Source organism: Micromonospora sp. C97 (assembly GCF_018070385.1).
In the GTDB taxonomy this organism is placed as follows: domain Bacteria; phylum Actinomycetota; class Actinomycetes; order Mycobacteriales; family Micromonosporaceae; genus Micromonospora; species Micromonospora parva.
Window position 1 is genome coordinate 57,672 of record NZ_JAGPXU010000007.1, and the last position, 115,343, is coordinate 173,014.

Sequence of the window (115,343 nt, forward strand, 5' to 3'; positions counted from 1 at the left end):
CGTAGAGCCGGCGCACGTTGCGCATGCGGTACTCGTGCCAGTAGAGGCAGACCGTCACCGGGCCGGGTTCGGTGTCCCGGATCAGGGCGATCAGTTTGCGGTGGTCGCCCTTGACGTGCTGCCCCTCCCAGCCGTGGAACGGGTACCAGATGGTGCCTTCGCGCTCTTCGGCCGGTGGGTCCTCGGGTCGCAGGGCCAGCAGGTAGACGAACGGCGCGCCGATGACGACCACGTTGCGTCGCCCCACCGACCAGGCGCGGCGACGGGTCTGCTCCGACCAGAGCAGGCTGGGGGTGCGCTCGGCGTACGGGTGCCCGGGGGCCAGACCGTCACCGATGTTCCAGCCGTGCTGCACGTACCCGTTGATCCGGGGTGGGTGCCGGTCGCCGAGGCCGGCGTAGCGGGCCAGCACGTGCGCGTGGCCGTAGAAGTGGTTGGCGTGGTGCATCAGGTTCCCATCAGGCGGCGGTACGCACCGAGCCGACCCGCACCGCGGCGGTCAGCGCGTCGATGACGCGGTCCTGGTCGGCGTCGCTGAGCCCCGGGTAGAGCGGCAGCGACAGCTGTTGGGAGTAGAACGACTCGGCCACCGGGCAGGAGCCACGTCGGTAACCCAGGTCGGCGAAGGCCGGGTGCCAGTGCACCGGGATGTAGTTGACCTGGACCCCGATGCCGGCGGCCCGCATCCGGTCGTACACCTCGCGGCGGCGACCGTCGAGCACCCGGATCGGGTAGAGGTGCCAGGCCGGGTCGGCCCACGGTTTGCGGGTGGGCAGCAGGACGCCGTCCAGGTCGGCCAGTGCCTCGTCGTAGCGGGCGACCAGAGCGCTGCGCCGGGCGGTGAACTCGCCGAGGCGACGCAGTTGACTGCGTCCCAGGGCGCAGAGCACGTCGGGCAGCCGGTAGTTCAGCCCGAACTCGTGGACCTCCTGGTGCCAGCCGCCCTCATCCGGGAACCGCAGGTCGTCGCGTTCGCGGACCACGCCGACGCCACGGAACCGGCGGGCCCGCTTCAGGACCTGCGGGTCCAGTGCGGCGACGGCACCACCCTCGGCGGTGGTCAGGTTCTTGGTGGGGAAGAACGAGAACGTGGTCAGGTCGGCGAGCGAACCCACCGGCCGGCCGCGGTACGTGCCGCCGATCGAGTGCGCCGCGTCGGCGAGGAGCAGCGCGTCACTGCCCTTGACCGACGTGCGCAACGCGTCGTAGTCGGCGGGGTGGCCGGCGTAGTCGACCGCCGCGACGACAGTGGTGCGGGAGGTGACAGCGGCGGCGGCCGCCGCCGGGTCGAGGCAGAACGTCTCGTCCTCGACGTCCGCGAAGACGATCTTCGCGCCGAGGGCGGCGGCGCTGCTGGCCGTCGCCACGAACGTCATCGGCGGGACGACCACCTCGTCGCCCGGTCCCACCCCGGCTGCCGCGTACGCCACGTGCAATGCCGCGGTGCCGTTGGAGACGGCGGCGACGCCGACCCCGCCGGTCCACCGGGCCAGGTCGGCCTCGAAGGCGTCGACCTGCGGGCCGGTGGTGAGCCAGTCGCCGCGCAGCACGTCGGCGACCGCCGCGATGTCGTCCTCGTTGATCGACTGCCGGCCGTACGGGAGCATCCCCGTCATCAGTTGATGCCGAGCATGTCGCGCAACTGCTCGACGGTGAGCCACTCGTCGTTGGTGTCCGACTGGTAGGCGAAGCCGTCCGGCACCGGGTCGCAGTCGACCGGTGCCTGGTAACCCCAGGTGGCGATGGTCGGCTGGACGATGAACCGCCCCTCGGCGCGCAGCGTCCGCCGGCTGTCGTCGGGCGCGATCATCTCCTCGTGCAGCTTCTCGCCCGGCCGGATTCCGATCTCGTGCGTGGTGGCGTCCGGGGCCACGGCCTCGACCAGGTCGAGGATGCGCATGCTCGGGATCCGGGGCACGAACAGCTCGCCACCCTGCATCTGGTCGAACGAGTCCATGACGAACTGCACGGCCTGGTCGAGGGTGATCCAGAAGCGGGTCATCCGCTTGTCGGTGATCGGCAGGCTCTTGCCCTCGGCGGCCAGCCGACGGAACAGCGGGACGACCGAGCCGCGGCTGCCCACCACGTTGCCGTAGCGCACCACCGCGAACCGGGTGGGGTGCTGGGCGGCGTAGTGGTTGGCCGAGACGAAGAGCTTGTCGCCGACCAGCTTCGTCGCGCCGTACAGGTTGATCGGGCTGGACGCCTTGTCGGTGGAGAGCGCGATGACCTTCTTGACACCGGCCTCGATCGCCGCGTCGACGACGTGCTGCGAGCCGGTGATGTTGGTCGCGATGTACTCCGAGGGGTTGTACTCGGCGGTGTCCACCTGCTTGAGCGCGGCGGCGTGCACCACGTGGTCCACACCGTGCATGGCCCGGGTGAGGCGGTGCCGGTCCCGGATGTCGCCGATGAACCAGCGCAGCCGCGGGTCGTCGCCGAGTTGCTGGCGCAGCTCGTACTGCTTGAGCTCGTCGCGGGAGAACACCACCACGCGGGCGGGGTCGGCCTCGTTGAGGATGTGCCGGAGGAACGTCCTGCCGAAGGAACCAGTTCCCCCGGTGATCAGAATGGACGATCCATTCAACTCACTCAATGTGGTGCTCCCGTGTTCGTGGATGAACGAGCGGCCCTGGGCCAGCCGACCGGGGTGACACGCTAGCCATGGCGGGTTAACTCCCCGGCGCTCGCGGGTGAACCGCAACCTCTGCTCCTGTGAATGCCGGACACCGCGCAGGCGAACACTTCCGGCCGCCCCGGATGTGGGCTGACCTGGCCGGATCCGACCGCTACAGTGGCCGCGCGAACGACCGGCGGCAGTGCGCGCGACCCGGTCCCGCGTTCACCCGACATCCACACCAGCTCGGTGCGAGCGGGCCAGCCAGTGCGGCACCGACGCCAGCCGACGAGCCTGACGGGCCGGCGCGGGGCCTGGTCCGGCCGGCAATTCTGGAGGCGTTGATGGCACCCGGTAGTGACGTGATCGACCGGCCGGTGGTGGTGGCCGAGACGCCCAGCGGTTCGCCCGCCCGGCGGTGGCTGGTGCCGCTGGTGCTGCTGGCCGGGTGGGTGCTCAGCGTGGCCTGGCGGATGTGGTTGTCCCGGCACATCGTGCTGCCGATCGCCCACACCGACGAGGACAGCTACCTGAACACCGCCCGCGCGCTGGCCGGCGGACCGGGCGGCTTCAGCAGCGAGAACGATCTGCTGCGTCGGGTCGGCTACCCGATGCTGATCTCGCCGGCGTTCCTGGGGGACCGGGATTTCACCGACAGCTACCGGATCGTCCAGCTGATCAACGCGATGGTGAACTCGACGCTGCTGCCGTTGGCGTACCTGTTCGGTCGCCGACTGTTCCAGCTGCGCCGGTCGTACGCGCTGCTCGGCGCGGTCGCGGCGGCGACCCTGCCGGCGACCGCCTTCTACGCGGGCGTCGCCATGATCGACGCGGTGCTGGCACCGCTCGTGGTGGCCTGGCTGCTCGCCGTGCACCGCTGGATCGCACGACCCGGCCCGGTCGCCGCCGCCACCGTCGGCCTGCTGGTCGGTGGGTTCCATCTGCTGCACTCCCGTGGCCTGGTGATCGTGGCCGTGCACGCCGGACTGGTGCTGCTGCTGTTCGTCCGCCGCCGGATCAGCCCACCCGTGGTGCTCGCGGCGCTGCTGCCGGTCCTCGCCATGGCGCTCGTCAACGAGGCCGCCATCCGCCACCTCGGCGGCAGGGTCTACCTGCTCGGCAGCACCCCCGACGGCAGCACCTTCGAGGCGCTCGCCTCCGCCCAGGGGCTGGTCCGCACGAGCGCGGCGGTCACCACCCAGCTCTGGTACCTCGTGGTGATCACGTTCGGGATGGCCGGGGTGGCCTGGGCCGGTGCCGTGCGCGAGCTGTGGCGCCCCCGGCACGGCGACGCGGGCCGTTGGACGATGGGGGTGGCGCTGGTGGTGACCATCGGGGTGGCCGGTGGCGCGTCGGTCATCCTGTCCGGAGTCACCGGCAAGCCGTTGGACGCCATCTACGGCCGCTACGTGCAGATGCTGGCGCCGTTCTGGCTGCTGGTCGGCCTCGGGGTGCTGTTCACCGCCGGGTGGCGGGTGGTGCAGCGCCGGGCGGCCGTCGCGGTGGCGCTGCTGGTCGGTGGCGGTGCGCTGGTCGCCGCTCGACTCGCCTATGTGGCCAGCCAGGGCCACCGGTTGCGGTACGGCGGTTTCAGCGCGCCGGACCTGATGGCGTTGACCGGGGGCTGGCGGGAGCTGCGACCGGTGGTCGGTTCGCTGGTCGGCATCGCCGGCTGTGTGCTGCTGGTCGCCACGGTCCGGGTGCCCCGCCTGCGGCTGCCGATCCTCGGCGTCCTCGTGGCGGCCAACCTCGTCACGATGCAGGTGATCGACCAGCGGATCGTGCGGCCGACCGCCGAACGCACCCAGCCGACGCCCCGGGTGGCCGACGTCGGCGTACGCCCCGGTGAGCGGGTGTGGGCCTCGACCGGTGTGCAGTACATCCTCCGGTTCAACCTCAGCCACCAGGTGACCTGGACCGACGTGCGGTGGTTCGACGACGGGCGACCGCCGGCCGTGGCGCAGGTGGTCTTCGCCCGCTGGGCGCCCGGGCAGGCCGACGACTGGGACGGCACGGCGTACGGCTTCGTCCGGCTCGGCGGCAACCCGCAGCAGCACTGGGCGGCGTGGCGGCGGGTCTGATCCGCCAGGCCCCGGTGGACACCGCTGTCCGTGAACGGCGGATGTCCACCGGAAGCACTGTCGGTTAATGATTCCGGTCCATTGCGCGAAAGTGTCCGACAATCAGCGCTGGCGGCGATCCTCCCGAGCCAGGGAAATCGGGATGACGGTGATTTCCCGGCCGTCGGTCAGCTCCTGTTTCGGGGTGCCCTCGACGAATCGGAAACGCCGGTTCATCTGTCGTACGACGGTATTGTGGCCGAGCACCTCGCCGTCGAGCCGGTCCAGGTGCAGGCCGTCGAAGGCGTACTCGACGGCCTCCCGCATGACCCCCAGCCATGCGGGCAGCGTCTCATCCCGCCCGGCCAGCCCCTCGGCGTCGAGATAGAACCCCCACGCCCCGGTACGCGGGCCGTCCAGCCGCAGGTCGAAGAAGGTGACCACGCCGCAGGGGCGGTCGTCGCGCACGTACACCAGCACCCGTCGGGACGGGTCTTCGCGGACCGCCGACCACCACCGGGCGTGCTCCTCGGCGGTGATCTCGTGACTGGTCTTGCTGACCTGTCGATTGGTTTCCTGATTACGCCAGGACAACATCAGATGAACGTCGTCCGTCGTCGCTTCGCGCAGCACGTGCGTCTCGCTTTCCTAGCCGTTCACGTCGGGTGCCGGCACCTTACCCGGGCCTACCGGGAAATGGGATACGCATTCATTGGGTTGTAGACTGCGGCGCATGAACGAATTGAGTCGCGCGCAGATCCGCGACCTCATGGCTCAGGTGCTGAAAAACCAGGACAAGGAGCTGCCGGGCGACGACGCCGCCCAGTTGCGGGAGATCGGCTTCCGGTCGCTCGACTTCTCCGAGCTGGCGCTGCGGGTGGAGGACGAGACGGGGGAGGAGCTCAACTTCGACGCCCCCGGGCTGCGTCGCATCGCCACCGTCGGGGACGTCCTCGACTTCCTCGTCGAGTTGCAACACCAGTGACCGTCGCGACGTCGCGCCACAGCGCCCCCGCGCCCGCGGAGCCGGCCGGTGTGGACAACCGGCTCGTCGTCGGTGGCGCCGCGCTGACCTGGCGGTCGCTGCCGACCCCCACACTGCCCGACCCGGCGGCGGTGCTCGCCCACTCGGCGGTGCACGCGCTCACCGCGGCGCGGCAGCACGCCGTGCACGGCACCGAGCTTCTGCTCAGCACCGCGAGCCGGGTCGACGCGGCGCTGCGTACGGAGCTGCTGGAAGCCGGGTTCACCGTCGGCGTCCTCGACGACGACGGCGTGCACCCGGGCGCACCGGCCCGGCCGCGAGCCGCCGAGCCGGGCCGGCTCTGGCTGCTGACCTCGGGCTCCACCGGGCGTCCGAAGCGGGTCGGGCACACGCTCGACACGCTGACCACCGTGCGGGTCGACCAGCCCGGCCGGACCTGGCTGTGCCCGTACGCCCCCGGCACGTACGCCTGGTGGCAGGTGGTCACCCTGTCGTTGACCCAGCCGGGCCAGCACCTCGTGGTGGTCGAGCCCGACGAGTTGGACGACTGGCCCGGTGTCGCCGCCGCGCACGGGGTCGACGCGGCCTCGGGCACCCCGACCTTCTGGCGGCGCACCCTCTACCGCGACGCCGAGGCGCTGGCCCGGGTGCCGCTGCGCCAGATCACCCTCGGCGGTGAGCCGGTGGACCAGGCGATCCTGGACCAGCTGCGGGAGGTCTTCCCGGCGGCCCGGGTGTCCTGGATCTACGCGTCCTCGGAGGTGGGGGCGTCCATTGTGGTGCACGACGGGCGGGCCGGGTTCCCGGTCGACTGGCTGGACCGGGACACCCCGGGCCGACCGACGCTCTCCGTCGTCGACGACGAGCTGGTGGTCACCTCCCCGTACCACGGTGCCGGTCTCGCCGGCCCGGTCCGCACCGGCGACCGTGTGCAGGTGCTCGACGGCCGGGTGCTGATCACCGGCCGACTGGACTCCGACGAGATCAACGTCGGTGGCAGCAAGGTCTCCGCCGGCATGGTCCGCGGCGTGCTCGCCGGTCATCCGGCGGTGGCCTGGGCCCGGGTGACCGGCCGCCGGGCCCCGGTGCTCGGGCGGATGGTGGTCGCCGAGGTGGTCCTCGCCCCCGCCGCCAGCGGTGTGCCGGACGAGGCCGCGCTGGTCCGCTGGTGCGCCGACCGGCTTCCCGAGCACGCGGTGCCGCGCCGCATCCGCGTCCTGACCGACATTCCCGTCAAGGAGACCCTGAAGAGCGATGTCTGAGCCCGCCGACACCCAGCTCGTCCCACCCAGCTCCGTGGTTCTCGTCTCCGGCGGGTCCCGTGGCCTGGGCCTGGCCATCGTCACCGACCTGCTCGACGCGGGCGTACGGGTGGCCGCGTTCGCCCGCACCCTCACCCCGGAGCTGGAGAAGCTCGCCGCCGAGCACCCCGACCGGGTGCACGTCGGCGCGGTGGACGTCACCGACCTGCGGGCCGCGCAGAGCTTCATCCGCGAGGTGGAGCAGCACCTCGGCCCGATCGACGGCATCGTCAACAACGCCGCGATGGGGCAGGACTCCCTGCACGCGCACACCGCCACCGACGACATCGCCCGGATCATCGAGACCAACCTGACGGCCCCGCTGCAGCTGACCCGGCTGGTGATCCGCCGGATGCTCGCCAAGGGGCTGCGCGGGCGGATCGTCAACATCACCTCGATCTGCGGGCAGCGCGGTTTCCCCGGCCTCGTCGCCTACTCGGCCACCAAGGGCGGCATGGACGCGGCCACCCGCTCGCTGGCCCGGGAACTGGGCGGCCGGATGCTGGTCAACTCCGTCGCGCCCGGCTTCTTCGCCTCGGAGATGTCCGCGGTGCTCGGTCCGACCCAACTCGACCAGATCGTGCGCCGTACCCCGACCGGTCACCTGACCGAACCGGCGGAGGTCACCCCGGTGGTGCGGATGCTGCTGCGGGAACACACGAACATCAACGGCCAGGTCATCGTGGTGGACGGTGCCGCCTCCGTCTGACCTGCGACCGGTTCTGGGGCCGGCGCGGCACGGCGACGTCGCCGTGCCGCGTCCGGTGCCGGGGCTGCTCGCCGCCGCCGAGCAGCATCTGCGGATCGGGTCACCGGCCACGATGGCCGACGCGGTGACCCGTAGTCACGTCGACGATGGACGGTGCGTCGGCTGGTACGGCCCACCGGTGCCCGGCTGGCGGGTGGCCATCGACGCGGAGCGGGCGGACGCCCCGGTGCCCCCGGCGCTGGCCCGCCGCTTCGGCACCGGTGACTTCTGGGCCCGCTGGACCCGGGCCGAGTGCTGCTGCAAGCTGGCCGACGTGCCGATAACGCTCTGGTGGCGCCGACACGGCCTGACCATCCCGTCCGACGGCGCCGCCCTCTGGCGAACCCTCCGCCCGCAGAACCTGGTCATCACCGTCGGCTTCGCCCCCACCCTCCCGCCCTCGCGATCTTGCACTTTCTGACGCCGAATGGCGGCTGATGCGCCTTTCGTCGGGACAGTAACTGCAAGATCGCGGGGGTGGGGGCGGGGTTAGATGAGGTTCCAGGTGAGGGGGGTCCCTCGGGGGACGTCGGTGGTGAAGGTGCGGCCGAGGACCCGGTCGATCTCCACCGGGGGCAGGCCGCCGGCTGGGCGGATCGAGCGGACGTTGTGCGCGGTCACCGGGTCACCGGCCCGGACGTCCTCGACCACGAAGAGCGACCGGCGGAACCGCAGCCCCTCCCGCTCGGCGGGGGTCGGGCCGATCGCGGTGCCGCCCAGGGCCGCGTACGCGCGGCCGGACTCGGCGACCAGGGCCGAAAGCTCCGCCGGGTTCAGGGAGAAGTCCGAGTCCACGCCACCGTCGGCCCGGTCCAGCGTCACGTGCTTCTCGATGAAGCAGGCGCCGAGCGCCACCGAGGCGACCGCGACCCCGATGCCGGGCGTGTGGTCGGAGAGCCCCACCGGCACGTCGAACGCACCGGCCAGCACCGGCAGCCGGCGCAGGTTGCTGTCGGCCGCCGGCGCCGGATAGGACGCGGTGCAGGCCAGCAGGATGATGCCCGCCGCGCCACCGGCGCGGGCGGCGCGCACGGCGGCGTCGATCTCGGCGACCGTCGCCATTCCTGTCGAGATCACCATGGGCTTGCCGGTGCTGGCCACCAGTCGGATCAGCGGCAGGTCGACCAGCTCCGACGAGGCGATCTTGTACGCGGGCGCGTCCAGCGACTCCAGCAACTGCACAGCGGTCGCGTCGAACGGTGACGAGAAGACGGTCAGGCCACGCTCGCGGGCCCGTTCGAAGATCGGGGCGTGCCACTCGTACGGGGTGTGCGCGCGCTCGTAGAGGCGGTACAGGTTCTCCCCGCCCCACAGCTCGTGCCCACTGGAGATCCGGAACGCCGGCGTGTCGACGTCGATGGTGATGGTGTCCGGCCGGTACGTCTGGAGCTTCAGTGCGTGCGCCCCGCTGTCGGCCACCGCGTCGACGATGGCCAGCGCCCGATTCAGATCGCCGTTGTGGTTGCCGGACATCTCGGCGACCACGAACGGTCGCTCACCGGCACCGACCGCGTGCGGTCCGATCTTGATTGTCGCCGTCATTCCGACCTCTGCTCAGGTACGCCCGCACCGGAGTGCGGTGGTGCTGTCGTCGTCCACCCGGCGGGCGGACGACCTGGAAAACCACGGTGCCGGGTGCCGCCTCGGGGTGCGGTGGGGTCGATCACGTCAGCCGGCCGCCGGCCAGCGCGTCACGGCGCTCCGGGGTGGGCGCACCACTGCGTGTCGGCGCGTTGTCCGCCCGTCGGCCCGGTTCCTCGTCGACGGCTGGCGAACCGCCGTCGGCAGCCGCCGGGCCCGGCCGACGCAGCCGACCGGCGACCCGGTGGGCCTGGCGCAGCGCCGAGTACGCCAACCAGTCACCCCGCCCGACGAGGCGGTGCTTGAGTCCCGTCGCGCCGGGGGGCAGCGGGTAGCCGCCGGTGGGCAGGTACCGGCGGTAGTGCGCGGCGGCCCGGTGGAAGAAGTCGCGCCGCAGGTGCGGGTGCAGCCGGCCGTCGTTGCCCACCACCACCAGGTAGTGGCTGATCATCAGCTCGAAGAGTTCGGCCTGCAACCGCTCGTCCGGGTGTTTCCGGGCCACCCAGTCCATCAGCCGCTCGTACTGGTCGAAGGCGTCGAAGTGCCGGCCGCTGCGGGTGGAGGTGATCGCGCCCTGGCGGCCCTGCCGGTAGAGGTAGCAGACCCGGTCCAGCACGGAGATCTTCTCGGCCCCGATCAGCAGCGGGTGGCTGAACGGGATGTCCTCGTACCAGCCGGGGAAGAAGCGCAGCTCCAACTCGTCCATGAAGCCCCGCCGGACCACCTTGTTCCAGGCGGTGTGCTGCACCCGCAGCAGGCGCGGCTGGTCGGCCAGCCGGGTGACGCCGGTGATCCCGCGCAGCAGCGGGCTGCTCGCGTCGACCTCCCGCCGGCCGTCCTCGTGCACCCGCAGGTGGTCGAGCATCAGCACGTCGGGCTGGTGCTGGCGCAGCCGGTCCAGCACCGCCGCGATGGTGCCCGGCGGCAACCAGTCGTCGCTGTCGACGAACCAGACGTACCGGCCGCTGGCCACGTCGAGCCCCGCGTTGCGGGCCAGCCCCAGGCCCACGTTGCTGCTCAGATGCACGACGCGGACGCCGTCGCGACCGGCCGCGTACGCGCGGAGCATGTCGCCGCAGCCGTCCGGGGAGGCGTCGTCGACGGCGATCAGCTCGACCGCGTCCGACTCGCCCGCCGGGATGTCGGCCCGGATCGACTCAAGGCACTGGTACAGGTACGCCTCGACGCCGTACACGGGCACGACGATGCTCAGCAGCGGTGCGTGCGTCGGCTCATTGACCACGCCCGCCACCTTCGACGACCCGGGTGGCCGGCCCCGGAACCTGACGTTGCCGCCGATGGTGGAGTCTCTGAACTCCCGGGCAGCGGAAGGTTAACGCCGACTGGCGGGCGGTGCCGTGGCGCGGAAAACGGCGGGTGGGACGCGTCCGGTTCACCCAGGAGTGACCCGGTAGGGTGCCTCGGTGCGGCCCTGCCGGGCCGTCGCGGGCGTCGCCGTCGCGCCGTCCGACGCCGCGCCGAGGAGGCTACGACAGTGCTGGTGACCCCGCCGAGCGCCGGGATCCCGGCATGACGAGCGTCGCCGCGACGTCGGCCGCCCCACCCGCACCCGCCCTGCCCCGGCTGCCGTCGCTGACCGGGCTGCGCTGGATCGCCGCCCTGCTGGTCTTCGGCTTCCACGCGGGCACCATGCGGATCATCGCCGAGCCGGACTACAAGGCCGTGGTCGATGCCCTGTTCACCCTGGGCCTCTCCGGGGTGCAGTTCTTCTTCATCCTCAGTGGTTTCGTGCTGGTCTGGTCGGCCCGGCCGGGTGACTCCCGGCGGACCTTCTGGCGGCGGCGGGTCGCCAAGATCTACCCGAACCACCTGGTGCTGTGGGCGGCGACGCTGGTGGTCGCCTGGTGGTTCGCCGACCCGGTCCTGCCGGCGGCCGCGCTGGAGAACCTGCTCCTGCTGCAGGCCTGGGACCCCCGACCCGGCTGGTTCTACAGCATCAACACGGTCAGCTGGTCGCTCTCCTGCGAGTTCTTCTTCTACCTCTGCCTGCCGCTCGCCCTGCCGTTGCTGCGCCGGGCCCGGCCGAAGCTGCTCTGGGCGCTGATCGTCGCGCTGCCGCTGCTGATCCTCGCGCTGTGGCCGGCGCAGGAGTTGGTGCCGGAGGTGAGTCGGTGGTGGTTCACCCAGATCTTCCCGCCGGTCCGGTCGCTGGAGTTCTGGTTGGGCGCGGTGGCCGCCGAGCTGATGCGCCGAGGGCTCTGGCGCGGGCCGGGTCTGGCCGCGGCCAGCGCGATCTTCGTGGTCACCTGGGTGGCGGCCGCGCAGTGGATCCGCGCCGAGTTGTGGACCACGTTGCTCGCCGTCGCGTACCTGTTGGTGATCACCGCTGCCGCTGACGCGGACGTGCGGGGTCGGCGCTCGCCGTGGCGTTCCCGGCCGTTGATCTGGCTCGGTGAGGTCTCGTTCGCCTTCTATCTGGTGCACGTGCTGGTGATGACGAGCGTGCTGCGCTGGAGCGGGGACTGGGGGACCGGCTTCGCGGGCTGGCGTGGGCCCGCCGTGGTGCTCGGCTTCCTGGTGGCGAACCTGATCCTCGCCGGGCTGCTGCACCGCTTCGTCGAGACCCCGATGATGCGCCGGCTCGCACCGCGCCGTCCGGCCCGGCCGGCGCCCGTCCCCCGGCAACGCGCGGCCGGTGCCCCGACCGCCGGTGACGGCGACGCCGAGGGCGGGGCCGCGGGGGCCGCCGACGAGGTCGGTTTGGCCAACGGCCGATCACCGTACGCCGACCGGCGCTGACAGCGTCCACCCTGGTCAAACGGGTCGGCGCGGCGCGATCCGACACGCCCGTGGTCGGTGCGCCCGCCTCGGCGTGACGGTAGCGTGGGGATGTGCTTCCGGTCGCGTTCACCTGTCCGCTGTGGTGGGTGGCGCGCTGGGCGACGCGGGTGCTGACCAGCCTCGCCGTCGTCGCGGCCCTGGCGCTCGGCGCAGGCCCGGCCACGGCCGCCGCGTCGACGCCCAGCCCGGTGCCACCGTCGAGCGTGGTGTCGGCCTCCGTCGCCGCCGGGCCGCTGGCGGCCTCCGGTCGGCACGTCGGGGCGCACGCTGCGGCGCGCCCGGCAGCGGCGATCCCACCGGACGCCGTCGAGGAGGGCGTTCCCGCCTGGGCCGTCGACTCGCCCGGGGCGCTCCCCGAGGAGCACTGCGTCACCGCGACCGGCGTGCTTCCGGTCCGCGCGGCGGAGTCCGACCGGCTGCCCCTCGTCGACAGTGCGAGCGGTCGGGCCTGCCGGGCCCCACCCCGGCGCTGAGCCACCGGGACGATCGTCCCGCCGCCGCGCCTGTCGCCCCACCCGCTTCCCACCCGCCGACCGGTGGCCCGCCGTGGCCCGCCGGCCGGTGTGGCCCCATCGCACTGCTCTCTCCCCGAGGTGCCGACCATGGAGACCGCCGTCTTCTACCAGTTCGTGACCGAGGTGCCGCGAGCCGCCGCCATCTGGTCGACCCTGGTCCTGCTGACCCTGGGCCTGCTCACCGTGCTGGCCGCCCGCCCCGAACGGGACCGGCCCGCCGACGACCCGCTCCCGGCAGCGCCCACCGCCCGGGAGGTGGCCGCCGCCGAGGCTGCCGACCTGCGCCGCTACGCCGAGGAGGTGGCCGTCGCCGCGGCCGGCGCGGCGACGACAGCCAGGCGGAGACGTGCCGCCTGGCTGAGCGCCCAGGAGCAGATGGAGCGGGCCTGGACCGGGTACGACGCGGCGGACACCGCCGCGCGTCGCTTCGCGGGCGCCGGGGCGCTGCCCACCCCACGGACCCCGCACACCCCCGCCGAGTACGCGGCCCGGGAGCGCTATCTGCACCGGGCGGCGATGGCGGCGTACTGGCGGGGTGACCTGAGCATGGTGCAGCTCGGTGACGTGTTCGGGCACCGGCACGGCTGGGATCCCCGACGCCACCCGGTCGAGCAGGAGGTGTTGATCAGCCGGGTGGTCCGGGATGCGCGGCTGGCCGACTACCAGGCGGCCGCCGTCCGTGAGCGGGCCGCCTGGCGTGACGCGGAGCTGGCCGCCGAGTCGGCTCGTACCCTCGCCGAGGAGGCGTACGCGGCGGCGGCCCGGCTGCGCCCGCACCCGGTGGCCGCCCGCCGGACGGTGGCGGGGGCGTTGCGCCCGGCCGTCGTGGCACGGTGGCGACCGGCCCGGGCGGGTTGAGCCCGATCTGTGATGTGAGGCCGGTCACGCAATTGTGAAATCGGACGTCCGGCACGAGCCGCGCCATTGTTCCCGCGATTATGGTCGCGTTCTTCGTCGCCTGTCCGGTTGTCGCCCGCAGGCGCGCCCGTAACCGGTTGTCCCATCGAGTCACATCATCGGCAATACGCGCAGAAATTGCCTCGCCGATTGAGGTTTACGCAGGTGAACCCGGCTTGGCAGGGCGCGGAGCCGCCAGTACTGTCGTCCTGTCCGATGCGGTAACCGATCGCAAGACGCGACGCCGCATCGACCCGCTTAATCGTGATCAACGAACCGGGGACCCATCAGTAAGTCCGGGGTGAATCCGCGAGCCACGGCCCGCGGTAGGGCGATCTTCCCGCCCGAATCCGTCAGCTAACCCGGTAGGCGGTGTCGGAAGGAGTCCCATCCTCGTGCAGCACCTTTCCACCCCTCGGTTGTTCCCTCGCCTCCACGGCGCGGCGGTGCACCCGCTCATTCGTCCAGTGACGGTGAGCTGACCCCCCGGGTCATCGCCTTCCCCGCCCGGCCACGCCGGGCGTTCCCCTGAGCGGTTCACCATCCGCGGACCACGGTCCGCGCGCTGGCGCCTGCCCGGATACCGGTCCGGCCCGGTGTGCCGCTCTCCCCCCGATCCGTGGAGGACCCCGTGAAGCACACCCTGCAGCGTCAGCTCCGCCGCCTCGCCACCGAGCGCCCGTACCAGATCGTTGTCGCCTCCGCCGCGGCTCTCGCCATCGCCACCACCGGCGGTGCCCTCCTCACCACCGCCGACGACGCCCCGGCCGACCAGCGCACCGCGACCACCGTCGCCGAGATGCGCAGCGACGTCGCCGCCTCCCGTGGCGACGTTCGGGACGCGTCCCCCTCGGCCAGCGCCGCGCCGACCACCGCCGCGCCGGCCACCAGCGCCGCGTCCCCCGCCGCGAAGGCCAAGAGCAACCCCGACCTCACCCGTAAGCCGACGCCCCCGAAGCCGCCCGCGACCAAGGTGCTCGACTACGACTACGAGGCGCAGAACACCTACTACAACTGCGGCCCGGCGGCCACCCGCAACGCGCTCAGCGCCGCCGGCATCGACCGCACCCAGGAGGAGCTCGGCGCCGAGCTGGGCACCACCGAGATGGGCACCAACTCGGCCGAGGACACCACCCGGGTGCTCAACGCCGAGGTGAAGGGCTCCCCGTACCGGACTCGGATGTTCCCCAGCGCGCCCAGCCCGGCGCAGATGGACCGCCTCCAGGCCGACGTGGTGAAGGCCATCACCGACGGCCGGGGCGTGGTGGCCAACGTCGTCGGGGACGCCACCGACACCGACGGCGGCTGGCACTCCTACGGCGGCGGGCACTACATCGCCGTCGTGGGCTACAAGGACAACGGTCGCACCGTGCGGATCGCCGACTCGGCCAACGCGGCCGACCCGTCGTACTGGATCACCACCATCGACCTGGCCAACTGGATCACCAGCCGGGGCTACTCCGCCTGACCCGGGCACGCCGAGGACCGCGGGCGTCGTCCCCCACAAGGGGCCGGCGCCCGCGGCGTCTTCGGCGGTGCGGTCAGTAGGTGATGAAGCCGTACAACGCCTTGTGGTTCGACTTCGTCCCGACCACGGTGTGGTCGACGGCGGACGACTGCACACTGCCCCTGACGAACAAGTAGTCGATCTTGCTGGAACCGTTGGTGGCCGCCGACCCGTACCCGGTCATGCCGTAGCCGCTGAGCGTGCCGGGGGCGATGCCGGTGCGGTTCGCGTCGATGCCCACCACGCGGATCGTCGACGCGTTCAGCAGCGTGGTCGCGTCCGCACCGAGGTGGATGCCGCTGTTGGCGATGCCCCGGTCGCCGTCACCGGCGCAGGCGTTCTGCCGGTTCTCCTGCGGCAGGTGCATCGTCGCGGCGAACACGCTGGTGCCGGTCGCCTTGATGGTGAAGCGCGCCGCGATCGCGCTGGTCCGCTTCCACTTGTAGTAGTCGGTGCTGTCCGGGTCACTGTTCGGCGGCTTGTACAGCGTGCACCCGGCGCCGTTCGCGTACGCCGTGCCCGGCTTGAGCCAACCCGCGCTCCAGTACTTCGAGATGTCGCCACTGGCGAGGTTGAGCGTGCGCTTGTTCCAGAGGATGGCGTTGGTCTGCTTCTTCTTCAGGTCGCCGAGCGACTGCGAGCTGCACTTGTGCGTGCTGCCCCACGGCTCCGGGTCGTCCCACGCCACGATCGCCCCGTAGCTGCCCGCCGGGTAGCCGAACTTCGCCGACAGCTGGTCGGCGTACGCCTCGGCCTGGCCGGTGCCGCGCACCTGCTGCACGATCAGGATGTCGGGCGCCACCACGCCGCTGGTGCCCGTGCGACCGGCGTCGTCGACCAGGATCGAGGTCAGGTGGTCCGGTCCGGAGATCCGGGTGCAGCTCCCGTCGGAGTTGTTCACCACCAGGTTCTCGATGTTGTTGTTGTAGACCCGCAGCACCCGGTCGGCCGCCGTGACCGCTGCGCCGTTCGGTGCGGCCACGTCCGATGGCGTCGCGGACGCCCGGTGCGGTACGCCGAGCGTGACGGCTGCCAGTGCCGCGACCAGCGCCGACCCGTACATCCTGTACACAGTGGCTCCCCTCGGGACGGAATCGACAGGTGGCTCTGTCCGTCCGGCCCGGAACTCTACAGTGGATCATTCTTTGGTGGGGGCGGCGTGGATGACGGCTCTCGTACCAGGCCGTGAACCGTGGGAGACTGCGGCCGTGGTGGATGAATCGGGTGGTCAAGCCGGTCGCGGGCGGGTCCTGCTGCTCCTGCACGGGATGGGCACGACCGGGGACGTCTGGTTGCCGTGGGCGCCTCTGCTGGAGCAGCGCTGGGCGGGGCGGTGGCTGGCACCGGACCTCGCCGGCCACGGCTGGGCGGCACCGCTTCAGTCGTACACGTTCGCGGGGTTCGCCGACCGGATAGCGCGCGGCCTGGCGCCCGGCGACCGGCTCGTCGTGCTCGGACATTCGCTGGGCGGGGTGGTCGGCCTCGCGCTGGCCGCCCGCGCCGCCGGTACGCCGGTGGACGCCGTGGTCGGGTTGGGCATCAAGGCCGTCTGGTCACCCGACGAGCTGACCCGCGCCGCCGACCTCGCCGCCCGCCCGATCAGTTGGTTCGCGACCCGCGCCGAGGCGGCGCGCCGCTACCTGCGGGTCTCCGGGCTGGCCGGCCTGGTGCCGCCGGACGACCCGGTGGTGGACGCCGGGCTGCGCCAGGTCGACGGCCGGTGGCGCCTCGCCATGGACCCGACCGCGTTCGCCGTCGGCGAGCCCGACCTGGCCGCGCTGCTGGCGGCGACCGACGCGCCGGTCGTGCTGGCGCGCGGGGAGCACGATCCGATGGTCACCGACGAACAGCTCAAGGAGTACGGCGTGCCGGTGGCCACCCTGCCCGGCCTCGGCCACAACGCGCACGTGGAGGACCCGGCGGCCGTGCTGGCGCTGCTCGACCCGTACCGCTGAGCGGCTATGCCGGGGTGGACGCGGTGAGCGTCTCGGCCGGTGCCAGCTCGCGCCGGGCGGCTGCCAGGAACGCCTCGGCGTACGACTCGGCGGGGAAGTCACCCAGGTAGCGGCGGCGGGTGGCCCAGCGGGCCTCGGCCAACGGGTCGGTGTCCAGCAGTGCGGTGAGCACGTCGTCCACGTTGGACATGTCCCGGCGCAGCACGTAACCGGACCCGGCCAACGGGAAGCGCTCCACGAACCGCTCGCCCTCGCCACCCATGTCGGTGACCGCGTACGGCTTCCCGGAGTAGAGGAAGTCGGAGATCACGCCGGACACGTCGGAGACCAGCGCGTCGGAGGAGTTGACGCACTCGGTGAGGCTCAGCTCCCGAGCCGCCGCGCCGACCACGTGCTGGCGGCCGGTGCGCGCCCGGTCGACGACGAGCAGTTCGGTGAGGCGGCCCAGCTGACGGGCCGACGCCGGGTTCTGCGCGGTGTACGGGTGGGCCCGCAGGATCACCGTCGCGCCGCGCTCCAGCAGCCGCTGCAGCAGCCTCTCCGCCACCGGCAGCGAGCAGTAGTCGGCGTCGGCGTGGTGCCCGGTCCAGGTCGGGGTGTACAGCACCGTGGGGTGTGCCAACCCGCGCGCCGGCTCCGCGCGTACCTCGATCGACTCGACCTGTGGGCGACCCACCACCACGAACTTGTCCGCCGGGATCTGCACCCCGGCGCGGGCGTACCTGTCGATCGCCGCCTGCCCGGCCACGAAGATCCGGTCGAAGATCCCCGACACCGGGTTGGCGCTCGGCGCCTTGTCGCTGTCGCCGTGGTGCAGCTGGACGTGGGTGAGCTGGGTGAAGCGGACACAGTGGCTGTTCTTCGCCCCGTGGTTGACGTAGAACGCCACCCGCAGGCTCGGCACCAACGCCTCGTCCATCGCCCCCAGGGTGGGGCAGTAGACGACCGGCGCGTCGGTTGCCGCCGCGATCGGGGCCAGGAACTCTGGTTCGCGCACCACGACCAGGAACGGTCGGCCGATCCGTTCCAGGTACGGCAGCCACATGGTGACCTGGTATTCCGACCCGGGAGGTGCGGAGAAGTAGAGCAGGAACTCCGGGCGGTGCCGGCGCAGCGCGGCGGCCACCGGCCCACCGCCGGCCCGCGGCCGGAACCGTCGCCGGGCCAGGTCCAGTGCGACAGCACCGGCGCCCGCCCCGACCAGCAGGCTGGCGGCCAGCGCCACCCCGGCCGGCAGGGCGAGCGCGGCGGCGAGCGCCAGGGCGGCGAGCAGCCCGAGCAGCGCCGTGCCGAGCTGGTTGGCGACCAGCGGCGTCCAGGCGCGGACCGGCAGGTTGGCCGCCCGGATCTCCAGACTGCCGGCGGTGCGCAGCGGACCCACCAGCAGCACCAGCCCCAGCAGGACCAGCCCGGTGACGACCAGTGCGACGTTGAGCCCGTCGTCCAGCCGCCGGGCGTAGCCGACCAGGATCGCCGCGGCGATCAACGTGGTCTCCGCCACCAGGTCGGCGCCGGGCCGGATCCGCTGCTCGGCGGCCGTGGCGGCCAGCGCGGCGACGGCCAGTGCCAGCCCCCAGCCGGTGGCACCCGTGAGTGCCAGCACGACAAAGGCCAGCACGGCCAACCCGATGGTCAGGCACCGGGCGGCCAGCTTTCGGACCAGGTCGCCGCGCATGTCGCTCCGTTCGTGGTTCCGCCGCCGCCAGCGTCAGTTCGCCGACGTCGCGCCGGCCGGTGCCTCGAGAGGACCCGACCCGGCCTGGGCCGGCACGGTCGGCGTGGGCCCGTCACCGGGCGCCCGGCGTACGTCGATGACCTGACCGGTCAGGTCGGAGATCAGCACGTCCAGCGACGACTGGGCGACGGCCTCGGCGGCGAGCAGGGTGTGCTCCGGCTCCTCGCCGAAGGCCCGGGTCCGCATCGGGGTGGCGGTGCGCTCCGGGTTGATGCAGTTGACCCGGACGCCCACGTCGGCCCACTCGTCGGCGAGCGCCTGGGTGAGGTTGACCAGGGCGGCCTTGGTGGCCGAGTAGAGCGCGTAGCGGGCCCGGCCCCGGGTGTAGGAGCTGGAGGTGTAGAGCAGCAGCTGACCCTTGGTCTGCTGGAGGTACGGCAGGGACTGCCGGGCGATGGTCACCGGGCCGACGAAGTTGACCTGGAGCACCCGGTCCATCGTCTCCTCGTCCATCTCGGCGAGGGCGCCCCGCTCCAGGATCCCGGCGGTGACCACCACGTGGTCGATCCGGCCGGTGGCCTCGAAGGCGGTCGTCAGCGCGGCCTCGACGTCCTCGGCGCGCTCGACGTGGGTGCCGGTGGTGGAGCGGCTGAACGGGAAGACCTGCGCGCCGTAGCGGCGGGCCAGCTCGGCCAGCTCGTGACCGATGCCGTAGCTGCCGCCGAACACCACGATGGTGCGGCCGGTCAGCTCCTCGGCGTAGCTGCGGTGGTCGGTGAGCCGTGGGGCCTGCGCGGCGGCGAGCTGGAAGAGCTTGTCCGCCAGGTGCACGTCGACCGGGTGGGTGACCTTGATGTTCTCGTCGGAACCGTCGATCACCTTGATCGGAGTGCCGGGCAGGTAGCGCAGCACCACGCCACAGTCGTCGGTGGCGGCGAAGGCCGGGTCACCCTCGGCGATCCGGTACGCCTCGCGGATGGTGGGGGAACGGAACGCCTGCGGGGTCTGGCCACGGCGCAGGCGGGAACGCGTCGGGATGTCGGTGATGCAGTCGTTGTCGTCGACCTGGATGATCGTGTCCGCGGAGGGGATGGCCACGTCCACGGCGGCGTAGCTCCAGAGCGCGTTGACGCACTCGCGCACGATCCGGCCGCTGAGCAGCGGACGTACCGCGTCGTGGAAGAGGATGTTGCAGTCCGCCGGGCCGACCGCGTCCAGCGCGATCCGGGTGGTGGCGTTGCGGGTGTCGCCACCCTCGATCACCTTGGTGACCTTGCGCAGGCCGGCCTTCTCGACGATCTGCCGGGCGTCCTCGACGTGGCCGCTGGCCATCAGCACGATGATCTCGTCGATCTCCGGTGCCGCCTCGAAGACCGCAAGGGTGTGCTCGATGATCGGCTTACCGGCGATCTTCAGCAGCTGCTTCGGGATGCCGAGGCCCAGCCGGGTCCCGGTGCCTCCGGCGAGAACCACCGCCACTGTCCGTGAGGGGCGCCACGGCGTCGGGTTCTCCGCTTCGGCGTCCGGGCCAGTGGTCTGGTCCTGCGTCATTGCCGGATCCTCACTCTCAGGGATGCGTTAACGGAAGGTTCCGCCCGAGCGGCGACGGAATGAACCTTAACGCGCGGACCGCGCCGCCCCAACGCGGGCGACGCGGTCCTCGGGGGTGCCATGTCGATGCCGGACGTTCGCGGAACTCTACTTGCTGTTCGCGTACGCCTCGTATGCCCGGATGACCTCGTCGGTGGGGCCGTCCATCCGGATGACGCCCGATTCCAGCCAGATCGTCCGTTCGCAGGTGTCCCGTACGGAGGAGAGCTGGTGGCTGACCAGGAACACCGTTCCCGCGCCCTCGCGCAGCTCCCGCACCCGCTGCTCGCTGCGCTTGCGGAAGCCCTTGTCGCCGGTGGCGAGCGCCTCGTCGATGAGCAGCACGTCGTGCTTCTTGGCGGCGGCGATGGAGAACCGCAGCCGGGCCGCCATGCCGGACGAGTACGTCCGCATCGGCAGGCTGGCGAAGTCACCCCGCTCGTTGATCCCGGAGAAGTCGATGATCCCCGCGGCCTGCTTGGCCACGTCATCGGGATGCATGCCCATGGCCAGGCACCCGAGAACGACGTTGCGCTCCCCGGAGAGGTCGTTGAGCAGGGCGGCGTTGACGCCCAGCAGCGACGGCTGCCCCTGGGTGTGGATGGCGCCCCGGTTGACCGGCAGCAGGCCGGCGATGGCCCGCAGGATGGTGGACTTGCCGGAGCCGTTGCTGCCGATCAGCCCGATCGCCTCGCCCCGGTACGCGGTGAAGGAGATGCCCTTGACCGCGTGCACCTCCCGGACGTTCGGCGCGTGGGTGCGCTTGACCAGCCGGCGCAGCGCGGCCACCGGCGTGGTGCCACCGGCGGCGCCCTGGTGCACCCGGTAGATGATGTGCGCGTCGTCCACGACCACTGTCGGGATGCGTTCCTGCGTCCGGGTCATCGTCGCGTTCGCCTCGGTGTGGGCGTTGAAGTGCTCAACCACGGCCGTACTCCTGTTCGCCGCGCCAGAAGTAGAAGAAACCGCCGATGCCGGCCACCAGCGCCCAACCGGCGCCGACCAGCCAGAGCTGGGTCAGCGACTCGTTGAGCAGCGGTGCCTCCTCAAGCAGCGCGTACCGTGCCAGCTCGATGTAGACCAGGAGCGGGTTGAACTGCACGAGGGTCGTCGCCCAGCCGGGCAGCCGTTCGAAGAGGCTGACGCTGTAGAGCACACCGGAGCCGTACATCCAGGTCCGCATGATGAACGGCATGACCTGCTTCAGGTCGCTCGACTTGGAGCCCAGCCGGGCCACCAGCAGCACCACGCCGGCGTTGAACACCGCCTGCAGCAGCAGGGCCGGCACCAGCAGCAGCCACTCCCAGGTGAGCGGTTCGCCGGTGACCAGCACGATGCCGACGAGCACCACCATCGAGGCCAGCAGTTGCTGGAACTGCGTGATCGTGGTGGACAGCGGCAGGCTGGCGCGGGGGAAGTGCAGCGCTCGAATCAGCCCCAGGTTGCTGCTGATCGACTGCGTGCCGGCCAGGACCGCGCTCTGGGTGAAGTTGAAGATGAACAGCCCGGTGGTCAGGTAGGCGATGAAGTTCGGGATCTCGTTCTGCGCCAGCACCACCCCGAAGATCAGGTAGTAGACCGCCGCGTTGGTCAGCGGGGTGAGCACCTGCCAGAGCTGACCCAGCTTGGCGTTGCTGTACGAGGCGACGAGCTTGGCGTTGGCGTACGCGGCGATGAAGTGCCGGTAGGCCCATAGTCGGCGGCTGTACTCGACGAGGCTGGGGCGCTCACCGGCGACCCGGAGCCCGTGCCGAGCGGCCAGCTGCGCCTGGGTCAGGCCCGTGTCGGGGTCGACCAGCGCGGTGGTGGCCATGGAAATGGCGCTCCGATCTTTCGTGCAGACGGGGGTTGCTCGCGACGATCGCATCCTAGTGGGAAATTTGCGCGGGGCGCCGCCTCGTCGCTGCCAGGACAGTAGTCCGAAACACGTCGGGACGCAACCGTACCGTCGTTGCGCTAGGCTGTGTGGCGTGACCTGCGATAAGAGCCCTCGATGACCACCGAGAAGAGGCGGGCACCGGCCGGCGCGGCGGTGCTGCGCGACGAGATCACCACGGCGATCCGCCGCGCGCTGATGCAGGAGCTCGCCGCTGTCGGCTACGGCCGGCTCTCCATCGAGGCGGTGGCCCGCCGGGCCGGCGTCAGCAAGACGGCGATCTACCGACGGTGGAGCTCGAAGCTCGACCTGGTGCTGGAGATCGTCGCCGCCGCGGCCCACGGCAAGCTCCCCGCGCTGGACACCGGCACGCTGCGCGGTGACCTCGCGCTGCTGTTCCAGGTGGTGGCGCACGCGCTGCGGCACCCGCTGGCGTCGCAGATCATCCCGGACCTGCTGGCCGAGGCCGCCCGCAACCCCACCATCGACGCGACCCTGCGTCAGGTGCTGCACACCCGGCAGCAGGAGATCGGCGGTCGCCTGGTCACCCGGGCCGTACAGCGTGGTGAGCTGCCCGACGACACCGACCTGGACGCCGCCGTCGACCTCATCGTGGGGCCGCTCTACTGGCGGCTCGCCATCGCCCGGCTCCCGCTCACCGACGGCTACCTCGACAACCTGGTCGAGTCCGTGGCGGCCGGGCTCGGCGCCGACAACGTTCTGCCCCGCCCCCGGGCGGCCCCGAGATCGGACTGACCAGCACCCGACACTCGGTCGCCGGCAGCAGCGGTCGCTCTGCCCGATTCCGCTACGCTGCCCCCTTGACACCCGGCCATCACCGTGCCGAGGCCCCTCATCCGTCTGACGAGTAAGGACGCCCGTGGCCAACGTCGACAGCATCGCCGTAGCGCCCGCCGAACCGGATCCGACGCCCCGGAGCGGGCAGGCACCCCGACCGTCCCGCGCTCGGGGGCTGTCCCGGGTAGGCGCGCTGGTGGCCCACGCCCCGGCGGTGCTCACCGATGGCGCCGTGATCGCGTTCGCCCTCTTCACAGTGCTCTACCACCTGGCCTTCCTGGGGGACCTGCGTCCGTCGGTGACCTTCCGGATCTGGCTGGTGGCCTGTGTGGTGCTCGCGGTGGTGGCCGTGCTGCGCGCCCGCCGCCGCGCCGGCACCCGGACCGACAGCGCCCCGACCGACAGCGCCCCGGCGGCTCCGGAGGAGCCCGACGGTGCGCGGCCCGCCACCGACCGTCGCCTGCTGATCGGCGTTCTGGTCGCCGCCGTGGTGGCCGCCGTCTCCGCCGGTGCGGCCGGTACCAGCATCGACCTCACCTGGTGGATTCCGGCCGTCGCCGGCCTGCTCGCGGCCGTCTGCGGGCTCCTGCTGGTACGCCAGGCGTGGCTGCGCGGCCCGGTGCCCGCCCCGGCCGCCCCGGCGCCCACCGCGGCGCAGTCGGCGTACGCGTTGGTCGTCTCGGTACTGGTCGGCATCTCCTCGTTCTTCATGGCCCGCAACACCCCGGACGACGTCTACTACGTCGGCAAGTCGGTGTGGATCGCCGAGCGTGACCTGATCCCGCTCAACGATTTCCTCTTCTCCGAGAACGTGCTGCCGGCCATGGGCTCGCAGCCGCCCATCCCGTCGATCGAGGTCTTCGACGGCGCGTTCGCCAACGTCGTCGGCATCCACGCCAGTTCGGCCCTCTGGTACGTGCTGTTGCCGATCATGGCGATGCTCGCCGCGCTGGCGCTGTGGCGGTTGACGCACCGGTGGGCCCCGCGCCGTGTGTTGCTCGCCTTCACCGTGGCGATCGCGTACCTGTACCTCGTCGCCGGCGACGATGCCGCACTGGGCACGTTCCACCTGCTCCGGCTGCACGAGGGCAAGGGCATGTTCGTCTCGGCGGTCATCCCGCTGATGTGGCTCTACCTGACCGAGTGGTTCGACACCCGGTCGCGGCGCAGCCTGGTGCTCATCGTGGCGCTCTCGATCACCGCGATCGGGCTCACCAACACCGCGGCGATCATCCTGCCGATGCTCGTCGGCGCCGCCGGCTTCGCCATGCTGCTGGTCGGCCGGTGGAAGGCGGCCGTCGTGGCGGCGGTCGCCGCCCTCGCGTACCCGATCGGCTCGCTGGTGGTCTCCCGCCTGGTGCTCGGCGGGATGACCGCGACCGGCGCGGACGACGCCTTCTTCGACGCGGCGTACACCTATCGGCGGACCCTGCTGTTCGGCGTGGTCGGGGTCATCAGCGGTCTCGCGCTGTGGTGCGGCGCGTTGCTCGCCCGCCGACGCACGCCCGCGCTGCTCGCCGCCGGCGCCGCACTGGCGTTGAGCGTGTTGTTCGTGCCCGGCGTGCTGGAGGTACTCAGCGCGTTGAGTGGCATCTCGGTGGTGTTGTGGCGGGTGCCGTGGCTGCTCGCCCTGCCGACGCTGATCGGTCTGCTCTGCACCGTGCGTGTGCCGGCACCGAGCCGGGCGCTGCGCCGGGCCGCGTCCGGTGGGATCGCGGTGCTGCTGGTCGCGTCGTTCGCGGTGTTCGCCACCCCGATGTGGTCGTCGAAGAGCTGGGTCGAGGTGCACCCCCGCCCCACCTGGAAACTCCCGCAGCAGCGTCAGGCGATCGCCTTCTGGATCAAGGGTCTGGACCGCCCGGAGGGTCTGCTGCTCGCCCCGAAGACGATCATGCGTACGACGCCGATCGTCACCAGCGAAGTCCGGGTCGTCCTGCCCCGTGACTTCTACCTCGTCGAATACGACCTCAACTCCCAGTTCGCCAAGGACCGACTGTTGCTGTCCGAGTTCGCCGACGGCACCGCCAGCCCGACGCCGGCGGAGCTGACGCCGGCCCTGGACCGCCTGGACGTGGGCACCATCTGCGTCTACAACGGCAACCGGTACGCCCGCGACACCGCGCCGAAGCTGGGCTACCAGGAGTTCGCCAAGCGCCCGAGCCCCGGCGGGATGACCTGCTTCCGGCGGGCCGGCTGACCGCTGCGCCCACCCCACGCGCCCGACCCCGTGCGGGGGTCGGGCGCGTCCCGGGCCGGAATTTTGCCCGAAATGGTGCCGGATACCCGAGCGACACCGAGCTGTCCGCTCGCGTTAAGGTCGCAGTCACACGCAGCGGGCCGCGACTGAGCCACTGCGCGACGGGGGAGTGACGTCGGTCCATCACGGGCACCGCCCGCAACGAAATCTCGTAGGGAGCGAACTCGCTTGTTCGGCACGTTGACAGGACGCCTCGGAGTGGCCGCCCAGAGTGCGCTACTGGTACTGGCCTACCTGGTCATGCTCGTCGCTGGCGTATTCGGTTGGGTCGGCCTGTTCGCCGTCGCCGGGTTGGCCGCCATCATCGGCGAGTTCGCCGTCGCCCGCTGGTCACCGCCGTCGCAGCTGCTGTTGGAGAAGGTGGGCCTGCACTGGTCGTACCGGCAGTTGACGCGGGACCTCGCCGCCGTGCTGCTGGTCGCCGCCGAGGTGCGGCTCAGCGGCGGCGAACTGACCCTGCTGCTCGTACTGCCGGCCGCGGTGTGGGTCGTGTCGGTCTTCGCCGGCGCGTTCTCCACCATGATCGAGCGTCGTAACCCGATCTCCGCCATGGTGCGCAACATCGAGCTGGGTCCACTGTCCAGCGCGCCCACGCCGCCCGCCTGGGCGGCGGCGGTCGCCGGTGACCGGATGCCCCTGCTCAACCTGCTGCTGGTGCCGGCCGGTGTGGCCGCTGCGGTGCAACACGACCCGACGCCGTTCTTCGTGGCCGGTGCGGTGGCGGTCGTGGCGACCGGTCTGGTGGGCGCCATCATCGCGCTGACCTGGCTGCGGGGTCGGGGCGCGGGACAGGGTCCGCTGCTGCCGGCGGTCCAGCGGTGGCTGGACAACTACCGGCCGGAGGTGGCGCTCTACTTCGCCGGCCCGGCCAAGGACGTCTACCAGGCCAACATGTGGCTCGCCCCGACCGAGGCGCTCCAGCAGCGCGCGGTGGTGCTGATGCGCAGCCGGGAGGCGTTCCTGGAGCTGGCCGACACCCGGCTGCCGGTGATCTGCGTACCGGCCGGTGTCGACTTCATGAACCTCGACCTCGGCGGCGTCCGCGCGGCGCTCTACGCCGCCAACGTCGGCGCGAACATCCACATGCTCCGCGAGCCGGGTACGAAGCACGTCTTCGTCGGGCACGGCGACAGCGACAAGCAGGCCAGCGTCAACCCCTACAGCAAGGTGTACGACGAGGTCTGGGTCGCCGGCCTCGCCGGTCGGGAGCGTTACGCGCGAGCCGGTGTGGGGGTCCTCGACTCGGACATCGTCGAGATCGGCCGGCCGCAGCTCGCCGGTGTGCACACCTTCGGCGCCGAGTCGGTGGACCGGCCGTTCACGGTGCTCTACGCGCCCACCTGGGAGGGTTGGCTCGACGACGACCCGTACCACACCTCGCTGGTGTTGATGGGTGAGCGGATCGTCAAGGGGCTGCTGGCCACGAACCCACGGCTGCGCCTGATCTACAAGCCGCACCCGCTCACCGGGTCGCGGTCCAAGGCGGCGAGGGCGGTGCACGAGCGGATCGTCGCCGCGATCCGCGCTGCCGGCGGCGACGCCGACGCGTCCTCGTTGGACGGCACCGCGCACCTGGTGGTCACCGGCCGCACGCCGGCGCTGTTCGACTGCTTCAACCAGACCGACCTGCTGATCAGCGACGTGTCCAGTGTGGTGTCCGACTTCGTGCAGAGCCAGCGGCCGTACGTGGTGGCCAACCCGGCCGGCCTCTCGGAGGACGACTTCCGCCGCGAGTACCCGACGGCTCGGGCCGCGTACCTGCTCTCCAAGGACTGCGGTGAGCTGGAGAAGATCGTGACGGTCACCCGGGCCGGCGACGACCCGATGACCGAGGCCCGCCGGGAGCTGAAGACCTACCTGCTCGGCCCCGCCGAGGCGAACCCGATGGACCGTTTCCAGCAGGAGATCGACCGGCTCTGTCACTGAACTGTTGTCAGTACGGCAGTGCGCCCGGCCCGACACCGTCGGGCCGGGCGCGTTCGCGTCAGCGTGGGTTCGGGTCGGCGTGGGTGCGGGTCGGCGTGCGTGCGGGTTAGCCCACGTTCGGGTCAGCCCAGCAGGGCGGCCACCGCGTCGGGGACCGGAAGGTCCACCGGCAGCGCCCGCGCCGCCACCACCGCGGTGACCGGCAGCGAGCCGTACACGTGCGGGAAGAGCTGACCGCCGCGCGACGGCTCCCACCGCAGCGCGTCGCCCAGTCGCTCCTCCTCGACGCTGAGCAGGGTCAACCCGGTGGCACCGGCGAAGTGTCGCCGTGCCGTCTCCACCACCTGGTCGCCGGAGGAGAGGTGGATGAAACCGTCCTGCCGGTCCACGGCGGAGCCGGCGAAGGCGCCGACGGCGAGCGCGTCGTCCCACTCCGCGCTCGACAGCAGTTTGTAGATCACCACAGCAGCGTACGGGGCGACCGTCGGCGCGCTCGCCCGGTTTTCGCCGGTACCGCCGCGCCCGCCGCCTCCCGCCGGGCATGCTCAGGTCAGAGGCCGCGGAGGGATGGGCGATGCAGAGCTACGACGATGACTGGACCGACAGCCAGCGGGCACTGTACGACGAGTGCTACCGGGCCGGCGGCGAGTGGGCCGAGGACCCGGACACTCCGTCCGACGACGTACAGCACGTGATCAACCTGGCCGAGGCGGACGACGACGCCTTCGACGATGCCGAGATCGACTACCCGCCGCTGGTCGACGCTGTCACCCAGGCCAGCGGGGTCACCGTCACCAGCGTGCCGGCCAGCCACGAGGACCCCGGTTTCCGCGGGTTCACCGACGGCGTCCGGGACGCCACCGCCGAGGATGTCTTCGGCCTTTAGGGCGTGGGTCGCCGCCCGGCGCGGGCGGGCGGCCTCCCGGTCCGCGCGCGCTTCTGCCACCATTCGCAGAACAAGCGCTGCGACGGACGGGGGCACGGGTGCGAATCCTGCTGGTGGAGGACGACCGCCGGGTGGCCGCTGCGCTGTCCTCCGCCCTCACCCGCCGGGGGTACGAGGTCGAGCACGCGGCCACCGTCGCCGCCGCCCTCTCCGCCGCCCCGTGCGACCTGGTGCTGCTCGACCTGACCCTGCCCGACGGGGACGGCACCGACCTGTGCCGGGAGCTGCGTCGGCGCAGCAGTCAACTCGGCATCATCGCGGTGACCGCCCGGGGTGAGGAACGGGACCGGGTGCTGGGTCTGCGCCTCGGCGCGGACGACTACGTGGTCAAGCCGTTCTCGATGGTGGAGTTGCAGGCCCGGATCGAGGCGGTGCTGCGCCGCGCCGCGAACGCCGCCCCCGAGCGGCACCTCATCGAGGCCGGTCCGGTACGCATCGACGTGGCCGCGCGGACGGTCACCGTCGACGGGCGGGTCGTCACGTTGACCCGCAAGGAGTTCGACGTGCTGCTCTCGCTGGCCCGCCAACCCGGGGTGGCGGTGCCCCGCGACCGGATCCTGCTCGACGCCTGGGGCACCACCTGGGCCGACCGGCACACCGTCGAGGTGCACGTCGGGTCGCTGCGCGGCAAGCTCGGCGACGCCCGCCTGGTGGAGACCGTGCGCGGCGTCGGTTACCGGCTGCGCGACGCGTGAGGAGCTGACGTGCGTCGCCGCCTGGTGATCAGCTATCTGCTGCTGATGGTCCTCGTCCTCATCGCGTTGGAGACCCCGTTGGCCGCCACCATGGCCAGCCGGGAGACCGAACGGGTCCGTGCCGACCGGCTCGCCGACGCCACCCGGTTCGCCTCGCTGGCCGGGCCGGCGTTGCGCGACGGCGGGCCCGGCCCGATCGAGTCGGAGCTGACCAGCTACGACGACCTGTACTCGATCAGCGCGGCGATCGTCGACCGGGACCGGAACACCCCGGTCTCGTCGCCCCGGTGGCAGCCCACCCCGGGCACCGCCACGGTCCTGGACGTCGCGCTGTCCGGGCAGCAGACCAGCGCCCCCGAGTCGGTCTGGCCCTGGACGACCGACCCGGTGGTGGTGGCGGTACCGATCAACGACGGCGGTGAGGTGCTCGGCGCGGTGGTGATCGTGACCCCGGCCGACCCGATCCGCCGAGCTGTCGTCGCGTGGTGGCTGCTGCTCGCGCTGGCCGGTCTGCTCGCTGTGCTGGCCTGTGTGCTCACCGCGTTCGGGCTGGCCGGTTGGGTGCTGCGTCCGGTCACCGAACTGGACGCGGTCACGCACGAGATCGCCGAAGGCGACCGGGGCGCCCGGGTGCAGCACCGGCTGGGGCCGCCGGAGCTGCGCCGCCTCGCGGCCAGCTTCAACCACATGGCCGACGTGGTCTCCGACGTGATGGACCGGCAGCGCGCCTTCGTCGCGCACGCCAGCCACCAACTGCGCAACCCGCTCACCGCGCTGCGGCTACGGGTGGAGGAGCTGGGGCCCAGCCTCACCGACGAGGACGGTCGGTCCGAGCACCGGCTGGCCCTGGAGGAGACCGACCGGCTCGCGTTGGTGCTCGACGCGCTGCTCACCCTCGCCAGGGCCGAACGGGAGGAGAACGAGCGCGTCACCGTGGACGCCGCCGCGGTGGCCGCCTCCCGGGTGGCCGCGTGGGCGCCGCTGGCCCGGCACCGGTCGGTCGCGTTGCGGCTGGCCACCACCGACGCCCCGGCGTACGCCCAGACCGTGCCGACCGCCGTCGACCAGGCGTTGGACGCGCTCATCGACAACGCGGTGAAGTTCAGCGGGGCGGGTGGGGCGGTGACGGTGACGGTGGCCCGCCGCGACGGCGGGGTGGCGCTGGAGGTTCGCGACTCCGGCCCCGGCATGACCGAGAGTCAGCTCGGCCAGGCGACCGAGCGGTTCTGGCGGGCCCCGGACGCGCAGAACGTGGACGGCGCAGGGCTGGGCCTGACCATCGCGGCGGTGCTGGTCGACGCTTCCGACGGGCGGCTCACCATGCGCCCGGGGGAGTCGCGGGGGCTGGTCGCCGCCCTGTGGTTCCCGGCGCCGGTCCTCGGCGTGGAGCCGGCGGAGGAGGAGCCGGCGCAGGAGGAACCGGCCACCGACCTGCGGCCCAGCCCGGCGCGCTGAGCCCGGCCGTCACGGTTTGGTGGCGCGGTACCACGCGGCGGCGCCCGGGTGCAGCGGCAGCGGCGCGGTGACGATCGCCGAGCGGGGGCTCATCCGTCCCGCCGCCGGATGCGCGGCGGCCAGCTCGGCGCGGCGGTCCATCAGCAGCCGGGTCACCTCACGGACCAACGGTTCCGGCAGCCCGGCCCGGACGATCAGGTAGTTCGGGTTGGCGACAGTGGTCACCGCGTCCACCCCGTACACCGAGCGGGGGATGTCCCGGGAGACGTAGACCTGGCCGTAGCGCGAGCGCAGCGGCTCGGTCCACTCGCTGAGGTCCACGATCCGGATGGCGCTGGCGTCGGCCAACTCCTCAATGCCCCGCACCGGCAGGCCTCCGGAGAAGAAGAACGCGTCGATCCGCCCGGAACGCAGCGCCTTCACCGAGTCGTCCAGACCGAGCCGCTCGCGGCGCACCTCGCCGCCACCGAGGCGGGCCACCTCCAACAGCCGGGTCGCGGTGATCTCGGTGCCCGAGCCGGGCGCGCCGACGGAGACGCGCCGGCCGCGCAGGTCGGCGACAGTGCGGACCGGGCCACCGCTCGTGGTGACCACGTGCAGTTGGTCGTCGTACACCCGGGCGACGGCGGCGACCGCGGGGCTTCCCGTCGTGCTGGTGGGCAGCACGTCGGCCTGGGTGAAGCCCAGCTCGGCCCCGCCGGAGCCGACGAGCTGGACGTTCTCCGCCGAGGCGGCGGTGACCACCACGCTCGCCCGGACGTCGGGCAGTTCCCGGTTGAGGATGGCCGCCAGGGACTGCCCGAACGCGTAGTAGACAGCGGTGGGGCTGCCGGTGGCGATCCGGATCGACGTCGGCGGGGTCGGGGCGTCCCGGCAGCTGGCGACCGCGAGGTTCGCGATCAGCAGCACCGTCCACAGGGCGGCCAGGCCGGTGCGGCTGGACGAGGTACGACTCACGCGGTGCACTGTGCGCCGTCGTGCCGGTGCGCGCAAGCCCGGGTCGGGCGACGTCCGGACGCCGGCACCGATCAGCAGGCGGCGCGACCCGCCGGCGCACCGACAGCACGCGCCGGGTTCATCCCGCGTGCTGTCGCCGTCCCGGGTGCCGCCATCGGTGCGCGCGCCGGCTCCAACGCCGCGCTGCGCAGGATCCGCTGCCGGTCCGGGCCGTCGGCCACGCTGACCAGGAAGCAACCGGTGCCGGGGCGGAGCCGGGCCGGCACGTCGAGCACGGCCGCGCCCCGGATGAGCACCGCTGCCAACTCCCGGTCGGTGAGCCGGACACCGAGGATGTGCCGGCGGACGTGCCGCCCGGCGGCCAGCAGCGCCGAGCGCCAGGCCGCCTCCGCCAGCCGGGTCACCAACCGCCGCCGGGCCGGCGAGGCGCCGGGCAGCGGCCCGCCGAGCAGCTCGCGCCGCCCCTGCCACCAGCCCGCGTCCAACATCCGGGTGTACGCGCCCTGGTGCTCCCGGGGCACCCACAGCCGGTGCAACTCGTAGCGGCGCCGCAGGCCGCCGACGGCAACCTCGTGGGTGACCGGGATGTCCAGCCGGGCGAGCAGTTGCCGCATGCGCTGCGCGGCGTCCTCCCGATTGAACTCCACCCCGGGGGTGTGCTCGGCCCGTACCGCGCTCGGTCGGGCGGCGGTCGGCGGCGGTGTGCACCGTTGCAGGCAGGCGGCCTCGAACGCGTCGCCCAGTGTCAACCAACCCAGCGGGGCCGGGGACGTCGAGGGGTGGGGCCGGTCGAGCAGGGCGGGTTCGCGGGTCAACGGAGGCTCCCTTGTCGGAGTCTGGGTCGCCTTACCGTGGCCCCTGTCACGCCGTTACGGAACCGCTCCGGCCGAGCCTTGAGCAAATCTTGCGGCTGCCGTGCCCGCTACAGGTCGGTGACGACCACATCCACCTGCCGTACCCGGCCCGCGGCGGTGCCCTGCTCCAACACCGTGTGCTTCAACTCCCGCAGGGTGCCCACCAGCTCCGCCGCGGTACGCGGCCGGGCGCCGGCGACGAGGAGGTCGCGGACCAGCCGCCCCTTGGTGGCCTTGTTGAAGTGGCTGACCACCGAGCGGACCGGCACCCCGTCGACCTCCCGCTCGTGCAGAACCCGCACGGTGACGGTGCGCTCGGCCAGCTCCCCGCGCGGCGTCCAGGTGGCCGCGTACGCACCGGAGCGCAGGTCCAGCACCGGGCCCCGCCCGGCAGCCCCGTCCACCGCCGGCGTCAGCTCCCTGCGCCAGTACGCCGACAGCGCCCCGACCTCGGGCAGTCGGGCGCCGATCGGGCAGCGGTACGGCGGGATCCGGTCGGCCAGCCGTACCGCGCCCCACAGGCCGGAGCTGATCAGGATCGACCGGCGGGCCGCCCGTTGCGCCGCGGCCGGCAGGGAGGCCAGGTCCAGCGCCTCGTAGAGCACCCCGGTGTAGAGCCGCTCGGCCGGGGCGGTGGCCGCCTCCCGCAGTCGGGCGTTGCGCCGCAGTTCGCCGCGTTGACCCTCGCTGAGGCCGAGTGCCGACCGCGCCGCCTGCTCGTCCGGCCCGGCGCTCAGCGCCACCAGGGCGTCCAGCACCCGCTCGCGGGCCGGGTTCAGCTCGGGCAGCGACAGCCGGTCCGGGGCCCAGCGCCGTCCGGTGCCGGCGTCGGCCTTCCCCTCCGAGGGCGGCAGCAGGATGAGCATGGGTCTCCTCGACGGGCGAAACGCGGCGCCCCACGCGCCGGCCCGGCCAGCGTACGACCAGCCCCTACCGCCAGGGCCGCACCGGGGTGTCGGGGTGGTACACGCGATAGCCGCCGACATCCCGCACCGGCGTGGCGTCACCCCGGTCGGCGAGCAGCCTGCGCAACCGCCGGTCCATCGGCGAGCCGGCCTCCACCACGTAGCCCGGCCGCTCGGCCCGCCCCACCTGCCGCCAGTACGGCCGGTAGCGGTTCTGCCCGGGGGACAGGTCGGCGTCGAGCACCCCGCAGACCACCGACTCGTCCGTGTTGAAGATCAACCGGTTGCAGGTCCAGTAGTCCCCGTACACCTCGTGGGGCCCGTCGGCGCGCAGCGCGGCGGCCAACTCCCGGGCCTGGCGCTCCTCGGTCCGCGACGCCGCGGTGCCGGTGGCCGCGAAGAGCACGGTGATCACCAGCGTGGTCACTGTCAGCACGGCCAACACGGTGGCGGACAGCGCGCCGGCGATCCGGCCCAGCACGCTGCTGGTGCCCCGCCAGGCGGTCAGCGCCGCCACCCAGAGCGGCCAGAGTACCGCCGGCAGCGACAGTTGCAGCACCGACAGGTAGCGGGCGTTGTCCAGTGGGCTGGTCGCGGCGAGCGGGCTGCGCACGTACGACAGCAGTGTCAACGCCGCTCCGGCGATCAGCGCGAGCTGCACGACCGGCCCGACCCGCTCTGCACGCAACCCTCCGGGCCTTTGCTCTGCACCCGCGGACGCGACACCGGCGCGTTCGACCCGCTCCCTACCCGGAGTTGCGGCCGCGCGACGGTACGCGAGCACCGCGAGTGCCGTGCCGGCCACCAGCAGCACCGGGTACAGCACGCCGAACCACTGTTGCCAGCGTCCGCAGCCGTCCACCGGGCAGAGCCCGTGCGCCAGCGGCACCCCCTCCAGCAGGCCACCCCGGATCCGGTCGGACCACGGTGGCTGCGGCCCGGTCTTGGTGCTGACCTCCCGGAACACCGACAACGAGTCCTCACCGGGCCCGGCCCGCAGGTTGTCGACGATCATCGGGGCCACCCCGACGACCGCCCCCGCCACCAGCAGCAGACCGCACCAACCGAGCAGCTCCCGCCGTACCGCCCAGAGCAGGGCCAGCCCGGCCACCGCGAGGTACGGCAGGATCAGCCAGTCCGACCAGACCGACAGCCCGACGAGCAGCCCGAACAGCCCGATCGCGAGGCGTCGGCGGTGAACCGTGCCGACGGCCAGCCCCACGGTGATCAGCAGCATCAGCAGCACCGCCGGCTTCACCTCCGGCCGCCCACCGACGACGGTGAGCTGGTCGCGCACCACCCGTTCCGGCCCGAGCGCGAGCAGACCCACCACGAAGGCGGCGAACCACGGTGTGCAGAGCCGGCGGGTCAACCGGTGGATCAGATAGAGGAAGACCGCGTACAGCACGAGCATCGGCAGCCGCAGCACCGGCCAGCTCGGCCCGGCCACCGCCATCAGGGGAGCGGCCAGGTACGACTCCAACACCCCCATGTAGTGCTGGCCGTAGAGAAAGATCGGGCGTTCCCGGCCCTGGGCGATGTGCAGCGCGGCGAGACCGAAGGTCGCCTCGTCGCTGTTCGACACCGGCACGGTGAAGAGCGTCAGAATCAGCCGGTAGACGACACCGGCGACCCCGAACAGCAGCGCGACGAGCGCCGGCCGGTCGAGTCGCGGACGCCATCGCCCGCGGTGCTGCTCTGGATGCGACACGACCAACGCCCCCGTCGTCGTCCCGACCGGAGTGTTTCACGTCCGGCCGGGCCGCCGAGGTGGATCGGCGCAGCCAGGGTTGGCGGGGCCGGTACGGCCGGGGCTGGCTGGGCCGGTGCGGCCGGGGACGGCTCGCGTGGCCGTGGCTGCCGACGTGTGGCAGGGTTGGCGCGTGCCACCCACTCCCGCCGGCCAGCTGGCCGTACCGAACCTGCACCGGGCCGCGCGGATCGAGGACGCCGTGCACCAGCTCGTCGAGCGTCGGCTGCGGCGCACCGGCTGGCGGATCAACATCGTCGCGTACACCGGTTACGGCGCGCCGGGGTGGGTGCGGGTGATGTGTCGGGTCCTGCTGGGCCGTCCGGACACCCGCCAGCGGGGTCGGCTGGACAAGGTCCGCGGCTGGCGCAGCTTCACCACACTGCCCGCCAAGCACGTCACGGTGACCATCGAGGCCGGCGGGGTGTGCCACGAGACGCGGGCCGACCGCAGCGGCTTCGTCGACACGCTTGTCGAGGCCGACCTGCCGCCCGGTTGGGGCACGGTCCGGCTCAGCGTCCCGGACGCCGAACCGGTCGACGCGCCGGTGCGCATCCTCGACCCGGACGTCAAGTTCGGCATCCTCTCCGACATCGACGACACGGTGATGGTGACCGCGCTGCCCCGACCGCTGCTCGCCGCCTGGAACACGTTCGTGCTCGACGAGCACGCGCGCAACGCCGTGCCCGGCATGGCGGTGCTCTACGAACGGCTGGTCACCGCGCATCCCGGCGCCCCGGTCTTCTACCTCTCCACCGGCGCGTGGAACGTGGCGCCCACGTTGACCCGCTTCCTGTCCCGGCACCTCTACCCGGCCGGGCCGCTGCTGCTCACCGACTGGGGGCCGACCGCCGACCGCTGGTTCCGCAGCGGCATGGAACACAAGCGCAGCACCCTGGCCCGGCTGGCCAAGGAGTTCCCCGACGTGCGCTGGCTGCTCGTCGGCGACGACGGCCAGCACGATCAGGAGATCTACCGCGAGTTCGCCGCCGCCCACCCGGAGAACGTCGCCGGGGTGGCGATCCGCCGACTCTCCCCGACCCAGTCGGTGCTGGCTGGTAGCCTCCCCGCCCCGGCCGGCCGCCCCTCGTCGGGGCCGGTGGGGCAGAAGTGGCTCTCCGCCCCGGACGGCGCCGGCCTGTGGCAGCTGCTGCGCGACGCCGGCCTGGTCTGACCGGCGGGTCGCATCAGCTCTGGCGGAGCCAGATCGCACCCAACGGCGGCACCTGGAGGGCCGCTGACGCGACCATCCCGTGCCACGGCACGTCCTCGGCCCGCACCTCGCCCAGGTTGCCCACCCCGGACCCGCCGTAGTGGTGGGCGTCGGTGTTGAGCACCTCCTGCCACGTCCCGCCGGCCGGCAATCCGATCCGGTAGTCGTGCAGCGGCTGAGCGGAGAAGTTCGCCACGCAGACCAGCGTCGAGCCGTCCGGGGCGATCCGGATGAACGACACGGTGTTGTTGGCGACGTCGTCACCGGCGATCCAGCGGAAGCCAGCCGGCTCGGTGTCCTGGGCCCAGAGCGCCGGGGTGTCCCGGTAGACCCGGTTGAGGTCGCCGACGAGGCGTTGCACGCCGGCGCGGGCCGGGTCGTGCAGCAGGTACCAGTCGAGGCCGCGTTCCTCGCTCCACTCCCGGTCGTCTGCCAGCTCGGAGCCCATGAAGAGCAGTTGCTTGCCGGGGTGCGCCCACATGTACGCCAGCAGCGCCCGCACGTTCGCCAGCCGCTGCCAGGTGTCGCCGGGCATCTTGCCGGCCAGTGAGCCTTTGCCGTGCACGACCTCGTCGTGGCTGATCGGCAGCACGTAGTTCTCGCTCCAGGCGTACGCCAGGGAGAAGGTGAGCTGGTGGTGGTGGTGCTGGCGGTAGATCGGGTCCTTCGAGGTGTAGAGCAGGGTGTCGTGCATCCAGCCCATGTTCCACTTGAACCCGAAGCCGAGCCCGCCCTCGGCGGTGGGTCGGGTGACCCCCGGCCAGGCGGTGGACTCCTCGGCGATCATGACGACGCCGGCGTGGTGCTTGTAGACGGTGGCGTTGACCTCCTGGAGGAAGGCGATGGCCTCCAGGTTCTCCCGGCCGCCGTACTGGTTGGGGGCCCACTCGCCGTGGTTGCGGGAGTAGTCCAGGTAGAGCATCGAGGCGACCGCGTCGACCCGCAGCCCGTCGACGTGGAACTGATCGCACCAGTAGAGCGCGTTGGCGACCAGGAAGTTGCGGACCTCGTTGCGGCCGAAGTCGAAGACGTACGTGCCCCAGTCGGGGTGTTCGCCGCGCCGCGGGTCGGGGTGCTCGTAGAGCGGGGTGCCGTCGAACCGGGCGAGAGCCCACTCGTCCTTGGGGAAGTGCGCGGGCACCCAGTCCAGCAGGACGCCGATGCCGGCGGCGTGCAGTTGGTCCACCAGGTACCGGAAGTCGTCCGGGTCGCCGAACCGGGAGGTCGGCGCGTAGTAGCCGGTCACCTGGTAACCCCAGGAACCGCCGAACGGGTGCTCCATCACCGGCAGGAACTCCACGTGGGTGAAGCCCAGCTCGGTGACGTACGCGGTGAGCTGCTCGGCCAGCTCGCGGTAGCCCAGGCCGGGCCGCCACGAGCCGAGGTGCACCTCGTAGACGCTCATCGGCTCCTGGTGCGGCTGCCGTTCGGCCCGCCGGGCCAACCAGTCCGCGTCGTTCCACCGGTACGTCGAGTGGTGCACCACCGAGGCGGTGGCCGGCGGCACCTCGGCGTACGCGGCGAGGGGGTCGGCCTTGTCCCGCCACTGCCCGTCGGCGCCGAGCACCCGGTACTTGTAACGGGCCCCGACCCGCGCGTTGGGGACGAACAGCTCCCACACCCCGCTGGAGCCGAGCGAGCGCATCGGCCAGCCGTCGTCCGGCCCCCAGCCGGTGAAGTCGCCGACCACCCGCACGCCCTGGGCGTTGGGCGCCCAGACGCTGAACGCCACGCCCTCGTCGAACACCCGGGCGCCGAGCGCCTCCCACAGTCGCTCGTGCCGGCCCTCGCGGATCAGGTGCAGGTCCAGGTCGCCGAGGGTCGGCGGGTAGCGGTACGGGTCGTCGTGCGCGGTGCCGTCGACCTCCACCCGGTAGTCGAGCACGACGCCGTCGACCTGCGCCTCGAAGACGCCCACGTCGTGGACCCGCTTCATCGGGTGCCGCTCGTCGCCGACGAGCAGCATCACGTCCCCGGCGCCCCGGCGCATGGTGCGGATCGTCGTCGACGAGTCGGCGGGGTGCGCGCCGAGCAACGCGTGCGGGTCGTGCGTCGCGCCGGAGATCAGCTGGTCCATCGGTCGTCCTTCGGGGCGGGAGCGGTCGGCGCGGAACGGGACGGGCGGGTGGCGGCCGCACGGGCCGCCGCCCGGGACGCCAGGGTGGCCGGCGTCGCCGCCACGCTGGCCGGGGGCCCCGGAGCGGCGGTTGGGGCCGATGGCGCGGTGGCGGGGGGAGACGGTTCGGTGGCCGGGGCCACCGGGGCGGTGGCGGGGGCCGACGGCGCGGTGGCGGGGGGCGACGGCGCGGTGGCCGGGGCCACCGGGGCGGTGCCGCCGGACAGGTCGTCCGGCACGTCGGCGACGGTGAGGTCCGCCGGTTCGGCGCCCGCCAGCGGCGGCGCGACCGGCGGGGTCGGGCGACGCACCGTCAACACGTGCGCGGGTTGCAGGTACGGGTCGAGGCGTACCGCGTTGCGTTGACCCCAGTCGTAGCTGGTGCCGGTCAGCTCGTCGTACACCGTGAAGCGCTCGTGCCAGTCGAAGCCGAGCGCCGGCATGTCGAGGGTGGTGTTGCCCCACTGCACCTCGCGCGGGTCGAACGAGCAGATCACGATGACCGTGTTGCCGGTCTCCGGGTCGTGCTTCGACCAGCACAGCAGCGCCGGGTTGTCGATCTCGTGGAACCGCAGGTTGCGCAGCTGGTGCAGGGCGGGGTTGTCCCGGCGTACCCGGTTGAGGGTGGTCAGGAACGGCGCCAGCGAGCGGCCCTGCGCCTCGGCGGCGGCCCAGTCGCGGGGGCGCAGCTCGTACTTCTCGTTGTCCAGGTACTCCTCGGCGCCCGGCCGGGCCACGTGCTCGAACAGCTCGTAACCGGCGTAGAGGCCCCAGGAGGGGGAGAGCAGCGCGGCCAGCACCGCCCGGATCTTGAACATCGGCGGGCCGCCGTGCTGCAACGACTCGTGCAGGATGTCGGGGGTGTTCGGCCAGAAGTTCGGCCGCATGTAGTCGGCCGCCTCGATCAGCTCCTCGCAGTACTCCCGCATCTGCGCGGCCGTCGTGCGCCAGGTGAAATAGGTGTACGACTGGGTGAAGCCGATCTTGCCGAGGCCGTGCATGATCGCCGGCCGGGTGAACGCCTCGGCCAGGAACAGCACGTCCGGGTCGACAGTCTTCACCTCGGCGATCAGCCAGTGCCAGAAGTCGAACGGCTTGGTGTGCGGGTTGTCCACCCGGAAGATCCGGATGCCCTCACCGACCCAGTGCAGCACCACCCGCAGCACCTCGGCCCGGATGCCCTCGGGGTCGTTGTCGAAGTTGACCGGGTAGATGTCCTGGTACTTCTTCGGCGGGTTCTCCGCGTACGCGATGCTGCCGTCGGCCCGGGTGGTGAACCACTCCGGGTGCTCGGTGACCCACGGGTGGTCGGGCGCGCACTGCAACGCCAGGTCCATCGCGACCTCCAGGCCCTGTGCGGCAGCCGCCTGGATGAAGGCTCGGAAGTCCGCCGGCGTACCCAGGTCGGGGTGGATCGTGTCGTGGCCGCCCTCGGCGGCGCCGATCGCCCACGGCGAGCCCACGTCGGTCGGACCGGCGGTGAGCGCGTTGTTGCGGCCCTTGCGGTTGATGCGGCCGATCGGGTGGATCGGCGGCAGGTAGAGCACGTCGAAGCCCATCGCGGCGACACCCGGCAGCCGTTCGGTGGCGGTCGCGAAGGTGCCGGACCGGCCACCCACCGCCCCTTCGGAGCGGGGGAAGAACTCGTACCAGGCCGAGTAGAGCGCCCGCTTGCGGTCAACCCAGATCGAGTACGCGTCACCGGCGGTGACCAGCTCTCGCACCGGGTGCTCCCAGAGCAGGTCGGCCAGGGCCAGAGCCGGCCCGACCCGCTGCGCCAGCGGCAGGTCGGTGTCGACCAGCGCCGTGAGCGCGTCGGCGACCCGGGGCCGGTCGGCGGCCGGGACGAGGCTGCGGGCGGCGGCGAGTACCCGAGCGCCTTCGGCCAGGTCGTTGGCCAGGTCCTCCGGCCCCTGCCCGGCGGCGACCTTCTTGGTCACCGCGTTCTGCCAGGTCAGGTACGGGTCCTGGAACGCCTCGACGGAGAAGGTCCACGAGCCGACGGCGTCGGGGCAGATGGTGGCGTGCCAGCGGTCCTGACCCGGCTCGCCGGGGCGCATCCGGGTGAACGGCCGCGGCTCGCCGTCGGGGCCGGCCCACACCACGTTGCAGCCCAGCGCGTCGTGCCCCTCCCGGTAGGCGCGCGCCGACACCGGGACCGGTTCGTCGACCACCGCCTTTGCCGGGTACCGCCCGCAGGAGACGACGGGGGAGACGTCTTCGATCGGGAACCGTCCAGTCACCCCGCCAACCTACTGCGCGAGATCCGTTCGCGCGCGGCCAAGCGTGCCGCTCTGTCCCACACCCGGTGCACGGAAGGTGTCGCGACGATCCGAAGGACGCAAGATCGCGCAAAATCCTGGTTCTAGTGGTGTCGGAGCCTCGGCGATGCCACCAGATCGTGGTTCCAGCGTGATCTTGACGGCGGCGGAACGGGATCACCGAGCCGGAGGTGCCGTAGCCTCCGGTCATGATCAAACGGGTGAGGGTCGCGGTCGTCGGTGTCGGCAACAACACGTCAGCGCTGGTGCAGGGGATCGCGCTGCACCGCCACAACGGCAGCCTGGTGGGTGTCCGCCGGCCGGTCGTCGACGGGATCGCGGTGGGCGACATCGAGTTCGTCGCGGCCTTCGCCACCTCCAAGGAGAAGATCGGCAAGGATCTGACCGAGGCGATCTTCCTGCCGCCCAACAACGTCCCTCGGCTGAACTGCGACCTGCCCAGCTCGGGTGTGCCGGTCACGAAGGGGCTCGTCGACGCGACCGGGGTGGACCGGGTGGCGGCGGCACTGGCCGGGGCGGAGGTGCTGCTCTACTCGGCGCCGAGCGGCCGACCGGAGACCGCCCGGGCGTACGCCGAGGCGGCGCGCATCGCGGGCGTCGCCTTCATCAACACCACCGCCGACCCGATCTCCCGCGATCCGCAGGTGATGAGCCGGTTCGAGGCGGCCGGTCTGCCGCTGCTCGGAGACGACCTGGCCAGCCAGTTCGGCACCTCGGTGGTGCACAACGCGCTGTTGCGGCTGCTGCGCGAACGGGGCCTGACGCTGGTCAGTTCCTACCAGGTCAATCTGGGCGGTACCGAGGACTTCCGCAACCTGGTCGAGAACCCCAACACCAAGAAACAGTCCAAGCTCAACGCCCTGCCGGACGCCGACAAGGTCGAGGTGGCTCCGCTCGGCTACCTGCCGCACCTGCGATCACAGAAGGTGGCGCACCTCAACATCGAGGCGCAGGGCTGGGGTGAGACGACGCTGAGCCTCGACGTGAAACTGAAGGTTGACGACCCGAGTGGCGCGGCCGGGGTCAACATCGACCTGATCCGCATCGCGGCCGTCGCGCTCCGCAACGGGCACGGCGGTCACCCCGCACAGGCGACGTCGTTGTTCAAGTCCCCACCCGGAACGCCGATCTGACCGGGCGGACGTCGACCGTACGGGTGAGGGCCGCCCGGCCGGGGCGTCGGTGGCATACGACGGTGAGTCAATGGGCCAATGACAATCCTCGCGATCGTCGTCGGCGGTGGTATCGGCGCCACCCTGCGGTACCTGCTGGGGCTCGGCTTCGCGCCGTCCACGCCACCTGACTTCCCCTGGGTCACCTTCGTGATCAACATGGTGGGCGCGTTCGCGCTCGGCGCCGTGATGACGCTGCTCGCGGCACACCGGCTGCCGGGCCCGTGGGGCAAGCCGTTCCTGTCGACCGGGCTCATCGGCGGGTTCACCACCTGGTCGCACTTCATCGTCGAGAGCGACCAGCTGATCGGGGCGCGGCGCAGCGGAATCGGCATCGTCTACCTGGTCGTGTCCATCGTCCTCGGAGTGCTCGCGGCGGCGCTCGGCGCCCGCCTGGTGGAACTGCGCACCGGGCGTCCGACGGCAAGGAGTGCCTGATGTGGGTCGTCGGCATCGGGGTGTTCCTGGCCGGCGGACTCGGAGCGCTGAGCCGCGCCGGCGTCGACGCGTTGGTGAAGCCGTGGTGGAGCAGGCGGGCCACCGGGTCCAGCAAGGCGTTCCCGGCGAGCACCTTCCTGATCAACGTGTCGGGCGCGTTCGTGCTCGGCATCGTCACCGGCTACGCGGTGAAACACACCGCCGGAGGCGTGCAGGACTTCGCCACCGTCGTCGGCGTCGGCTTCCTCGGCGCGTACACCACCTTCTCCACCGAGGAGTGGCACACCCTGGGACTGCTGCGCAAGAACGCCGCCGTCGAGGCGTTCAACGTGCTCGGCAGCCTCTGCGCGAGCCTCGTGCTGGCCGCGCTCGGCCTGTGGCTCGGCAGCCTGATCTAGCGGGCCAGCACGGAGCGGTAGACCTCCAGGGTCTGCCCGGCGATGGCGTCCCAGGAGAAGTGCTCCACCGCGCGTCTCCGGCCGGCCAGGCCGAACCGTTCGGTGCGCGCCGGGTCCGCCAGCAGAGTGTTGATCGCCGCCGCCAGGTCGGCCACGAAACGGTCCGGGGCCAGGGGCGTGCCGGAGCCGTCGGTGGCCTGCTCGATCGGCACCAGCAGCCCGGTCTCACCGTCGGCCACGACCTCGGGGATACCGCCGGTGGCGGTCGCCACCACCGCCGTCTCGCAGGCCATCGCCTCCAGGTTGACGATGCCCATCGGCTCGTACACCGACGGGCAGGCGAAGACGGTGGCGTGGGTGAGCACCTGGATCACCTCGGGCTTGGGCAGCATCTCGGCCACCCAGACCACCCCGGAACGGTTGGCCCGCAGCTCGGCCACCAACTCCTCGACCTCGGCGGCGATCTCGGCGGTGTCCGGCGCGCCGGCCAGCAGCACCAGCTGGGTGTCCGCCGGCAACTCCCGGGCGGCGCGCAGCAGGTACGGCAGCCCTTTCTGCCGAGTGATCCTTCCCACGTAGACCACGCTCGGCCGGGACGGGTCGATGCCGAGCCGGTCGAGCACGTCGGTGCCGGCGTCCGGGGCGTACTGGATGGTGTCGATGCCGTTGTAGACCACCCGGACCCGGTCGGGGTCGATCTGCGGGTACGCGGTGAGCACGTCGGAGCGCATCCCGCCGCTGACCGCGATGATCGCGTCGGCCGACTCGTACGCCGTGCGCTCGATCCACGAGGAGAGCGCGTAACCACCGCCGAGCTGCTCGGCCTTCCACGGCCGCAGCGGCTCCAGGCTGTGCGCGGTCACCACGTGCGGCACCCCGTGCAGCAGCTTCGCGGTGTGACCGGCCAGGTTCGCGTACCAGGTGTGGCTGTGCACCACGTCGGTGCCGGCCGTGCCGGCGGCCATCTCCAGGTCCACGCCCATGGTGCGCAGCGCGGCGTTCGCGCCGGTCAGGCCGGGCGGTTCGGGGTACGCGGTGACGCCCGGCTCGGTGCGCGGCAGGCCGAAGCAGTGCACCCGCACGTCGGTGCGGCGGCGCAACTCCCGGGCCAGGTACTCGACGTGCACGCCCGCGCCGCCGTAGACCTCCGGTGGGTACTCGCGGGTGAGCAGATCGACGCGCGGCGGGGTGGGTTCCGTCATGACCCCGCACCCTAGTGCAGAAGACTCCCCGTACGAGTGGTGAAGTGAGGCGAGGGTGGATAGCGTCGGGGCATGGCTGCCAAGGTGCTCGCGATCGTCCTGGCGGGTGGGGAGGGCAAGCGCCTGATGCCACTCACCACGGACCGGGCCAAGCCGGCCGTCCCGTTCGGCGGGATGTACCGCATGGTCGACTTCGTCCTCTCCAACCTGGCCAACGCCGGCTATCTCAAGATCGTCGTGCTGACCCAGTACAAGTCCCACTCCCTCGACCGGCACATCACCAAGACCTGGCGGATGTCCACGCTGCTCGGCAACTACGTCACCCCGGTGCCCGCGCAGCAACGTCGCGGCCCGTGGTGGTTCGCCGGCTCGGCCGACGCCATCTACCAGAGCTTCAACCTCATCAACGACGAGCAGCCCGACTACGTGATCGTCTTCGGCGCCGACCACATCTACCGGATGGACCCGCGGCAGATGGTGGAAGACCACATCGCCTCCGGCGCGGCGGTGACCGTCGCCGGCATCCGCCAGCCGCTGTCGATGGCCGACCAGTTCGGCGTCATCGAGGTCGGCGAGGACGGCAAGCGGATCCGCGCGTTCCGCGAGAAGCCCACCGACGCGGTCGGCCTGCCCGACGCGCCGGACGAGATCTACGCCTCGATGGGCAACTACGTCTTCACCACCCGGGCCCTCTGCGAGGCGGTCGAGCGCGACGCCGAAGACAAGACCAGCAAGCACGACATGGGCGGCAGCATCATCCCGATGCTCGTCGAGCGCGGCGAGGCCAACGTCTACGACTTCCGCGACAACGAGGTGCCGGGCAGCACCGACCGCGACCGCGGCTACTGGCGGGACGTGGGAACGCTCGACTCGTTCTACGACGCGCACATGGATCTGATCAACGTGCACCCCGTCTTCAACATGTACAACTTCGACTGGCCGATCTACACCGAGCAGCCGCCGTGGCCGCCGGCGAAGTTCGTCCACCAGTGGGGTGAACGGGTCGGCCGGGCGGTCGGCTCGATGGTCTCCCCGGGTGTGGTGATCTCCGGCTCGCTGGTGGAGAACTCGATCGTCTCGCCGAAGGTGCGGGTGCACTCCTGGGCGCACGTCGAGGGCTCGGTGCTGATGGAGGGTGTGGAGATCGGCCGGCACGCGGTGATCCGACGGGCCATCCTGGACAAGAACGTGTTCGTCCCGGAGGGCGTCGAGATCGGCGTCGACCTGGAGAAGGACCGGCAGCGCTACACCGTCTCCGACAACGGCATCGTGGTGATCGGCAAGGGCCAGAAGGTCGTGCCGTGAGCGTCCCGCACTTCCCGAGGAGGATCCCGCAGTGACCCACCCCCGTGCCGGCCAGCCCGCCGAGCCCGCCGACCTGGTCGACGTGCCGCGCCTGGTGACCGCCTACTACGCCGAGCATCCGGACCCCGCGGACCCGGCCCAGCAGGTCTCCTTCGGCACCTCCGGGCACCGCGGCTCCAGCCTGCGCAACGCGTTCAACTCCGACCACATCCTCGCGGTCACCCAGGCGCTCTGCGACTACCGACGCGAGCAGGGGTTGGACGGGCCGCTCTTCCTCGCCCGGGACACCCACGCGCTCTCCGCGCCGGCCGCGGTGGACGCCCTGGAGGTGCTCGCCGCCAACGGGGTCACCGTGCTGGTGGACAGCCGCGACGGCTACACCCCGACCCCGGCGCTGTCGCACGCGATCCTCACCCACAACCGGGGGCGGACCAGCGGCCTCGCCGACGGCATCGTGATCACCCCGTCGCACAACCCGCCCGACGACGGCGGTTTCAAGTACAACCCCACCAACGGCGGGCCGGCCGACACCGACGTCACCCGGTGGATCCAGGACCGGGCCAACGCCATCCTCGCCGCCGGGCTCAAGGAGGTCCGCCGGATCACCTACGCGCGGGCGCGGGCCGCCGACACCACCGGGGAGTACGACTTCCTCGCCCACTACGTCGACGACCTGCCGGCGGCGATCGACATCGACGCCATCCGTGACGCGGGGATCCGCATCGGCGCGGACCCGCTGGGCGGGGCGAGCGTGGCGTACTGGGGTGAGATCGCCGAGCGGCACCGGCTGGACCTGACGGTGGTCAACCCGACCGTCGACCCGACCTGGCGGTTCATGACCCTGGACGGCGACGGCAAGATCCGGATGGACTGCTCCTCGCCGAACGCGATGGCGTCGTTGATCGCCGCGCGGGCCGATTACCAGATCTCCACCGGCAACGACGCGGACGCCGACCGGCACGGCATCGTCACCCCGGACGCCGGGCTGATGAACCCCAACCACTTCCTGGCGGTGGCGATCGGACACCTGTTCCGCACCCGCACCGAGTGGGGGCCGGCGGCCGCCGTGGGCAAGACCCTGGTCTCCTCGTCGATGATCGACCGGGTTGCCGCCGACCTGGGCCGGCCGCTGCTGGAGGTGCCGGTCGGCTTCAAGTGGTTCGTACCCGGCCTGCTCGACGGCGCTGTCGGCTTCGGCGGTGAGGAGAGCGCCGGGGCGTCGTTCCTGCGCCGCGACGGCTCGACCTGGACCACCGACAAGGACGGCATCCTGCTCTGTCTGCTCGCCGCCGAGATCCAGGCCACCACCGGCCGCAGCCCGAGCGAGCACTGGGCGGAGTTGGCCGAGCGCTTCGGCGCGCCCGCGTACGCCCGGATCGACGCCCCCGCCACCCGGGAGCAGAAGGCAGTGCTCGGCAAGCTCTCCCCGGACCAGGTCACCGCCACCGAGCTGGCCGGTGAGCCGATCACCGCGACGCTGACCACCGCCCCGGGCAACGGCGCACCGATCGGTGGCCTCAAGGTGAGCACCGAGTCCGGCTGGTTCGCCGCCAGGCCCTCCGGCACGGAAGACGTCTACAAGATCTACGCCGAGTCCTTCCAGGGCCCCGACCACCTGAAGAAGATCCAGGAAGAAGCCAAAACCCTGGTAGACCAAGCCCTAACCCAGGCCTAACCCCACGCACCCCCTCCTGCCCCCCTCTACCCCGGTTGATCAAGAGGTTTGCGTCATGCCGACCGGCGTGTCGTGACGCAAACCTCTTGATCAACGGCGTCGCGGGGCAGGCAGCGGGGTGGGGGTATTCAGCAGGGTGGGGGGTCGGCGGATGGGGGTAGTTGTTGGCCGCGTCGGCGCAGCTCTTCGGGGAGTAGTTCACGGAGTTGCTCGGGGAGGAACGGCAGGTCGAGCAGCGTCATCTTCAACTGGTTGCGCTCCTGGTAACGCAGCGGATCGAAGCGGACCACCAGACCGGCATCGCGGCGGTACGAGATGTCCACCGTCCCCTCCGTCGCCGCGTCGCGGAACACCAACCCGTCCATCTCCACGACCACCGGCGACGAGTTGGGCTGCAACTCCAACCGGATCTTCTCGTCCGGGGAGAGCACCACCGCCCGGGAGATGCCGGCCATCGGCGCCGCCGGCGTGATCACCACCGAGTCCGCCGCCGGGGAGATCAGTGGACCACCGGCGGCGTAGCTGTACGCCGTCGAGCCGATCGGAGTGCTGACCACCACGGCGTCGCTGCGGTAGTAGCCGTACTGCTGGCCGTCGATGGCGAGCGTGACGCTGACGAAGCCGGCCCCCGGCTGGCGAACCAACGCGATGTCGTTGAACGCCACGATGTCGTCACCGCAGACGTCGCAGGCGAGGCAGGCGTGCGACTCGATGGTGAAATCCTTCGACAGCAGCCGGCTCAGCGCTTCGGGCAACTCCGGCGGTTCGACTTCGACGAGAAACCCCAGACGACCCAGGTGTACGCCGAGCACCGGCTTGGGGTCGCCGATGGCGGAGCGCAGCGCACCCAGCATGGTGCCGTCACCGCCGATGCTGATCAACGCGTCGGCGCGGGCCGCGACCTCACCCGCCGGCACCGGCTCGACGGCGGACGGGACACGGTGCTGGTCCTCCTCGCGCACCATCAGCGTCTTGTGGTGACGCGTCGCCCACCGCTCGATGATCCCGACCACCTCGGTGACATCCCGGGTGGGGTGCAGCACAAGTCCCAGCCCCGACACCCGTACAGCTCATCACATCGCTGGCGGGCGCACCCGGCGTACGCCGAAGGTGTGCCGGCGGCCCGCGGACCGCCGGCACACCTCGCCACCGTCAGGGGCGGGGCTGACCGGTGAGGTGGGTCAACGAGCGGGCGACCAGGTCATCGCGGGCCGCCGGAGGCAGACCCTCCAACCCGAAGCCCAGATACACCGTGTCCCCGGTGACCACCACCGAACCCTCCTCGAACGCCTGCTGGCTGCGCGACCAGTCGTTGGCGTTGCCCGCGGAGCCGGGCGGCGGACCGGCCACCGTCCAGCCCCCCAGGTCGGCCGACTCGAACGAGGTCTCCGCCACTGTCGACCCGTCGACAAGCACCCGGGCGTCGTCCAGGAAGACACCCAGCCCCTGGGTGCCCCAGTCCGAGGCGTACGTGATCGACACCTCGACCTGCTTGCCGGCGTAGCCCGACAGGTCGACCACGAACTCCTTCCAGCCGCCCGACGAGCCGGTCGCCGCGTTCCAGCTGCCGGTGCTCCCGGTGGGGGAGCAGTCCGCGCCCTGGTAGTGCGCGAGGAACGGGTGCAACTGCTCCACCCAACCCTCGGTGCAGCTGTCGCCGGTGACAGTGCCGGTCTTGCCGTTGACGTCCGGCAGGGTCGTCCAGTCGTCGCTGCCCACCTCGTGCGCCTCGACGAACATGAAGTCCCAGTCCTGCTCGATCTCGTAGGAGGTGAAGAAGCGCAACTCCGCGCTGCCCGCCCCGGTGAGGTCCACCGTGCGGGTGAGCCGCTTGTACGACTCGTCGGTCTGCCCGCTGTACAGGTACCACTCACCGGTACGCGGATCGAACGGCGCACCGCCCGGTCGGGTCCAGCCCACCGGCGCGGAACTGGCGAACTGCGGGAACTCGTCCGGCGGCAGGAAGCTCGACGTGGTCAGGAACGACGCGGTGTGCGCCTGGTTCTCCGCCGAGCCCGAAGCGTTCAGCTGCCCGGTGAAGCCGGTGAACGCCGCGTCGGTCCCGGCGACCGGGAACGGTTCCCCCGCCGGGCTGGTTCCGCCGTCACTGACGTAGGTGTGCGCGCCCAGCCAGTACTGCTGGAAGTCGTTCAACAGGGGCAGACAGCTGGCGGCCCCGGCGTCGGTGCACTCCGGTGGCGCGTCCGGGTGATAGACGTACGACCCGTTGGCGCCCTGCGCGAACAACGCGTACTGGCCGCTGACCAGTAGTTTGCCGCCCTCGTTCAGGTAGTCCCGAACGGCCAGCTCGGTGTCCAGGGCCGCCCTGGCCGTCGTGCCGGCCACCTGACCGGGGGAGCGCAGGATCACGTCGTCGCCGGTCTCCCAGACCACCGCCCGGTAGTGCGACAGCACGCCCAGCGGATGCGGCGCCTTGCGGCCCATGACGTCGAAGTCGTACACGTCGCTGCTGCGCCCGGCGGCGCTCAGCGACGCCGCGACCTCGTCGGCGTACTTCGCGGTGCTGCCGGTCTGCGCCGGGCTGAGGCCGGTGACGTCCTCCATCGCGAGAACCAGCACGTCACCGCCGATGTCGTTGTGCACCCGATAGGTGAAGTGGTCGCTGGCCACCACCCCGGCACGCGGTTTGTTCCCGGTGAACCAGACCTCCACCCGGTCGCCCGGCTTAGCGCCGCTGACCGTGCCGCGTAGCTCGGCGTAGTAGTCGTCGTGCGTGTCGCCGTACCGTTCGCCGCCGCGCCACTCGCGGACCGCGACAGTCTTCGGCCGTCCACCGTTGACCATGTAGTGCATCCGCACGTTCTTCAGCGCCCGACGGGTGATCGAGGCGACCTGCTGGGTGCGCCCGTACGAGGTGTCGAAGGCGTCCACCACGAAGTCCGGGGTGCTGCGACCGACCACCGACACCGGCTCGTCCGGGTCCGCCGCGGACCGGGCCACGGCCAGCGCGAACGGCAGGTTCTTGCCCACCTCGCCGGCGATCAGCGCCTCGTCGTCCGGGAAGATGAAACCGCTGACGCAGTCCTCCGGGCGCCACTGGTCGTCCGGGTCGACGGCCGAGGCGGCCTCGCAGGTGGACATCTCCGGGGTGAAGCCCAGCGTGCCGTACTTGACGGTGGCGTGACTGTCGGTGTCCCCGTTGGTGGTGTACAGCTCCGCGGAGATGTCCGGGTCGTAGCCGGGCACCGCCGGGTGCGCGTCGTCCCCGGCCATCGCCTTGTAGATCTCGTCGTCCGGGGTGGGGGTGCTCACCTGCCAGCCGACGCCGTAGAGCAGCAGCTCGGCCGCCGAGTGGTAGTTGACGAAGAACTCGAACCCCACCCGCTTGAAGAGCCGGTCCAGGGCCACCGTCTCCGGCTCCGAGTTGGGGCCCGGACCCCGGTAGGTCTCACTGTTCGGCTCCGGCGACGAACCCTCGTTGTCGTACCCCCACTTGTAGCTGAAGTTGCGGTTGAGGTCGACGCCGTCGCCGGAGCCGATCTGCCCGTCACCGTTGTTGTCCCGCAGGTTCTTGCGCCACAACCGGTTGCCGGGGGTGAAGGTGAAGTCGTAGCCGTCCGGGTTGGCGACCGGCAGGAACCACAGCTCGGTCGTGTTCAGGAGCTTGGTGATCTCCGGGTCGGTGCCGTAGCTGTCCAGCACGTGGTGCATGAGCCGGCGGGTCATCTCCGGCGTGATCCACTCACGGGCGTGCTGCGCGCCGGCATAGAGCACCGCCGGCCGCTTGCCGTCCGCGACGGTCCGCGCGTTCTTGGTGACCTTCACCGCGACGATCGGCTGCCCCTGCTGGCTGCGACCGATCGTCTGCACCTTGGTCAGCTTCGGATATCGGGCTGCGGTGGCGTTCAGCTCGTCGCGCAGGCCGCCCGGCTCACCGTAGGGACGGAAACTCGTCCAGCCGGCCGCGCCCTGCTCCCGCAGCGCCTGCGACGCGTCCTTGCCGCGAATCTTCTTCACCGACAGCGGTACGCCCTTGTCGGTCAACCGCTTCGCCTGCCGTCGGCTGAGCACCGTCTCGACCGTCGTCCGGCCCGACGAGTCCGTCTTCGCGTCGTGGCCGAGGTCGACCCCCGCCGCGCGCAGCTGCTCCCGCTGTTTCGCGTCGACGGTGCCGACGTACACCTCCAGGCCGTCGCGGGCGCCCGGGTCGGACGGTGGCCGCGCGCTGGCCGGTGGGGTGAGTGCCAGTGCGCCGAGCAGGGTGACCACGCTGGCGATCGCCAGTCGTCTCGGTCTCATCGCGCCTCCTTGGGTGAAGGACCTGTAGGCGCGAGCCTTCGGTGCGGCGTGATCGATGTCAATGGTTCGATGGGGGGAACGTTGCTGACCGTGTCGACGTAACTTCCTGCCGTGACGACCGGCCGCGTGGGCTGGCCGCCGTAAAAGTCGGCGCCGACGTCCGGTCCCGTGCACTCTCCCGACACAAGAGATGGGCATTCGTGCATAAAACCGACTATCCGCACGTACGCTCGCTCCTGTCCGCAGCAGTGGTGACGAAGCCAGATGGGGGAACAGGTGTCGATGCGTCAGATCCGTGGTCCGGTCCGGCCGGGCGTCATCGTCGCGGGGCGGTGCCGAGCCTGATGCGCGTGTCGTCGCAGCACCCGGGGCGGGTGGTCACGGCGATTGCCCGCCTCCTCGACCTGATCTGGGTCAACGGCACGCGGGCTCGCAGGGCCGTGCGGGGCGTGGCCAGCGCTCGCCGGTTTGCCGCCCATGGAGACAACTTCGCCTTCGACCCGGACGGCGTCTACACCTACGAGACGATCGAGGTCGGCCGCAATGTCGATCTCGGTCACCGTCCGGTCATCATGGCTGCTCGATCCCGGATCCGCATCGGTGACAACGTCATGTTCGGGCCCGAGGTGACCATCCGGGGTGGCAACCACCGGATCGACCGCCTCGGCGTGCCGATGATCTCCGTCGAGAAGTGTCCCACCGACGGGGCTCTCGATCGGGGAGTGACGATCGGCGACGACGTGTGGGTGGGCACCCGTGCCGTCATCCTGCACGGAGTGACGATCGGTCGCGGTGCGGTGATCGGGGCGGGCGCCGTGGTGACCCGTCCGGTGCCGCCCTACGCGATCGCCGCCGGCAACCCCGCCCGAGTGATCCGGTTGCGCTGGCCGGTGGAGGCGATCGTCTCGCACGAAGAGCAGCTCTACCCGCCGGAACGCCGACTGGCGCCAGCGGAGCTGGCGGTGCTGTCGGATCTTCCAGGGTCCGCCGCGCGGCCCGACTCGTCCGTCGCCACCGTCCCCTGACGGCGCGGCGCATCGTCGTGCCGTAGTCGCACGATGACGAAGCGTGACAGTCGTTGGGGAAACTCGTTGGACCGGTTGACCAGTAAACGGGGCGTGGAGGCGGGACGCATGCGACTACTCATCACCGGCGGTGCGGGATTCATCGGCTCCAATCTCGCCCGCGCCGCGGTCCTGCGGCGCAGCGTCACCGACATCCGGATTCTTGATGACCTGGCGACCGGGCGGATGAGCAACCTCGACGGCCTCGACGTGGACACGATTCCCGGTTCGATGCTCGACGACGAGGCGCTGGACCGGGCGATGGCCGGCCGGGACGCGGTGGTGCACCTGGCGGCGCTGCCGAGCGTGCCGCGCTCGTTGCGTGATCCGATCGCCTCACACCACGCCAACGCCACCGGCACGCTGCGGGTTCTGGAGGCAGCGCGCCGGCACGACGTGGGCCATGTCGTCGTCGCCTCGTCCTCGTCGGTGTACGGCGCGAACCCGGTGCTGCCGAAGACCGAGCTCGCCTGGACCCGCCCGCTCAGTCCGTACGCGGTGAGCAAGCTGGCCACCGAGGCCTACGCACTGGCGTACCAGACGTCCTTCGGTCTTCCCACCCTCGCGTTCCGGTTCTTCAACGTCTACGGTCCGGCCCAGCGGCACGATCACGGGTACGCGGCTGTCATCCCCCGCTTCATCTACGCGGCACTGCGCGGTGAGCCGACCGAACTCCACGGAGATGGTCGGCAGTCACGCGACTTCACCTATGTCGAGACGGTCTGCGCGGTGCTGCTGGCCGCTGTCGAGCGGACGGTCACCCATCCTCAGCCGGTCAATCTCGCCTTCGGCGTTCGCGCGGAGCTGCGCACTGTGGTGTCCGAGTTGGAGCAGATCATCGGCCGCCCGATCATTCGGCGGCACGTGGCGCCCCGCCCCGGGGACGTCCGGCACTCCGAGGCCGACAACAGGGTGCTCCGTTCACTCTTTCCTGACGTGGTGCCAACTCCCCGGCTCGACGGTCTGCGGGCCACCGTCGAGTGGTTCGAGGCGCACGTGTTGAAGCAGCCCGCCTGATGGCCGACCGCCCCTCACGCGCTGGGGCGGCCCCGCCCGTGCTGGTCGACGCGGTTGACGAGGCGTCCGCTGCCACCACGCCGGCGGTACGGGCCACGACGGTGCAGGCGGAGCCACGCCAGGACGACGTGTCGGCGGCACGGCGGTCGCGTGGCCGTGCGCTGGTCACCGGCATCGCCTCGTCGCTCGCCGGCAAGGCCGTCGGCCTGGTCGCGCCGCTGCTGATCACCCCGATCGCGTTCAGCTATCTCGGCGCCGAGCGGTACGGCATGTGGATGGCGATCACGTCGCTGACCGCGATGGCGTTGTTCGCCGACTTCGGCCTGGGAAACGGTCTGCTCACCCGGCTCTCGCGGCTGTACGCCACAGGTGATCGCCGCGTGGCGGCCCGGGAGATCGCGAGCGCCTACGCCCTGCTCACCTGCCTTGCGGTGGCGCTCCTGCTGGTGTTGGTGCTCAGCATTCAGCTGGTTGCCTGGCCGGCGTTTCTGAACGTCGTGGACCCGGTGGTGGCTCGGGACGCCCGAGCGGTCGTCTTGCTCTGCTTCGGTGCCTTCCTCATCAACATCCCGCTGGCCCTCATCCAGCGGGTGCAGTACGCCCACCAACAGGTCGGGCAGAGCAACCTCTGGCAGGCGGCCGGCAGTCTCGTCTCGGCGGCTCTGGTGGTGACCGCCGTCGCCGCGAACGCCGCTCCGGTTCTGGTGATCGCCGCCGCGGTGCTCGCCGTGCCGCTGCTGAACCTGGCCAACTCGCTCTGCTATTTCGGCTGGCAGCAGCCCGACCTCCGGCCACGCGTGAAGGACGTGCGCGCCTCGAAAGTGCGGGGGCTGCTCCGACTGGGGTTGCGGTTCTTCGGACTCTCCGTGCTGAGTTCCATCGCCCTCAACATCGACGGGTTCCTGGTCGGTCGGGTGCTCGGTCTGCACGCGGCCGCGAACTACGCGGTGATCCTGCGGATGTTCGCCGTGCTGGTTCTGTTCGTCACCTTGGTCAACCTGCCGCTCTGGCCGGCCAACGGCGAGGCGCTCGCACGGGGTGATGTGACCTGGGTCCGGCGCAGCACCCGACGGATGGTCTACCTGTCCGCTGCGGTGGTGACACTGCCCGCGCTGTGCCTCATTCTGGGCGGCAACGACATCCTGCGCCTCTGGGTGCGGTCGGACGACCTTGACCACGTGCCGGTCCCGCTGTTCGTCGCGCTCGCCGTGTGGTCGGTGTTTCTCGCTGTCGCGGCGCCGCTCTTCATGGTGCAGAACAGCGTCGGGCTGCTGGGGGCGCAGTTTCTCGGCTGGGCGGTCTGCCTTGTTGTCGCCGTACCGCTGAAGATCCTCCTTGCGGGCAGGGACGGGCTGTCCGGTGTGGCGCTCGCCTCGGCGCTGTCGTACGGGGTCACCGTGCTTCCCGCCGCCGTCGTCGGATACCGCAAGGCGTTGGCCAGCGTCTCAGCAAAGAGATCGAATCCGATCGAAATGGAGCATGATGGTGAGTACATTGCGCGGCATCGTCGTCGCCCTGCGTGATCGGCGAGCGGCAGCCCGCGACCCGGAAGGGTTCGCGCGTTCGATCGGGGTGAACCTGCGCGGACGGGTGCGTTTCTACGGCGTCAACCGGAGCATGTTCGGCTCTGAACCATGGCTGATCACCTTGGGCCACAATGTCTACATCACGGCCGGAGTGCAGTTCCTCACCCACGACGGTGGCACTCTCATTCTGCGCGGAGAGCATCCCGATCTTGAATGGACCGCGCCGATCAGTATCGGCGACGACGTCTACATCGGTGTCCGATCGATCATCATGCCGGGGGTGCGGATCGGGGATCGGTGCATCATCGGCGCTGGTTCGGTCGTGACCCGTGACGTTCCGGACGGCAGCGTCGCCGCGGGCGTACCTGCCCGCGTTCTCCGGAGCACCGACGAGTACCTCACCGCGATGAAGGCCAAGTCACTCGGCTGTGGACACCTGCCCGCTCAGGAAAAGGCCGCGGTGATCCGAGAGATCTACGGCGTGCCGGGGCATCAGAAGGACCGGGCGGCGCGAGCGACCTCAGCCGGCAGCAGGAGGACGACTGAGCCGACAGCTCCCGCTGGTCCGCTGGGGTGATCGGGTCGAATCACCACCCGCCGCGCGGTGGGCGTACGTCCGTCTGCCCGCTCACGTGGTCCTGCTCGGTCCGCGCCCCGGCCACGAACGCGCTCACCGTGGGTGCCCAGGCCCGGTAGTCGAACGCCGCAGCCCGCTCCCGGGCGCGCCGGCTCATCTGCCACCACTGCGCGTCGTCCAGGGTGAGCGCCCGCATGAGGCCGTCCCGCACGTCGTGCGCGCCGGGACCCGCCAGCACGATGCCCTCTCGACCGTCGTCGATGTAGGTCGCCAGGTCACTGGTGTGGTTGAGCAGAACCGGGCAGCCGGCGGCCAGACTCTCGGGGACCTTCGACGGAAAGCCCGCCTCGGCGTAACCCCCGGTGGGTCGGACCAGCACCGAGAAGTGCGCCGCGCGCAGTTCGGCGAGAACACGCTCGCGCGACACCCGCCCCAGGAAGATGACCTGGTCGCCGAGGTCCGTCACCGCCCCCTGGTCCAGGTCGGACATGGCTGCGGCCTGCTCCTGGGTCATCCCGGCTATCGTCAGCCGGACCCGCTGGCGTTCGGGTTCCGGCAGTCGACGGATGCCCTCCACCACCGCGGCGAGGTGGTCCTTGGAGCCCGCGGTGCCGGCGTACAGCAGACGCAGGCTCTTCGTCAGTGACGAGGGCGCCGGTTGGCGATAGTCGGCGCAGTCGACCTGGGGCGGAACCACCAGGACGGGCCGGTTCGGCCGGATGAGACGTCGCTGCAGCGTCGTGGAGATGGCGATGATCCGATCGGCCAGCCGCGCAGCGAGGAAGGAGTGCCACCGGTGCCGGATGAAGTAGGGCGTCAGGCGTCCACGGCGAAACTGTCGGGGGTCGTGCCGTTCGAGAACGTCCACCGTCAACGGGCAGCGCATCGTCAGCCGTAACACGATCCAGGTGGTCAGGTTCCACAACCCGAGTGGAAGGCAGACAGCAGTGACGTCACCGACGGGCACCCCCGCCTGACGCAGGGCCTTGAGTACGCGCAGTGGTCGGCTCTGCCGGCGCAGCCAGCGCCGGAGCCGGCTGCCTCCGCCTGCGGCGACCAGCGTGATCAGACGCAGTTCGGGTGGCAGGGCGAACAGCTCAGGTTGCCGTTCGTTGTCGGGCCAGTCGTTCACGATCAGGGTTGTCGCGCCCGGGGGAGTCGCGGAGCGGGCCAGCTGGAGCAGTCGGTTCGACATGGCGTCACCGTGCGGGAACCGGTACGCCGCCACCATGACCACTCGTGGCCCGGGTTCGCCGGAGGTAATGGTCGGCTGAGCTGGAGAGGTGAGGGTCTCGTAGCTTTTCATGCTTTCCATTCGTATAAAGCGTGTCTCAGGCTTTTGACGGCTATTGCCGGTGTTACTGTACGCACCGATTCGGTTACTGGGGATCAGGGCACGCCGCCGGTGCCGGTCGTCGACGATGGAGTGTCAGTGGAGCCAGCCAGTCGGGACGAGCAGAGTCCGTACACCCCACCTGTGCGAGCACGGCCGATAGTCGTGCAGCACTCGGCCGGTACGCCCGGCGCCAACGGGCCACTGACCGCCGTGGGGCGGGTGCTGGATTCCCCACTCAGCGAGCGGTACGAGTTCGTCCGCATGCATCAGGTCGGCGGCAACGGTGGCCTCAACGTGCCTTTGTTGCGCCAGTGGGTCCGACTTCTGCGGGGGGTACGCCCCGACCTGGTGCACGTGCGCGGCCTGCAGAACGAGGGCTTTCATGGCGTGCTCGCCGCCCGGTTGGCCGGCTGCCCCCGAATCCTGGTCACGGTGCACGGCACCGTGCGGGACCTGAGGCACGGCGGCCACACCTGGCGGAGAACGATGGTGGCCCGTGGCGCGGAGCCGGCCACGCTGCGGATGGCCAGCCACGTCGCCACGGTCTGCGAGTACGCCGCCAACCGGGACTTCGTCCGGGCACACGCCGGCAAGCTCGTCGGCGTGATCCCCAACGGGGTTCCGCTACCGACCGATGTCGGTGCCGTGAGGAGTAGCCGACGCGCGGCCCTCGGCCTTGCCCACGACGACGTGGCCATGATCGCGGTAGCGCGCCTGAACTGGGACAAGGGCTTCGGGGTGCTGGCGGACGCGCTTCGCCGACTGCCGCCACGCCCTGGTCGCCGGGTGCTGCTGGTCGCCGGTGACGGACCGGACCGGGCCGGAATCGCCGAGGCACTGGCCGACGTGCACGGCATCGAGGTGCGGCTGCTCGGCAATCGGCTCGACGTGCCGGACCTCCTCTCGGCCGCGGACATCTTCGTCTTTCCCACCCTGCACGAGAACCTGTCCAACGCTCTGCTGGAGGCGATGGCCCACGCTCTGCCCGTCGTAGCCTCGGCCGTCGGTGGCAACATCGAGGTGCTTCGCCAGGGCGGCGGTCATCTGGTGCCGGCCGGCGACCCTGTCGCATTCGCCACGGCCCTGGAGCCGTTGCTCGACGACGCCGCCGAACGCCGGCACCTGGGGGAGACGGGCCGCAAGGTGGTGCACGACGCGTACAGCCTGCCGGTCATGCTCCGGTCTCTCGATGGCGTCTACCGGCGCATCCTGGCAGGTGCGACGTGACCGACGAGCCCTGTCCCCGGGTGCTACTGCTGGGCTTCACCATCGGGGACGACTTGTTCCGTCACATCGTGGCGCACGACGTCGTCATGCCCACCCAGACCCACACGTTCGCCTGGGCCCTGGTGAGGAGCATCCGCGCCGCGGGCGGTCCGGTCCGTCTGCTCTCCGCGGCCCCCGCGTCGACCTTCCCGCGCAACCGCCAGATCCGCTTCAGGTCGGGGCGGTTCGAGCAGGACGGCGTGCAGGGAGAGCTGCTGGGCTTCGTCAACCTGCTCGGCCTGAAACATCTGACGCGGTTCGTCGCGGTCGTCCGTGCGGGCTCGCGGACGCTGCGCCAGCACGGCGACGACGTTCTGCTCATCCACGGCGTCCACTCGCCGTTCCTGTGGTTCGGGGCCCTGGTCGCGTGGCGACGGTCGGTACGGGTGGTGCCGGTCCTGACGGATCCCCCGGGAGTGGTTCTCCCTGAGGACGGCCGGATCGTCCGGGCGTTACGGCGGCTGGATCACACGCTGGTCCGGTTGGCGTTGCGGCGGTGTTCCGGCGTCGTGGTGCTCACCACCGCGCTCGCCGAGGACTTCGCGCCCTCGCTCCCGCGTCTGGTCATGGAGGGAATCTGCGATCCGCCCCCGGCCGAGGCGTCGACGGCCCACCCCACCCGTCCGCTCGTCTCAGCTCGGCCCCGCGTGGCGCCGGACGAAGCGCCGGCGGTCTGCCGCGACGTCGTGTACGCCGGCGGGCTCACCCGGGCCTACGGTGTGGATCGTCTGGTCGAGGCGTTCCGCGGTATGGACGATCCCGATCTGCGCCTGTTCCTGTTCGGTAGGGGAGAGCTGGAGGAATGGTCCCGGACCCAGGCCGAGGCCGATCCCCGGATCGCCGCCCCGGAGCTGCTCGACCGCGCGGCGCTGATGCCGCGCCTCGCACGTGCCTCGGTTCTGGTGAACCCGCGACCGGTGGATCAGTCGTTCGTCCGCTACTCGTTTCCGTCGAAGCTCATCGAGTACCTGTCGACCGGCGTTCCGGTGGTGACCACCAGGCTGCCGGGCATCCCGCCCGACTATGACCCGTACCTGTGCTTCGCCGAGTCCGACACGGCCAAGGGCCTGCGCGACGTCCTGCTCCGGGTGCTCGCCATGGCTCCCGAGGAGAGGGCCGCTCTCGGCGGCGCGGGGGCCGCGTTCGTACGACGGACGCGCGGTCCGGAGGCACAGGGCGAACGGCTCCGGTCCTTCCTGGCCGACCTGATGACCGCCCCACCGGGTGGTGGTGGCGGGTCGGTGGAGAAGCGCGGCCTACCGCAGCACCCGCGCGGGAGGCGTTGACCCGCTCCCGCTGCGGGTGAGGGCCGTCCACACGTACAGGAACAGCAGGGTGACGACGCCGATCAGCGCTGGGCGCGACATGCCGAGCTGATTGTTCGCCGGGATGTACGCCACGAGCAGACACATCTGCACGAAGATCAAGATCGGCAGGATGCCACCCGAGAGGTTCACCTCGCGCCAGAGCCGGGCGAAGAACCAACCCAGCAGGGCCATGAAGAGCACCGTTCCCGGGAAGGTGAGATCTGAGGCCAGCCAGGGATAGATCGTCGCCCAGTACATGCCCGCAGGCCACCCCGTCCGGTATTCGGTACGGACCGGGTACGCCGGGTACTGGTCAGCGTCGATGCCGAGGTACTGGCTGGCGTACGAGGTGATCGCCGGGGTGCTGCCGAGCCCGTGGGACCAGGTGAACGGCGTTTCGAGGTTGTAGGCGAGGCCGAGGTAACCGTGGGTTGGATAGATCACCAGCGCGGCCAGCCCGGTCGCCACCTGCTCGCCGGCGATCCGCTCGACCGTCGGATTCGCACGGACCCGATCCTGGGTGCCGAACTGGTCCACGCGATCTGCCTGATTGCTCATCATGTAGCCGCAGAAGAGCACGACCACGACCGCCACCAGCACCGTCGCGCGTCGCCGCTTCTGCCGCTGCGCGATGCGATCGGGATTCCGCGACGACGCGATGAGCAGCCCGGCGGCAATCATCAACACGAAGTCGCCGAGGCCCTTGAGCGTGCCGATGTAGAGGAAGAAGACGCTGTAGACGCCGATGCCGGCGAGCCCCACGAGTCGCAGGCCGCTCGACAGTCGCCGCCAGTAGACGACGAGCAGTGGCACGAGCGCGGTGCCCAGAACGCCGAGCAGGGTCAGTACCTGGATGACCGGGTTGGTCCGCCCGGCGTCCTCCTGCTGCTGGTAGACGGTGAACTTGTTGAGGTACGCCCCCGCTGGGTCCTGCAGGCTGGCAATGATGCTGCCCGGACCGGTTGCCCCGTATTCGAGTAGCAGGGCCACGCCGAAGACCATGTAGTAGATGCCACCGGCCAGCACCAACCGGCGAGCCCGCAGGATGTCGGTGGAGCGGGTCGTTCTGGCCCTGGGCGCGGAATTGCCGCGGAAGAGCTGTGCGACATAACCGACGGCAAAGGCGCCGGTCGCGCTCAACACGAACAGCCACAGCACGCCGCGGTTCGGCACCTCCTGCGCCAACGCCCCGGTCCAGAAGAGGCCGAATGTGCCCAGCATCCAGCCGCCGGCCAACAATAGTGGCAGCCACGCTCGCAGCGAACGACGGAACACGGCCGGGGGTTGTTGATTCGTTCGCGGCAACGCCGGCGTTGGCGCGAATCGACGTGTGGTGAGGTCTGGTGTTGTCGTGCTCATCCAGCTGTGCTCCCGCGTCAGTGTCCGCTCCGCCGGGTGCGTCCCGGTAGTGGTCGTTCTGCTCATCCCGGCCTGCACCGCCAAGCTGTCCGTCGGTAGGCGCACGGCAGGACCGAAGACGTGTGTCGTTCTGAAGAGCCGGCCAAGGTCGCAGGCGGACGTGCCGGATGTGTGTCACCAGTGCGTAAGGGTGTTATAGCAAGCGTCGATCCGGTAATTCGCATGTTTCATGAAATGACTGCGACAGATGCCGTCCGGGCTGCGCACTTTGGCGCGACTCGTCGCCGCATGCGGTCCCCGGGGCGACCGACCACCCGCGATCGTTTCTTCCTTGTCATGCTTTACGGCGATTTAGCAGCGAGAAGCGTATCTGCCGGCTGGACATGTCGTTGTCCCCGGTGCCGCAACCGGCCGAGCCGGCCCTTGCTGCGGATGGATCGTGGGCGACGCCCTGGCTCCACTCGCCGACTCGTCGGGTTATGGATCGGCGAATCGACGACACGGGAGGGTTTATGACTTTCGCTACCACCGGGCACCGCGTGCTCATCACCGGCGGCACCGGTTCCTTCGGTCAGACCATGGTTCGCCGGCTCCTCGCCCGCGGCGTCGGCGAGGTTCGGGTGCTCAGCCGGGACGAGGCCAAGCAGGACGCGATGCGTCGGCTGCTCGGTGACGAGCGGGTCCGCTACTACGTCGGCGACATCCGCGACTACGACTCGGTGCTCAAGGCCAGCCGAGGCATCGACTACATCTTCCACGCCGCCGCCCTCAAGCAGGTGCCGTCGTGCGAGTTCTTCCCCCTCGAGGCAGTACGGACGAACGTGCTGGGCAGCAGCAACGTCGTCGAGGCCGCCGAGCGCAACGGCGTCGGGTCGGTGGTGGTGCTCAGCACCGACAAGGCCGTCTACCCGGTGAACGCGATGGGCATGAGCAAGGCGATGATGGAGAAGGTCGTCCAGGCGCACGCCCGGAACAATCCGAACAGCGCCACCACCATCTCCTGCGTGCGGTACGGCAATGTCATGTACTCGCGTGGGTCGGTGATTCCGCTCTTCATCGAGCAGATCAAGGCGGGCCGGGCGCCCACCGTGACCGATCCGGGAATGACCCGGTTCGTGATGTCGTTGGCGGACTCCGTCGAGCTGGTCGAGCACGCGTTCCAGCACGCGCGGCCGGGTGACATCTTCATCCGCAAGGCCGCGGCGTGCACCGTCGGCGACCTGGCCGAGGCGGTGTGTCAGCTCTTCGACGTACCCGCCAAGCTCGATGTGATCGGCATTCGACACGGCGAGAAGCAGGCCGAGACGCTGGCCAGTCGGGAGGAACTCGCCCAGGCCGAGGACTTCGGAGACTTTCTCCGGGTGCCGCTGGACGGTCGCGATCTCAACTACGCGCTCTACGTCTCCGAGGGCGAGTTCGGTGCCGGGCTGACCGAGGACTTCAACTCGTCGAACGCGCCGCAGCTCGGCGTACCCGAGCTTGTCGAATTGCTGAAGACGCTGCCCGAGGTGCGCGCGGAGCTGGCGCTGCGAGACCCGGTGTTGGCGTGCTGAAGCTCGCCGTCACCGGCGGCGGAGGTTTTCTCGGCTGGCACGTCCGGGTGCTGCTGCGCGCGCTGGGGTGGCCGGAGCCGACAGTGCTCAGCCGTGTCGACCTGGCCGACCCGGGAGTGATCGCGGCGAAGATCGCCGGCCACGACCGCCTGCTGCACCTGGCCGGCGTCAACCGGGGCGACGCCGCCGAGGTCGCCGCCGGCAACATCCAGCTCGCCACCCAACTCGCCGACGGGCTCAAGCACTGCGCGAACCCGCCGGCGCGGGTGGTCTACGCCAATTCGGTGCAGGCCGGCAACGGCACACCGTACGGCGACGCCAAGGCCGAGGCGGCGCGGGTGCTGGCGGACACCGGCGTCGACCTCGACGACGTGTTGCTGCCGAACCTGTACGGCGAGCACGGGCGACCGCACTACAACTCGGCGGTGGCGACCTTCTGCCGGCTGCTCGCCGAGGGTGGGCGGCCCGAGGTGCACGCCGACCGTGAACTGAGCCTGGTGCACGTCACCGATGCCGCCGCCCGGCTCATCGGGCTGTCCCGCGGGGGGTCGTGGGATCCGGCCATGCCGGCGCTGCGTGTCGGCGTCCAAGCCTTGGCGGACCGGCTCGCCGGGATGGCCGCGACGTACCGGACCGGGGAGATCCCGTCCCTGCTGAACCGGCACGACGTGCGGCTGTTCAACACCTACCGGTCGCACTGCTTCCCGGCGCACTACCCGATGGCGTTGCCCCGGCGAGCGGACGCCCGCGGCGAACTGGTCGAGACGGTCAAGGCGCACGGCGGGGCGGGGCAGTCGTTCTGCTCCACCACCCGGCCCGGGATCACCCGGGGAGAACACTTCCACCTGGCGAAGGTGGAGCGGTTCGTGGTGCTGCGCGGCTCGGCCGAGATCAGCCTGCGCCGGGTCGGCGACCACGAGGTGCTGCGGTTCCCGGTGAGCGGTGCCGAGCCAACCCTCGTCGACATGCCCACGATGTGGGTGCACAAGCTGGTGAACACCGGTGTTGACGAACTGGTGACGATGTTCTGGACCAACGAGCTTTTCGACCCGGACCGGCCGGACACCTGGGCGGAGCCGGTGGAGGCGGCCCGGACGGCGCCCCTGGCGGCAGCAGAGAGAGGGCGGGCATGACCCGGATCATGACTGTCGTCGGCACCCGGCCGGAGATCATCAGGCTCTCCCGGGTGCTCGCGCGACTCGACGACACGGTGGAGCACACGCTGGTGCACACCGGGCAGAACTGGGACAGCACCCTGTCGGACGTGTTCTTCAAGGAGCTGCGGCTGCGGGAGCCGGACCGCTTTCTCCGGGTCGACACCTCGTCGCTGGGGAGGGTCCTCGGCGGGGTGCTCGTCGGCATGGAGACCGCGATCGCCGAGGAGCGACCCGACGCCCTGCTGGTGCTCGGTGACACCAACAGTTGCATCGCCGCGCTGATGGCCCGCCGGATGCGGGTGCCGGTCTATCACATGGAGGCCGGCAACCGGTGCTTCGACCTGAACGTGCCGGAGGAGACCAACCGCCGCCTGGTCGACCACGTGGCCGACTTCAACCTCGTCTACACCGAACACGCCCGGCGTAACCTGCTCGCCGAGGGCCTGCACCCACGCCGCATCCTGCACACCGGCTCACCCATGCGGGAGGTGCTGGAGCACTACCGGACTCCGATCGCCAGCTCGACCATCCTGCGTCAACTGGAACTCGACCAGGGCCGGTACTTCCTGGTGAGCGCGCACCGGGAGGAGAACGTGGACCGCCCCGAGCGGCTCCAGCGGTTGCTGGACTGCCTGGTCGCGGTTCGCGACCGGTGGGGCTTCCCCGTGCTGGTCTCCACCCACCCGCGCACCCGTAAGCGGCTGGAGGCGCTGGCCCCGGATGCCAGCGCACTGGACGGCATCGCCTTCCACGACCCGTTCGGCCTGCTGGACTACGTGCACCTGCAGACGAAGGCGTTCTGCACCCTGTCCGACAGCGGGACGATCAGCGAGGAGGCCGCCATCCTCGGCTTTCCCGCGGTGACGTTGCGCGAGTCGATCGAACGCCCGGAGGCCCTCGACGCGGGCGGCATCATCATGACCGGCCTCGACCCGCTGGGCGTGGTCGAGGCGGTCGAGGTGACGGTGGCGCAGGTCGCCGCCGAGGGGGTGCCCTGCCCGGCCGATTACCAGGTGCCCGACACCTCCCGGCGGGTGGTGGACTTCATCCTCTCCACAGTGCGCCGGCACCACGACTGGGCGGGCATCCGCCGCTGACCAACTCGGCACCAGGGCCGGCGATCACGAACGCGTGATCGCCGGCCCTGGTCGCTGTGCGCCTGGACCTCGCCGGACTCCCGGCCCTGGGCCGCGCGCTGGTGCGCCGTGACGGCGGGACGCCCCCGTGGGCGAACGGAACGGGGTGACGCCCGCGTGGCGTCACCCCGTTCAGCCCCGCCGTGGCGACGGGGTCGATCAGATCAGTGCGACTGCAGGGGCACGCCCCGCGGGCCCTTCACCGCCGGAGCGACCGGCTGGGCGCAGAGCAGCGCGAGCTGCTCGATGATCTTCGCCGGGTCGTCGTACGGGTCGAGCCCGCTCACCTCCATCGGGTCGAGCGGCGGCACGGCCACGTGGGACACCAGGGGGTGGAACGGTCGGGTGTCGACCTCACCGACGCCGAGCAGGTCCTCGTGCAGCTTCTCGCCCGGCCGCAGCCCGGTGTAGACGATGGGCACGGAGCTGGCGGCCTGCTCGGCCATCTGACGCGCCAGGTCGACGATCCGGACCGGTTCGCCCATGTCGAGCACCAGCGCCTCGCCGTCTCGGCCGATCTCGGCAGCCTGGAGCACCAGGTGGACGGCCTCCTGAATGGTCATCAGATAGCGGGTGACGTCCGGGTGGGTGACGGTCAGTGGCTTCCCTGCCTCGATCTGCCGCTGGAAGGCCGTCACCACCGAGCCGCGGCTGCTCAGCACGTTGCCGAAGCGAACGCTGAGGAACGTGCCCGGGAACCGGGACGCGGCGTGAGCTGTCAACTGTTCGGTGATGCGCTTCGAGTAGCCGAGGACGCTGATGGGGTTGGCTGCCTTGTCGGTGGAGATGTTGACGAACTTCGCCACGTCCTGGCAGGCGTCCAGCACCGACAGGGTGCCCCAGACGTTCGCCTTGACCGCCTCGCCCGGGTGCCGTTGCAGCAGGGTCAGGTGTTTGAGCGCCGCCGCATGAAAGATGATCTCCGGACGGCGTTCCCGCATGATCCGCCGGATGCCCTCGTCGTCGCGCAGGTCGGCGAGGATCAGTTCGGGGCCGTCCAGCATGGCCCGTCCGGCGAGCGACATCTGCAGGCCGTGCAGGGCCGACTCGTCCCGGTCCAGCATCATCAGCTCGCCCGGGTTGGCCTTCATCACCTGACGGCAGAGTTCGGAGCCGATCGACCCGCCGGCGCCGGTGACGAGGATCCGTCGGCCGGTCAGGCTGTTGGTGCTCAGCGGCAGGTCGCCGACCACCTGCCGGCGGCCGAGCAGGTCGCTGACCTCCACGTCCCGGACGTCGGTGACGGTGATCCGGTGGTCGACAAGGTCCCGCACCGGGGGCAGCACCTTGAAGACCGCGCCGGCCTCGAGGGTGGCCTCGCGGATCTGGCGGATCAGCGCGGCGTCCGCGTTGGCCACCGAGAAGATGACGGCGGTGGCGCCGGTACGGCGGACCGAGGCGGCCACGTCGTGCCGTCCACCCAGCACCCGCACCCCACCGATGCGCAGGTCACGTTTGTCGGCGTCGTCGTCGAGCGCGCCGACCGGCAGGTACCGGCCGCGCGGGTCGCTGAGCATGGCGCGGAGCAGCCCTTGACCGGCGTCACCCATCCCGAACAGCAGCACCGGCGTCGACGACCTGACATCCGGGCGCATGGCGAGGTCGTGTCGGTGCCGGTACACGAACCGGCTACCGAGCATGAGCAGTAGCGCGAGTGCGCCGCCGACCAGCGGGGTGCTCGCCGGCACCGGCCGATCGCCGGACGGCAGGAGCCCGAGCAGCAGGATGGCGGCCGTCGTGATGGTGGTGCCGGCGACGCCCTGGACCTCCTGAAGGCTGCCCAGCGGGTGCCGTCCGGAGTAGAGCCGGCGCAACGCCGCCACCGCCACGTGCAGGACCGCCGCGGCCAGTCCGACCGCCGCGGCCCGGCCGAGCTGGCCGGGAGGGAGCTGGAACTCGAACCGGGTCCAGGCGGCGGCCACCAGACCACCGACCCAGGCGGCGGTGTCGGCCGCGAGAAATCCGATGGCGCGCCGGCGGGCCCTGGCCCGCCGGGTCCGCTGGTCCGGCCGCTCCGTGTGCTCCGTGTCCTGGGGCATGTACTGGCTCCCTGTCCCGATCTCCGACTCTTCCGCCGCCCGGCAGAAGGAGCTTTGCGCTCTTTGTCCTTGTTACAGGGCGAAGCAGCTGCTCTGGCCGTGTTTCGGGTTATCTGAGCTGAAGATCCGGCTATCCTATTGGCCGCCCAGTGCGCCTGGCTGCTGTAGCGGCCTCAGCCACCGCCGTTCGGCCTGGCCACTGGGTGCCACCGGGTGAGCCGTCTTCCTCGACAACGCCACCGGCACCGTGATCAGCCGGCGGCCGGGACGTGGCCCCGGACCGCCTTCTCCAGGTGCATGGCGAGCGCGACGCTGCCGACCCGCTCGGAGAGCCGTTCCAGGTAGAACTGCCGACCGCCGCGGCCCAGTTCCTCGCGTTTCTCAGCGCCCAACTCGTACATCCGACGGATCGCGTCGGCCAGTGCGTAGGGGTCGCCGGGAGGGGCGACGAACCCGGCACCGGACTCGTCGACGAGCCGGGCCGCGTCACCCGCCAGAGCGGCCACGATGGGACGTCCGCACGCCAGGGTGCTCTGCACCTTGCTGGGCATGATCGACCGGAGGAGGGGCTGATCGCGCAGGGAGATCAACTGGACGTCACCGAGCGGCATCAGCTCGACCATCCGCTCGACCGGCTGCTGGCCGAGGAACACCACCCGGCCGGGCGCGTACCGTGCCGCCGATTCGCGCAGCCGGCGTTCCTCCACACCGCTGCCGGCGAACACGAGTGTCAGGTCCGGGATGTCGGCGAGATGCTCCAGGGCGTCGACGGCGACGTCGAGCCCTTGGAGGTTTCCCATGCTCCCGGCGTACATGACGACGAAGCCCTTCAGCCCGAGGGCCGCCGCCAACTGGGGATCAGGTGTTCGCGGCCGGAAGAGGCGCTCGTCGACCCAGTTGTAGACGACCGAGAGTTTGTCCCGGGGGACACCTCGGTTGCTCAGGATGTCGGCCATGCCAGGGGCGATGACCGCCACCGAGGACGCGCCCCGGTGCGCCGCGTCGCAGAACCTGTTGAGCCACCGGACGATCAGGTCGGTGCGACGGCCCGGGCGCACGTAGTCGCTCTCCGCCAGGGTGTCCGGCCAGAGATCCTCCATGAGAATCACGTACGGGCGTCCGTGCAGCCAACGGGCCACCATCGCGGGCAGCGTCACCGTCGCCGGCGACGAGTAGACCAGCCACACGTCGACCTTGCGGAGCAGGTCCAGCCGGGCCGCGGCGGAGGCCGCGAAGCTGAGATAGTTGGCGGCCCGCCCGAGCGCCGACCGGTCGTGACTGGGCACCAGCGGCACCCGGTGCACCGAGACGCCGTTCATCATCTCGAAGCGGTAGGGGCGCAGCCGGTAGCCCGGAGACAGCCGGCCGGACGGATAGTTCGGGAAGCCGGTGAGCACGTGCACCTCGTGCCCGAGGGCGACGAGCGACCGGCTGATGATCCCCGGAACGACGGCGGAGCCACCCTCCGGGTCGTACCACTGGGTGATGATCCCGATTCTCACCGCGCTGCCACCGTGGCCGGAGCAGCAAAGGAACCGATCAGGCCGGTCGGGCCTGACCCGGGGGCGAGAGCCATGGAGAGCCTTCCTGTTGGGGGCGGAGCTACGTCGTCAGGGACCGGTTTTCCGCGTCCGCTCCGCTCGTCTCGACCGGTCGCCGGTCACCTGTTCGGGGCCGCGCCACGGCGTCGGCGTTCGGCGTCGCGGCGGGTGTCGGCTCGGCGCCGGCAGTCCTCAGCCGCTCCCACGCCTCGGGGCGCAGCGTGGGCGCCAACCCCTGGTCGGTGAGCCAGCCGGGCGTCTGCCGCTTGCCGAACAGGAGCATCTCCACCCGACGGGCGTGCGCGTTGGCGTGCAGACCCGTCCGCCCGTACGCGGTGACGCAGCGCGTCGCGTACCGCGCCATCAGTGGTGGGAGGTGCAGTGGCTCGCGGCCACCGAGCAGGCGCAGCAGCAGCCCTGTCGTCATGCCGTTGTGCGGCTGGAGCACGATGGGCGGCACCGGGCCGTCGACGAGCCCGAGGTGGGCGATCGCCGCGGCGACGTCGTCGATGAGGACCTGGGGTGTCGGCGCGGTACCGTCCCCGGCGACGCAGCTCATCCGCGACTGCGCGAGCCGGACGAGCGCCCTGGTGTTCGGTCGATCCACGTCGTGAACCCAGGTCGACCGATAGATGACCGTATCGATGCAGTCCTCGCGTTGCAGCAGGCGTTCGCCGACCGCCTTGGAGCGGGAGTACGGCGAGAAGGGCATCGTCCGCGATGTCTCGTCGAGATCCATCGCCCCCTGCGCCGCCGCCGAGCTGACGTGGACCAGCCGGTCGGCGTTGACCAGGGCGCTGGCTCGGGCGACGAGGGTGGGCAGCAGTGCGTTTCCGCCGTACAACTCCGCGCTGTCCGGGGCGGACCCGTTCGGCAGCCCGGCCGTGTTGATCACGACGTGTGCGCCGTCGAGCTGTGCGGCGAGGGCATCGACGACGTCCCGCTGGAGATCCGCCGGCACCGAATTGCTCCGGAGTGACTCGGTGAGTGGCCACGACAGGCGCGGTGCGGAGACGAGTTGGACCTCGGCCCCCCTGCTGCGCAGCTCGGCGACGACCGCGCGGCCGACGAAGCCGCTGCTGCCCAGCACCGCGACCTTCTTTATCGGCCGGTTCCCGGGGCCGGCCGGGTCACCGGCTCGTTGAGCTGACAGTTCTGGCATGGATCGTTCTTCCTTCCGGCGAAGGCTGGGCCCGCTGTGCGGTGAGCCAGGCGGGGGCAGCGAGGTAGGCGGCGAGGATGGCGAGGGCCGTGGCGTCCAGCGCGACCCGGGTGACTGGTCCGCTGAAGGACGCGGCGACCAGGCAGCCGGCCACTGTCGCGCCGACGACGGCGGTCGTCGCGGTGACCCGCTGGTGCGACCAACCGCCGTCCGTCAGCCGCTGATAGGCGTGGTTGCGGTGGGGGCGGTACCAGGCTTCGCCCTTGCTGATGCGGCGCAGGAGCGTCCAGCCCGTGTCGGCGAGATACAACGCGAGTGGCGCCACGGCGGCCTCCGGCGGCGTGCCGCGCACGATGGCGTAGGCGGCGATCGTGCTGAGCGCACCGCCCAGGGCGTACGACCCGACATCGCCGAGAAAGACCTTCGCGACCCAGGCGTTCCAGGGCAGGAATGTCAGCGAGGCGGCGGCGATCAGACTGCCGGCCGCGATCAGTAGCGGAAGGTCCGTGAGCACTCCGAGCACGGCGTACGCCAACCCGCCGAGGATCGCGTGCACGGCCGAAATGCCGTTGATGCCGTCCATGAAGTTGAAGGCGTTCACGTACGAGGTCACCCAGGCCGCCAGGGCGAGGACGAGGAGCACGTGGACGTACCAGGTCTGCCCGCCGGGCACCAGGATCACCGCCGTGCCCAGGCCGGCCAGCACCTGCAGGAGCAGTCGGCTGCGGATCGGGACCCCCCGCAGGTCTTCCAGGAGCCCGATCGCCGCGAAGAAGAGCAGCGGTACGGCGATGGACCGGGCGTGTTCGTTCAGGAGAAGCGCGAGCCCCGCCGCCGCGGCGACTCCCACGCCCCCGCCGCGCGGAACCGGTGTGCTGTGCGAGGACCGCTCCGACGGTATGTCGAGCACCGCTGCTGCTCTCAGCAGGCGAAGAACGAGCGGTTGCAGCAGCGTGCCGACGACGAGTGCGAGAACGATTCCGCCAGCGAGCGGAACACTCAGCATGGCGTGATTCCTGACCAAATGCAGTGGGGATCCTCTTGAATGCGTACGAGATTCACCAATTGGGCCTTTGGTTTGAACTGGTCAAACGAGGATGAATCAATCATAGGGGGTCGCTACTATGGACAAACGACCGTTCGCGCTATTCGGTGTGGAACAGGCGGCTGAAACCGCTCGCGCTGTTCTCGACGACGTCCGGCAGCCCGATGCGGGGGCTGACCTCGTCGGTCACCGCGGCGGACGTGACGGTGACGGTGGCCGGCCACCGAATGTGAGACGGGCCGGCCGGCCCGCTCAGAGTCGGGCGGGGGGCGAACCCGGCTTGCCGGTCCCGTCGTCCAGCAACCGGGTGAGCGGCGTCCGCAACGGGATCGACTCGCCGTCGCGACCGCCGGCCCCGACGACCAACGGCGCCGGGCTGGGTTCCGGGTCGACACCGAAGAGCCGGGCCCGCCAACCACCCGGCACTGTCAACAGGTGGAACCGGCCATCCACGTCCACCGCCCGGGTCTCGGCCCGGTCGACATACCAGCCGGTCAGCCTGGTCCGGTAGCGTCCACGCCCGTCGTACCCCCGGGCGGCCAACCGGGTGGTGGGCAGCCCTCGCCGGGTGGCCTCAGCCACGAACCAGGCCACCAGGTCCGCCGCCTGCGCGTGCTCGGCGGCCCGCCGCCGCGCGTCCGCGTCGGCGTGCGCCCGCACCGCCTGCCGCTGCTGATCCCGCCACTCCCGGGCGTCCCGCTCACCCACGAGGGTGACGGTACGCCACCGGCTCAGTCGAGTACGGCCCGCAGCGTGTGCCGGACGATCAGGTCCACCGCGGGGTCGACCACGCCGACCGCACCCAGGTCGATGACAGCGTCCAGCCGCCCGCTGCGCTCCTGCGGGCCATTCGCTCTCCGCGCGCCGCCAGTGCCGAGCGGGTCGAGCGGGCGCTGCGCGGGGTCGTCCACAGCCGCCGCTGTGGACGGTCCCGTCCTCCCCTGCGCCACCTGTGTCCCGCGCCCGGTCTGGGAGTGCTTGGCGAGTCCTTTCGAGCTGACCCGTTTGTGACATCACGGCATGACCCGCTCGTCGTATCAGATTCGGAGCGACGCGGTGGCGCGGGATACGGCGCGATTCGTTTGCCGCATCAGCTCCAAAGGATGCCGCATGAGGTTCTTTGCCCGGCGCGGCTGCCCTGCCCGGCAACCCGCCGCGTGGTTGCGCCCGGCACGCGTCGCCGGGCAGGGTCGGTCGACCAGGCCATTGCGGGTTCAGCAGCCGTACGCCCTCCTGCGGTCCGTGCGGCCGGCGGCCGGGCGGTAGGGTCTCGACCGGCCGGTCGGGCGGGTAGGGGACCGGTCGGTCGGGTGAGGGGGAGGACACGTGCTGCACCTGAGGGTGATCGCTTCGCCGGAGCAGTCGGCGAACGTGATCGACCTGCTGGCCGCCGAGCCCGGCGTGACCCACCTGGTGGTGCTGCCCGGCGTCGCCCGGCAGCCCCCGGGCGACCTCATCCAGTTCGACGTCGTGCGGGAGAGCGCCGACCGGGTGTTGCAGGAGTTGCAGCGGATGGGGGTGGACGACACCGGCGGCATCGCGGCCGACGATGTGGAGTTGACCGTCTCCGCCGCGGCTGACCGGGCGGCGGAGCGGGCACCGGGCAGCGGGGCGGACGCGGTGGTCTGGGACGAGATCGCCGCGAAGACCGGCGAGCAGACCGAACTGTCCGGCACCTACCTCGTACTGATCGTGGTGGCCACCATGATCGCCGGCATCGGTGTGCTGTTGGACCAGCCGATCCTCATCGTCGGGGCGATGGTGGTCGGTCCGGAGTTCGGCCCGCTCGCCGCGCTCTGCGTGGCGTTGCTACGTCGTCGGTTGGACGTGATCGGCCGCTCGGTGCTGGCCCTGACTGTCGGTTTTATGGCGGCCATGGCGGTCACCGTGCTGAGCACCTGGGCGTTGACCGCCGCCGGCCTGGTCAGTCGGGAGATGCTGCTCGCCGAACGTCCGCTCACCGACTTCATCTGGCGGCCGGACGCGCTGTCCTGGGTGGTCGGTCTACTTGCCGGCGTGGCCGGGATGCTCTCGTTGACGTCGAAGAAGTCCGGCAGCCTGGTCGGCGTGCTGATCTCGGTGACCACGGTCCCGGCCGCCGCGAACGTGGCGGTGGCCGCCGCCTACGGAGTGTGGGACGAAGCGGGCGGCTCGGCCCTCCAACTGGTGATCAACCTGTGTGCGATCGTCCTGGCCGGACTGCTCACCCTCGTGGTGCAGCAGGTCTGGTGGTGGGGTCTGGCTCGTCGGTCCCGTCGTCCAGCAACCGGGTGAGCAGCGTCCGCAACGGGATCGACTCACCGTCGCGGCCACCGGCCGCGACCACGTCATCGGCCTGGCTCGCGTTTCGCGCGGGTCGTCGCCCGGACGGACCCCGATCTTGGACAGTTTCCGTTCCGTCTGAACGGAAACTGTCCAAGATCTGCTGTGGCGTGGGCGTTTCGGTCGATCGCTCGCGCCGGTTGACCGGGGTCAGGCCAGGCCGGCGCGGCGCAGGGCTTCGGCCATCGCGTCGTTGGCCGGCGCCGGTGCGCCCTGCCGCTGCTGCCCGCCGCGACCGCCGTGCTGCCCGCCGCTGCGACCACCCTGCCCGCCACGACCACCCTGCCCGCCACGACCACCCTGGCCGCCACGGCCACCCTGGCCGCCGCCACCGCCCTGCTGCCCGCCGCCACGACCGCCCTGGCCGCCGCGACCGCCCTGCGGTGCGCGCTGCGCCGGGCCGCCACGCCCCTCCTGGCTCGTCCGACCAGCACCGCCGGCCGCCGGCTCGTCGTCCAGGCGCAGGGTCAGCGAGATGCGCTTGCGGGGTACGTCCACATCGAGCACCCGGACCTTGACCACGTCGCCGGACTTCACCACCTCGCGGGGGTCCTTCACGAAGGTCCGGGACATCGCCGAGACGTGCACCAGACCGTCCTGGTGCACCCCGACGTCCACGAACGCGCCGAACGCGGCCACGTTGGTGACCACCCCTTCCAGCACCATGCCGGGCGTCAGGTCGCTGATCTTCTCCACCCCCTCGACGAAGGTGGCGGTGCGGAACTCGGGGCGGGGATCGCGGCCCGGCTTCTCCAGCTCGGCGATGATGTCGGTGACGGTGGGCAGGCCGAACCGGTCGTCGACGAAGTCGGTGGCCCGCAGCCCGCGCAGGATCGTGCTCTTACCGATCACCGAGCGCAGATCCTGACCGGTGCTGGCCAGGATCCGGCGCACCACCGGGTACGCCTCGGGGTGCACGCTGGACGAGTCCAGTGGGTCGTCGCCGCCGGGGATGCGCAGGAAGCCGGCGCACTGCTCGAACGCCTTCGGGCCGAGCCGGGCCACCTTCTTCAACTCGGTACGCGAGCGGAACGGCCCGTTGGCGTCCCGGTGCAGCACGATGTTCTCGGCCAGCCCGGCGCCGATCCCGGAGACCCGGGTCAGCAGCGGCGCGGAGGCGGTGTTGACGTCCACGCCGACCGCGTTGACGCAGTCCTCCACCACCGCGTCCAGCGACCGGGACAGCTTCACCTCGGACAGGTCATGCTGGTACTGGCCGACGCCGATCGACCGCGGGTCGATCTTGACCAGCTCTGCCAGGGGGTCCTGCAGACGCCGGGCGATGGAGACCGCGCCGCGCAGCGACACGTCCATCCCGGGCAGCTCCTGCGCGGCGTACGCGGAGGCGGAGTAGACCGACGCGCCGGCCTCGGAGACCATCACCTTGGTCAGGTTGAGCTGCGGGTGCCGGGCGATCAGGTCACCGGCGAGCTTGTCCGTCTCGCGGGAGGCGGTGCCATTGCCGATCGCGATCAGCTCCACCCCGTGCGCCCCGGCCAGTCGGGCCAGGGTCTCCACCGACGCGTCCCACTGCCGGCGCGGCTCGTGCGGGTAGATGGTGTCGGTGGCGACCACCTTGCCGGTGGCGTCCACCACCGCCACCTTCACGCCGGTGCGCAGGCCCGGGTCCAGGCCCATGGTGGGCCGGGTGCCGGCCGGCGCGGCGAGCAGCAGGTCCCGCAGGTTGGTGGCGAAGACCCGCACCGCCTCCTCCTCGGCGGCCTGCCACAGCCGCATCCGCAGGTCCGCGCCGAGGTGGATGAGGATCCGGGTCCGCCACGCCCAGCGGACCGTGTCGGTCAGCCAGCGGTCGGCCGGGCGGCCCGCGTCGGACACCCCGAACCGGCCGGCGATGGCCGCCTCGTACCGGGTCGGGCCGGCCGGCACGGCGTCCGCCTCACCGGCCTCCTCCGGCTCCATGGTCAGGTCGAGCACGCCCTCCTTCTCGCCCCGGAACATCGCCAGGATCCGGTGCGAGGGCAGCTTCGGGTACGGCTCGGAGAAGTCGAAGTAGTCGGCGAACTTGGCGCCGGCGGTCTCCTGACCGTCGCGTACCCGGGAAACCAGCCGGCCCCGCGACCACATCTGCTCGCGCAGCGTGCCGATCAGGTCGGCGTCCTCGGCGAAGGTCTCGATGAGGATGGCCCGCGCGCCCTCCAGCGCGGCGGCCGCGTCGGCGACGCCCTTCTCCGCGTCGACGAACGCGGCGGCGGTGGCCTTCGGGTCCTGGGTCGGGTCGGCCAGCAGCGTCTCGGCCAGCGGGGCGAGGCCGGCCTCGCGGGCGATCTGGGCGCGGGTCCGCCGCTTCGGCTTGTAGGGCAGGTAGATGTCCTCCAGCCGCGACTTCGAGTCGGCGGCCATGATCTGCGCTTCCAGGGCCTCGTCCAACTTGCCCTGACTGCGGATCGACTCCAGGACGGCCGCCCGCCGCTCGTCCAGCTCGCGCAGGTAGCGCAGCCGCTCCTCCAGGGTGCGCAGCTGGGTGTCGTCGAGCAGGCCGGTGGCCTCCTTGCGGTAACGGGCGATGAACGGCACTGTGGCGCCGCCGTCGAGCAGCTCCACGGCCGCCCGCACCTGACGCTCGGCCACGCCGAGCTCGTCGGCGATCCGCTGATGAACAGACTGGGTCACGATCTCGATCCGCCTTCGGGAGTGGGTACCGCCTGCATTCTGCCGGGCGGCCCCGACAGCTGTCGTCGCGGCTGGCCGGGGTGACCGGCGGCGGTCCCGGCGGGCCTGCGCTAGCGTGGCGATCATGGAATCTGCTGCGGAGCCGCGCGCCCGGCGGCTCTTCGGCGGCAGCGCCCGGGCTCTCGGCGACCTCACTGCCAACCCGTTCCGCGCCGACCGGGACCGGATCGTCGGCTCGCCGTTCTTCGCCCGCCTCGGCGGTGTCACCCAGGTGATCAGCCCGGTCGGCTCCGGGCTGCTGGTGCACAACCGGCTCACCCACAGCCTCAAGGTCGCCCAGGTGGCCCGGGCCGTCGCCGAGCGGCTGACGGCCGACGAGCGGTGGCGTGACCTGCTGGACAAGCTCGGCGGCCTCGACCCCGACGTGGTGGAGGCGGCGGCGCTCGCCCACGACCTCGGCCACCCACCGTTCGGGCACCTGGGGGAGCGGGTGCTGGACCGGCTGGCCCGTCAGCGCCTCGGCCTCTCCGACGGGTTCGAGGGCAACGCGCAGTCGTACCGGATCGTCACCAGCACCGAGATCCGGGGCGCGGCCACCACCGGGCTGGACCTGACGGCGGCGGTCCGCGCGGCGATGTTGAAGTACCCGTGGACCCGCCTGGACCACCCCGACCCGCACCCGCGCACGATGGATCCGCCGCCGCGCGGAGCCACCCCTCCGCCGGACGACCCGGACAGCGGCTCGTCGAAGTTCGGCGCGTACCGCACCGAGCTGGACGACCTACGGCAGGCCCGGGAGCCGTTCGCCGGCCGCATCCCGGACTGGCAGCAGACGGTGGAGGCGTCCGTGATGGACACCGCCGACGACATCGCGTACGCCATCCACGACGTGGAGGACTTCTACCGGGTCGGTGTGCTCCAGCAGGGTTCGGTCTCCGCCGAGTTGATGGCCTGGCAGCGCGAGAGCGGGCACTTCCGGGCGATCACCGACGCGGCGTTGGCCACGTCGGCGCGGCGACCCGGGGCGGCGATCGAGCGGTTGCGTCGACAACTGCACCGCAAGGACGCCTGGATCGCCGACGACGACGCGTTCGCCGCCGCCGTCGAGCACGTCCGCGAGGAGCTGGTCGACGGGCTGCTCGCGATGCCGTTCGACGGCTCGATCGAGGCCGAGCAGTACGTGGCGCGTTTCTCCGCCCGCTGGTCCACCCGCTTCGTCGAGGCGATCACCGTCACCGATCAGCCGTCGGTGCGCTCCGGGTACGTGCTGCTCGGCTGCGCGCAGTGGCACGAGGTGCAGGTGCTCAAGTTCGTGCACCACCGGTTCGTGCTGGCCCGCCCGGACCTCGCCCTGCACCAGCGCGGTCAGGCCCGGCTGCTGGGCACCCTGGTCGAGGCCCTCTGGGAGTGGCTGCTCGACCCGGAGGAGGAATCCCGGCTGCCCCGCCGGCTGCACGACCTGGTCGAGTTGGCCGAGGCCGAGCTGCACCCGCGTACCCCGGACCGGATCGGTCGGGCCCGGGGCCGGGCCATCGTCGATTTCGTCGCGCAGCTCACCGACGGTCAGGCGGTGGCCATGCTGGACGCGCTCTCCGGCCGGTCCGGCGCGCTCTGGACCGACGCGTTCGTCCTCTGACTGACCTGAGGTCAGGCGATGGCCTGCCACCAGCCGTCGACGGCGGGCGGTTCGTCGACCACCACCCGCTCGCCGGGGCGGGGCACGGCGAGTCGCACGTCGCGGGCCTTCGCCTCGGCCCACAACCGGTCGACCGGCTCGGACCAGTCGTGCAGCGCCAGGTTGAACGTCGCCCAGTGCACCGGCACGAACAGCCCGCCACGCAGGTCGAGGTGGGCGTTCACCGCCTCCTCCGGGAACATGTGGATCGTCGGCCACGCCCGGTCGTACGCGCCGATCTGCATCAGCGTCACGTCGAACGGCCCGTGCTCGGCGCCGATCTCCGCGTACCCGGCGAAGTAACCGGAGTCGCCGGTGTAGAAGACCTTGCGGCGCGCCCCGGCCACCACCCAGGAACTCCAGAGGGTGCCGTCGCGGCGCAGCCCACGGCCGGAGAAGTGCTGGGCGGCGGTGGCGGTGATCTCCAGGCCGGCGACCTGGTGCGACTCGGACCAGTCCAGCTCGATGATCCGCTCGGCGGGTACGCCCCAGCGGTCCAGGTGCGCGCCCACGCCGAGCGGTACCAGGAACGGCGCGGACTGCCCGGCGAGCAGCGCCCGCACGGTGGCCATGTCGAGGTGGTCGTAGTGGTCGTGGGAGATCAGGATGGCGTCCAGCGGGGGCAGCTCGTCGATGCCGACCGGTGGCTCGTGCAGCCGGCGCGGGCCGACCCGAGGAGACGGGGAGCACCTGTCGCTCCACACCGGGTCGAGCAGCACCCGCCGGCCCTCGATCTCGATCAGCGTCGAGGCGTGCCCGTACCAGACGATGTTCAGCTCGTCGGCCGCGTCGGCGGCGTCCGTCGTGCCGGGCCGCAGCAGCGGCACCGGTGTGGTCGGGCGCCGCTTCTGCTTACCGAAGATCAGCTCGCAGACCAGGTTGCGGCCCGGCTCGGCGACCATCGTGCGGGTGCCGGCCTGGTTGTGGAAGGTGCCGTCGCGGAACTGGGGCGAGCGGGCCGCCCGTTCGGCGCGGGCCCCGCTGAGCCGGCCGCCGAGCGCCGCCGGCACATCCCGGGCGACCCAGGCCAGGCCGGCCAGCGCGGCCAGCCCAGCCGCGCCGCGCATCCGCCGCCCGAGCGACCGTTCGATGTCCGTGCTCCGCGCTCGTGCCATTGCCGTCCCTCCGACGTGTCCGCCCTACACGGTAGTCACCCGAACCGACCCGTGCCCCGGCGGTCGCCACGCCGGGTCGGTCGCCGACGGTGGCGACCGACCCGGGATGGCGTCAGCCGCCGTTGCTGGGGCGTCGGGCGGTGATCCGGAACGTGGTCCCCACGCCGGCGATCCGGTCCACCGCGGCCAGGAACTTGGGGCCCATGGCGGCCCGGGCCTGCACCGCCGGGTGGGTCGCGCCGAAGTCCTCCGGGTTGGCCTGCCCGTCGGCGAAGAGCGCGTAGGTGAGCACCGCCGCACCGGAACGGTCGAAGATCACCCCGGCCTCGTGCCGGGCGTCGGCGAACCAGCCGGCCTTGGTGGCGACCCGGGCTCGCTCGTCGGAGGACATCGTGCGCCGGATGCCGTCGGTGAACGCCACCGGGGAGCGCAGCAGGCCCAACAGGTACGTCGTCGAGGCGGGGGAGAGCAGCGTGCCGGCGACCAGGGCGCGCAGCAGGTCGTGCGTCTCGCGCGGGGTGCTGGTGCCGAGGAAGAACCGGTTCGGGTTGGCCACCGGCTCGACCTGGGTGTTCGGGAAGCCCTTGGCGACCAGGATGGAGTTGATCTCGGCGGCCGGGGCGACCAGGCCGCACAGCCGCACCGCCGTGTCGTCCGAGACGGTCAGCAGGTTGGCCAGCACGTGCCCGATGGTCACCCGGCTCGGGTACGCGCCGTCGAGGCTGAAGATGCCGTCACCGCCCGGTACGACGATCGCCGCGCTCACCTCGACCTGCTGGTCCAGGGTGAGCAGCCCTCGGTCGACCTTGTCGAGCACCGCCGTGGCTACCGCGATCTTGTTGACGCTGTACGCCTCGATCCGCCGGTCCGGGTCGGCCTGCACCGCGACCACCGGCGCACCGGCCGGGTCGGCGACGCTGACGTACGCCTGCCAGTTGCCACCGGCCTCGGTGCTGTGCTTGGTGAAGACGGCGGCGACCCGTCGGGCGGCTCGGGCGGGGGTGGTCGGCGACGTCTCGGTGGCCTCGGCGGCGCTCGCCGGGGCGGCGGCGCCCAGCACCGTGCCGGCGGTGGCCACGGTGCCCAGGCCGAGTGCCGTTCTGCGGTTCAGTCGCATGATGAATCGTCTCCCCGATCGTGGTGCGCCAGAGCGCTTGCTGGCCCACCACCCTATGCGAGTTGATCGATACACGACGCCCCCGGATCGTCCTGAGTGGCTCAGCCGAGCCGCCGGCGCAGCGCGGCGCCCACCGCGCCAACCGGTCCGAACACAAGTTGTCGCAGGTCGGGAAGGTGACCACCGTGCACCGCCTCGCCGGCCGGGTTCGGCGCGAAGACCGAGCCGTCGTGCGCGACGACCGGGCGTCCGCTGAGCCCCGCCGCTCGCATCAGCGGTCCGACCAACACGTCATAAACCCCCGGCAGTACGGTGAAACCGGCGCGCAGCACCACGTTGAGCCGGCCCACCGACACCTCCCGGCGGGGCCGGTCCACACAGTCCACGATGGCCCGCGCCACCCGCTGCGGCCGGGCGATCGGCGCGGGCGGCCGCCCGATCCGGCCCAGGTAGTTGGCCGCCTGCTGGTACACGGGAGTGTCCACGCTGCCCGGGTTGACCAGGCACAGCCGGATCGCCGGGCGGTCGCGCAACTCCTGCTGCACCGCCCGGACGAGACCCTGCAACCCCCACTTGCTCGTCACGTACGCGCTCATGTACGGCGCGGTGATGTGCCCGAGAACCGACCCGGTGAGGATCACCGTTCCGGCCCCGGCGACCCGGAAGTGCCGCAACGCCACCCGCACCGAGGCCGCCGCGCCGAGCAGGTCGGTCCGCACCACCTGGTCGAAGACCTGTTCCGGCAGCTCGTCGAAGCGCCCGTAGGCCATCACCGCCGCCGTGTGCACCCACACGTCGATGCGGCCGAAACGCTCGACCGCCGCGCCCGCGAGCGTGTCCAGCGCGTCCGGCTCGGTCACGTCGGTCGGCACGGTCAGCACCTCGGCCTCGGCGCACTCGGCGCGTACCTCGGCCAGGGTCGTGGCGGCGCGGGCGGCGAGGACCAGGCGGTCGCCGCGCTCGGCGAACGCCCGGGCCGTCGCCCGGCCGATCCCGCTGCTCGCGCCAACGATCACGACCACCCGGCTCACGGCGCACCCCTCGCCCTCATGGTGCGAGCACGACCTTGATGCAGCCGTCCTCCTTCTTCTGGAACATCTCGTACGCCTGCGGCGCCCGGGCCAGCGGCACCCGGTGGGTACGCAGGTCCTCCACGCCCAGCGGGTCGTCGTCGCCGGCGAGCAGCGGCAGGATCTCGTCGGTCCACCGGCGCACGTGACACTGCCCCATCCGCAGCTGGACACCCCGGTCGAACATCTCCATCAGCGGCATCGGGTCCGCCTCACCGCCGTACACGCCGGAGATCGACACCGTCCCACCGCGGCGTACCGCCTTGAGCGCGGCGTGCAGGACGGAGAGTCGGTCCACCCCCGCCCGGTCGGTCATCGTCTGGGCCACCTTGTCCGGCAGCAGCCCGGCGGCCGTCTGGGCCAGCTTGCCCATTGGCGAACCGTGCGCCTCCATACCCACCGCGTCGATCACCGCATCCGGGCCGCGCCCGTCGACCAGGTCGATCAGCGCGCCCGGCACGTCGGACAGCTCGCTGACGTCGAGCACCTCGATGCCGTGCCGGCGGGCCAGTTCCAGCCGCTCGGGCACCAGGTCCAGCCCGATCACCCGGCCCGCGCCGAGGTGGCGGCCGATCCGTGCGCAGAACTGCCCGACCGGACCCAACCCGAAGACGGCCAGGGTGCCACCCGGCGGGGTGTCCGCGTACTTCACCGCCTGCCAGGCGGTCGGCAGGATGTCGGACAGGTAGAGGTACCGCTCGTCGGCGCCGGTCTGCGGGATCTTGATCGGCCCGAAGTGGGCCTGCGGGACGCGCAGGTACTCGGCCTGCCCGCCCGGCACCGAACCGTAGAGCGAGGTGTAGCCGAACAGGGCCGCGCCCTTGCCCTCGCTGGTGACCTGGGTGGTCTCGCACTGGGCGTAGAGCTGGCGCGAACACATCCAGCAACTGCCGCAGGCGATGTTGAACGGCACCACCACCCGGTCGCCGGGCTTGAGCCCGGTCACCTCCCGCCCGACCTCCTCGACGATGCCCATCGGCTCGTGGCCCAGGATGTCACCGGGCTTCAGGTACGGCCCGAGCACCTCGTACAGGTGCAGGTCGGAACCGCAGATAGCGGTCGAGGTGATCTTCACGATCGCGTCGGTCGGCTCCTCGATCCGAGGGTCCGGGACCTCCTCGACCCGTACGTCCCGCTTGCCCTGCCAGGTGAGTGCCTTCATGTCCCTCGTCCCCTCTCCACGCTGCCTGAGAGGACTGCTACCCGGGCTCGGGCACTTGAACCGGCCGTCCGTCCCGGATTCCTGCCTTCCGGGCCTGGTCTGCCTCGGGGTTCGCGGTGGTTGGGGTGGGGCCCGGGGTGACCATTCCCCTCGGGTTGGTGGTGGTTGCGGTGGGGGCCTGGGGGGCGGCCGTCCCCGGCTTCGGGCGGTCAGGCTTGATCCCTACGCCGGTGACGGTCGCCCCCCAGGCCTCGCTGATGGGCGTCCGTCTGTGCGTTCCTGCGGAGGTCCGTGAGCCCTGACACCGGTTGCTGCCGCTCGATGCCGCACCTCCGAAGGTCACCCGGGCGGGGGTCACCCGGGTGTGCGCGGGTCCTTGAGTGGCGGCTCGTCCGTCTTGACCCCTTTGTCGTGGTGGTGTCGGGGTCAGCTGGGCCGAGATCGGGTGGATCCACTCGGGTTTCTTGAAATCGCGGTATCCGGCGTGCGGTAACCGGCCGATTTCCTGAAACGCGAGTGGATCATGCGATGCGGACGGGCCGCGACCGGGGTCAGGCTGGGGCGGCCGTCCCCGGCGGAGGGATCAAGCCTGACCGCCCGGAGCCGGGGACGGCCGCCCCAGCCCCACCGCAACCAACGACCGAGAGTGAGCCCGCCCAGAGCCCGCCCGACCGCCGTACCCCGGAAAGAGCGTGGGGTACGGCGGTCGGGCGTTCGGTACGGGGCTGGACCCTCAGGAACCAGGGGTGTTGTTGGCGCCCTTGGCGGTGGCCGTGAGGTAGTCGCGGTTGAGGCGGCCGATGGTGTTCAGCGGGATGCCCTTCGGGCAGGCCGGGGTGCATTCGCCGGCGTTGGTGCAGCCGCCGAAGCCGGCCTCGTCGTGCGCGTCGACCATGCCGATCACCCGGGTGTAGCGCTCGGGCTGGCCCTGCGGCAGCAGCGAGAGCTGGGTGAGCTTGGCGGCGGTGAAGAGCATGCCGGAAGCGTTCGGGCAGGCGGCCACGCACGCGCCGCAGCCGATGCAGGCCGCCGACTCGAAGGCGGCGTCGGCGTTGGCCTTGGCCACCGGGGTGGAGTGGGCCTCGGGCGCGCTGCCGGTCGGCGCGGTGACGTACCCACCGGCCGCGATGATCCGGTCGAAGGCGCTGCGGTTGACCACCAGGTCCTTGACGACCGGGAAGGCGCTGGCCCGCCACGGCTCGATGTCGATCGTCTCGCCGTCGGAGAACTGCCGCATGTGCAGCTGGCACGCGGTGGTGCCACGCTGCGGCCCGTGCGCGTCGCCGTTGATCATCAGGCCGCACATGCCGCAGATGCCCTCGCGGCAGTCGTGGTCGAACGCCACCGGGTCCTCGCCGGAGAGGATCAGCCGCTCGTTGAGCACGTCGAGCATCTCCAGGAACGACATGTCCGGGGACACGTCGTCGACCGGGTAGGTCACCATCCGACCCTTGTCCTCAGGGCCCTTCTGGCGCCAGATGCGCAGGGTCAGGTTCACTTGTAGCTCCGCTGCGTGGGGTGGACGTATTCGAACTTCAGGTCTTCCTTGTGCAGCACCGAGGGCTCACCGTCGGCGGTGAACTCCCAGGCCGCCACGTACGCGAACCGGTCGTCGTCGCGCTGCGCCTCACCGTCGGGGGTCTGGTGCTCGGCCCGGAAGTGGCCGCCGCAGGACTCCTCGCGGTGCAGGGCGTCGATGCACATCAGCTCGGCCAGCTCGAAGAAGTCGGCCACCCGGCCGGCCTTCTCCAGCGACTGGTTGAGTTCCTCGCCGGTGCCGGACACCTTGACCCGCTGCCAGAACGCCTCGCGCAGCGAGCGGATCTCACCGATCGCCTTGCGCAGGCCGGCCTCGCTGCGCTCCATGCCGCAGTGTTCCCACATGATCTGGCCCAGCTCGCGGTGGAACGAGTCCACGGTCCGGTCGCCGTTGACGGCGAGCAGCCGCCGGACGCGGTCCTCGACGTCGTTGCGGGCCTCGATCGCCGCCGGGTGGCTGGCGTCGACCTTGTCGAGGGGGCCGGAGGCCAGGTAGTTGGCGATGGTGGTGGGCAGCACGAAGTAGCCGTCGGCGAGGCCCTGCATCAGCGCCGAGGCGCCGAGCCGGTTCGCGCCGTGGTCGGAGAAGTTCGCCTCACCGATCACGAACAGGCCGGGGATGTTCGACTGGAGGTCGTAGTCGACCCACAGGCCGCCCATCGTGTAGTGCACGGCGGGGTAGATGCGCATCGGCACCTCGTACGGGTCCTCGCCGGTGATCCGCTCGTACATCTCGAAGAGGTTGCCGTACTTGGCCTCGATGGCCTTGCGGCCGAGCCGGTTGATCGCGTCGGCGAAGTCGAGGTAGACGCCGAGCTTGGTCGGGCCGACGCCGCGGCCCTCGTCGCAGACGTTCTTCGCGGCCCGGGAGGCGATGTCGCGGGGGACCAGGTTGCCGAAGGAGGGGTAGATCCGCTCCAGGTAGTAGTCCCGGTCGTCCTCGGGGATGTCGCGCGGGTTGCGGTCGTCGCCCTTGGCCTTCGGCACCCAGACCCGGCCGTCGTTGCGCAGCGACTCGCTCATCAGGGTCAGCTTCGACTGGTGGTCGCCGGAGACCGGGATGCAGGTCGGGTGGATCTGCGTGTAGCAGGGGTTGGCGAAGTACGCGCCCTTGCGGTGCGCCCGCCAGGTGGCGGTGACGTTGCAGCCCTTGGCGTTGGTGGAGAGGTAGAAGACGTTGCCGTAGCCGCCGGAGGCGAGCACCACGGCGTCGGCCATCTCGGTGCTGATCTCGCCGGTGACCAGGTCCCGGACGACGATGCCCCGAGCCTTGCCGTCGATGAGGACGAGCTCCAGCATCTCGTGCCGGGCGTTCATCTCCACGTTGCCCAGGCCGATCTGCCGCTCCAGGGCCTGGTACGCGCCGAGCAGCAGCTGCTGACCTGTCTGGCCCCGGGCGTAGAAGGTGCGCTGCACCTGGGCGCCACCGAAGGAGCGGGTGTCCAGCAGACCGCCGTACTCGCGGGCGAAGGGCACGCCCTGGGCGACGCACTGGTCGATGATGTTCACCGACACCTCGGCGAGCCGGTGCACGTTCGACTCCCGGGAGCGGAAGTCGCCGCCCTTGACGGTGTCGTAGAAGAGCCGGTGGACGGAGTCGCCGTCGTTGCGGTAGTTCTTCGCCGCGTTGATGCCGCCCTGTGCCGCGATGGAGTGCGCCCGGCGCGGGCTGTCCTGGTAGCAGTAGGACTTGACGTGGTAGCCCTGCTCGGCCAGGGTCGCCGCGGCCGAGCCACCGGCCAGGCCGGTGCCGACCACGATCACCGTCATCTTGCGACGGTTGGCGGGGTTGACCAGCTTGGCCTCGAAGCGCCGGGTCTCCCAACGCTTCTCGACCGGGCCGGCGGGAGCCTTGGTGTCGGCGATCGGGTCGCCCTCGGTGAAGAGTTCCATGTCAGGACACCAATCCGGTGAGTACGGCGAACGGGACCACCAGGTACCCGGCGCAGAGCAGCACGGCGAAGACCAGCGCCGCGACGCGGGCCCGACGCTCGCCACGCGGCGTCTGCTGGCCGAGGCTGCGGAACGCGCTGAACGCGCCGTGGCGCAGGTGGAAGCCCACCGTGACGATGGCGAGCGTGTAGAAGAGCGTGACGTACCAGCGCTCCGGCGCGAAGTCGGCGACGACGTTGCCGTACGGCTTGCTCTCGTTGCCGACCGGGTTCAGCGTGCCGGTGGTCAGGTCCAGGAGGTGGTAGATCACGAAGAGCAGGATGATCACGCCGCCCCAGCGCATCGTGCGCGCGGCGTAGCTGCCGTTGACCTTCTTGCGGTGGGCGTACTTGACCGGGCGGGCGGCGCGGGCCCGCCGGGCCAGCACGGTGGCGGCCACGATGTGGGCGACGACCGCCACGACCAGCACGGTGCGCAGGATCCACAGGAACCAGACGCCGGGCAGCAGTGGCTTGCCGATGTCGCGCAGCCAGTGCGCGTAGTGGTCGAACGAGGTTTCCCCCGTGAACACCTTCAGGTTCCCCAGCATGTGGGCGATGAGGAAGAGCACCAGCAGGATGCCCGTCACCGCCATGACGGCCTTGAGGCCGACGTTCGAGCGGATGGGCGACCGAGTTTTCGTCATTACCACGAGACCGACGCTAGGAGCACTTCGATCAGTCGTCCAATGCATCAAACTCGCAGCGTTGATAGCCGTAGGCTATGTAGATGCAGCTCCATCAGCTCCGGTACTTCGTCGCGGTGGCCGAAGTACGACATTTCACCCAAGCCGCCGACCTGGTCGGCATCACTCAGCCTTCTCTCAGTAAGCAAATTCACGCTCTGGAGGCCGACCTCGGGGCGCCCCTGTTCGAGCGGGTAAGGGGCAACATCGCGCTCACCGCGGCGGGTGAGGTGCTGCTGCCGTTGGCCACCCGCATCCTCGCCGACGTGGAGACGGCGACCCGGGAGGTCCAGGAGCTGGTCGGGCTGCGCCGGGGCCGGGTCCGGCTCGGGGCCACCCCCAGCCTGGCCACCTCGCTCGCCCCGCCGGTGCTGCGCCGGTTCCGCGACGCGCACCCCACGGTCGACCTGCGGGTCGAGGAGGGCGGCTCCCAGGACCTGGTGCGTGACCTGCTGCGCGGGGATCTGGACCTGGCGCTGATCATCATGCCGTCGCAGGGCGCCGACCCGGGTCTGCGGGTCGACCCGATCCTGCGCGAGAGCCTGGTGGTGGCCTCGGTGGGAGAGGTGGCGACCGCGTCGACGACCGGGGAGCTGCGCATCACCGACCTTCGGGACCAGCCGATGGTGATGTTCCGGGAGGGGTACGACCTGCGCGACGCGACCATCCAGGCCTGCCGGGAGGCGGGCTTCGAACCGAGCTTCGCGGTGGACGGCGGCGAGATGGACGCCGTGCTCAGCTTCGTCGAGGCGGGGCTCGGCATCGCGCTCGTACCCGGCATCGTGCTGGCGCGCCGGCCGGGCGTGCGGATCACCCCGCTCGCCCCGCCCGGGGTGCGGCGGACCATCGCGGTGGCCCGCCGCCGTGACGTCGTACCCACCCACGCCGGCCGGGAGCTGCGCCGCATCCTGCTCGACTACATCCAGTCGGCCATCGACCGCGACGAGCTCCCGCCCGGGGTGGACCCGCTCTGACCGGCGTCAGCGGCCCTCGGCGTCGTCCATCGCGCGGTAGATCCGCTGCTCCGAGACGGGGTACGGGGTGCCGAGCGCCTGGGCGAAGACGTTCACCCGCAGCTCCTCGATCATCCAGCGGATCTGCCGGACCGCTGTCTCCTGCCGACGGGCCGGCGGCAGGTTGGCGAGCAGGTCGTCGTACTCCTTCTGCACCACGGCGATCCGGTCCTGCTGTTGGCGGTCGCGTTGCGGGTTGCCGCCGAGGCGGTCCAGTCGACGCTCGATGGCGGTGAGGTAGCGCAGCAGGTCGGGCAGGCGCGCGTACCCGGTCTCGGTGATGAACCCGGCGTGCACCAGCCCGGCGAGCTGGTTGCGGATGTCGGCCAGCGCCGCGACCACGGCGAGGTTGCGGGTAGCGCCGAGGCGCTGCTCGACGGCGTACGCGGCGGCGAGGACCTTGCGGACCCGGTCCATCACCTCGACGACGGTGTCGACCAGGTCGGCGCGGACCTTCTCACGCACCGCCGCGAAACCGTCGGCGTCCCACGCCGGCCCACCGGCCGCAGCGATCAGCCGGTCGATGGCCGCGCCCGCGGCGTCCTCGATCAACTCCTGGACGCCGCCGTGCGGGTTACGGCTCAGCGCCAGCTTCGCCTCGTTGCTCAGCCGCCCCTGCAGGAACCGCGCCGGGGACGGCACGGTGAGCCGCAGCAGCCGGCGGGTTCCCGCCCAGTGCGCCGCCTCCGCCTCGGCGGGGGAGTCGAACACCCGCACCCCGACCGTGGCGCCCTCGTCCACCAGCGCCGGGTAGGCGGTGACCGCGTACCCGGCCCGGACCTGCTCGATGGTGCGGGGCAGCGTGCCGATGCTCCACTCCCGCAGGCCCGTGCGGGCCACCTCCGGCGCGGCGGCCGCCACCGTTTGGCGTACCTCCTGGCGGAGTTGGCGTTGCAGGGCCGGCAGGTCCTTGCCCTCGGCGACCGGCTTCTCGTCGTCGCCGAGCACCCGGAAGGTCACCCGCAGGTGCGGCGGGAGCTTGCCCGGCTCCCAGGCGTCGCGGGGCACTGTCACCCCGGTCATCCGGCGCAGCTGCCGGGTGAGCGCGTCCAGCAGCGACTCCTCGCCGGGCGTGATCGCCGCCAGGGCGGCCCGGGCGTAGTCCGGCACCGGGACGAAGTTGCGGCGGATCGCCTTCGGCAGCGAGCGGATCAGCGCGATCACCGTCTCCTCGCGCAGCCCCGGCACCTGCCAGTCGAAGCTCTCCGCCGGCACCTGGTTGAGCAGCGGCAACGGGATGTCCACTGTGACGCCGTCGTCCGGCGTGCCCGGCTCGAACCGGTACGTCAGCGGGAGGCTCACCCCGTCGGTCTGCCACTCGTCCGGGTAGTCGTCCTCGGCCACGCCCGCGCGGCCATCGTTGATCAGCAGGTCGCGGGTGAAGGTGAGCAGGTCGGGTCGCTCGCGGCGGGTCTTCTTCCACCACGAGTCGAAGTGTCGGCCGGAGGAGACGTCGGCCGGGATCCGCTGGTCGTAGAAGCCGAAGATGGTCTCGTCGTCGACCAGGATGTCCCGGCGTCGGGCCCGGCTCTCCAGCTCCTCGATCTCGGCGAGCAGCCGCTTGTTCTCCGCCCAGAACTGGTGGTGGGTCTGCCAGTCACCCTCGACCAGGGCGTGCCTGATGAACAGTTCCCGGCTCAGCGTCGGATCGATCCGCCCGAAGTTGACCTTGCGGGAGCTGACCAGCGGAACGCCGTACAGGGTGACCTTCTCGTAGGCCATCACCGCGGCCTGCTTCTTCTCCCAGTGCGGCTCGCTGTAACTGCGCTTGACCAGGTGCTGGGCGAGGGGCTCGACCCACTCCGGCTCGACCCGACCGGCGATGCGGCCCCACAGCCGGGATGTCTCCACCAGTTCGGCAGCCATCACCCAGCGCGGCGGCTTCTTGAACAACGCCGATCCGGGGAAGACAGCGAACTTCGCCCCCCGCGCCCCCAGGTACTCGTGTTTCTGGGCGTCCTTGAGGCCGATGTGCGACAGCAGGCCGGGCAGCAGCGACTGGTGCACCTTCGGGGTGTCGATCTCCTCCGGCAGGTCCGCGCCACCACGGCGGGCCCGGCCGGCGTCCGCGTCGGCCGGGGTGTCGGGCGCCGGCCGTCCACCGCGCCGGTCGCCCTCGCCCGGGGTACGCAGCACCTGGCGCAGTTGGCTGACGATGTCCTGCCACTCGCGGATCCGCAGGTAGTTCAGGTACTCCGCCTTGCACATCCGGCGGAACGCGCTGGAGGACAGCTCGCGCTGTTGCTCGCGCAGGTAACGCCACAGGTTGAGGTAGGCGACGAAGTCCGACTCCTTGTCGGCGAACCGGGCGTGCGCCTGGTCGGCCTGGGCCTGCTTCTCCGCCGGTCGCTCCCGCGGGTCCTGGATGGAGAGCGCGGCGGCGATCACCAGCACCTCGGTGGCGCAGCCGTTGCGCTCGCCCTCGACCACCATCCGGGCCAGTCGCGGGTCGACAGGCAGCTGGGCCAGCCGCCGACCGAGCGCGGTGAGCCGCTTCGCCGGGTCGGCCTCGGTCGGGTCCAACGCGCCCAACTCGTGCAGCAGATTGACACCGTCGGTGATGTTGCGCTTGTCCGGCGGGTCGATGAACGGGAACGCGGCGAGGTCGCCGAGCCCGATCGCTGTCATCTGGAGGATGACCGACGCCAGGTTGGTCCGCAGGATCTCCGGGTCGGTGAACTCGGGCCGGGACGCGAAGTCCTGCTCGTCGTAGAGGCGGATGCAGATGCCGTCCGACGTGCGGCCGCAGCGGCCCTTGCGCTGGTTGGCCGAGGCCTGGGAGATCGGCTCGATCGGCAGCCGCTGCACCTTGAGCCGGCTGGAGTAGCGGGAGATGCGGGCGGTGCCCGGGTCCACCACGTACTTGATGCCGGGCACTGTCAGCGAGGTCTCCGCGACGTTGGTGGCGAGCACCACCCGACGGGAGTTGTGCGCGGCGAAGACCCGGTGCTGCTCGGCGGAGGAGAGCCGCGCGTACAGCGGCAGGATCTCGGTGCCGAGCAGCGTTCGCTTCTTCTGCACCAGCTTGCCCAGCGCGTCGGCGGTGTCCCGGATCTCCCGCTCGCCGCTGAGGAAGACCAGGATGTCGCCGGGGCCCTCGGCGGCCAGTTCCTCGACGGCGTCGCCGATCGCCTGGATCTGGTCGCGGACGTTCTCCTCGTCGGCGTCGCCGTCGTCCTCGCCCTCGGCGAGCTCGACCAGCGGGCGGTAGCGGACCTCGACCGGATAGGTGCGTCCGGAGACCTCGACGACCGGCGCGGGCACGCCGTCGGGCTCGTCGGCGGTGGGTGGCCCGGCGAAGTGCTTGGCGAAGCGGTCGGTCTCGATGGTCGCCGAGGTGATGATCACCTTGAGGTCGGGTCGGCGGGGCAGCAGCTCCCGCAGGTACCCGAGGATGAAGTCGATGTTGAGGCTGCGCTCGTGCGCCTCGTCGATGATCAGCGTGTCGTACTGGCGCAGCATCCGGTCGGTCTGCAGCTCGGCCAGCAGGATGCCGTCGGTCATCAGCTTCACCAGGCTGCGGTCGCTGACCTGGTCGGTGAAGCGCACCTTGTAGCCGACCACGTCACCCAGCTCGGTGCCCAGCTCGTCGGCGATCCGGTCGGCCACCGTGCGGGCGGCCAACCGCCGGGGCTGGGTGTGCCCGATCAGGCCGTGCACGCCGCGCCCCAGCTCCAGGCAGATCTTGGGGATCTGGGTGGTCTTGCCGGAGCCGGTCTCGCCCGCCACGATCACCACCTGGTGGTCGCGGATGGCCGTGGCGATGTCGTCCTTGCGCTCACTGACCGGCAGACCCGCCGGGTACGAGATCACGGGCACCGCGGCCTGGCGGGCGGCGAGCCGCTGCTCGGCCCGGACCAGGTCGGCGGTGATCTCGGTCAGCGCCGCCTCCCGACGCTGCGGGTCGCGCAGCTTGCGGGCACCGTCCAGCCGCCGCTGGAGTCGGCGCTGGTCGCGGAACATCAGAGGGGTGAGGCGGCGGTGCAGCTCGCGAACGGGATCGGTCGCGACGGAGGCGGTTGGATTCTGCATGTCGTGCCCAAGGATAGGCAGCCCGGCGGCGCACCGCCCCCGGGTTATCGAGCGGCCCGCTCCTCGACTGCCGTTCACCGGGGGCCTCCGGTCCCGTGACGGCCATGACCGGGACCTAGAGTTGGCGGCCGACGTCGAGCGCTGGGGGAGCCGGGATGGAGATGCGTGACACCGACCGCGCGTTGGTGCAGGCCGCCACCGCGGTCGCCAAGCTGCGGTGCCGCAGCCAGCGCCACACTGTCGCGTCGGCGGCCCGGACCGTGGACGGGCGGGTCTTCACGGGCGTGAACGTCCGGCACGCCAGCGCAGCGGTCTGCGCCGAGCTGGTCGTGATCGGCACGGCCGCGACGCAGGGCGTCACCGCGTTGGAGACGATCGTCACGGTCGCCGACCGCGGTCGCGAGGTCGTCGCGCCCTGTGCCCGGTGCCGGCAGGTGCTGGCCGACCACTTCCCGGACCTGCGGGTGATCGTCGGCCCGATGGACGCCCCGCTGGTGGTCCCGCTCGGGGAGCTGCCGGCGGAGACCGGCAGCGACTCGGCCGGCTGACCGGGCGCGCGTCAGTCCCCGGCGGCGGCCTCCAGCATCGACTGCGGCACCGGCACGCTCTCGAAGCGCAGGTTGCCCTCCGGGAGCAGCCAGGTGGTCACCCGCGCGAGCAGGCGACCGGCACGCACGGCCGGGTCGTTGGCGAAGAGCGCGCGGGCCTCGTCCGGGGCGATGGACAGCACCACGAAGCCCCGCAACCGCTCGTCGTCGGGGTGGAGGAACGGCCCGGCCGCGAGCACCAGCCCCTGCTGCACGAGACCCGCCTGATGCGCCAGGTGGGCGTCCTGCAGGCGGTCGATGGCGTCCTGCGGCAGCTCCGGCGGATCCGACGGTCGGCTCAGCAGGACGACCGTGTGCTGGTCGAATCGCATGTTCCCACCCTATGAGGCGAATGTCCCTCTTCTGGGTGTCATCGAGCATCTGTCCGTCCTGTGGTCGTCCGCGAATCTCATTCTCATATCGAGGTTCGCGACGATTGGGAGGTGCGGCATGGTCACCAGACGTGGGCTGCTCGTGGCCGGTGCCACCGGCGGCGCGGCGGCGCTGATCCCGGCGGGCTGGGCGGCATCGGGCCGGGCGCTCGCCGCGGCAGCGTCGCTGGACGCCCGTGACATCCCGAAGTACGTCACGCCGCTGCGGATCCCCCCGGCGATGCCGACGGTGGCGCCCGATCCCGAGCGCGACACCTACGAGATCGCGGTACGACAGTTCCGCCAGCAGATCCTGCCGCCCCCGTGGCCGCGCACCACAGTGTGGGGCTACGGCTCCACCGCCCACCCCGGCAGCTTCGGCTACCCGGCGCCCACCATCATGGCCCGGGTCGGCCGGCCGGTGCGGGTGACCTGGGTCAACCAGCTCGTCGACGACCGGGGCGACTACCTGCCGCACCTGCTGCCGGTGGACCCCACAGTGCACTGGGCCAACCCGGCCGGTGGCATCGAGCACCGGGACCGTCACGGGCGGTGGGACGGCAGCCCGCAGGGGTATCGCGGACCGGTGCCGCAGGTGGTGCATCTGCACGGCGCGCACAGCGCCCAGGAGAGCGACGGGCACGCCGAGGCGTGGTACCTGCCGACGGCCCGCGACCTGCCGCCGGACTTCGCCGTGTCCGGCAGCGCGTACCGCGAGTTCCGGTCCCGGTTCGCCGAACGGTCCGGGCTGCGCTGGACGCCGGGCTCGGCCACCTTCGAGTACGCGAACGACCAGCGCCCGTGCACCCTCTGGTACCACGACCACACGCTCGGGCTCACCCGCGAGAACGTCTACGCCGGGCCCGCCGGGTTCTACCTGCTCGGCGGGGACGAGCTGCCGGAGGAAGTGCTGCCCGGCCCGGCGCCGACCCGCGCCGACCCGCCGACCGCCTCGTACCACGACATCCCGCTGATGATCCAGGACCGCAGCTTCACCGCCGACGGCGACCTGCAATACCCGAAGCGGTACTCCGGCAACGGCGACGGGCCGCCAGTGTCCGTGCCCGGGTTCTCCGGCTCCACCATCGTGGTCAACGGCCGCACCTGGCCCACGCTGACAGTGCGGCGCCGGCGCTACCGGTTCCGGCTGCTCAACGGCTGCAACAGCCGTTTCCTGCTGCTCAGCGTGGCCGCGAACGCCACCGCCCGGCCGGCCCGGCCGGTGCTGCCGGTCTGGCAGATCGGCAGCGACGGCGGCTTCCTGCCGGAGCCGGTGGCGCACGAACGCGTGTCACTCGGCCCCGCCCAGCGGGTCGACGCGATCGTAGACTTCACCGACGTCCCGGCCGGCACCGAGCTGTACCTCGTGAACGAAGGGCCGGACGGGATGTACGCCGGCGGTCGCCCCGGGGTGGACTTCCCGCCGGCCGACCCGCAGACCACCGGGCAGGTGCTGCGGTTCGTGGTCACCGACGCCGCCGGCGCGGACCCCAGCGTCCCACCGGAACAACTACGGCTGCCGGCGCACCCTCGGCTCGGAGCGGCCCAGCGGGTACGCCAGCTGTCGCTCAACGAGCGCGGGTCCGGCGGGTCGACGGTGATGCTGCTCGGCGTCCTCGACGAGCGCGGCCGGGGTCTGCCGTTGCGCTGGAGCGATCCGGTGACCGAACAGCCCACCCTCGGCGACACCGAGGTCTGGGAGGTGCGCAACTTCACCCGGCACGTGCACCCGGTCCACCTGCACCAGGTCCAGTTCGAGCTGCTCGGCCGGGGACACTCGGGCAGGGCGCAGCCGGGCCCGGCGGACCGGGGGTGGATGGACACGGTGCTCGCGTACCCGTGGGAGGTGACCCGGATCAAGGCGCACTTCGACCTGCCGGGTCGGTACGCCTGGCACTGCCACCTGCTGGAGCACGAGGACAACGAGATGATGCGACCGCTGAACGTGTTGCCGCGCGGTGGCGCGGCGGCCGGTGACGGTGGCGCGGCGGGCGGGGCCGGGGGAGCCCCGACGGCATCGACAGACGCCGGTTAGGCCTCTTTCTGCAGCTCGGCTAAGGTTAGGCGAACCTAAGCGTGAACGTGCAGGAGACTCGTGACCACCCTCGCCACCCGGCCGACCCCGGCCCGCAACCGGTCCGGCACCCGTACCGGCCGCCGGGTGGCCGTCACCGTCGGGGCCGCGCTGGTGCTGCTGCTCACCGTGCTGGCCAGCTTCGCGCTCGGCAGCCGACAACTCGGCGTCGACCAGGTCTGGCACGCGCTCGTCGCACCCGACGGCGGCGACGCCAGCACCATCGTCCGTGAGCTGCGGATGCCACGGACCGCGCTCGGCCTCGCCGTCGGCCTCGCGCTCGCCGTGGCGGGGGTGCTGTTCCAGGCGCTCACCCGCAACCCCCTCGCCGAGCCGCGCATCCTGGGCATCAGCGCTGGCGCGTCGTTCGGGGTGGTCCTGGCGATCTCCGTCTTCGGCGTCGGCACGCTCGCCGGGTACGTCTGGTTCGGCATCGCCGGAGCCCTGATCGCCGGGCTGTTGGTCTTCGCCATCGCCACCCGCGCCCGCGAGGGCGCCAGCCCGGTCACCCTCGCGCTGGTCGGTGCGGCGCTCGACGCCAGCCTGGCCTCCGGGGTGTACGCCCTGCTCAGCATCGACGCCCGCACCTTCGAGGAGTACCGCTTCTGGGTGGTCGGCGGTCTGTCCGGCCGGGACCTGTCGGTCACCGCGCAGGTGCTGCCGTTCGTCCTCGTCGGGTTGGTCCTGGCCGCCCTGGTGGCCCGCGGTCTGGACGCGTTGGCCCTCGGCGACGACGTGGCCCGTGGACTCGGCCACCGGATCGGCCTGGTCCGCCTCGGTGGTGGCCTCGCCGCCGTGCTGCTGACCGGTGCGGCGGTGGCCGCTGCCGGCCCGGTCGCGTTCGTCGGGCTGGCCGTGCCGCACCTGGCGCGCGCCCTGGTCGGCGCGGACCACCGCTGGACCCTGGCCGTCTCCGCCCTGCTCGGGCCGGCGCTGTTGCTCGCCGCCGACATCGTCGGTCGGCTCGTCGCCCCACCCGGCGAGATCCCGGCCGGTATCGTCACCGCGCTGATCGGTGCGCCACTGCTGGCCGTGCTGGTCCGTCGCGCCCGGGTGGTGACCGCGTGACCACCACCCAGCGCACCTCCGGCCCCTCCGACGCGTCTGACGCCGCCGCCGGCTCGCCCGCCGCCGCCTCGCCCGGTGCCGCCGGCCTGTCGAGCACCGCCGTGCCGTCCGGTGAGTCGATCCGGCTGGCCGGGCGGTCGCTGCTGCGGATCGGCCCGGTCAGCCTGCTGATCCGCCGTCGCGCGGTCCTGGTGGCCGCCGTGCTGACCGTGCTGCTCCTGCTGGCCGTGGTGCTCAGTCTCTCGCTGGGCACCCCGTACGTCGCCCCGGCCGACGTGCTGCGTGCCCTCTCCGGGGCCGGCACCCCGTACGACCTCGTGGTCTTCGACCTTCGGCTGCCGCGCGTCGTGCTGGCCGCCGTGGCCGGCGCCGCCTTCGGCGTGGCCGGCACGCTGATCCAGAGCGTGGCCCGCAACCCGCTCGCCAGCCCGGACGTCATCGGCATCACCCAGGGTGCCGGTCTCGCCGCCACCGTGGCCCTGACCAGCGGAATGGCCGCCGTGCTGGTGGCGCCCACCGCGCTGGTGGGTGGGCTGCTCGCGGCGGCGCTGCTGTTCGCCCTCGGCGCCCGGCACGGGCTGGCGGCACAGCGGTTCGTGCTCGCCGGCGTGGCGGTCGCGTTCGGCTTCCGGGCGCTCACCGAGGTGGTCATGCTCACCGCCGACCCGATCGACGGGCTGCGCGCGCAGATCTGGCTGATCGGCACCCTCGCCGGCAAGGGCTGGACCGAGGCCGCCTGGATCGCCGGCACCCTGCTGGTGCTGCTGCCGGTGCTGGCCTGGGCCGGGTGGGCGCTGAACAGCACCGCCCTCGACGACGACACCGCCCGGGGCGTCGGGCTGCGCCCGGTGGCCCGCCGGATCGGTCTCGCCGGCACCGGTGTGCTCGTCGCCGCGATGGTCACCGCCCAGGTCGGGGCCGTGGACTTCGTGGCGCTGGTCGCCCCGCAGGTGGCCCGCCGGCTGGTACGCGCCGAACGGCCGCCGCTGGTCTGCGCGGCCCTGCTCGGCGCGCTCCTGCTGGTGCTGGCCGACCTGGCCGGCCGGCGGCTGTTCGCACCCACCCAACTGCCCGCTGGGGTGCTGACCGCCGCGATCGGTGGCCCGTACCTGATCTTCCTGCTGCTGCGTGGTCGGCGGCGGTCGTCGTGACGCCTCGAGGAGTCGTGTGATGCTCTCTACCCGCGACCTGGTCGCCGGCTACGACGACCGGACCGTGCTCGACGGGCTCGACCTGGACCTGCCGACCGACGCGTTCACCGTCATCGTCGGCCCCAACGCGTGCGGCAAGTCCACCCTGCTGCGCACGATGGCCCGGCTGCTCAACCCCCGCCGGGGCACGGTGCTGCTGGACGGCACCGCGATCCGCGACCTGCCGACCCGGGAGGTCGCCCGCCGCCTCGGCGTCCTGCCGCAGAGCCCGCTGGTGCCCGAGGGCGTCACAGTGGCGGACCTGGTCGGGCGGGGCAGGCAGCCCTACCAGCGGTGGTGGCGGCAGTGGTCGTCGGAGGACGGCGCGGCGGTGGACCACGCGATGGCCCTCGCCGACGTGACCGACCTGGCCGACCGACCGGTGGACAGCCTCTCCGGCGGTCAGCGGCAACGGGTCTGGATCGCCATGACCCTCGCCCAGGACACCGACGCCCTGCTGCTGGACGAGCCGACCACCTTCCTCGACCTGGCCCACCAGGTGGAGGTGCTGGACCTGCTGCACCGGCTGCGCGCCGAGCGGGGCCGCACCGTGGTCGCCGTGCTGCACGACCTGAACCAGGCCGCCCGCTACGCCGACCACCTGGTCGCGATGCGCGCCGGCGCCGTGGTGGCCGCCGGACCGCCCCGGGAGATCCTCACCGCCGACCTGGTCCGCGACGTCTTCGGGCTGGCCTGTGTGGTCGTGCCCTGCCCGGTGACCGGCGCACCCCTGGTGGTGCCCGCGTACACCGGTGGCACCTCCGCCAGCCCGGTCACCCCCGCCGACGCAGCGATTCCGCTCGCCGGCTCGTACCCCTCGAAAGGACTCTGATGCGTCGTCTCGTCGCCGCTCTCGCCGCGGCCGCCGCCCTCGGCGTCGGACTCACCGCCTGCGGTGAGAGCGACCCGGTCGCCGGCACCACCACCGGGGAGACCCGGGAGATCACCCACGCCATGGGCACCACCAAGGTCCCGGCGGAGCCCAAGCGGGTGGTCGTGCTCGACACCGACAAGATCGACACGGCGCTCTCACTGGGCATCACGCCCGTCGGTGCCGCCACCGCCGGTGAGGCCAAGAGCTGGCCGACCTACTTCGGCGCGGACAAGCTCGCCGGCATCAAGGAGGTCGGGGTGCTCACCGAGCCCGACCTGGAGGCGATCAACGCACTGAAGCCGGACCTCATCCTGGGCAGCAAGTTCCGCCAGGAGAAGTTCTACGACGAACTGGCCGCCATCGCGCCGACAGTGTTCACCGACAAGGTGGGCATCACCTGGAAGGAGAACCTCCTCCTCGACGGCAAGGCGCTCGGCCGCGAGCAGCAGGCCAAGGACCTGCTCGGCGCGTACGAGAAGCGGGCCAAGGACTTCGGTGCCACCCTCGGCGACCCCGCCGCGCGCAAGGTGTCGATCGTGCGGTTCCTGCCCGGCAACATCCGGGTGTACGGCCCGGACTCGTTCTCCGGCATCGTCATCGGCGACACCGGCCTCGGCCGCCCCGAGCGGCAGATGCTCGCCAACAAGGAGGACAAGCGCTTCGACCTGGTCAGCCCCGAGCGGATCAACGAGGTCGACGGTGACGTCATCTTCGTGACCGCGTACGGCGACAAGGCCGCCGCCGAGCAGAGCAAGGTGGCTGGCGGAACCCTCTGGAAGGGCCTGGGCGCCGTCAAGGCCGGCAAGGCGTACCCCGTCTCCGACGAGGTCTGGATGACCGGCATCGGCGTCGGCGCCGCCAACAAGATCCTCGACGACCTGGCCAAGTACCTCCCCGCCGCCTGACCCCGCCGGCACCGTCGCGAACGAACCCCAAGATCCGAACAACTACCGGGAAACTGCTGCCTCCCAAGCCGCAGAAGCAGCAGTAACCCTGAAGTTGTTCGGATCTTGGGGTCGGGGGCCCGTCGGGGTCAGCGGGATCGGGAGTTGAGGGCTTGACGGAGTTCCTCGAGGAAGCCGTCGAAGTCCTCCCGGAATCGTTTCGCGGTCACGTGCAGCACGATCCAGTTGTCACCGAGCAGGCGGTTGAGGCGACGTCGATCGCGGTGAAACTGCTCGGGATCGTCGTGCCACAGTCCGTCGTACTCGACGGCGACCTTGAGGTGTGGCCACGCCAGGTCCAGGCGGGCCACGAATCTCCCCTCGCGCTCGACCACGAACTGGGTGACCGGCGTCGGCACCCCGGCGAGCACGATCCGCACGCGAAGTCGGGACTCCGGTGCCGATTCCGCGCCCGCGTCAGCCAGGGCGGCCACCCGCACCATGCGCTTCCACCCTCGGTCGCCGACCCGCGCCCGGGCGTTTGCCCGCAACGATGCGAGTGCCACCAGATGGTTGTGGGCGAGCCGATCCACGATCGCGACGGCCTCCTCCGTCGGCAGCCACTGGGCCAGATCCCAGCAGGTACGCGTCGGCGTGGTCATCGGGATGCCCCGGCGTAGCGTGACGTCGGCTCCGTCGATCGTGCCAACGTGGACGGCGAGGCCTGACACCGGTCCGAACCGCTGGCCGCTGGGCACGAGGACATCGACCGGCTCGTTGCCGGCGACCGACGCTGCGCCGTAGAGCGCTGCCGCGCTGCGCCCGGCGATCACCACACCCGGGGGTAGCACCAGTTGTGCCGCCGCGGCACAACGAGCGCGGTGCGTGACCTCCAGTCGGGCATCCGCGTAGACGTCGCGGAAGAGGGGCCGCCACGCCGAGCTGCGCAGTTCCGCAGGGGTGATGAGTCCGTCCGCGACGGCGCGGGAGCCGCGGAAGACACGCCCCTGCAACCTTGCCGGACGCCGTGGAGAAGCAGGCATGAAGACACCCTGCCGGCCGGGTACGCCCGCCGACAGCCCCTGTGGATAACCCTCACGTGGGGCCGGACGTACAAGATCCGCGCAACTTCAGAGTTCTTGCTGCTTCCCGATCGTGGGAGGCAGCAGCATCCCTGAAGTTGCGCGGATCTTGATGGCGGCGACGGCGGCGGGGTGGGGGTGGGGGTGTGGGCGGGTTAGGCGGCGGTGGACCAGATGGCGCGGAAGGCGGCGGCTTCGCCGGCCAGCCAGCGTTCGATCTGCTCGGGCTTGGCGTCGGTGGGCATGTGGTGGGCCTGGCCACGGCGGACATCCACCAGGACCGGCTCGGCGTGCGGGAGCACCGCGTCCATGTGGCGGGCCATCAGGTGCAGGGTGGCCAGCACCGATTCCTCGCTCGGCGGGGTCTCGTCGAAGTGCAGGCGGACCGCTTCGGCGCGGCCGTCGGCGTGGCGTACACCGAAATGGGGGTTGATCTTGACGGGTAGGTCGCCCAGCATGGCCAGGGCGTCGCGGGTCTGGGCGAGGTCGACGGCGGCCGGCTCGCCGAGGGAGTGCAGCCAGGCCGTGGCGCCGGGAACGAGCGCCTGGTAGAGCGGGCGCCAGCGAGGCTTGACCACGTCGACCACCCCGGTCAGGTGGGTGCCGCCGGTGTGGAAGGCGATGTCGGCCTTGAGTGCCTTGACGAACTGCCCGTGCGGGTTGAAGCCGGACCGGCTGGCTCGCTGCTTACGCAGACCGCCCACGAAGGTCGCCTTGGTGGGGCCGGTGCGGTCGACGTAGCGGGTGAAGCCGAGCAACGTGGCGTAGGGGGTGAGGGGCGTGGCGGCGGGCGCGGTCACGGGCGTCCTCCCGATCGTAATCCTGCAGGTCAGGAACTCGATTAGTACATACATTCTAATCGACGGGTCTGACATCGCCCAGCGAAAGAAGGGGTGCGGAAAACGCGACAAAGGGGGCCGTCCGGCGTGCGGACGACCCCCTGCCGAGACGCCTGTTAGAGCTGGCCGACGTCGGTGATCCGGACGACCGCCGCACCGATCTCGTCCGAGGCGGCCAGGTCGACCTCGGCGCTGATGCCCCAGTCGTGGTCACCGTCCGGGTCGTCGAAGATCTGCCGTACGGTCCACCGCTCCCGGCCCTGCTCGATCATGAGCAGCGCCGGGCCGCGGGCGTCCGGCCCGACCCCGATCGAGTCGTACGCCTCGAAGTACGGCCCGAGAGCGTCGGCCCAGGCGTCGTAGTCCCAGCCGTCCTCGGCGTCCAACTCGGCGAGCAGGTCCCAGCGGCGCAGCGCGGCCAGCTCGACGCGGCGGAACAGCGCGTTGCGCACCAGCACCCGGAACGCCCGTGCGTTGCGGGTCACCGCCGGTGGCCGGTCGGCGAGGGCGGCGTGCGCCTGGGCCACCTCGGCCACGTCGGACGGGTTACGCAGCCGCTCCCACTCGTCGATCAGGCTGGAGTCGACCTGGCGGACCAACTCGCCCAACCACTCGATGAGGTCGATCAGCTCCTCGGTCTTGGCGTCCTCGGGCACTGTCTGCCGCAGCGTCTTGTACGCGTCGGCCAGGTAGCGCAGGACCAGGCCCTCCGAGCGGGTCAGCCCGTAGAACTGCACGTACTCGGTGAAGGTCATGGCCCGCTCGTACATGTCGCGGACCACGGCCTTGGGGGAGAGCTGGTGGTCGGCGACCCAGGGGTGCCCCTGCCGGTACATCTCGTACGCGGCCTCCAGCAGCTCGGCCAGAGGCTTCGGGTGGGTCACGTCCTCGAGCAGTTCGAGGCGCGCCTCGTACTCGATGCCCTCGGCCTTCATGGCGGCGACGGCCTCGCCGCGCGCCTTGAACTGCTGCGCGGAGAGGATCTGCCGGGGGTCGTCGAGGATCGACTCGATCACGCTGAGCACGTCGAGCGCGTACGACGGGGACTCGGCGTCGAGCAACTCGATGGTGGCCAGGGCGAGGGGGGAGAGCGGCTGGTTGAGGGCGAAGTCGAGCTGGAGGTCGACGGTGAGCCGGATCCGCCGGCCGGTCTCGTCCGGTTCGGGCAGCTCCTCGACGACACCGCCGGCCCGCAGCGCCCGGTAGATGGCGATCGCCCGGCGGATGTGCCGGCGCTGTGCGGCCGGCTCCTCGTGGTTGTCGGTGAGCAGGTGTCGCATCGCGGCGAACGCGTCACCGGGCCGGCCGATGACGTTGAGCAGCATCGAGTGGCTGACCTGGAAGCTGGAGGTCAGCGGCTCCGGCTCGGCGTCGACAAGTCGGTCGAAGGTGGGCTGACCCCAGCCGATCGAACCCTCCGGCGGCTTCTTGCGCACCACCTTGCGGCGCTTCTTCGGGTCGTCGCCGGCTTTGGCGAGGGCCTTCTCGTTGTCGATGACGTGCTCGGGGGCCTGCACCACGACCCGGCCGATGGTGTCGTAACCGGCCCGACCGGCCCGCCCGGCGATCTGGTGGAACTCCCGGTTCTTGAGCAGTCGGGTGCGTACCCCGTCGTACTTGGACAGGCCGGTGAACAGCACGGTGCGGATCGGCACGTTGATGCCGACGCCGAGGGTGTCGGTCCCGCAGATGACCTTGAGTAGACCGGCCTGGGCGAGGGTCTCCACCAGGCGGCGGTACTTGGGCAGCATGCCGGCGTGGTGCACGCCGATGCCGTGCCGGACCAGCCGGGAGAGCGTCTTGCCGAAGCCGGCGGTGAACCGGAAGTTGCCGATCGCCTGGGCGATCATGTCCTTCTCGGCGCGGGTCGCGACGTTGACGCTGGTCAGCGCCTGGGCGCGTTCCAGCGCGGCGGCCTGGGTGAAGTGCACCACGTACACCGGGGCCTGCTTGGTCTCCAGCAGCTCCTCGAGCGTCTCGTGCAGCGGCGTCATCGCGTACGAGAAGATGAGCGGGACCGGCCGCTCGGCCGAGCGCACGACGGCGGTCGGCCGCCCGGTGCGCCGGGTCAGGTCGTCGACGAAGCGGGTGGTGTCCCCCAGGGTGGCGGACATCAGGATGAACTGGGCCTGCGGCAGCTCGATGATCGGCACCTGCCACGCCCAGCCCCGGTCGGGCTCGGCGTAGAAGTGGAACTCGTCCATGATCACCTGGCCGACGTCGGCCCGGTCGCCCTCGCGCAGCGCCAGGTTGGCCAGGATCTCCGCGGTGCAGCAGATGATCGGGGCGTCGGCGTTGACGCTGGCGTCGCCGGTGAGCATCCCGACGTTCTCGGCGCCGAAGACCTCGCAGAGCGCGAAGAACTTTTCCGACACCAACGCTTTGATCGGCGCGGTGTAGAAGGTCGTGCGGCTGTCGGCGAGGGCCGCGAAGTGGGCCGCGATCGCCACCAGGCTCTTGCCCGAGCCGGTGGGCGTGTTCATGATCAGGTTGGCGCCGGAGACGATCTCGATGACCGCCTCTTCCTGATGCGGGTAGAGGTCGAGGCCGCGCTCCTTCGCCCAGCCGGCGAACGCGTCGAAGAGGGTGTCGGGGTCGGCGCTTGTCGGCAGCGCGGCGGTGAGCGTCATAGCCTGTCCATGGTGCCTGGATCATGCCCCGCTACGCCAACCGGGCCCGCACCGGACCCCGCCCAGACGCCCCGCCGCATGCGGTTAGGGCGTTTCGTCGGTCACCGCCGGCGGTACAGCAGGTCGGCGACCGGCCGACCGGCGGTGATCGCCCGCCGCTCGAACTTCGTCACCGGGCGGTGCGCCGGACGCGGCGCGAAGCCGCCGTACGCGTCCACCAGCTCCGGATCGGCGTCCAGCGTTGCCTTCATCGCCTCGGCGTACTCGGCCCAGTCGGTCGCGCAGTGCAACACGCCGCCCGGGCGCAATCGTGACCGCAGCAACGCCACGTGCGTCGGCTGGATGATCCGCCGCTTGTGGTGGCGGGACTTCGGCCACGGGTCCGGGAAGAAAACATGCACGGCGTCCAACACATCCTCGGGCAAGCCGCTGACCAGGGACAACGCGTCGCCCTGTGCCACCCGTACGTTGCGCAGGCCAGCGCGTTCCACCAGGTCGAGGAGGTTGGCGATTCCCGGCGTGTGCACCTCGACCGCCAGATAATCTCGATCCGGGTCGGCGGCGGCCATCGCGGCGGTGCTGTCGCCCATGCCCGAACCGATCTCCAGCACCACGGGCGCCCGGCGACCGAACAGGTCGGCCAGGTCGACGGGCACCACAGGTCCGTCCGGCACATCCAGGCCGTACGCGGGCCAGAGCCGGCTCAGCGCGTCGGTCTGCCGGTCGCTCATCCGACCCCGTCGGGGGTGGAACGTGCGGATCGTCCGGCTCGGGGGCGGGACGGCGGGAGAATGGTCGGTGGCGGTCACAGCGTCCCGAGCCTACGCGACGCCGCCAGCGGATCGGATGTGATGTGCGACCGGAAATGAGAGGATCCAACTGGTACGGCAGGTCGGGTGCGCCACTGCCCGACCCGGCCGCACGGCGTCGAGAGGGGGCATCGTGAGACTGACCCGCGGCGTCGTGACCCTGTCGCTGGTGACCGTGTTCGCCAGCCCTCTGCTGGCCGCCGCGCCCGCGCTCGCGGCGTCCGTGCCGGCGCTCGCGGCGTCCGTGCCCGCCCTGGCGGCACCTGCGCCCGTCCTCGCGGCATTCGCGCCGGAACGCGGCCTCGCCGCTCCTGCCGTGTTCCAGCTCGCCGCCGGCGCTGCGCCGGCCCGGCAGCCGGAAGGGCCGCCCGGTGGCCCGCCCGGTGGGGCGCCTCAACCGCCGTCGCCGGTGGACATCTTCGTCGAGGTCAGTCCCAGCACGGTGCAGCCCGGCTATCTGGTCGGCATCCGGGCCAGTTGTCGGGACAACTCGGTGGGCGCCACCGTGGTCTCCGACGCCTTCGGCGCGGTCGGCGTGCAGCCGCAGCGCGGGGTGCTCACCGCCGCGCCGATGGTGCGCGAGCGCACCCGCCCCGGCAACTACCGGGTCAAGCTGGAGTGCCGCGACGGCGAGACCGCCTCGACCATGCTCCAGGTGGTCAAGAAGACGCCGTCCCCCCAGCCCAGTCGCGGTCCCGCCACCGGCTTCGGTGGCGGTGCGGGCGGCATGACCGGCGAGCTGCTGTTGCCCGCCGGTGCGGCGCTGACCATCACCGGGCTGATCCTCGCCGTGGTGGCGCTGCGTCGCCCACGTCTGGTCCGTGGCGCTGGGCGCTGAGCCGGCCATGGAGATCTTCCGACCCGCTTCGCCGCCGCCAGGCCCCCGACCGTCTCCCGGCCCCCGCCCGTCGTCGAGCCCTCGCCCCTCTTCCGGGCCCCGCCCGGCGCGTGACGACCGCTCGCCTGCCAAGGACCGCCGCGCCCGAGACGACCGGTGGCCGACGGACGACCGGCTCCCGCGTGACGACCGCTCGCCTGTCAACGACCGCCGCGCCCGGGACGACCGGTGGCCGACGGACGACCGCTTCGACGACGATCGCCGCCTGCCGCTGGACGACAGTCCGCTGAGCCCCGAACGCCCGACTGTGGCAGCCCGTCCGCCGACCGCCGTCGCCCCTCGGCGTAGTCGCCCCTCCGGCCGTAGCCCGTGGTCGATACCGCTGGCAGTGGTGCTGGTGTTGGCCGGGGTCTTCGCCACCGGGGCGGGGCTGGGCCGCTCGGTCGGCCCGCTCGACTTCGCCCCCGCCGGCGGTGACCGGCCGGCCCGCAGCGAGTCAGTCGGGTTGTCGGCCAGCCGCCCGGTGCGCCTTTCGGTGCCGGCGATCAAGGTGGCCGCGCCGGTGGCACCGGTCGGGCAGGCGCGCGACGGCTCGATCGCCGTACCACCGTTGGAACGGCACAACGAGACCGGTTGGTACGACCGCGGGCCCACCCCCGGTGAGCCGGGCCCCGCGGTGATCGTCGGGCACGTGGACACGAAGACCGGCCCGTCGGTCTTCTACGACCTGGGCAAGCTGAAGCCCGGCGACCTGATCGAGGTGGCCCGGGCGGACGAGTCGGTGGTGGTGTTCCGGGTCGACACCGTCGAGCACTTCCCCAAGGACCAGCTGCCCGCCGAGCGGATCTACGGCCACGACGGGCCACCCGGGCTGCGGTTGATCACCTGCGGCGGCCAGTTCATCGGCGGGCGCACCGGCTACGCCGACAACGTCATCGCCTTCGCCACCTTCCAGTCCACCCGCAAGCAGTGACCGGCGGTCGGGGCGCTTGATCCACTCGCCTTCACGGAAACCGGGGTAACCACGTCGCCCGGACACCCCCGGATCAATGAACCCGAGTGGATCAAGCCGTGGATGGGCGGCCGAGCGTCAGCACAGTGGGCGGCCCAGCGTCAACTCAGGAAGGTCAGTAGTTGGCGGGTGGTCTCGTCGGGGGCCTCCTCCGGGATGAAGTGCCCGACCGGGACCGGCTCGCCGCGCACGTCGTCGGCCCACTCCCGCCAGATCGCCATGGGGTCGTCGTAGAGCTTCGCGACCTGGCCCCGCTGGCTCCAGAGGAACAACACCGGGCAGGCGATCTTCCGGTTGCCCCGGTCCGCCTCGTCCTGCTGGTAGTCCACCGTCGCGGCGGCGCGGAACTCCTCACAGATCGCGTGCGCCGTGGCGGGGTCGCTGAACTGCTTGACGTACGCCGCCCGTACCTCGGGCGGGAAGGCATCTTTGACCTCGGGCCAGGTGTCGAGCATGAAGTCGACGAGCACTGCGGGCGCTGCCTTGATGAACTGCTCAGGCACCGGCGCCGGTGCCGCCAGGAAGGACCAGACCCAGTAGGAGAGGCTGAACGCCCTGTCCGCGCGGTTGTAGACGTCGCCGATGGGAACCACGTCCATGACGGCCAGTCGGGTGACGGCGTCCGGTTCGTCCAGGGCGAGACGGTACGCGCAGCGGGCGCCACGATCATGGCCGACGAGCCGGAACTGCTGGTAACCCAGAATCCGCATCATCTCGATCTGGTCGCGGGCGATGGCGCGCATGCTGTACGGCTCGTGATCCGAGGTGCTCGGCGGTGTGCCGCTGTCGCCCCAGCCCCGCAGGTCGGTGGCGACGACTGTGTACTTCTCGGCGAGCCGTGGCGCGACCTTGTGCCACATGAGGTGCGTCTCGGGGATGCCGTGCAGCAGCAGAACGGGCGGCCCGCTTCCACCTCGGCGGCCGTGGATCGTCGCGCCCGGCGTCTCGATGTCGAACACGTCGAAGCCATCGAACATGGCCAGAATCCCCCGAACCTTGGCAGGCGCCCCGGGCGAACGGCGTGGCGCGGCTGGCGGGGCGACTGGTGGCCGACTACCGCGCGGGCCGCCTCGACGCTATCAGCGGAGACAGCCGGTCCGGCGCGATTCGACTGTGGTGCCGGCCTGAGCACCTCCGCGGGTGTGGCGGCGCGGTTCCGACATCCCGGTCAACTCCGCCATCGATCTCCGAACCTCTGGCTTGACCTCAACCAATGTTCAAGTCCTAGCGTCGCTGAGACGACGTGTCGAGGCGGCTCCTAGCCGTCGGACCGCGGCTGATTGGAGACATACGTGCGTGCGATCCAGGTCTCTGCGTACGGGGGTCCGGAGGTTCTGATCCTGGTGGACCTGCCCGATCCGCAGGCCGGGGAGGGGGAGGTCATTGTTCGGGCCGAAGCCGTGGACACGATCTACGTGGAGACTCAGATCCGCAGTGGCTGGGGGGAGAGGTTCGGCGTCACCCCGCCGTACGTGCCGGGCGGCGCAGCGGCCGGAACGGTCGTCTCCACCGGACCGGGCGTCTCCGCGTCCTGGCTCGGCCGCCAGGTCGTCGCGGGTGCCGGGACGCGGGGTTCGTACGCTGAACTGGTTCGGACCAGCGTCGACCGGCTGGTGCCGGTCCCCGACGGTCTGGGCCTGCGGGAAGCGGCTGGTCTCGCACACGACGGTGTGACCGCCATGGGCATCATCGACAGCCTCGGCGTCAAGCCTGGCGACCGGGTGCTGATCCTGGGGGCCGCGGGCGGCATGGGAACGCTGCTCGTTCAGCTCGCCCACGGTCTCGGTGCGCAGGTCGTGGGAGCGGCCCGTGGCGCGGACAAGCTCACACTTGTACGACGGCTCGGCGCCGACGCTGTCGTCGACTACGCCACGGAGGGGTGGGCCGACGCGGTACGCGAAGCCCTTGGTGGTCTGTCCGTCGACGTGCTGCTGGACGGTGTCGGGGGAGATCTGGGCAGCGACGCCTTTCATCTGGTGGCCGACGGCGGGCGGGTCTCGGCCCATGGGGCGGCGAGTGGCACCTTCGCCACGGTGGACCCGCAGAGTGCTCAGGCGCGCGGCGTCGACGTACACGGCATCGCGGACGTCCAGTTCAAGGCGCCGAAGATGGTGCAGCTCGCGAGCAGGGCTCTGACCGAGGCGGTGCAAGGGCGGATACGCCCGGTCATCGCACGCGAGTACCCGCTGTCCTCCGCGGCCGACGCTCACCGCGCGATGGAGGCGCGCTCGATCCCAGGCAAGGCCCTGCTCATTCCCTGAGGCGGGTTGGTCGGAAGCGGTGGCCCGCGACCCGGACCGTTGCCAAGGTCGCAACAACTGTCCGCAGCTTGACTGGGCGATCGAGCTGACTGCCGAGGTGGCTTCGGTCAATCCTTGAAATCGGAGTGTCCCACTGATTCGGACACCCCGATTTCCCTGAAACCGAGTCGATCAAGCGCCGCGAGGGTCAACTAGGGCTGGGGGACGTGCAGGGCCACCTCGAACTCCAGGAGGCTGGCGCCGGTGGCGACCGGGGGGCGGGGCTTGTCGCCGGGCGCGCTCGCGTGCGCGGCGCGGGACGGACCGGCGGCCCAGGCCTGGTACGCCTCTTCGCTCTCCCACTTCGTGTAGACGAAATAGCGGGTCTCGCCGGCCACCGGGCGGAGCAGTTCGAAGCCGAGGAAGCCGGGGGAGCTCTCCACCGTGCCGGCTCGGGCGGCGAACCGCTTCTCCAACTCCGCGCCGCCGCCGGCCGGGACGTCGATTGCGTTGATCTTCACGACTGCCATCTGCCCACCCTAGCCAGTCAGAACGCCTCGACCGCGGGCACCAGGTCCGCGTCGACAACGATCGGCGCGTGGTCGGAGGGGCCCTTGCCCTTGCGGGCCTCGCGGTCCACGTACGCGGAGCGGACCGCTCGGGCGAACGGCGCGGACGCGTACACCAGGTCGATTCTCATGCCCTTGTTCTGGTGGAACATGCCGGCGCGGTAGTCCCAGTAGGTGAAGGGGTGCGGGCCCTTCATCGGGGTCGGCACCACGTCGGTGAGGCCGAGGTCGCGCAACGCCGCGAGGGCCGCCCGTTCGGCCGGGGTGACGTGCGTCGAGTGGGTGAAGACCGCCGGGTCCCAGACGTCGGCGTCGGTCGGGGCGACGTTGAAGTCGCCGCAGACCGCCAGCGGCAACCCGGCGGCCAGCTCGGCGTCCAGCGCGTCACGCAGTGCCGCGAACCAGGCCAACTTGTACGCGTAGTGCGGGTCGTCCGGCGTCCGGCCGTTGGGCACGTACACCGACCAGACCCGCACCCCGTCGCAGGTGGCGGAGATGGCTCGGGCCTCGGGCTCGGGGAAGCCGGGCTCGTCGGCGAACCCGACCCGGACGTCACTCAGCCCGGCCCGGGACAGGATGGCGACCCCGTTCCACCGGCCGTCGCTGTGGCTCGCCACGGTGTAGCCCAGCTCGCCCACCTCGGTCACCGGGAAGGCGCCGTCCGGGCACTTGGTCTCCTGCAGGCAGACGACGTCCGGCCCGGTGTCGGCCAGCCACTGCAGCAGCCGGGGTAGGCGGGCCTTCACCGAGTTGACGTTCCAGGTCGCCAGGCGCATGCCCCCAGCCTGCCGCATTCGCCCGCGCGACGCTGGTTCAGCTGCCCGGGGTGTCGCCGGGACGGGTCTGTTCGGCCAGGAACCGTTCCAGTTCCGCACCGAGTTCGTCGGCGGTGGGCAGGGGACCGGCGTCCGGGGCGAGCAGGCTCTTCTCGCCCCGACCCCGGGCGAACGCGTCGTACTGCTCCTCCAGGGCCTGGACCAGGGCCGCGGCGTCCTCGGTCTGCGCCACCTGGCGGTCGATCTCGACCCGGACGACCTCGGCGGCCGAGCGCAGCCCGTCGCCGGGCAGCAGCAGCCCGGTGCTGCGGGACACCGAGGTGAGCAGCACCTCGGCGGCGGCCGGGTACTCGGTCTGCGCCACGTAGTGCGGCACGTGGGCGGCGAAGCCGAGCGCGTCGCGGCCCTGCTCGCCGAGGCGGAACTCCAGCAGGTGACCGACGCTGCCGGGCACCTGGACCCGTTGCAGCCAGGGCTCGTAACCGCTGATCAGCTCCGGGCGGGTGGCGTGTGCGGTCACCCCGGTCGGGCGGGTGTGCGGGACCGCCATCGGGATCGAGTTGAGCCCCACGGTGAGCCGGACGTCCAGCCGGGCGGCCAGCCCGGCGACGGCGGCCACGAAACGCTCCCACTGCAGGTCCGGCTCGGGGCCGGTGAGCAGCAGGAACGGGGTCTCGTCGTCGTCGTGCAGCAGGTGCAGCTCCAGCTTGGGCGCGTCGACGCTCTCCCAGTGGTCCTCGACGAAGGTCATCACCGGTCGCCGCGACCGGTAGTCGAAGAGCTGGTCGACGTCGAAGGTGGCGATCGGCCGACCCTCCAGCGAGGTGAGCAGCTGCTCACGCGCCAGTCGGCTGGCGTTTCCGGCGTCCACGAACCCGGTGAGGGCCTGGATCAGGACCGGCTGCCCGAGGTCGGGCAGATCGTCGGTGAGCTGGTAGAGCTCGTGTGGGTCGAGCACCGGTGCGGACCTCCCTGAAATGTGCCTGCGGGGCGCGCTCGCGACGGAGGGCACCCGTTCGGGCAACGTACCCGCCATCCTGGTGCATTCCTGCGCCGGGCGATCCGTTGGCCGGGTGGTGGGCATGACCGGACCAATCGGTTGTTTGTGCCAGCCGGCTGAGCCGCTTGGCCGATCGGTTGAGGGGCGGTTCGGCCCAAAGGCCGAGTTTGTCGATCATGTCAGGCCGGGTGTGGGATGTCCGGCTCTGCGACTTCTGTGGCGGTCCATGCGCGGCACCCGCTTCATCCGGTACGCGAGGTCCGTTCCCCGGGCGGGTCGACCCGCCCGGGTCGTCCACCGGTACCCGTCGAATCTGTGTCGAGGGCCACGTGATCACCGTGCGTGATCGGGCTCTCGGCCTGCCTAGCCTCGGCTGATGCGTGACGACGACACCCTCGACGAGACGTACGCCCCGAGCACCCCCACTGCCGATACGGAGGATGGCACCTCAACCGAACGGACAACCGCCGCGAGCCGGCTCCGGGCGTACGCCCGGGACCTGACCGGTCGACGCCGGGCACAGCTGGCGCTGGCGACGGGCGTGGTGTGCTGCCTCGGTCTGACCGCCGTCGTCCAGGTCCGCGACGAGGACGCCGGAGCGGCGACCCGGGGCGGATCGCCCTCCAGCGCCGAGCTGGCGCAGCGCGCCGAGCAGCAGGGCGCCTCCCGCTCCCTGGACCGCACGGCCGCCCCGAGCGCGTCCGCCGCCGCCCCCACGGCGAGCCCTGCCGACCCGGACACCACCGCGTCGGCCCGCAAGGTCGCCCCGGCCCGCCCGACCGACCCGGCGCCCGTCGCCGGGCTGGACGAGGACCAGATGGAGAACGCCGAGGCGATCGTCCGCACCGGCCGCAAGATGGGGGTGCCGCGCCGGGGTCTGGTGATCGCGGTGGCCACCGCCATGCAGGAGAGCAACCTCTACAACGTGGCCAGCGGCGTGCTGCCCGAGTCGCAGGACTATCCGCACCAGGGCATCGGCTGGGACCACGACTCGGTCGGGTTGTTCCAACAGCGCTCCAGTAGCGGCTGGGGCCCGGTCGGGCGGTTGATGGACCCCGAGTTCGCGACCCGGCAGTTCCTCGCCGCGCTGCAGCAGGTGCCCGGCTGGCAGGGGATGCGGCTCACCGACGCCGCCCAGGCGGTGCAGGTCTCCGCGTACCCCGAGCACTACCAGCAGCACGAGTGGCGGGCGACCCGGGTCGTTGACGCCATCGTGCCGGCGGGGCGGTAACCTACCGCCCACTATGGACGGTCAGGGTTGAGGCTGTCGCATCCCGGGTACATGTCTTGCGGGTACGGGGTACAAACATGACTACGGGATCGTCGACAGGAGGACGACATGTCACTGATGCAGCGGATCACCACGTTCCTGCGATCACCGAAGGGGCAGCAGTTGGTCGAGCGAGGTCGTCGGGAGATGGCCAAGCCGGGCAACCAGCAGAAGCTGAAGGGGTTGGCGGCCAGGCTGTCCAACCGCCGCCGCTGACCGCTCCATCGGCCGCCCTGTCCACCGATCCCACCCCTGGGGAGACCTGGTGACCGACACCCCGCCCGTCGGCGGTCAGCCCGCCGCTCCGACTCCGCAACCGTCCGTCGACCTGCCGGCCGGGCCGGTGGACGCCCCCGAGGGTCCGCCGGCCCGGCTCTGGGACCGGATGCGTGACGACCCGCAGTACGCGCCGGAGCACCTCGCCCTGGAGGCGGTGCGCCGCCTCGGGCCGGAGGCCGTGCAGTGGGCCGCCCGGGCCCGGGCCGAGCAGCCCGGGGTCTCCGCCGATGTGCTCGCCGACCAGGCGGCCCGCAAGTTCGTCAACCTGGCCCGGCTCTCCGGCGCGGTTTCCGGCGCGGCCGGGCTGCCCGGCGCCGTGATCGACGTGGGCGTGCTGGCCTGGACCCAGGCGCGGATGGTGCTGCACATCGCCGCCGCGTACGACGTCGACCCGCTGCACAGCGATCGGGCCACCGACCTGCTGGTGCTCCAGCGGGTGCACAAGGTCGCCGAGAGCGCCCGGCTGGCGCTCGGCGTGGCCGCCGGCCGGGAACGCGCCGACGCGCTCTTCGGCCTGGGCGGCCAGCGTCCGCTCGGTCGGGTCATGCTGCAACTCGGCATCCGGCTGGCCCAGATGGCCGGTGTCCGGGCCGCGAAGCGGATGGTCGCCAAGATCGTCCCCGGTGCGGCCATCGTGCTCGGCACCTGGGCCAACTCGTCGGCTACCAAGGACCTCGCCCAGCGGTCCCGGGCCCTCTACCGCTCCCGTGGCAGCGTCGTCCCGGAGCCGCGCCAGCCCTGACGTGCGTCCCGGTCCTCAGCTGGCCAGGCCGGAGGAGCGCCAGGTGACCTCGGCGATGCGGCCCTGGCCGGTGGCGTTGGGGTGGAACCAGTCCAGCGGGTTGAGCAGATCCAGCGTGAACCGGACCTTGTGCAACGCGCCGCCGTCGTGCCGGCACCGGGACCCGTACGCCCGGCAGGCCGCCGTCAACTCGGCGTTGTAGGCGGCGATCCGATCCCGGACGGCGGCCCGGCGCGCCCGGTCGGCGGGGGCGGTCGAGGTCGCCTCGGCCAGCAGGGCCGGGCAGATGCCGCCCCGCCGCCACGCGCGGGTCGCCCGGGCGTCGTCGTGCCCGACCTCCCAGAGCCGGTACAGGTCGGGGATGCTCACCACCAGCACCCGGGCCTTCGGCCGGCCGGTCCGCAGAACCCGCAGCCCCTGGTCGACGTCGGCCCGGAACTGCTTCACCGGCGTCATCGCGTCCACTCCGCCCCGGCAGACGTCGTTGGCGCCGATCAGCACCGTGACGTAGTCGGCGCGGTCGCGTACCGCCGCCTGGGCCTGACCGGCGAGAGCGTCCGCGCGGGCGCCGGGACGGGCGTGGTTGTACCTCCGGTCGCGGATCGCCGAGTTCTGGTCCAGCAGCCGTCGGTAGTGGCTCTGCACCCGCAGCCCGTCCCCGGTCGACCAGGAGTTGCGCTCGCAGGAGGTGAGCACCAGGCAGGAGGCGAAACCGGTGCTGATCGAATCGCCGAGGGCGGCGATGCCGCCGGGCCCACCCGACGGCGGGGCGCTCGTGGTGGGGCGGGGTGTCGCCGAGGTGCCACCCTCGCAGGCCAGCGCGACCAGCGCCGCGAGACAGGCCAGGGCGGCAACCCAGCGTCGAGGCATGACGTCTCCCGTTCCGCAGCACAGAGCGACAGCGCGGTAACTCTATGCGCAGGACGCGGTGTGCCGGGAAGTTGCTGTCGGGTATGCGGCAGAGCGCCGACACGGAAGCCGTCGAGGTGCTATACGTCCCGCCAGGGTGCCGGCTGGCCGTGCAGCCACCAGTGCAACGCCCGGGTGATCCGGGGCAGCACCAGATAGGTCATCAGCGGGGTCAGGCAGAGCGTCATCAGGAGCACCCGGGCCGCCAGCGGCACCGCGTCGAGGAAGCGGCTCGTCAGCAGGGTGGCGGTCAGACTCAGCGGGAAGAACGCCAACCAGATGGTCACCGCCTGCTTCCAGCGGGGCGGCGACGCGGGCGCGACCGGCTCCACCGGGTCCACCGAGTGCTCCAGCGGCCTGTCGAACCAGCCCTCGATCCCGGTACGCCGCTCCACCCGGGTGTGCTCGACGATGCCCTGCGCCGAGCTGAGCCACCAGTGCCGCTGCGGCGACTCCTCCCACCGGCGCAGCGTCTCGGCGTCGGCGAAGCGGTAGAGCATGTGCCACTCCGGCGAACCGGGGCCGCTCTGCACCCAGCCGGCGCCCAGGAACCCGGGGAACGCCTCGGCCAGCGCGGTGCCGGCCCGCATCCAGGCCACCATCTCGCTGGCCCGGTCGGGGTCGACGCGGCGGGCGATGGAGACGGTCACCGGCACGGTGAGGGTCATTGACATGCGCTCATCCTCCGGCCGGCGGGGCCGCGGCGCGAACGGATGTGCCGGAGCACACCGGCGCGGTCGGGTCGCCCGCGCGCCGTACCGGTTAAGCCGGCCGATCGGGGGTAGATCGGTGGGTATGACGAGATCGCAGCCTCGGCGTGCCCGTGGCACGGTCGGCCACGCGAACAGCGCGCTGAACCTCCGGCTCACCCTCGCCAGCTTCGGCCTGGTGATCATGGTGGTCTTCGCGGTGCTGGCGTTCTGGGCCGGTATCGCCTGGCTCGGCGTACTCTGCGCGATCTTCGCCGTGGTCGCCGTGGTCGACCTGGTCGTGATCCAGCGCCGCCGCGCCGCCCGCCGCCGCGAGGAGCCGGGCGTACGACACTCGCTGTTCGAGTGACAGGAGGACGAGATGCCCCACATCGCCACCACCAACCCCGCCACCGGCCAGGTGCTCAAGACCTATGAGGCGATGTCCACCGAGCAGCTCGACGGTGCCATCGAGCGCACCGACCTCGCGTTCCAACAGTTGCGGGAGACGACAGTCGACCAGCGCGCCCGGTGGATGAACGCCGCCGCCGACCTGCTCGACGCCGAGCGCGACGAGATCGCCCGGATCATGACCACCGAGATGGGCAAGACGTACGCCGCGGCGCAGGCCGAGGTGACGAAGTGCGCCACTGCCGCCCGCTTCTACGCCGACAAGGCCCCCGCGTTCCTCGCCGACGAGCCGGCCGACGCCGACGCGGTGAAGGCGACCCGGGCGTTCATCCGTTACCAGCCGATCGGCGTGGTGCTCGCTGTGATGCCGTGGAACTTCCCGCTCTGGCAGGTGATGCGCTTCGCCGCGCCAGCGCTGATGGCCGGCAACACCGGGCTGCTCAAGCACGCTTCGAACGTGCCGCAGACCGCGCTGCTGCTGGAGGACGTGTTCCGCCGCGCCGGCTTCCCCGAGGGGGCGTTCACCACAGTGCTGGTCGGCTCGGACGCCGTCGACCGCATCCTCAGCGACCCCCGGGTACGCGCCGCGACGCTCACCGGCAGCGAACCCGCCGGCCGCTCCATCGCCCAGATCGCCGGACGGGAGCTGAAGAAGACGGTCCTCGAACTCGGCGGCAGCGACCCCTTCGTGGTGATGCCCTCGGCCGACGTGGACCGGGCCGCCGAGGTCGCCACCACCGCCCGCTGCCAGAACAACGGCCAGTCCTGCATCGCCGCGAAGCGGTTCATCGTGCACACCGACGTCTTCGACGCGTTCGCCGAGAAGTTCGCCGCGAACATGGCCGCACTCCGGGTCGGCGACCCGATGGACCCGGACACCGACGTCGGGCCGCTGGCCAGCGAGCGGGGCCGCGACGAGGTGCACGCCCAGGTCCGCGACGCGGTGGACAACGGCGCGACGGTGCTCTGCGGGGGCGAGCGGCCGACCGGTGCCGGCTGGTTCTACCCGCCGACGGTGGTCACCGACCTCACCCCGCAGATGCGGATGTGGTCGGAGGAGGTCTTCGGCCCGGTCGCCGGCCTGTTCCGGGTGTCGTCGTACGAGGAGGCCATCGCTGTCGCCAACGGCACCAGCTTCGGGCTCGGCTCGAACGCCTGGACCCGCGACCCGGCCGAGCAGGAGCGCTTCGCCACCGACCTGGACGCCGGCAACGTCTTCATCAACGGGATGACCACCTCCTACCCCGAGTTGCCGTTCGGTGGCGTGAAGAACTCCGGGTACGGGCGCGAGTTGTCGGCGCTGGGCATGCGGGAGTTCTGCAACACCAAGACGGTCTGGGTGGGCGAGGGCGCCGCCTCGGCCGGCGCCGGCGCGCACGCCGAATAGTTCGCGGTGCGGCACGCGTCAGCCGGCGCCGTCGTGGGTAGGAAGTGTGCCCATGACGTCGTTCGGGTTTCACGCCTCCCATGAGCAGATCGGTCCGCGCGCCCTGTTGGAGGCGGTGATGCACGCCGAGCGGGCCGGCTTCGACGCCGCCATGTGCTCCGACCACTTCTCCCCGTGGAGCGCCCGGCAGGGCGAGTCCGGCTTCGCCTGGTCCTGGCTCGGCTCGGCGTTGCAGGCCACCGGTATGCCGTTCGGCGTCGTCAACGCACCCGGTCAGCGCTACCACCCGGCGATCATCGCGCAGGCGATCGGCACCCTCGGCGCGATGTACCCGGGCCGGTTCTGGGCCGCGCTGGGCACCGGCGAGGCCAGCAACGAGCACATCACCGGCGACCCGTGGCCACGCAAGGACGTGCGTTCCGCCCGGCTGCGCGAGTGCGTCGACGTGATCCGCGCCCTGCTGGCCGGCGAGGAGGTCAGCCACGACGGGCTGGTCCGGGTGGATCGCGCCCGCCTGTGGACCCGCCCCGAGCAGCCGCCCGCACTTGTCGGCGCCGCCGTCAGCGTGGCCACCGCCCGCTGGTGCGCCGAATGGGCGGACGGGCTGATCACCGTGAACGCCCCGGTGGCGCACCTCCGCGAGATGATCGACGCGTACCGGGACGCGGGCGGGCGTGGACCACTGCACCTGCAGGTGCACGTCTCCTGGGCGCCGGAACAGG

The 115,343-nt window shown here is 71.5% G+C and carries 97 protein-coding genes, 1 pseudogene and 1 riboswitch (2 of these 99 cut by a window edge); of the genes and pseudogenes, 49 read left to right on the forward strand and 49 right to left on the reverse strand.

Annotated features, from left to right (window positions below; genetic code table 11):
- The 3 genes in view from KBX26_RS12705 to pseB are tightly spaced (at most 10 nt apart) and all read right to left on the reverse strand, a layout consistent with a single transcriptional unit that may run on beyond the window.
- Positions 1–448, reverse strand: partial view of a hypothetical protein gene (locus tag KBX26_RS12705; RefSeq protein ID WP_210859779.1) — the 5' portion only. 401 nt of this gene lie to the left of the window's left edge; the window shows 448 of its 849 coding nt (coding positions 1–448); its start codon is at positions 446–448; its stop codon lies off the left edge, out of view.
- A gap of 10 nt (positions 449–458) precedes the next feature.
- The gene (locus tag KBX26_RS12710) at positions 459–1,616 is read right to left on the reverse strand and encodes a DegT/DnrJ/EryC1/StrS aminotransferase family protein (protein WP_030335853.1); all 1,158 of its coding nucleotides are present in this window, start codon (positions 1,614–1,616) and stop codon (positions 459–461) included.
- On the reverse strand, positions 1,616–2,596 hold the full coding sequence (pseB, locus tag KBX26_RS12715; RefSeq protein WP_030335851.1) for a UDP-N-acetylglucosamine 4,6-dehydratase (inverting): 981 nt from the start codon (positions 2,594–2,596) through the stop codon (positions 1,616–1,618). Before pseB ends, KBX26_RS12710 begins: the two co-directional genes overlap by 1 nt.
- Before the next feature lie 365 nt (positions 2,597–2,961).
- On the opposite strand from pseB, the gene KBX26_RS12720 reads away from it, so the two are divergent.
- Positions 2,962–4,698, forward strand: a complete 1,737-nt coding sequence (locus KBX26_RS12720) for a hypothetical protein (protein ID WP_210865487.1) — start codon at positions 2,962–2,964, stop codon at positions 4,696–4,698.
- 102 nt (positions 4,699–4,800) lie between these two features.
- Here the strand turns inward: KBX26_RS12720 and KBX26_RS12725 are convergent, their stop codons facing one another.
- Positions 4,801–5,310 carry a peptide chain release factor 2 gene (locus KBX26_RS12725; protein ID WP_030335847.1) on the reverse strand — a complete coding sequence of 170 codons (510 nt, stop codon included), beginning with the start codon at positions 5,308–5,310 and terminating at the stop codon, positions 4,801–4,803.
- Positions 5,311–5,410: 100 nt separating this feature from the next.
- Between KBX26_RS12725 and KBX26_RS12730 the strand changes: the two genes are divergently transcribed.
- Genes KBX26_RS12730 through KBX26_RS12745 form a run of 4 tightly spaced genes read left to right on the forward strand, consistent with a single transcriptional unit; the run spans position 5,411 to position 8,132 of the window.
- Positions 5,411–5,662, forward strand: coding sequence for an acyl carrier protein (locus KBX26_RS12730; RefSeq protein WP_030335845.1), 252 nt, complete (start codon positions 5,411–5,413; stop codon positions 5,660–5,662).
- Entirely contained in the window at positions 5,659–6,924 is a 1,266-nt protein-coding gene (locus KBX26_RS12735) for an AMP-binding protein (RefSeq protein ID WP_210865488.1), read from the forward strand. Before KBX26_RS12730 ends, KBX26_RS12735 begins: the two co-directional genes overlap by 4 nt.
- Positions 6,917–7,672 carry an SDR family NAD(P)-dependent oxidoreductase gene (locus tag KBX26_RS12740; RefSeq protein WP_210865489.1) on the forward strand — a complete coding sequence of 252 codons (756 nt, stop codon included), beginning with the start codon at positions 6,917–6,919 and terminating at the stop codon, positions 7,670–7,672. Before KBX26_RS12735 ends, KBX26_RS12740 begins: the two co-directional genes overlap by 8 nt.
- The gene (locus KBX26_RS12745; protein ID WP_245233725.1) at positions 7,656–8,132 is read left to right on the forward strand and encodes a hypothetical protein; all 477 of its coding nucleotides are present in this window, start codon (positions 7,656–7,658) and stop codon (positions 8,130–8,132) included. Before KBX26_RS12740 ends, KBX26_RS12745 begins: the two co-directional genes overlap by 17 nt.
- A gap of 68 nt (positions 8,133–8,200) precedes the next feature.
- On the opposite strand, the gene pseI is transcribed toward KBX26_RS12745, so the two are convergent.
- Together pseI and KBX26_RS12755 are read right to left on the reverse strand one after the other, a co-directional pair.
- On the reverse strand, positions 8,201–9,253 hold the full coding sequence (gene pseI, locus KBX26_RS12750; protein ID WP_030335838.1) for a pseudaminic acid synthase: 1,053 nt from the start codon (positions 9,251–9,253) through the stop codon (positions 8,201–8,203).
- A 121-nt stretch (positions 9,254–9,374) separates the two neighbouring features.
- Positions 9,375–10,535 (reverse strand): glycosyltransferase, encoded by a 1,161-nt coding sequence (locus tag KBX26_RS12755; protein ID WP_081883988.1) that lies wholly within the window; start codon positions 10,533–10,535, stop codon positions 9,375–9,377.
- A gap of 287 nt (positions 10,536–10,822) precedes the next feature.
- On the opposite strand from KBX26_RS12755, the gene KBX26_RS12760 reads away from it, so the two are divergent.
- From KBX26_RS12760 to KBX26_RS12775, 4 genes are all read left to right on the forward strand, one after another.
- Complete coding sequence (locus KBX26_RS12760; protein ID WP_247680557.1) at positions 10,823–12,052, forward strand: acyltransferase; 1,230 nt, start codon at positions 10,823–10,825, stop codon at positions 12,050–12,052.
- 92 nt (positions 12,053–12,144) lie between these two features.
- Positions 12,145–12,567, forward strand: a complete 423-nt coding sequence (locus KBX26_RS12765; RefSeq protein WP_051708760.1) for a hypothetical protein — start codon at positions 12,145–12,147, stop codon at positions 12,565–12,567.
- Positions 12,568–12,696: 129 nt separating this feature from the next.
- Entirely contained in the window at positions 12,697–13,467 is a 771-nt protein-coding gene (locus KBX26_RS12770; protein ID WP_030335828.1) for a hypothetical protein, read from the forward strand.
- A gap of 284 nt (positions 13,468–13,751) precedes the next feature.
- A riboswitch (cyclic di-AMP (ydaO/yuaA leader) is annotated at positions 13,752–13,893 on the forward strand.
- A gap of 232 nt (positions 13,894–14,125) precedes the next feature.
- Positions 14,126–14,974: a C39 family peptidase gene (locus tag KBX26_RS12775; RefSeq protein ID WP_030335825.1), complete on the forward strand. Its 849-nt coding sequence runs from the start codon at positions 14,126–14,128 to the stop codon at positions 14,972–14,974.
- A 73-nt stretch (positions 14,975–15,047) separates the two neighbouring features.
- Here KBX26_RS12775 and KBX26_RS12780 read toward each other — a convergent pair whose 3' ends face one another.
- Positions 15,048–16,085 (reverse strand): hypothetical protein, encoded by a 1,038-nt coding sequence (locus KBX26_RS12780; RefSeq protein ID WP_209444597.1) that lies wholly within the window; start codon positions 16,083–16,085, stop codon positions 15,048–15,050.
- 136 nt (positions 16,086–16,221) lie between these two features.
- Here KBX26_RS12780 and KBX26_RS12785 point away from each other — a divergent pair, with 136 nt between their 5' ends.
- Positions 16,222–16,968 (forward strand): alpha/beta fold hydrolase, encoded by a 747-nt coding sequence (locus KBX26_RS12785; RefSeq protein WP_030335822.1) that lies wholly within the window; start codon positions 16,222–16,224, stop codon positions 16,966–16,968.
- A 4-nt stretch (positions 16,969–16,972) separates the two neighbouring features.
- Here KBX26_RS12785 and KBX26_RS12790 read toward each other — a convergent pair whose 3' ends face one another.
- The 4 genes from KBX26_RS12790 to KBX26_RS12805 all read right to left on the reverse strand — a co-directional run bounded on the left by KBX26_RS12790 (position 16,973) and on the right by KBX26_RS12805 (position 22,046).
- Positions 16,973–18,643 carry a CDP-glycerol glycerophosphotransferase family protein gene (locus KBX26_RS12790; protein ID WP_030335820.1) on the reverse strand — a complete coding sequence of 557 codons (1,671 nt, stop codon included), beginning with the start codon at positions 18,641–18,643 and terminating at the stop codon, positions 16,973–16,975.
- A 33-nt stretch (positions 18,644–18,676) separates the two neighbouring features.
- Positions 18,677–20,194, reverse strand: coding sequence for a bifunctional cytidylyltransferase/SDR family oxidoreductase (locus KBX26_RS12795; protein ID WP_030335818.1), 1,518 nt, complete (start codon positions 20,192–20,194; stop codon positions 18,677–18,679).
- Positions 20,195–20,341: 147 nt separating this feature from the next.
- A complete protein-coding gene (locus tag KBX26_RS12800) occupies positions 20,342–21,118 on the reverse strand; it encodes an ABC transporter ATP-binding protein (RefSeq protein WP_036412239.1) in 777 nt (258 codons plus the stop codon).
- Positions 21,119–21,152: 34 nt separating this feature from the next.
- Complete coding sequence (locus KBX26_RS12805; protein WP_030335814.1) at positions 21,153–22,046, reverse strand: ABC transporter permease; 894 nt, start codon at positions 22,044–22,046, stop codon at positions 21,153–21,155.
- A gap of 180 nt (positions 22,047–22,226) precedes the next feature.
- Here KBX26_RS12805 and KBX26_RS12810 point away from each other — a divergent pair, with 180 nt between their 5' ends.
- The 3 genes from KBX26_RS12810 (at position 22,227) to KBX26_RS12820 (ending at position 27,090) form a co-directional block, all read left to right on the forward strand.
- Positions 22,227–22,865 (forward strand): TetR/AcrR family transcriptional regulator, encoded by a 639-nt coding sequence (locus tag KBX26_RS12810; RefSeq protein ID WP_210857973.1) that lies wholly within the window; start codon positions 22,227–22,229, stop codon positions 22,863–22,865.
- Positions 22,866–22,989: 124 nt separating this feature from the next.
- Entirely contained in the window at positions 22,990–25,104 is a 2,115-nt protein-coding gene (locus KBX26_RS12815; RefSeq protein WP_210865490.1) for a DUF6077 domain-containing protein, read from the forward strand.
- A gap of 228 nt (positions 25,105–25,332) precedes the next feature.
- The gene (locus tag KBX26_RS12820) at positions 25,333–27,090 is read left to right on the forward strand and encodes a CDP-glycerol glycerophosphotransferase family protein (protein WP_030335808.1); all 1,758 of its coding nucleotides are present in this window, start codon (positions 25,333–25,335) and stop codon (positions 27,088–27,090) included.
- A 122-nt stretch (positions 27,091–27,212) separates the two neighbouring features.
- On the opposite strand, the gene KBX26_RS12825 is transcribed toward KBX26_RS12820, so the two are convergent.
- On the reverse strand, positions 27,213–27,551 hold the full coding sequence (locus KBX26_RS12825; protein ID WP_210857974.1) for a DUF952 domain-containing protein: 339 nt from the start codon (positions 27,549–27,551) through the stop codon (positions 27,213–27,215).
- 113 nt (positions 27,552–27,664) lie between these two features.
- Here KBX26_RS12825 and KBX26_RS12830 point away from each other — a divergent pair, with 113 nt between their 5' ends.
- From KBX26_RS12830 to KBX26_RS12840, 3 genes are all read left to right on the forward strand, one after another.
- A complete protein-coding gene (locus KBX26_RS12830; RefSeq protein ID WP_030335804.1) occupies positions 27,665–27,976 on the forward strand; it encodes a hypothetical protein in 312 nt (103 codons plus the stop codon).
- Positions 27,977–28,074: 98 nt separating this feature from the next.
- The gene (locus KBX26_RS12835; RefSeq protein ID WP_030335802.1) at positions 28,075–28,731 is read left to right on the forward strand and encodes a response regulator transcription factor; all 657 of its coding nucleotides are present in this window, start codon (positions 28,075–28,077) and stop codon (positions 28,729–28,731) included.
- Between the two features lie 9 nt (positions 28,732–28,740).
- Positions 28,741–30,186, forward strand: a complete 1,446-nt coding sequence (locus tag KBX26_RS12840; RefSeq protein ID WP_030335800.1) for a HAMP domain-containing sensor histidine kinase — start codon at positions 28,741–28,743, stop codon at positions 30,184–30,186.
- A gap of 9 nt (positions 30,187–30,195) precedes the next feature.
- On the opposite strand, the gene KBX26_RS12845 is transcribed toward KBX26_RS12840, so the two are convergent.
- The 4 genes from KBX26_RS12845 to KBX26_RS12860 all read right to left on the reverse strand — a co-directional run bounded on the left by KBX26_RS12845 (position 30,196) and on the right by KBX26_RS12860 (position 34,613).
- Positions 30,196–31,143: a TAXI family TRAP transporter solute-binding subunit gene (locus KBX26_RS12845; protein ID WP_374224279.1), complete on the reverse strand. Its 948-nt coding sequence runs from the start codon at positions 31,141–31,143 to the stop codon at positions 30,196–30,198.
- Positions 31,144–31,214: 71 nt separating this feature from the next.
- Complete coding sequence (locus KBX26_RS12850; protein WP_245233724.1) at positions 31,215–31,958, reverse strand: hypothetical protein; 744 nt, start codon at positions 31,956–31,958, stop codon at positions 31,215–31,217.
- Positions 31,959–32,065: 107 nt separating this feature from the next.
- Positions 32,066–32,863, reverse strand: a complete 798-nt coding sequence (gene yaaA / locus KBX26_RS12855) for a peroxide stress protein YaaA (protein ID WP_210863007.1) — start codon at positions 32,861–32,863, stop codon at positions 32,066–32,068.
- A 64-nt stretch (positions 32,864–32,927) separates the two neighbouring features.
- Positions 32,928–34,613, reverse strand: a complete 1,686-nt coding sequence (locus KBX26_RS12860) for a glycosyltransferase family 39 protein (RefSeq protein ID WP_210865492.1) — start codon at positions 34,611–34,613, stop codon at positions 32,928–32,930.
- Positions 34,614–34,785: 172 nt separating this feature from the next.
- On the opposite strand from KBX26_RS12860, the gene KBX26_RS12865 reads away from it, so the two are divergent.
- Positions 34,786–35,826 (forward strand): App1 family protein, encoded by a 1,041-nt coding sequence (locus KBX26_RS12865; protein ID WP_036412232.1) that lies wholly within the window; start codon positions 34,786–34,788, stop codon positions 35,824–35,826.
- 13 nt (positions 35,827–35,839) lie between these two features.
- Here the strand turns inward: KBX26_RS12865 and glgB are convergent, their stop codons facing one another.
- Entirely contained in the window at positions 35,840–37,942 is a 2,103-nt protein-coding gene (glgB, locus tag KBX26_RS12870) for a 1,4-alpha-glucan branching protein GlgB (protein ID WP_210865493.1), read from the reverse strand.
- A gap of 206 nt (positions 37,943–38,148) precedes the next feature.
- A pseudogene (locus tag KBX26_RS12875) lies at positions 38,149–40,224 on the reverse strand (maltotransferase domain-containing protein); the annotation flags it as partial.
- A gap of 227 nt (positions 40,225–40,451) precedes the next feature.
- Here KBX26_RS12875 and KBX26_RS12880 point away from each other — a divergent pair.
- The 3 genes from KBX26_RS12880 to KBX26_RS12890 all read left to right on the forward strand — a co-directional run bounded on the left by KBX26_RS12880 (position 40,452) and on the right by KBX26_RS12890 (position 42,271).
- Positions 40,452–41,396 (forward strand): inositol-3-phosphate synthase, encoded by a 945-nt coding sequence (locus tag KBX26_RS12880; protein ID WP_210865494.1) that lies wholly within the window; start codon positions 40,452–40,454, stop codon positions 41,394–41,396.
- A 78-nt stretch (positions 41,397–41,474) separates the two neighbouring features.
- Positions 41,475–41,873 (forward strand): CrcB family protein, encoded by a 399-nt coding sequence (locus KBX26_RS12885; RefSeq protein WP_051708754.1) that lies wholly within the window; start codon positions 41,475–41,477, stop codon positions 41,871–41,873.
- Positions 41,873–42,271 carry a CrcB family protein gene (locus KBX26_RS12890; RefSeq protein ID WP_210865495.1) on the forward strand — a complete coding sequence of 133 codons (399 nt, stop codon included), beginning with the start codon at positions 41,873–41,875 and terminating at the stop codon, positions 42,269–42,271. The genes KBX26_RS12885 and KBX26_RS12890 overlap by 1 nt, the downstream gene beginning before the upstream one ends.
- Here KBX26_RS12890 and glgA read toward each other — a convergent pair.
- Positions 42,268–43,473: a glycogen synthase gene (gene glgA, locus KBX26_RS12895; RefSeq protein ID WP_210859028.1), complete on the reverse strand. Its 1,206-nt coding sequence runs from the start codon at positions 43,471–43,473 to the stop codon at positions 42,268–42,270. The genes KBX26_RS12890 and glgA overlap by 4 nt on opposite strands.
- Positions 43,474–43,545: 72 nt before the next feature.
- Between glgA and glgC the strand changes: the two genes are divergently transcribed.
- Both glgC and pgm read left to right on the forward strand, forming a co-directional pair.
- Positions 43,546–44,778 (forward strand): glucose-1-phosphate adenylyltransferase, encoded by a 1,233-nt coding sequence (gene glgC, locus KBX26_RS12900; protein ID WP_030335777.1) that lies wholly within the window; start codon positions 43,546–43,548, stop codon positions 44,776–44,778.
- Between the two features lie 31 nt (positions 44,779–44,809).
- On the forward strand, positions 44,810–46,453 hold the full coding sequence (gene pgm, locus KBX26_RS12905; protein ID WP_030335775.1) for a phosphoglucomutase (alpha-D-glucose-1,6-bisphosphate-dependent): 1,644 nt from the start codon (positions 44,810–44,812) through the stop codon (positions 46,451–46,453).
- Positions 46,454–46,581: 128 nt separating this feature from the next.
- On the opposite strand, the gene KBX26_RS12910 is transcribed toward pgm, so the two are convergent.
- Positions 46,582–47,505, reverse strand: a complete 924-nt coding sequence (locus KBX26_RS12910; protein ID WP_247680578.1) for an NAD(+)/NADH kinase — start codon at positions 47,503–47,505, stop codon at positions 46,582–46,584.
- Between the two features lie 100 nt (positions 47,506–47,605).
- Positions 47,606–50,713 carry a M14 family metallopeptidase gene (locus KBX26_RS12915; RefSeq protein WP_210865497.1) on the reverse strand — a complete coding sequence of 1,036 codons (3,108 nt, stop codon included), beginning with the start codon at positions 50,711–50,713 and terminating at the stop codon, positions 47,606–47,608.
- Between the two features lie 41 nt (positions 50,714–50,754).
- Here KBX26_RS12915 and KBX26_RS32975 point away from each other — a divergent pair, with 41 nt between their 5' ends.
- The 4 genes from KBX26_RS32975 to KBX26_RS32735 all read left to right on the forward strand — a co-directional run bounded on the left by KBX26_RS32975 (position 50,755) and on the right by KBX26_RS32735 (position 54,897).
- A complete protein-coding gene (locus KBX26_RS32975) occupies positions 50,755–51,738 on the forward strand; it encodes an acyltransferase (protein WP_307857805.1) in 984 nt (327 codons plus the stop codon).
- A 108-nt stretch (positions 51,739–51,846) separates the two neighbouring features.
- Positions 51,847–52,794 carry an NAD-dependent epimerase/dehydratase family protein gene (locus KBX26_RS12925; protein ID WP_030335149.1) on the forward strand — a complete coding sequence of 316 codons (948 nt, stop codon included), beginning with the start codon at positions 51,847–51,849 and terminating at the stop codon, positions 52,792–52,794.
- On the forward strand, positions 52,794–54,317 hold the full coding sequence (locus KBX26_RS12930) for a lipopolysaccharide biosynthesis protein (RefSeq protein ID WP_210865498.1): 1,524 nt from the start codon (positions 52,794–52,796) through the stop codon (positions 54,315–54,317). Before KBX26_RS12925 ends, KBX26_RS12930 begins: the two co-directional genes overlap by 1 nt.
- Complete coding sequence (locus KBX26_RS32735; protein WP_282102196.1) at positions 54,289–54,897, forward strand: DapH/DapD/GlmU-related protein; 609 nt, start codon at positions 54,289–54,291, stop codon at positions 54,895–54,897. The genes KBX26_RS12930 and KBX26_RS32735 overlap by 29 nt, the downstream gene beginning before the upstream one ends.
- Before the next feature lie 10 nt (positions 54,898–54,907).
- On the opposite strand, the gene KBX26_RS12940 is transcribed toward KBX26_RS32735, so the two are convergent.
- A complete protein-coding gene (locus KBX26_RS12940; protein ID WP_210865500.1) occupies positions 54,908–56,203 on the reverse strand; it encodes a glycosyltransferase in 1,296 nt (431 codons plus the stop codon).
- Positions 56,204–56,374: 171 nt separating this feature from the next.
- Between KBX26_RS12940 and KBX26_RS12945 the strand changes: the two genes are divergently transcribed.
- Both KBX26_RS12945 and KBX26_RS32980 read left to right on the forward strand, forming a co-directional pair.
- Positions 56,375–57,460, forward strand: coding sequence for a glycosyltransferase family 4 protein (locus tag KBX26_RS12945; protein WP_210865501.1), 1,086 nt, complete (start codon positions 56,375–56,377; stop codon positions 57,458–57,460).
- Complete coding sequence (locus tag KBX26_RS32980) at positions 57,457–58,785, forward strand: glycosyltransferase (protein WP_210865502.1); 1,329 nt, start codon at positions 57,457–57,459, stop codon at positions 58,783–58,785. Before KBX26_RS12945 ends, KBX26_RS32980 begins: the two co-directional genes overlap by 4 nt.
- Here KBX26_RS32980 and KBX26_RS12955 read toward each other — a convergent pair.
- Positions 58,756–60,081: a hypothetical protein gene (locus tag KBX26_RS12955; protein ID WP_210865503.1), complete on the reverse strand. Its 1,326-nt coding sequence runs from the start codon at positions 60,079–60,081 to the stop codon at positions 58,756–58,758. The two genes, KBX26_RS32980 and KBX26_RS12955, sit on opposite strands and share 30 nt — an antisense overlap.
- Positions 60,082–60,677: 596 nt before the next feature.
- On the opposite strand from KBX26_RS12955, the gene KBX26_RS12960 reads away from it, so the two are divergent.
- The 3 genes from KBX26_RS12960 to wecB are packed head-to-tail and all read left to right on the forward strand — an operon-like array spanning position 60,678 to position 63,972.
- Positions 60,678–61,718 (forward strand): SDR family NAD(P)-dependent oxidoreductase, encoded by a 1,041-nt coding sequence (locus tag KBX26_RS12960; protein ID WP_210865504.1) that lies wholly within the window; start codon positions 60,678–60,680, stop codon positions 61,716–61,718.
- Positions 61,712–62,851: a capsular biosynthesis protein gene (locus KBX26_RS12965; RefSeq protein ID WP_210865505.1), complete on the forward strand. Its 1,140-nt coding sequence runs from the start codon at positions 61,712–61,714 to the stop codon at positions 62,849–62,851. Before KBX26_RS12960 ends, KBX26_RS12965 begins: the two co-directional genes overlap by 7 nt.
- Positions 62,848–63,972 carry a non-hydrolyzing UDP-N-acetylglucosamine 2-epimerase gene (wecB, locus tag KBX26_RS12970; RefSeq protein ID WP_210857618.1) on the forward strand — a complete coding sequence of 375 codons (1,125 nt, stop codon included), beginning with the start codon at positions 62,848–62,850 and terminating at the stop codon, positions 63,970–63,972. Before KBX26_RS12965 ends, wecB begins: the two co-directional genes overlap by 4 nt.
- Before the next feature lie 203 nt (positions 63,973–64,175).
- Here the strand turns inward: wecB and KBX26_RS12975 are convergent, their stop codons facing one another.
- From KBX26_RS12975 to KBX26_RS13000, 6 genes are all read right to left on the reverse strand, one after another.
- Positions 64,176–66,050 carry a nucleoside-diphosphate sugar epimerase/dehydratase gene (locus KBX26_RS12975; RefSeq protein WP_210865506.1) on the reverse strand — a complete coding sequence of 625 codons (1,875 nt, stop codon included), beginning with the start codon at positions 66,048–66,050 and terminating at the stop codon, positions 64,176–64,178.
- A gap of 251 nt (positions 66,051–66,301) precedes the next feature.
- A complete protein-coding gene (locus KBX26_RS32985; protein WP_051708716.1) occupies positions 66,302–67,552 on the reverse strand; it encodes a glycosyltransferase family 4 protein in 1,251 nt (416 codons plus the stop codon).
- Positions 67,553–67,652: 100 nt separating this feature from the next.
- Positions 67,653–68,753, reverse strand: a complete 1,101-nt coding sequence (locus KBX26_RS12985) for an NAD(P)-dependent oxidoreductase (RefSeq protein ID WP_210865507.1) — start codon at positions 68,751–68,753, stop codon at positions 67,653–67,655.
- Positions 68,722–69,759, reverse strand: a complete 1,038-nt coding sequence (locus tag KBX26_RS12990) for a glycosyltransferase family 4 protein (protein WP_210865508.1) — start codon at positions 69,757–69,759, stop codon at positions 68,722–68,724. The genes KBX26_RS12985 and KBX26_RS12990 overlap by 32 nt, the downstream gene beginning before the upstream one ends.
- A 291-nt stretch (positions 69,760–70,050) precedes the next feature.
- Positions 70,051–70,506 (reverse strand): hypothetical protein, encoded by a 456-nt coding sequence (locus KBX26_RS12995; protein WP_210865509.1) that lies wholly within the window; start codon positions 70,504–70,506, stop codon positions 70,051–70,053.
- A 23-nt stretch (positions 70,507–70,529) separates the two neighbouring features.
- Positions 70,530–70,709, reverse strand: a complete 180-nt coding sequence (locus tag KBX26_RS13000; RefSeq protein WP_030335121.1) for a hypothetical protein — start codon at positions 70,707–70,709, stop codon at positions 70,530–70,532.
- A 415-nt stretch (positions 70,710–71,124) separates the two neighbouring features.
- Between KBX26_RS13000 and KBX26_RS13005 the strand changes: the two genes are divergently transcribed.
- Positions 71,125–72,072, forward strand: coding sequence for a DUF389 domain-containing protein (locus tag KBX26_RS13005; RefSeq protein WP_030335119.1), 948 nt, complete (start codon positions 71,125–71,127; stop codon positions 72,070–72,072).
- 198 nt (positions 72,073–72,270) lie between these two features.
- Here KBX26_RS13005 and KBX26_RS13010 read toward each other — a convergent pair whose 3' ends face one another.
- Positions 72,271–74,751: a Tex family protein gene (locus tag KBX26_RS13010; RefSeq protein WP_210865510.1), complete on the reverse strand. Its 2,481-nt coding sequence runs from the start codon at positions 74,749–74,751 to the stop codon at positions 72,271–72,273.
- A gap of 124 nt (positions 74,752–74,875) precedes the next feature.
- Here KBX26_RS13010 and KBX26_RS13015 point away from each other — a divergent pair, with 124 nt between their 5' ends.
- Entirely contained in the window at positions 74,876–76,387 is a 1,512-nt protein-coding gene (locus KBX26_RS13015; RefSeq protein WP_210865511.1) for a deoxyguanosinetriphosphate triphosphohydrolase family protein, read from the forward strand.
- A gap of 11 nt (positions 76,388–76,398) precedes the next feature.
- On the opposite strand, the gene KBX26_RS13020 is transcribed toward KBX26_RS13015, so the two are convergent.
- The 7 genes from KBX26_RS13020 to KBX26_RS13050 all read right to left on the reverse strand — a co-directional run bounded on the left by KBX26_RS13020 (position 76,399) and on the right by KBX26_RS13050 (position 85,007).
- On the reverse strand, positions 76,399–77,493 hold the full coding sequence (locus tag KBX26_RS13020) for an MBL fold metallo-hydrolase (RefSeq protein WP_210865558.1): 1,095 nt from the start codon (positions 77,491–77,493) through the stop codon (positions 76,399–76,401).
- Between the two features lie 160 nt (positions 77,494–77,653).
- A complete protein-coding gene (locus tag KBX26_RS13025) occupies positions 77,654–78,658 on the reverse strand; it encodes a serine hydrolase (RefSeq protein ID WP_210862298.1) in 1,005 nt (334 codons plus the stop codon).
- Between the two features lie 101 nt (positions 78,659–78,759).
- Positions 78,760–79,689: an SDR family NAD(P)-dependent oxidoreductase gene (locus tag KBX26_RS13030; RefSeq protein ID WP_210865512.1), complete on the reverse strand. Its 930-nt coding sequence runs from the start codon at positions 79,687–79,689 to the stop codon at positions 78,760–78,762.
- A gap of 16 nt (positions 79,690–79,705) precedes the next feature.
- Complete coding sequence (locus KBX26_RS13035) at positions 79,706–80,890, reverse strand: zinc-dependent alcohol dehydrogenase (protein ID WP_210865513.1); 1,185 nt, start codon at positions 80,888–80,890, stop codon at positions 79,706–79,708.
- Between the two features lie 733 nt (positions 80,891–81,623).
- Positions 81,624–82,388, reverse strand: coding sequence for a succinate dehydrogenase/fumarate reductase iron-sulfur subunit (locus tag KBX26_RS13040; RefSeq protein WP_210865514.1), 765 nt, complete (start codon positions 82,386–82,388; stop codon positions 81,624–81,626).
- A complete protein-coding gene (locus KBX26_RS13045; RefSeq protein WP_210865515.1) occupies positions 82,385–84,322 on the reverse strand; it encodes a fumarate reductase/succinate dehydrogenase flavoprotein subunit in 1,938 nt (645 codons plus the stop codon). Before KBX26_RS13045 ends, KBX26_RS13040 begins: the two co-directional genes overlap by 4 nt.
- 1 nt (position 84,323) lies before the next feature.
- Complete coding sequence (locus tag KBX26_RS13050) at positions 84,324–85,007, reverse strand: succinate dehydrogenase cytochrome b subunit (protein ID WP_210860985.1); 684 nt, start codon at positions 85,005–85,007, stop codon at positions 84,324–84,326.
- Between the two features lie 83 nt (positions 85,008–85,090).
- Here KBX26_RS13050 and KBX26_RS13055 point away from each other — a divergent pair, with 83 nt between their 5' ends.
- On the forward strand, positions 85,091–86,020 hold the full coding sequence (locus KBX26_RS13055; RefSeq protein WP_210865516.1) for a LysR family transcriptional regulator: 930 nt from the start codon (positions 85,091–85,093) through the stop codon (positions 86,018–86,020).
- A gap of 6 nt (positions 86,021–86,026) precedes the next feature.
- Here the strand turns inward: KBX26_RS13055 and hrpA are convergent, their stop codons facing one another.
- Positions 86,027–90,091, reverse strand: a complete 4,065-nt coding sequence (gene hrpA / locus KBX26_RS13060) for an ATP-dependent RNA helicase HrpA (RefSeq protein WP_210865517.1) — start codon at positions 90,089–90,091, stop codon at positions 86,027–86,029.
- A 155-nt stretch (positions 90,092–90,246) separates the two neighbouring features.
- Here hrpA and KBX26_RS13065 point away from each other — a divergent pair, with 155 nt between their 5' ends.
- Entirely contained in the window at positions 90,247–90,639 is a 393-nt protein-coding gene (locus KBX26_RS13065) for a cytidine deaminase (RefSeq protein ID WP_210865518.1), read from the forward strand.
- Between the two features lie 11 nt (positions 90,640–90,650).
- Here the strand turns inward: KBX26_RS13065 and KBX26_RS13070 are convergent, their stop codons facing one another.
- Positions 90,651–91,010: a YciI family protein gene (locus tag KBX26_RS13070; RefSeq protein WP_030335093.1), complete on the reverse strand. Its 360-nt coding sequence runs from the start codon at positions 91,008–91,010 to the stop codon at positions 90,651–90,653.
- Positions 91,011–91,128: 118 nt separating this feature from the next.
- On the opposite strand from KBX26_RS13070, the gene KBX26_RS13075 reads away from it, so the two are divergent.
- The 5 genes from KBX26_RS13075 to KBX26_RS13095 are packed head-to-tail and all read left to right on the forward strand — an operon-like array spanning position 91,129 to position 97,160.
- Complete coding sequence (locus KBX26_RS13075) at positions 91,129–93,084, forward strand: multicopper oxidase family protein (RefSeq protein WP_210865519.1); 1,956 nt, start codon at positions 91,129–91,131, stop codon at positions 93,082–93,084.
- Positions 93,085–93,144: 60 nt separating this feature from the next.
- Positions 93,145–94,191, forward strand: coding sequence for an iron ABC transporter permease (locus tag KBX26_RS13080; protein ID WP_030335090.1), 1,047 nt, complete (start codon positions 93,145–93,147; stop codon positions 94,189–94,191).
- Complete coding sequence (locus KBX26_RS13085) at positions 94,188–95,342, forward strand: iron ABC transporter permease (protein WP_307857807.1); 1,155 nt, start codon at positions 94,188–94,190, stop codon at positions 95,340–95,342. The genes KBX26_RS13080 and KBX26_RS13085 overlap by 4 nt, the downstream gene beginning before the upstream one ends.
- A gap of 19 nt (positions 95,343–95,361) precedes the next feature.
- Positions 95,362–96,213, forward strand: coding sequence for an ABC transporter ATP-binding protein (locus KBX26_RS13090; RefSeq protein WP_210865520.1), 852 nt, complete (start codon positions 95,362–95,364; stop codon positions 96,211–96,213).
- Positions 96,213–97,160, forward strand: a complete 948-nt coding sequence (locus KBX26_RS13095) for an ABC transporter substrate-binding protein (protein WP_210865521.1) — start codon at positions 96,213–96,215, stop codon at positions 97,158–97,160. The genes KBX26_RS13090 and KBX26_RS13095 overlap by 1 nt, the downstream gene beginning before the upstream one ends.
- Before the next feature lie 128 nt (positions 97,161–97,288).
- Here KBX26_RS13095 and KBX26_RS13100 read toward each other — a convergent pair whose 3' ends face one another.
- The 4 genes from KBX26_RS13100 to trmB form a co-directional block, all read right to left on the reverse strand.
- Positions 97,289–98,182, reverse strand: a complete 894-nt coding sequence (locus KBX26_RS13100; RefSeq protein WP_210865522.1) for a hypothetical protein — start codon at positions 98,180–98,182, stop codon at positions 97,289–97,291.
- A 194-nt stretch (positions 98,183–98,376) separates the two neighbouring features.
- Positions 98,377–99,021: a hypothetical protein gene (locus KBX26_RS13105; protein ID WP_030335083.1), complete on the reverse strand. Its 645-nt coding sequence runs from the start codon at positions 99,019–99,021 to the stop codon at positions 98,377–98,379.
- Positions 99,022–99,176: 155 nt separating this feature from the next.
- A complete protein-coding gene (locus tag KBX26_RS13110; RefSeq protein ID WP_210865523.1) occupies positions 99,177–101,690 on the reverse strand; it encodes an RNA helicase in 2,514 nt (837 codons plus the stop codon).
- Positions 101,691–101,791: 101 nt separating this feature from the next.
- On the reverse strand, positions 101,792–102,499 hold the full coding sequence (gene trmB, locus KBX26_RS13115) for a tRNA (guanosine(46)-N7)-methyltransferase TrmB (RefSeq protein ID WP_030335080.1): 708 nt from the start codon (positions 102,497–102,499) through the stop codon (positions 101,792–101,794).
- Between the two features lie 130 nt (positions 102,500–102,629).
- Here trmB and KBX26_RS13120 point away from each other — a divergent pair, with 130 nt between their 5' ends.
- Entirely contained in the window at positions 102,630–103,337 is a 708-nt protein-coding gene (locus KBX26_RS13120) for a hypothetical protein (protein ID WP_210865560.1), read from the forward strand.
- 307 nt (positions 103,338–103,644) lie between these two features.
- Positions 103,645–104,310 carry a class F sortase gene (locus KBX26_RS32330; RefSeq protein WP_307857808.1) on the forward strand — a complete coding sequence of 222 codons (666 nt, stop codon included), beginning with the start codon at positions 103,645–103,647 and terminating at the stop codon, positions 104,308–104,310.
- A 140-nt stretch (positions 104,311–104,450) separates the two neighbouring features.
- On the opposite strand, the gene KBX26_RS13130 is transcribed toward KBX26_RS32330, so the two are convergent.
- Positions 104,451–105,326: an alpha/beta fold hydrolase gene (locus KBX26_RS13130; protein WP_210865525.1), complete on the reverse strand. Its 876-nt coding sequence runs from the start codon at positions 105,324–105,326 to the stop codon at positions 104,451–104,453.
- Positions 105,327–105,641: 315 nt separating this feature from the next.
- Here KBX26_RS13130 and KBX26_RS13135 point away from each other — a divergent pair, with 315 nt between their 5' ends.
- On the forward strand, positions 105,642–106,610 hold the full coding sequence (locus KBX26_RS13135) for a zinc-binding dehydrogenase (protein WP_210865526.1): 969 nt from the start codon (positions 105,642–105,644) through the stop codon (positions 106,608–106,610).
- A 191-nt stretch (positions 106,611–106,801) separates the two neighbouring features.
- On the opposite strand, the gene KBX26_RS13140 is transcribed toward KBX26_RS13135, so the two are convergent.
- The 3 genes from KBX26_RS13140 to KBX26_RS13150 are packed head-to-tail and all read right to left on the reverse strand — an operon-like array spanning position 106,802 to position 108,892.
- Positions 106,802–107,119 (reverse strand): antibiotic biosynthesis monooxygenase, encoded by a 318-nt coding sequence (locus KBX26_RS13140; RefSeq protein WP_030335071.1) that lies wholly within the window; start codon positions 107,117–107,119, stop codon positions 106,802–106,804.
- A gap of 17 nt (positions 107,120–107,136) precedes the next feature.
- Positions 107,137–107,934 (reverse strand): exodeoxyribonuclease III, encoded by a 798-nt coding sequence (locus KBX26_RS13145; RefSeq protein WP_030335068.1) that lies wholly within the window; start codon positions 107,932–107,934, stop codon positions 107,137–107,139.
- Between the two features lie 37 nt (positions 107,935–107,971).
- On the reverse strand, positions 107,972–108,892 hold the full coding sequence (locus KBX26_RS13150; protein WP_030335067.1) for a proteasome assembly chaperone family protein: 921 nt from the start codon (positions 108,890–108,892) through the stop codon (positions 107,972–107,974).
- Between the two features lie 418 nt (positions 108,893–109,310).
- Here KBX26_RS13150 and KBX26_RS13155 point away from each other — a divergent pair, with 418 nt between their 5' ends.
- The 3 genes from KBX26_RS13155 to KBX26_RS13165 all read left to right on the forward strand — a co-directional run bounded on the left by KBX26_RS13155 (position 109,311) and on the right by KBX26_RS13165 (position 111,225).
- Complete coding sequence (locus KBX26_RS13155; RefSeq protein WP_210865527.1) at positions 109,311–110,165, forward strand: peptidase M23; 855 nt, start codon at positions 109,311–109,313, stop codon at positions 110,163–110,165.
- Positions 110,166–110,273: 108 nt separating this feature from the next.
- A complete protein-coding gene (locus tag KBX26_RS13160) occupies positions 110,274–110,420 on the forward strand; it encodes a hypothetical protein (RefSeq protein ID WP_167457721.1) in 147 nt (48 codons plus the stop codon).
- 49 nt (positions 110,421–110,469) lie between these two features.
- Positions 110,470–111,225: an EcsC family protein gene (locus tag KBX26_RS13165; RefSeq protein WP_210865528.1), complete on the forward strand. Its 756-nt coding sequence runs from the start codon at positions 110,470–110,472 to the stop codon at positions 111,223–111,225.
- 15 nt (positions 111,226–111,240) lie between these two features.
- Here the strand turns inward: KBX26_RS13165 and KBX26_RS13170 are convergent, their stop codons facing one another.
- The gene (locus KBX26_RS13170; protein ID WP_030335062.1) at positions 111,241–112,095 is read right to left on the reverse strand and encodes a GDSL-type esterase/lipase family protein; all 855 of its coding nucleotides are present in this window, start codon (positions 112,093–112,095) and stop codon (positions 111,241–111,243) included.
- A 119-nt stretch (positions 112,096–112,214) separates the two neighbouring features.
- Positions 112,215–112,808, reverse strand: coding sequence for an antibiotic biosynthesis monooxygenase (locus tag KBX26_RS13175; RefSeq protein WP_210859995.1), 594 nt, complete (start codon positions 112,806–112,808; stop codon positions 112,215–112,217).
- 121 nt (positions 112,809–112,929) lie between these two features.
- Between KBX26_RS13175 and KBX26_RS13180 the strand changes: the two genes are divergently transcribed.
- The 3 genes in view from KBX26_RS13180 to KBX26_RS13190 are tightly spaced (at most 52 nt apart) and all read left to right on the forward strand, a layout consistent with a single transcriptional unit that may run on beyond the window.
- On the forward strand, positions 112,930–113,193 hold the full coding sequence (locus KBX26_RS13180; protein WP_030335057.1) for a DUF6343 family protein: 264 nt from the start codon (positions 112,930–112,932) through the stop codon (positions 113,191–113,193).
- Positions 113,194–113,205: 12 nt separating this feature from the next.
- The gene (locus KBX26_RS13185; RefSeq protein ID WP_030335055.1) at positions 113,206–114,621 is read left to right on the forward strand and encodes an NADP-dependent succinic semialdehyde dehydrogenase; all 1,416 of its coding nucleotides are present in this window, start codon (positions 113,206–113,208) and stop codon (positions 114,619–114,621) included.
- Between the two features lie 52 nt (positions 114,622–114,673).
- On the forward strand, positions 114,674–115,343 hold the 5' portion of the coding sequence (locus KBX26_RS13190) for a TIGR03885 family FMN-dependent LLM class oxidoreductase (protein ID WP_030335052.1). It continues 296 nt past the right edge of the window; only the first 670 of its 966 coding nucleotides appear in the window; its start codon is at positions 114,674–114,676; its stop codon lies off the right edge, out of view.

Bases quoted from the DNA above. Each gene is read 5' to 3' on its own strand.
- KBX26_RS13065 (WP_210865518.1), top strand. From the start codon at position 90,247: ATGGAGATGCGTGACACCGACCGCGCGTTGGTGCAGGCCGCCACCGCG.
- KBX26_RS12940 (WP_210865500.1), bottom strand. From the start codon at position 56,203: ATGAAAAGCTACGAGACCCTCACCTCTCCAGCTCAGCCGACCATTACC.
- KBX26_RS13180 (WP_030335057.1), top strand. From the start codon at position 112,930: ATGACGAGATCGCAGCCTCGGCGTGCCCGTGGCACGGTCGGCCACGCG.
- KBX26_RS13045 (WP_210865515.1), bottom strand. From the start codon at position 84,322: ATGGAACTCTTCACCGAGGGCGACCCGATCGCCGACACCAAGGCTCCC.
- pseI (WP_030335838.1), bottom strand. From the start codon at position 9,253: ATGACGGCGACAATCAAGATCGGACCGCACGCGGTCGGTGCCGGTGAG.
- glgB (WP_210865493.1), bottom strand. From the start codon at position 37,942: ATGGACCAGCTGATCTCCGGCGCGACGCACGACCCGCACGCGTTGCTC.
- KBX26_RS13050 (WP_210860985.1), bottom strand. From the start codon at position 85,007: ATGACGAAAACTCGGTCGCCCATCCGCTCGAACGTCGGCCTCAAGGCC.
- yaaA (WP_210863007.1), bottom strand. From the start codon at position 32,863: ATGCTCATCCTGCTGCCGCCCTCGGAGGGGAAGGCCGACGCCGGCACC.
- KBX26_RS12810 (WP_210857973.1), top strand. From the start codon at position 22,227: ATGACCACCGAGAAGAGGCGGGCACCGGCCGGCGCGGCGGTGCTGCGC.
- KBX26_RS12985 (WP_210865507.1), bottom strand. From the start codon at position 68,753: ATGCCAGAACTGTCAGCTCAACGAGCCGGTGACCCGGCCGGCCCCGGG.
- KBX26_RS12760 (WP_247680557.1), top strand. From the start codon at position 10,823: ATGACGAGCGTCGCCGCGACGTCGGCCGCCCCACCCGCACCCGCCCTG.
- KBX26_RS13015 (WP_210865511.1), top strand. From the start codon at position 74,876: ATGGAATCTGCTGCGGAGCCGCGCGCCCGGCGGCTCTTCGGCGGCAGC.
- KBX26_RS12880 (WP_210865494.1), top strand. From the start codon at position 40,452: ATGATCAAACGGGTGAGGGTCGCGGTCGTCGGTGTCGGCAACAACACG.
- KBX26_RS12770 (WP_030335828.1), top strand. From the start codon at position 12,697: ATGGAGACCGCCGTCTTCTACCAGTTCGTGACCGAGGTGCCGCGAGCC.
- KBX26_RS13075 (WP_210865519.1), top strand. From the start codon at position 91,129: ATGGTCACCAGACGTGGGCTGCTCGTGGCCGGTGCCACCGGCGGCGCG.
- KBX26_RS12740 (WP_210865489.1), top strand. From the start codon at position 6,917: ATGTCTGAGCCCGCCGACACCCAGCTCGTCCCACCCAGCTCCGTGGTT.
- KBX26_RS13070 (WP_030335093.1), bottom strand. From the start codon at position 91,010: ATGCGATTCGACCAGCACACGGTCGTCCTGCTGAGCCGACCGTCGGAT.
- KBX26_RS13160 (WP_167457721.1), top strand. From the start codon at position 110,274: ATGTCACTGATGCAGCGGATCACCACGTTCCTGCGATCACCGAAGGGG.
- glgA (WP_210859028.1), bottom strand. From the start codon at position 43,473: ATGACGGAACCCACCCCGCCGCGCGTCGATCTGCTCACCCGCGAGTAC.
- KBX26_RS12960 (WP_210865504.1), top strand. From the start codon at position 60,678: ATGACTTTCGCTACCACCGGGCACCGCGTGCTCATCACCGGCGGCACC.
- KBX26_RS12730 (WP_030335845.1), top strand. From the start codon at position 5,411: ATGAACGAATTGAGTCGCGCGCAGATCCGCGACCTCATGGCTCAGGTG.
- KBX26_RS13155 (WP_210865527.1), top strand. From the start codon at position 109,311: ATGCGTGACGACGACACCCTCGACGAGACGTACGCCCCGAGCACCCCC.
- KBX26_RS13100 (WP_210865522.1), bottom strand. From the start codon at position 98,182: ATGCCTGCTTCTCCACGGCGTCCGGCAAGGTTGCAGGGGCGTGTCTTC.
- KBX26_RS12975 (WP_210865506.1), bottom strand. From the start codon at position 66,050: ATGCCCCAGGACACGGAGCACACGGAGCGGCCGGACCAGCGGACCCGG.
- KBX26_RS13185 (WP_030335055.1), top strand. From the start codon at position 113,206: ATGCCCCACATCGCCACCACCAACCCCGCCACCGGCCAGGTGCTCAAG.
- KBX26_RS12885 (WP_051708754.1), top strand. From the start codon at position 41,475: ATGACAATCCTCGCGATCGTCGTCGGCGGTGGTATCGGCGCCACCCTG.
- KBX26_RS12915 (WP_210865497.1), bottom strand. From the start codon at position 50,713: ATGAGACCGAGACGACTGGCGATCGCCAGCGTGGTCACCCTGCTCGGC.
- KBX26_RS13170 (WP_030335062.1), bottom strand. From the start codon at position 112,095: ATGCCTCGACGCTGGGTTGCCGCCCTGGCCTGTCTCGCGGCGCTGGTC.
- KBX26_RS13020 (WP_210865558.1), bottom strand. From the start codon at position 77,493: ATGCGCGGCGCGGCTGGGCTGGCCGCGCTGGCCGGCCTGGCCTGGGTC.
- KBX26_RS13130 (WP_210865525.1), bottom strand. From the start codon at position 105,326: ATGTTCGATGGCTTCGACGTGTTCGACATCGAGACGCCGGGCGCGACG.
- KBX26_RS13140 (WP_030335071.1), bottom strand. From the start codon at position 107,119: ATGGCAGTCGTGAAGATCAACGCAATCGACGTCCCGGCCGGCGGCGGC.
- KBX26_RS12800 (WP_036412239.1), bottom strand. From the start codon at position 21,118: ATGACCCGGACGCAGGAACGCATCCCGACAGTGGTCGTGGACGACGCG.
- wecB (WP_210857618.1), top strand. From the start codon at position 62,848: ATGACCCGGATCATGACTGTCGTCGGCACCCGGCCGGAGATCATCAGG.
- KBX26_RS13055 (WP_210865516.1), top strand. From the start codon at position 85,091: ATGCAGCTCCATCAGCTCCGGTACTTCGTCGCGGTGGCCGAAGTACGA.
- KBX26_RS13095 (WP_210865521.1), top strand. From the start codon at position 96,213: ATGCGTCGTCTCGTCGCCGCTCTCGCCGCGGCCGCCGCCCTCGGCGTC.
- KBX26_RS12710 (WP_030335853.1), bottom strand. From the start codon at position 1,616: ATGACGGGGATGCTCCCGTACGGCCGGCAGTCGATCAACGAGGACGAC.
- KBX26_RS12890 (WP_210865495.1), top strand. From the start codon at position 41,873: ATGTGGGTCGTCGGCATCGGGGTGTTCCTGGCCGGCGGACTCGGAGCG.
- KBX26_RS12790 (WP_030335820.1), bottom strand. From the start codon at position 18,643: ATGCGCGGCGACCTGGTCCGAAAGCTGGCCGCCCGGTGCCTGACCATC.
- KBX26_RS12925 (WP_030335149.1), top strand. From the start codon at position 51,847: ATGCGACTACTCATCACCGGCGGTGCGGGATTCATCGGCTCCAATCTC.
- KBX26_RS12795 (WP_030335818.1), bottom strand. From the start codon at position 20,194: ATGACGCAGGACCAGACCACTGGCCCGGACGCCGAAGCGGAGAACCCG.
- KBX26_RS13090 (WP_210865520.1), top strand. From the start codon at position 95,362: ATGCTCTCTACCCGCGACCTGGTCGCCGGCTACGACGACCGGACCGTG.
- KBX26_RS12930 (WP_210865498.1), top strand. From the start codon at position 52,794: ATGGCCGACCGCCCCTCACGCGCTGGGGCGGCCCCGCCCGTGCTGGTC.
- KBX26_RS12805 (WP_030335814.1), bottom strand. From the start codon at position 22,046: ATGGCCACCACCGCGCTGGTCGACCCCGACACGGGCCTGACCCAGGCG.
- KBX26_RS12720 (WP_210865487.1), top strand. From the start codon at position 2,962: ATGGCACCCGGTAGTGACGTGATCGACCGGCCGGTGGTGGTGGCCGAG.
- KBX26_RS13175 (WP_210859995.1), bottom strand. From the start codon at position 112,808: ATGTCAATGACCCTCACCGTGCCGGTGACCGTCTCCATCGCCCGCCGC.
- glgC (WP_030335777.1), top strand. From the start codon at position 43,546: ATGGCTGCCAAGGTGCTCGCGATCGTCCTGGCGGGTGGGGAGGGCAAG.
- KBX26_RS12830 (WP_030335804.1), top strand. From the start codon at position 27,665: ATGCAGAGCTACGACGATGACTGGACCGACAGCCAGCGGGCACTGTAC.
- hrpA (WP_210865517.1), bottom strand. From the start codon at position 90,091: ATGCAGAATCCAACCGCCTCCGTCGCGACCGATCCCGTTCGCGAGCTG.
- KBX26_RS13035 (WP_210865513.1), bottom strand. From the start codon at position 80,890: ATGAAGGCACTCACCTGGCAGGGCAAGCGGGACGTACGGGTCGAGGAG.
- KBX26_RS13025 (WP_210862298.1), bottom strand. From the start codon at position 78,658: ATGCGACTGAACCGCAGAACGGCACTCGGCCTGGGCACCGTGGCCACC.
- KBX26_RS13110 (WP_210865523.1), bottom strand. From the start codon at position 101,690: ATGACGCTCACCGCCGCGCTGCCGACAAGCGCCGACCCCGACACCCTC.
- KBX26_RS12990 (WP_210865508.1), bottom strand. From the start codon at position 69,759: ATGCTGAGTGTTCCGCTCGCTGGCGGAATCGTTCTCGCACTCGTCGTC.
- KBX26_RS13145 (WP_030335068.1), bottom strand. From the start codon at position 107,934: ATGCGCCTGGCGACCTGGAACGTCAACTCGGTGAAGGCCCGCCTACCC.